This window comes from Streptomyces sp. CNB091, assembly GCF_000377965.1.
The window spans coordinates 113,702-226,826 of record NZ_KB898991.1 but is presented as its reverse complement, the minus strand read 5'-3'; the positions used below and the strand labels follow the sequence as shown (position 1 = coordinate 226,826).

The following is a 113,125-nucleotide window of genomic DNA, read 5'->3' as shown; positions in this document are numbered from 1 at the left end:
AGCGCTCGACGGTGGAGAGGACCGGGCCCTCGCGGCTGATGATGTGGCCGAGGACGCGCTCCAGCCGGGCCCGCCGGTCGGCGGCGGCCAGCGAGGACATCTCCGCGAGGTCGATCTCCTCCAGCAGCTTGGCCCGGTAGGTGGCCACCATGTGGCCGTCCTCCCGTGCCCCGCCCTGTTCCTCAGGAGCGGTCATACGTGCCCGCAGGCTCATCGGCGTAGCTCTCCTCGGTGTTCGCGGACGGTACTGGTCCGGCAGGGCCCGTTCCGACCCGGGTCAGGGCCGGGAAAGCGGGGGTTCGGGTGGGGTGGGGGTGGAGGTGGGGGTCAGAGACCGATCCGGGACTTCTCGTTGGGCATGGTCGTGCTCCGCTCGGCCCACCAGTCGTCCAGTCCCGGCACCACGGAGGGCACCTTGACCCGGACCGTGACCGTGATGTCCTGGCCGCCGCTCCTGCGGTAGCGGAATCCGCCCTCCTCCACCCAGTCGCTCACGGCGTCGCGGGCGTTGGACCGGCCGCTCCCCCGGGCGTCCACGCTGGCTTCCGTACGGGCTCCGGCGCGCGCGGCCGTGCCTGCCTGGTTGGCGGCGTACGCGGCCAGGCCCAGCTGGATGGCCGCCATCGCGACGAGGAGCAGCAGAGGGAGGAAGCCGAGGTACTCCATGGCGACCTGGCCCCGGTCGTCGCCGCTCGCGCGTGCGAAACGGGTACGCCCCCTGTACGGATGCGTCGTCATCGCTGATCCTCCCTCGGGGACCCGGCCTTGCCGGTGATCTCGGTGTCGAGGTCGAACAGGCCCGGCACCAGCACCGGGACCTTCAGCTTCACCGTGGCCTTGTACAGGCTGCCGCCGCCCCGGCAGGTGACGACGACGTTCTCCGCCCAGGCGTCGGGGAGGTCCTTCTTCGCCCCCTGCTGACACGCCGCCTTCGCCCCGACCTCCGCCCCGCTGCCCTTGCGCGCGCCCACGTCGGCCGCGTTGCCCGCGAGGCTGAAGGTGTAACCGATCAGGGCGCACTCCCAGAGCACGAGCATGATCAGGATGATGAAGGGGGTCATGCCCAGGAACTCGATCGCGGTCTGTCCGCGGTCCCGGTCCCGCTTCCGGTTCCCGGCCCCCAACCAGCGGTCCCCGGTCCCGGTCCCGGCCCCGTTCTCGTTCCCGTTCCCGTACCGGCGGTCACGTAGGGCCGTGATCCGCCCCCGTATGCCGCTTCGTGCCGTCCTTGTGGTGGTCATCGCTCAACGTGTCCCATCGGAGTCTCCGAGTCCGCGGCCGGAGCCGTCGCGCCGACGGCGCGGGCGTCCGATCGAGCCCCGGTCGTTCTTCAGAGCGCCGCTGTTCCGCTTGACCAGGGCGCTGCCGCTCTTCTTCGCCGTCGCGCTCTCCTTGACGATGCCCAGCTCCCCGGCCAGGCCCCAGAGCGCCTGCTTGACCGTGCTCTTGGCGTCCAGTTCGTGCAGGCGTCCTGAGTCGATGGACGCCTGGAGTTCCTTGAAGTTCGCGGGGATCGCCGCCGAGGCGACCCGGGTGCCGGTGATCTTCTGGACCAGCTGCGGCTGGATCTCGGTGTTGCGGGTGAAGCGGTTGACGAGGGTGATCGTCTCCTCCGCCTTGCGGATCTGGAGCCGTTCCCACATCCGTACGATGCGTTTCGCGCCGCGCACCGCGATCACGTCCGGGGTCGTGACCAGCAGGGCCACGTCCGCCATCTCGATGGCCGCGGCGTTGGCCCCGTTCATCTGGCCGCCGCAGTCGATGACGACGATCTCGTAGCGGGTACGGAGCGCGCTGACGATCTGGCGGGCCGAACGGTCGCTGACCTCCTCGCCGCGTTCGCCCTCGCCGGGGGCGAGGAGCAGGGCGAGGCCCGTGGAGTGGGAGAAGACCGCGTCGGACAGCACCCGGGGCGAGATGTCGGTGATCAGGGCGAGGTCCACCAGGGAGCGGCGGAACTGGACGTCGAGGAACGAGGCGATGTCCCCGGTCTGGAGATCCATGTCCACCAGCGCCACCGTGTTGCCGGACGCCTGAGCGGCCAGGGCGAGCTGGATGGCGGTGACGGTCGCGCCGACGCCGCCCTTCGCGCCGGTGACCGTGACCACCGTGCCGCCGGGGCCGGTGAAGACGTCGTTCGCGGAGGTGAGGTGGCGGCGTACGCCGGAGGACCACTGGGCGGCCGCCTGGACGCGGTTGGCCAGTTCCTCGTAGCTCAGCGGCAGGGTGACCAGGCCGCGCGCCCCGGAGTCCATCGCGTCGGCGAAGAGGCTCGGGCTGGCGTCCGCGGTGATCAGGACGACGCCGACGGACGGGAACCTCATCGACACCTCCCGGATCAGCTCCAGGGCCGGCACCGGGCCGATCCGCTCGTGGACCAGCACCACCTCGGGCAGCTCGTCGATCGCCTCGCCCGCGAGGCGGGCCAGGGTGTCGATGAGCTGGGTGGAGTCGCCGACCGGGGTCGCGGGTTCGGCGTCGGGCAGCTGGCTGAGCAGGGTGGTGACGGAGCGGGCCGCGTCGAGGTCACCGACGGCGGGGAGGATTCTGGTGGTCATCCCATCCTCACTTGTCCTTGTCGAGCGTGTAGGTGCGGTCCCCCGGACGGATGGTGCCGTCGCTGCCCGGGGCGACGAGCGCGAGACGCACGTGCTCCGCGAAGGACTCCGCGTAGGCGACGCGCTGGGTGTCCAGCGTGTTCAGGGCGAAGGTGATCGGCACGGCCTCGGTCGCCCGGGTCCCCCGGTCGTCCGCGCTCGGGTCCAGGGCGGTCAGCTCGCCGACGTCCAGCACCTTGGCGTTGGAGACGATGACCTTGGACTGGGCCGCGTCGCCCTGGTCCTCACCGGCGAACGTGGCGTAGATGTTGACCGTCGCGCCCGGCGTGATCTTGCCCGCGACGCCGGTGGACGCGTCGATCATGATGGCGATTTCCTGCTCACCGGCGCGGAGTTCGGGCTTGCGGACCATCATGTCCGACTGGAGCAGTGAGCCTTCGCGGAGCTCGGTGACCGCGATCTTCGACTCGACCTCTCGCAGGTCGGTCACGGCGTTCTCCGACAGCCAGCGTTCGGGCATCTTGATCTTCTCGAACTGGCCGCTGTTCAGGGCTGTGTACGGAGCCACGTTGGTCTTCAACTGGTACGCCGTCACCTCGGGACCGACCTTCGAGTTGACGTCGCTGATCACCGAGAGCACGCCGGCGAAGGCCGCGAAGGCACACAGGACCGACAGGAGCAGGAGTATCACGCCGCGGCGCTGGCGGGAGTTCATGGTCCGGACAACCTCGTTCGAATCGGATGCGTAAGACGGACTGCGGACAGGGGGAGCGGTGCGGTGCAGCGGTTACGCGCATACATCCGGTGGAGCGGTGGAGCGGTGGAAGTGGAGCGGTGGAAGTGGAGCGGTTACGCGCTTACATCTGCGGTGGCGCGCCGCTGCGGGCCGACCGGAGCGAGGACGGTCGCGTGCGGGAAGTACGGGAAGTGCGGGAAGTACGGGAAGTGCGGGGAGTACGAGAAGTGCGGGAAGTGCGGGCAGGAACCGGGAGGAGCGGGTCCTGCGGATAGGAGCGGTCTCGCTAGGGGCCCGGTGACTCGCCGGACCCGTGGTGGAGGACACCGGTGAGGAGCGCGCGGCTCTCCGAAGCCGCGAGAGGAGCGGAACAGAATGCGCAGCGGTCGCCGATGAGTTCCATGGCGCACCAGTGGCACTTCTCCCGGCGTACGGAGGAGACCAACTGGTAGAGCACGGAGAGGTCCGGGAGATGGGCGGCGAACTCCACCAGCTTTCCCGTGCCCCACCAGCGCGGTGAGTCGGACGGGACCGTGGCGTCATGAATGGCCTGGACCTTCCAGGCGGGCGCGAGGGTCTCCTGTACCCAGTCCGACTGCAGATTCCCTTTGGCGACCAGAAGATGCGTACCAAAATCCGGTCCCGTCGGCGGTTCGACGGTCGGGCCCACCTTCACCAACTGTGACTCGGGTCCGGCGAGCACGGCGAACTGGGATCCGGGGACCCAGGACGTGGCGTGGCTCTTGAGGCTGACCGGGACCCGGTCGAGCCGGGCGACGGAGTTGAGGAGTGCACCCGCGTAGATGTAGTGCGAGAGCAGCCGGGCGGCGGAGGCGACCACCCCGGGGCTGAAGTCGCAGATGGACAACTGGCGTAGCTGGCGGACCAGTACGGCGAGGCCGAGGGGCGGGAGGTCCACCTTGACCAGGGCGATCCGGTCGCTCTCCAGCACCGAGCGGATGGAGTGGAGGCGACGCTCGTGCTCGGGCCGGATGCCCGAGGGATAGAGGGCGATCACATACCCGTGCTGTTCCAGCAGCAGGTGCATGTCGCCGATCGCCAGCTCCAGCGTCTGGGCCTCGGGGGCCTGGAGCAGAGCGGCGGTCGGCGTCTGCTGGTCGGTGGGCGGCAGCACCAGGTCTGCGCTCGTCACTGCTATTGCGGTCGGCACGCTCTTCCCCGTTCCGGCTCCGGTCGACGTGGGGACGTCGGCCGCAATCGCTCCTGACTCCGTGCTCCTGACCCAGCACTTTAGCCACGTCTCACCAGGCAGAGAACAGTTATCGGAGACCAGTACGACATCATGCGAACACCGTTCCTACGGGGCCCGGGTGCTAAACGGGACGAAATCGATTCCGCCCAACTCGACTGTCATCGCGTAGCGTTACCGAAGCCTTCGTCCGGCTTTCAATCAGGCATCCGTTCACGCACGTCAGACTGGATTCCCCATGGTCGGCCTCCTTTTCGTAAGGGCGTTTCCGTGACCGCCGGAAGATCGCCCACGAGATCACCCGTGCGGGGGGCGATGTGCGGGCGCGGGGCGGTTCCCGGCGGCGAAATCCTCGGCCCCGCACCCTCCCCGGGGCCTCGGGCGTCCCGTCGCCGACCCGGTGGCACGACCTCGCACTCCCGTTCACTGAAGGCGTTTTACCGCCAGAGGTCTTGACAACTTGATTGGTCTGGACCAGCTTTATGCGCCAAGCGGTGGCCACCGCCCCCGGCCGGACACCCCGTGTTCAACGTCCCCGGTCCAGCACCCCCTGTACCACCGCCGTACGACATCCCCGCCCCGCCCGGCCCACCGCGTGCAGCCCCGGCCGCCCCTCGTCCGTCCGGCACTCCTGCACGACCCCCGCCAGGCCACCAACTCCCCACGGAGGAACCAGTGGAACGCTCCGCAGGCAGCAGTCGCAGAAGGCGTCGTCGCTCCCGTCCCGTGCTCGGCGGCACCATGGCCGTCATCGCGGCCGCGGCCCTGACCGTCACCGGACTCGTCAGCACCGCCCAGGCCGCCGACGTCAACAACGCCAGGAACGCGGGCTTCGAGTCGGGCCTCGCCAACTGGACCTGCGCCGGGAACAGCGGGACCGTCGTCTCCTCGCCCGTGCACGGCGGTACGTCGGCGCTGAAGGCCACCCCGGCCGGCCAGGACAACGCCAAGTGTTCGCAGGCCGTCAAGGTGAAGCCCAACTCGACGTACGCGCTCAGCTCCTGGGTGCAGGGCGGCTACGCCTACCTCGGCGTGAGCGGCACCGGAACCACCGACGTCTCCACCTGGACGCCGGGCTCCGCCACCTGGACCAAGCTGTCCACCAGCTTCAAGACGGGCGCGAACACCACCTCGGTGACCGTCTACACCCACGGCTGGTACGGGCAGGCCGCCTACCTCGCCGACGACTTCGAGGTGACCGGCCCCGACGGCGGCGGCGGCGAGGAGCCCGGCCCGGTCATCCCGGCGACTCCCGCGGGCCTCGCGGCGGGCGCCACGACCACGTCCTCCGTCGCCCTGTCCTGGAACGCGGTCTCCGGCGCGACGGGCTACAAGGTGTACCGGGACGGTGTACAGGCCACCACCTCCACCGGAACCTCGGCGACCGTCACGGGCCTCACCGCGGACACCGCCTACCAGTTCTCGGTGAGCGCCACCAACGCGGCCGGCGAGTCGGTCAAGTCCGCCGCCGTCAGCGCCCGTACGGCCAAGGAGGGCACGGGCCCCGGCCCCGGGCCCTCCGTGCCCAAGCACGCGGTGACCGGCTACTGGCAGAACTTCAACAACGGCGCGGCCGTCCAGAAGCTCAGCGACCTCCCGGCCGACTACGACATCATCGCGGTCTCCTTCGCGGACGCCACGGCGACCCAGGGCGCGGTCACCTTCAACCTGGACACCGCCGGGCTGAACGGCTACACCGACGCCCAGTTCCGTTCGGACATCAAGGCCAAGCAGGCGGCCGGCAAGAACGTCATCATCTCGATCGGCGGCGAGCTGGGCACGGTCCGCGTCGACAGTGACGCCTCCGCCACCGCGTTCGCCAACTCGGTGTACGCGCTGATGCAGGACTACGGCTTCAACGGGGTCGACATCGACCTGGAGAACGGCCTCAACGCCACCTACATGACGAAGGCGCTGCGCCAGCTGTCGGCGAAGGCGGGCCCCGGGCTGGTCCTCACGATGGCCCCGCAGACCATCGACATGCAGTCGACCTCGGGCGAGTACTTCAAGACGGCTCTCAACGTCAAGGACATCCTGACCGTCGTCAACATGCAGTACTACAACAGCGGTTCGATGCTCGGTTGCGACGGCAAGGTCTACTCGCAGGGCTCGGTGGACTTCCTCACCGCGCTCGCCTGCATCCAGCTGGAGGGCGGCCTCGACCCGTCCCAGGTCGGCATCGGCGTCCCCTCCTCCTCCCGCGCCGCGGGCAGCGGCTACGTCTCCCCGTCGATCGTGAACGCGGCGCTGGACTGCCTCGCCAAGGGCACCAACTGCGGCTCGTTCAAGCCGTCCAAGACCTACCCGTCGCTGCGCGGCGTGATGACCTGGTCGACGAACTGGGACGCGACGGCCGGGTTCGCCTGGTCGAAGGCGGTCGGACCGCACGTCCGCAGCCTGCCGTAGCTACGCCGCACCACCCGGATCCCGCAGCGCCGCCGCTCCCCCGGCGGCGCTGCGGCGTTACGTCGGCGACCGTCCGGTCACCGGCGCATCGGGTCACCAGGGCAGTTCGCGCACCTGCTGGACGCACAGCACGACGAACAACAGCCCGGACAGGGCGAGCATCCCGTTGCTGAGCCATCCATTGCGCCACTCCCCGGGCGTACGGGAGGAGTTGAGCAGCCAGAGCAGGGTCAGGGCGAGGAACGGCATGAAGAACGCGCCGAGCACCCCGTAGGCGATGACCAGACCGAAGGGCTCGTCCAGCCAGAGCAGCGTCATCGGCGGGAAGGTCAGCCACAGGAGGTACGCGCGGAACGGCAGCGACCGCTGCCGACGCTCGGCGACGTCCGGCCCCTCGTGCCCCTCGTGCCCCTCGTGCCCCTTGTGCCCCTTGTGCCCCTCGGTCCTCGCCGCACCAGCCGCCGGGGCCCGGAACCGCTCCACGAAGTCGGCGAACATCAGGCTGACGCCGTGCCAGACGCCGATCAGCGACGAGAACGACGTGGCGAAGAAGCCCACCAGGAAGAGCTTGGCGGTGCCGGCGCCGAAGCGGTCCTCCAGCACCTTGCCCAGATCGATCAGGCCCCGGTCGCCGGAGGTGAGGGCGGTCTGGGAGGCGTGCAGCAGTTCGGCGCCGACGATGAGCATCGCCACGACGAAGACCCCGGTGGTGATGTAGGCGACCCGGTTGTCGAGCCGCATCACCTTCATCCAGGAGGAGTTGCTCCAGCCCTTGGCGTTGACCCAGTACCCGTACGCGGCCATGGTGATCGTGCCGCCGACGCCGCCGATCAGCCCGAGGGTGTAGAGGAGCGAGCCGTCCGGGAGCACGGGCAGCAGTCCGGCGAAAGACGCCCCGACGTCCGGCACGACGCGGGCGGCCACGTAGACGACCACCACGAACATGATGCCGACCAGGACCGTCATGACCTTCTCGAAGACGGCGTACCGGTTGAACCAGACGAAGGCCAGCCCGATCAGCCCGGTGACGATCGCCCAGAACTTCAGCCCGGGGCCGTCGGGGAACAGCGCCACGATGGGCAGGGCGCTGGAGGACATGGCCGTCGCCCCGTAGAGGAAGCCCCAGAGCACGACGTAGACCGCGAAGTACACCGTGGTCCAGGGCCCCAGACTGCGCCAGCCGTCGAAGAGCGTCCGGCCGGTCGCCAGATGCCAGCGGCCGGCCGCCTCGGCGAGCGAGATCTTGACGACGCAGCCGATCACCGCCGCCCACATCAGGGTGTATCCGAACTTGCTGCCCGCGACGAGCGTCGCGACCAGGTCACCGGCCCCGACCCCGGTCGCCGCTACGACGATGCCGGGGCCGATGTACTTCCAGCTGGACTTACGTGGTCGGGAGGCCGGCTCCCCTGTCCCTGTGGTTGCGCTTGTCTCCGCCATGCCGATCAAGGAAGCGCAATCGGCGGGGCAGCACAAGGGGGTGGGCGGGGATTCCCGGACCCGTCGGCGCGGGACGTCCCGGTGTGTGCCGGTTCGCTGGATCACCAGGCTGAGCAGCGCCGCGACTTCGCTAGATCACCAGGCTGAGCAGCGCCGCGACTTCGCTAGATCACCAGGCTGAGCAGCGCCGCGACGACGAAGCCCGCGACCGAGAGCACCGTCTCCAGGACGGTCCAGGACTTCAGGGTGTCGCGCTCGCTGATGCCGAAGTACTTCGACACCATCCAGAAGCCGCCGTCGTTCACGTGCGAGGCGAAGATCGAGCCCGCCGAGATCGCCATGATGATCAGCGCGAGGTGGGCCTGGGACAGGTCCTGGCCCTCGACCAGCGGGACCACGATCCCGGCCGTCGTGACGATCGCGACGGTGGCCGAGCCCTGGGCGACGCGCAGGACGACCGAGATCAGCCAGGCGAGCAGGATGATCGGCAGGCCGACGTCGTTGAAGGTGTCGGCCAGCGCGTCCGCGATGCCGCTGCCCTTGAGGACCGCGCCGAAGATGCCGCCCGCGCCGACCACCAGCAGGATGTTGCCGACGGGCTTGAGCGAGGACGTGGAGACCGATTCCAGAGACTTGCGGGACCAGCCGCGCCGGATGCCCAGCAGGTAGTACGCGAGGAACAGGGCGATCGTCAGGGCGACGAACGGGTTGCCGAAGAACTCGATCACCGAGCGGAGCGTGGAGGGGTCCAGGGCGATGGAGGAGAACGTCGCGGCGAGGATCAGGATCAGCGGGGTGCCGATGATCGCGAGGACCGTGCCGAGCGGGACCGGCTTCTCGTGCGGGGTGACCCCGGCGGCGCGCTGTTCGGCGGCGACGGCGGCCTTGGCCTCCGCGGCGGCCTCCACCATGTCCTGCGGGACGTCGACGAAGATGCGCTTGCCGATCCAGGCGGCGTACGCCCAGGCGGCGATGACCGACGGGATGCCGACGACGACGCCCATCAGGATGACCCAGCCGAGCGAGACGTTGAAGAGTCCGGCGGCGGCCACCGGTCCCGGGTGCGGCGGCAGGAACGCGTGGGTCATCGACAGACCCGCCAGCAGCGGCATCGCGTAGAGCAGAATCGATTTTCCGGAGCGCTTGGCGGCGGCGTACACGATCGGTGCGAGGACGAAGATGCCGACGTCGAAGAAGACCGGAATACCGAAGACGAGGCCCGTCATGCCCATGGCGAGCGGGGCGCGCTTCTCACCGAAGGCGTTCAGCAGGCGCGCGCTCAGCACCTCCGCTCCGCCGGACACTTCGAGGATCGCGCCGAGCATGGTGCCGAGCCCGATGATGATCGCGACATGGCCGAGGATGCCGCCCATGCCGGACTCGATGACCGAGACGGCGGCGGACTTCTGCACGGTGCCGAAGAGTTCGGTGACCGAGAGCCCGGCGCCGAGGCCGACGGCTATGGAGACCGCGAGCAGGGCGACGAACGGCTGGAGCCTGACCTTGATGATCAGGAAGAGCAGGAGGGCGATGCCGAGGGCGGCGACGGTCAGCAGACCGGCGGTGCCGTCGATCAGGAGGAGCAGGCCACCGGTGTGCGGTGGCGCCTCGACCGGCGGTGAGGTGGCGGCGAGCAGCATGGGGACTCCGGTGGTGCTGGAGGGCAGGGGGGAGCGCGGCACGGCGCCCCAGGGGAGCGGGGCGCCGTGCCGTACGGCGTGCTGGAGCGGTCCTGCGGGTGGGGTGAAGCGATCAGCGGGGGCCTGCGATCAGGGGGACGGGGGTCGGCGGGCCGGGGTGGCCGGCGGGCCGGGGTGGCCGGCGGGCCGGGTAGTCGGCCGACCGAGCGGGTCGGCCGACCGAGGGGGCAACGTGGCCGGGGTGGTCGATCGACCGACGTGGTCAGCCGAGCACCGCGAGGGCGTCGATCTCGATGAGCAGCCCCTTGGGCAGGCCGACGTAGACCGTCGTCCGGGCCGAGGGGGCCTCCTTGAGGTTCTGCTCGGCGAAGTACGTGTTGTAGATCTCGTTCATCTCCGCGAAGTGGTCCACGTCCGTGAGGTAGACGCGCATCATCATCACGTCGTCCCAGCTCGCGCCACCCTCCTCCAGGATCGCCTTGACGTTGGCGAAGGTCTGGAGGGTCTGCTCGCGGAGCGTGGGGCCGGCGGGCGTCGGGGCCTGGCCCTCCACGGCGGGGAGGAAGCCGACCTGGCCGGCGACCTGGAGGATGTTCCCCTTCTTCACGCCGTGCGAGAACTTCGCGGGCGGCGTGGTGTGGGTGGAGGGGGTGAGGGCGGTCTTCTCGGTCATGGCTGATCAGGCTTTCTTGGGTCGGGTGGTGCCGGAGTACTCCCGGCTGATGGTCTCGGCGGTGCGCCGGACCAGCGGGAGCAGAGTGAGGAGTTCCTCGGCCGTGACGACCACATTGGGTGCGGACACCGACATGGCCGCGACGACCCGCCCGTCCGCGCCGCGAATGGGGGCGCCGATGCAGTTGATGGACTCCTCGTGGCCACCGAGGTCGGTGGCCCATCCCTGTTCGCGGACGACGGCGAGCTCCTTGAGGAACGCGGCGGCGTTGGGCGTCGAACGGGACGTGTACATGGGGTAGTCGAGCTTCTCGGCGATGACGCGCCGCTCGGGCTCGGTGAGGTCGGCCAGCAGCAGCTTGGCCACGGCCGCGACGGTGATCGCGACGGGCTTGCCGATCCGTGAGTACATCCGGACCGGGTAGCGGCTCTCGACCTTGTCGATGTAGAGGACTTCCTGCTCCTCGTACACGGCGAGGTGGACGGTGTGCCCGCACCGGTCGTTCAGCGCGACCAGGTGGGAGTGGGCGATCTCGCGTACGTCGAGGTTCTCGACGGCTTCCTGGGCGAGCGCGAAGAGCCGGGCGCCGAGGCGGTAGCGCTGGTCCTCCTGGCGGTAGACGAGACCGTGCTCGTGGAGCGTACGCAGCAGACGCAGCGCCGTGGACTTGTGGACGCCGAGCCGCTCGGCGACCTGGCCGAGGTCGGCGGGTCCCTGGGCGAGCAGCGGCAGGATGCTGAGTGCCCGGTCGACGGTCTGGCTCATGGTGCGCGTACCTCCTCGGCGGCCCGGTCGGCTGCGGTCCAGCCGGGGCCGAGACGAAGTCTCCCCCAGGCGTCGTCGTCGAAGGCCGCGAGTCGGTCGGCGTGGTCGCGGGCGGGCGGGTCGGTGAGGTCGCCGGGGACGGTGAGGACGGCGGCGGCCATGAGGTGCCCGTGCCGGACCCGGTCCCGCACCGGCAGCCCGCGCAGGGTGGCGGAGAGGAACCCGGCGGCGAACGCGTCTCCGGCCCCGACGGCGGCCACGACGTCGACGCGGAGGGCGGGGACGACGGTGACGGTGTCGGCGCTTTCAGCCCCGCCGGCGGCACTCTCAGCCCCTCCGGCACCCGCCGAGCCCGCTCCGGCGGCACTCTCAGCCCCTCCGGCGTTTGAGGAGCGGGGTCCGGGGCGGCGCCCCGAGGCGAACACCGTCGCACCCGCGCTCCCCCGCTTCACGACCACCACGGCCGGCTCAGGAAGCGCCGCCCGGATCGCCTCCGCGCCGACGATCCCCCACGCCTCCTCCGCCTCGTCCTCGCCCACGAAGACCAGGTCCGAGCGGCGGGCCAGCTCCAGGAGCACCGACGCGTCCGCCTCGGACCCCCGCCACAGATGCGGCCGGTGGTTCACGTCGAAGGAGATGAGCGGGCGGCCCGGCCGGGGGGCCGTCAGCTCCCGCAGCAGCGCCAGGCAGTCGGCGGACAGCGCGGCCGTGATCCCGGACAGGTGCAGGATCCGGCCCGCGAACAGCTCCTCGTACGGCACGTTCGCCGGCGACATCGCGGACGCCGCCGACCCGGCCCGGTAGTAGGCGACCTCGTGGGTGTCGGTCCCGCGATCCGTCGCCGTACGAAAGTAGATGCCGGTCGGGCGCACCGGGTCCCGGCGGACGGCCGAGGTGTCGACCCCGTACGACGCGATCGTCTCGACGAGGTGGTCGCCGAAGCCGTCCGCGCCGACCCGGCCGACCCAGGCCGCCCGGTGCCCGGCGGCGGCGAGCGCGCAGGCCACGTTGGACTCGGCGCCGCCGATCCCGCGCCCGAAGGAGGGCACGTCGGCGAGGCGGCCGGGCTGCGAGGGCAGGAACGTCACCATGGACTCACCGAGACAGACGACATCGGTGGTCGTGGCGGCGTCGGCCGTCCCTGCTGCGGGTCCGGGCACTGGAGGGCTCCTCACTGATCGGCGTGCGGGCCGGTGGTCACCATTGACCGGGCATCGGCTCGGATGTTAGACAGCGTTGAGCGATATACGCAATGGGTGTTGCATATGTTGCAACGAACTTCGAGGAGTCCCCCTTGGCAGCCGAACGCCCCACCGGCCACACCGCCGTTCCCGCGCCCTCCGCCCCCGGCGCCTCCCCCGCGTCCCTGGCGTCCGGCCTCGCCGACGAACGCGTCGACCACCGCTTCAAGGCGCTGCCGCCGGACGCGGAGGGCCTGACGGTCGGGGCGCTGGCCGCCGAACGCCGCAACCTCTTCACCGGCGGGTTCACCACGCCCGTCCTCGCCCTCTCCGCCGAGTCGGTGGCCCACAACCTCGACCTCCTGGAGACGTACGCCGAGCGTCACGGCCTCGCGTTCGCCCCGCACGGCAAGACGTCCATGTCCCCGCAGCTCTTCGTGGACCAGCTGAAGCGCGGCGCGTGGGGCATCACGGCGGCCGTGCCGCACCAGGCCCGGGTCTACCGGGCGTACGGCATCGGGCGGATCTTCCTCGCCAACGAGCTGGTCGACGCCGTCGCCCTGCGCTGGCTGGCCGGCGAGATGACCGCCGACCCGGAGTTCCGCTTCGTCTGTTACGTCGACTCCGTGCGCGGCGTCGAGCTGATGGAGACGGCCCTCGGCGCGGCGGGCGCCACCCGCCCGGTCGACGTGGTCGTGGAGCTGGGCGCGGGCGAGGGCGCGCGCACCGGGGCCCGCACGGAGGCCGACTGCGCGGCGGTGGCCGACGCGGTGGCGGCGGCCGGTTCGCTGCGGCTGGTGGGCGTCGCCGGGTACGAGGGCGAGGTGCCGGACGCCGGCCCGGAGCGGGTACGGGAGTGGCTGCGGCGGCTCGTCGGGCTCGCGGCCGACTTCGACGCGGCAGGCCGGTTCGCCGGCGCCGAGGAGATCGTCGTCAGCGCGGGCGGCAGCGCCTGGTTCGACGCGGTCGCGGACGTCTTCGCGGAGATCCCCGAACTGAGCGCCCCGGTGCTGAAGTTGCTCCGCTCCGGCGCGTACGTCTCGCACGACGACGGGCACTACAAGCACCTCACCCCGTTCAACCGCGTCCCCGAGGAGGGTGCGCTGGAGCCCGCCTTCCGCCTCTGGGCGCAGGTCGTCTCCCGCCCCTCCGGTGAGCAGGCGTTCCTGAACGCGGGCAAGCGCGACGCGGCGTACGACCTCGATCTGCCCGAGGCGCAGGTGGTCCGCTCCGGCCGGGACGGCTCGGTCAGGCCCGCCACCGGGGTCACGGTCACCGGCCTCTCCGACCAGCACACCTGGGTGCGCACGGAGGCGGGCACGGAGCTGGAGGTGGGCGACTGGGTCGGCATGGGTCTCTCGCACCCCTGCACCAGTTTCGACAAGTGGCAGCTGATCCCGCTGGTCACGGCGGACGGCACGGTCACCGACTACATCCGCACGTTCTTCTAGAGCCGCAGGCCCCCACCACCCCCCGATCGGAAAGGCGACCCATGGACCTGGTCCTGCGTGACGCGCTCGTCGTCGACGGCACCGGCGCGCCCTCCTACCGCGCCGACGTGGCCCTCGACGGCGGCCGCATAGCCGCGATCCATCCCGAGGGCTCCCCCGGCCCCCGTCCCACCGCCACCCGGGCCGTGGACGCGGACGGCCTCGCGCTCGCCCCCGGCTTCATCGACATGCACGCCCACAGCGACCTGGCGCTGCTGCGCGACCCCGACCACAGCGCGAAGGCCGCGCAGGGCGTCACCCTGGAGGTGCTGGGCCAGGACGGGCTGTCGTACGCCCCGGCCGACGACCGCACCCTCGCCGAGGTCCGGCGCTCCATCACCGGCTGGAACGGAGACGGGAGCGACATCGACTTCGACTGGCGCACCGTCGGCGGCTATCTGGACCGCCTCGACCGGAACTTTGGCGGCCAGGGCATCGCGGTCAACGCCGCCTACCTCATCCCGCAGGGCACGGTCCGGATGTACGCGGTGGGCTGGGACGACCGGCCCGCCACCGACGCCGAACTGGTCCGGATGAAGGAGCTGGTGGACCAGGGCATGCGGGAGGGCGCGGTCGGCATGTCCTCGGGCCTCACCTACACGCCCGGGATGTACGCGGACGACGCCGAACTCACCGAGCTGTGCCGGGTGGTGGCCCGCCACGGCGGCTACTACTGCCCGCACCACCGCAGTTACGGGGCCGGAGCGCTCGAAGCGTATGAGGAGATGGTGCAGCTCACCCGGAACGCCGGGTGCGCCCTGCATCTCGCCCACGCCACGATGAACTTCGGCGTGAACAAGGGCAGGGCGCCGGATCTCCTCGCCCTGCTCGACGGGGCACTCGCCGCCGGGGCCGACATCTCGCTCGACACCTACCCCTACACCCCGGGCTGCACGACTCTGGTGGCCATGCTGCCGAGTTGGGTGAGCGAGGGCGGGCCGGACGCGATCCTCACGCGGCTCGCGGACGCGGAGAGCGCGGAGCGGATCCGGCACCACCTGGAGGTGCTGGGCTCGGACGGCTGCCACGGCGTGCCGATCGAGTGGGACACCATCGAGATCTCCGGCGTCGGCGCCCCGCACCTGGCCGCGTACGTGGGGCGCACGGTGGCTCAGTCGGCGGCGCTGCGGGACGAGGAGCCCTGGGTGACCGCCCGGCGGCTGCTCACCGAGGACCGGCTCGGGACGACGATCCTCCAGCACGTGGGCCACGAGGAGAACGTCCAGCAGATCATGCGGCACCCGGTGCACACCGGGGGCAGCGACGGCATCCTCCAGGGCGACAAGCCGCACCCCCGGGCGTACGGCACGTTCCCGCAGTACCTCGGCCGGTACGTACGGGAGTTGGGCATCCTCTCGCTGGAGGAGTGCGTCGCCCATCTGACCTCGCGCCCGGCCGCCCGGCTGCGGCTCGCGGACCGGGGCCTGGTGCGCGAGGGCTACCGCGCGGACCTGGTGCTGTTCGACCCGGAGACGGTGGCGGCGGGCTCCACGTTCGAGGAGCCGCGCGTGCTCCCGGCCGGCATCCCGCATGTGCTGATCGACGGCCGGTTCGTCATCGAGGACGGCAGGCGGACCTCGGTGCTGGCGGGCCGGGCGGTCCGGGGAGCGGGGGCCGGGGCGGGGGCCGCCTGAAGGCTCTTCGCGAGGTCTACGAAGCCTCCGCCGCGCGTTCCGCCGCCCAGGCGAGGTCCTCCTCGGTGGGGGCGTCGTCCTGGGTGAGCGCGCGCCGCCAGTAGCCGCTGAACTCGACGGCCGCCTTGGGCAGTCGGCGCTCCTCCACCAGATGGCGGCGGAGCGCCCGGACGGCGGAGGCCTCGCCGGCCACCCAGGCCGCGTCCACCCCGTCGAGCCCCGGTCCCGCCTCCCGGACCGCCGCCGGCAGCGAGCCGCCCCGGTCCCGGTGCACCCACCGGACCTCGGACCCACCGGCGGCGGACGGCAGCTCCCGCTCCTCCGCCGCGTCCGCCACCTCGGCGAAGACCACGGCCCCGGTTCCGGCGGGCAGCGCCTCCAGCACCGTGGCGATCGCCGGGAGCGCCGTCTCGTCCCCGGCGAGGAGCATCCGCCGGGCGGCGGGCAGCGGCCGGGCGTAGAGGGAGGACGGGCCGACCATGCCGAGGACGTCGCCGGCCCGGGCCGCCGCACCCCAGCGGGAGGCGGGGCCGCCGTCGCCGTGGATCACGAAGTCCACGGTCATCACGTTGCGTTGGCGGTCGTAGGCGCGGACGGTGAAGCTGCGCATCCAGGGCCGCTCCGCCTCCGGAATCGCGAGGAATGCCTCGTACCAGCGCATGCCGTACGGGTCGTCCGCGTCCGGCTCCGGCTCGGGCTCGGGCAGCCGGGGCACGGTCTGCCCGGCGCGCGGCAGGCAGAGCTTCAGCTGCTGGTCGGGGCGGTCCTCCAGCAGGTCGGGAAGTTCGTCGGCGGTGAAGCCGATCCTGGCCGTGGCGGGGGTGATCCGCTCGACGTCCGTGACCCGCACCCAGGTGACCGGCAGTGCCTGGCTCATCGTGCCCGACCTCTCTCCCACGCTGATAGCTTACGGCGTAATGAATTACCCGCCGGACGTTACTTTACGCCGTAAGGAGTTGCAAGTGGTGGTCTTCGCCGGACAAGGCGACCCGCGCCGTTCCCTCTCCCTCCTGTGGCGCGCGGACGCCCCGCCCCCCACGCGCGGCGGCCCGGGCCCCAAGCCCCGGTTGAGCGTCGACGCGATCGTGACGGCCGCCGTGGCGCTCGCGGACGAGGAGGGGATGGGGGCCCTGTCGATGCGCGCGGTCGGCGACCGGCTCGGGCGCACGGCGATGGCGCTCTACACCTACGTCCCCGGCAAGAGCGAGCTGCTGGACCTCATGTACGACGCCGTCCACGCCGAACTCCCCGCCGCCCGGCCGGAGCCGGCCCACTGGCGGGCGGCGCTCACCGCCTGGGCCGGGGAGATCCTGGAGTTCTACGTCCGGCACCCCTGGGTGCTCCAGGTCTCGCAGGCGCGCCCGGTGCTGGGGCCGCACGAGTACGCGGGCCTGGACAGGCTGGTCGTCCTGTTGCGGGCGACCGGCCTCGACGCGGGGGCGCTGCGGCGGCTGGTGGGGACCCTGTACCCGTATCTGCGGGGGTCGGCGCAGGTGGTGGCCGACGCACGGCTGGCCGCGGCGGCGACCGGGAGTTCCGACGAGGAGTGGTGGGCGGCGCGCTCGGCGGCCCTGATGGAGCTGGTCCCCGACTTCGCGGAGCGCTTCCCCGCGGTGAGCCGGCTGGAGGCGGACGGGCCGGTGGAGCCGTACCCGGTCGCGGAAGAGGGTGCGGAGGCCATGCCGTATCCGGAGCGGGAGGCCCGGGAGGCGTTCCGGGTGGGGCTCGGGGTCCTGCTGGACGGCATCGAGGCGGCGCGCGCCCGGCGGCCCCGATAGCCCGATAGGGGGGTCCGCCCGGCGCGCGCCGGAATCACCGCTGGGTACTGCTACGGCTACGGCTACTGCTACGGCTTGGGCAGCGCACAGCCCTCACGGGTGAGGTCGATCGTGCTGCCGGCCCCGATGCACGGGACCATGTTGTACGTCTGCTGGGCGTAGTTGATGCCCTCGCGGACGGTCACCTCGCCGTTCTCGTCGACCTCGCACGGGTTGTTGCCCGTGCACTGCTGGCCGCTCTCGTTACCGGTGTTGTTGACGGCGACCACCTTGCCGGTGGCGTCGTCGATCACCGGCGAGCCGGACGTACCGCCGATGGTCCGGCACTCCGGGGTGTAGCGGACCGAGTCCTTCCAGCTCCACCGGCCCTCCTTGAGCCGGTGGACGAAGCCGTCGATGTCGCAGCTGTAGGTGCGCTTCCAGTAGCCGGAGGCGACCGTGATGGCGGTGCCCGCCGTCGGGTGGGCGGTCTCCAGCTCCAGCGCCCGGATGCCGTGGCGGTCCTCGATCTGCTGGTAGGTGCTGGTGAGTTCGTAGAGCGAGAGATCGGTGTCGGTCATGGTGCCGTACGCGATCTTGCTCGCCTTCAGGGTGCCGACACCGCTGCCCGAGGCGTTGAGCAGGGTGAACGTCCGGGAGGACGGCTGGTCGACCACGACCTCGCCGGGGCCCGGGAAGCCGGACTCCATGCAGTGCCCGTTGGAGAGCACGAGGGCGGGGTCGGTGGGAGCGGCGTCGGGGGTACGGACGACGGAGCCCGAGCAGTTGCTGAGGGCGACGGTCCCGGCGAAGGTCACGGCCTTCGCGGCGGGGTCGGCCTTCGGTGCGGCTTCCTGTGTCTGCGGCGCGGGTGCGGCTGCGGCGACGGGCGCGACACCCGCTCCCAGGAGCAGGGCAGCGAGAAACGCACCGACGAGAGGCTTGTTCATGTGGGGGGTCCCCTCCAGTGACGCCAAGGGCCGGAGATCTTCCGGCTTTTGACATGCGCATGTTGGCGCAGATGTCGGGTCATCACAAGGGGTCCCCTCACCAGGGGCCGGTTCCGGCCGCGACCACGGCTGTCGCCGCCTCAGCCCACCGCGGCCTCGACGGGGGCCCCGCAACAGGCCCCGGCGCCGACTCCCACACCGGCTCCGGCCTTCTCCGCGCCGCGACAGCCGTCGGCTCCGGCCTCCTCCGCGCCGCGACAGATGTGGTCCCGCCCCCACTGCCCCAGCGGTTCCAGCGCGGCGTTCAGCGAGAGGCCCAGGGGGGTGAGCGAATACTCCACGCGCGGCGGCACTTCGGCATACACCTGGCGGTGCACGATGCCGTCGTCCTCCAGCTCCTTGAGATGGGAGCTGAGCACCTTCTCGGTCACCCCGGTCACGGCCCGGCGCAGCTCACCGAAGCGGCAAGTCCGCTCGTTCAACGCCCACAGGATGAGCACCTTCCACTTGCCGCCGATCACGTCCATCGCCGCGTCGATCCCGCAGACGAAAGCCCCCGGCCTCCGTACGATCCGCATCGTCCACCCTCCCCTGTCCGGTCGCCGGCCGCGCGGTGACCACCCGCTCCACATGGGCACTTGTCGCCCCCGGCACCTTCGACCAGCCTAAGCGGCACGTCCGACAACCATGCCGCTTCCGCCCGGCCCGCCTCAGGCTTCCGCCTCCGCCGCCTCCGCCTCCTTGGCGTACGTCACGGCTTGGAGCAGCGTCAGTCCGGGTTCGGCCCGGCGCAGGATCTTGATGGCCTCCACGGAGCCCGCCGGCCCCTCGTGGCCGGCGGCGGCGAGCCGTTGTCGCACCCACCTGCCCCGCAGCTCCTCGTCCGGGCGCGCGGCGGCGTCCTCGGCCACGACGAGGGCCCGCTCCAGTCCGGGGCGCTCGGAGTCCGTGGCGGTCTCCAGCGCACGCCGGAGCCCGGCGACGACATCGGGGGCGTCTCGGAGGACGAGTGCGGCGAGGGGCTGGGGCTTCCGGAACATGCTCATGTGATCACCGCTACCCGGCCCGGCCCGGCTCTCACCCGAGTTGAGCAGGATCTGAGCAAGCCACACCTCCTGCCACCTGCGCGGTCCCGGGTCTCGGTCCCGGGTCTCGGTCCCGGGTCTCGGTCCCGGGTCTCGGTCCCGGGACCGAGGCCGTGCGGTCGCGCCCTTTCGGTCCGCGGCCGGAGGCGCGCCCGCACCCCGGCTGCGTACGGTCGGCGTATGACTCTCGACCTCGACGCGTACTTCGCCCGCATCGGATGGACCGGAAAGCCCCGCCCCACGCTGGAGGTTCTGCGGTCCCTGCACCGCGCCCATCTGACCGGCATCCCGTTCGAGAACCTGGAGGCCGTCCTCGGCGCCGCCCCATCGCTGGCACTCGACGACCTGGAGGCGAAGCTCGTGCACGGCGGGCGCGGCGGGTACTGCTACGAGCACAACACCCTCTTCTCCGCCGCCCTGAGGCAGATCGGCTTCTCCGTCACGCCGCTGACGGCCCGAGTGGTGCTGGGCGCCGCGCCGGGCGACATCCGGCCCCGTACGCACATGCTGATGCGGGTGGATGTGGCGGGCGAGCCGCACCCGTATCTGGCGGACGTCGGGTTCGGGACGTCCGGCACCCTGCTGGAGCCGATCGAGCTGGTGGAGGGCGTCGAGCTGTCCGACGTGCCGCGCCGCCACCGACTGGTCCACGCACCCCACCACGGTCCGCTGCCGCTGTGGGAGCTCCAGGCCGACCAGGGCGGGTCGTGGGAGCCGCAGTACGACTTCACCCTGGACCCGTACGAGAAGCCGGACTTCGAGGTGATCAACTGGTTCATCGCGACGCACCCCCGCTCACCGTTCCGGCAGGCCGTGTACGCGCAGCGCACCCGGATCGGCTCCCACCTCGCGCTGTCGGGGCTCGACCTGGTGGAGACGGCCGACGACGGCACGATTCAGGAGCGGCGGCTGGAGGACGGCGACGAGGCGCTGCGTGTCCTGGCGGACGACTTCGGCATCCGTCTCCCGGAGGGCGTCCGGCTGCCGGAATGACGCCCCCGGCGGCCGGAACGGGCGCGCCGGTACGCGTCGGGCGTGGTGACGGCCGAGATGGCCGGGATGGCCGAGATCGCCGGGATCGCCGGGATCGCCAGGATCGCCGGGTCGCCGGGTCGCCGGAACAGGCACGCCGGCCCGGCCGTGCCCGCCACAGGGACCCGGTACGGGCACCCGCGTGGCGCATCTCACCCGTTCCGGTCACCCACGCCCCGTTTCCAAGCCGCGACGCCACCCCGACCGGACGATCCCACGGTCCGGGGCGGCGGCGGGCATGGCGATGGAAGACGGGGCGGGGCGGGGAGGCACCCCGGAGGGAGTACGCCGGGAGCCATCCCCGCGCACCTCGCGAAACGCCGCCGTAAGCTCGCGGACATGCAGGTCATCCAGTCCACGAAGCTCTCCAACGTCTGTTACGAGATCCGGGGTCCCGTGCTGGAGGAGGCGATGCGGCTGGAAGCGGCCGGTCAGCGCATCCTCAAGCTGAACACGGGCAATCCCGCCGCGTTCGGGTTCGAGTGCCCGCCGGAGATCCTTGAGGACATCCTGCGCAACGTCGCGGGCGCACACGGTTACGGCGACGCGAAGGGCCTGCTGTCAGCGCGCCGCGCGGTGATGCAGCACTACCAGACCAAGGGGATCGACCTCGACGTCGAGGACATCTACCTGGGCAACGGCGTCTCCGAGCTGATCCAGATGTCGATGCAGGCGCTGCTGGACGACGGCGACGAGGTGCTCGTACCGGCCCCCGACTATCCGCTGTGGACCGCGTCGGTCTCGCTGGCGGGCGGGACGGCCGTGCACTACCGGTGCGACGAACAGGCCGACTGGATGCCGGACCTCGCGGATATCGAGCGGAAGATCACCGACCGCACCAAGGCCCTGGTGATCATCAACCCGAACAACCCGACCGGCGCCGTGTACGACGACGAGATGCTGCGCGGTCTCACCGAGATCGCCCGGCGGCACAACCTGATCGTCTGCTCCGACGAGATCTACGACCGGATCCTCTACGACGGCGCGACCCACACCCCGACGGCGGCGCTGGCCCCGGACCTCATGGTGCTGACCTTCAACGGGCTCTCCAAGAACTACCGGGTGGCCGGCTACCGCTCCGGCTGGATGGCCGTCTGCGGGCCGAAGGCGCACGCCACCTCGTACATCGAGGGGCTGACGATCCTCGCCAACATGCGGCTCTGCGCCAACATGCCCTCGCAGCACGCGGTGGCCACGGCGCTCGGCGGCCGGCAGTCGATCCAGGACCTGGTGCTGCCGGGCGGCCGGATCCTGGAGCAGCGGGACGTGGCGTACGACCTGCTGACCTCGATCCCCGGGGTGACCTGTGTGAAGCCGAAGGGGGCGCTGTATCTCTTCCCCCGGCTCGACCCCAAGGTCTACAAGATCAAGGACGACCGGAAGATGGTGCTGGACCTGCTGCGGGCCGAGAAGATCATGGTCGTGCAGGGCACCGGCTTCAACTGGCCCGAGCCCGACCACTTCCGGATCGTCACGCTGCCGACGGTCGAGGACCTGACCGACGCGGTGACCCGGATCGGCACCTTCCTGGACGGCTACGGACAGCCCTAGCCGGTTACGGGCTGCCGTAGCCAGTCACGGACAGCCGTAGTCGGTTACGGACAGCCCTGGGGCCATCACCCTTCCGGATCAGGCACAACTTTAGACTCATTCCAATGTAGGATGGTTCCACGCACCATCGGGAGGCCATCCATGTACGAGCCGATCCGCAGCCCCTCGGCCCACACCCCGGCCGACGGAGCGGACTTTCCGCACCGCAGCCGCGAGGAGGAGCTGGACATCCAGCTCGCCGGGCACCTGGCCGCCCTCCTCGCGGTCACCGACGAGCTGGGCCTCACCGGACCGGGCGACCGGATCGCCGAGCAGGTGGCCAGGCTGCGCGGCGCCCCGCCCGCCCGGCACGCCGCCCTGACCGACGCCACCCCCGCGGACCTCCACCGCCGCGCCCACGCCCTCGCGGGCCGCGCCCTGCTGGTGGCGGCGTCCCGCGCCGACACGACCGCCGCCATCCTCTCCGCGACACGGATGGACGCCCACACGGCGGCCCTCGCCGACCCCGCCCTCTCCGGGCAGCTGGTCGGCGCCCACTGACGGCCCCGGCCCGCGTGCCGTCGAGGCCGCGCGGGCCGGGAGCCATGGCCCATCTCCACCGGGGCCGTTGCGTTCTGGGATGACTCCTTCATCTTCCGTCCACCCAACTCGGCCCGGAATGTGGGTTTCCGCGAGCACGCTGCGCGGGTGAGACGCATCGTGGGAATCGTCCTGGCGGTCGTGCTGATCGCCGGTGTGGCGGCGGCCGTCGCCCTGGGCCGCGACAGCGGGGACAGCGGCACCGCCGCGAAGACCGTACGCGGAGTGATCGGGTCGGAGAAGGCGGAGTTCTTCGCCGACCCCGACACCGTGAAGGCCCTCGCGGCCAAGGGGTTCACCGTTCGGACGGAGACCTCCGGGTCCTGGGCGATGGACCGACTGCCCCTGAAGGGCCACGACTTCGCCTTCCCCGGCTCCAAGGCCCCGGCCGATGAGCTGCGCCGGGGAGCCGACGCCCAGGGCGGCCCGCTGCGGCCGTTCTACTCGCCGCTCGTCGTGGTGGCCCATCGCGGCGCGGCCGAGGTCCTCGCGGACAACGGGCTGGTCCGGCTGCGGGCCGCCGACGGATCGAAGTTCACCACGCAGGGGACCCTGCTCATGGGCCCCTACCTCGCGGCGGCCGAGGACGACCGGACCTGGCAGCAGCTCAAGGGGGCTCCCGGGCACGCCGAGTTGAGCGGCACGGTGTTCATCACGAGCACCGACCCCGTCACCTCCAACTCCGGCGCGCTCTACCTCGCCGCCGCCTCGTACGTCGCCGACGGCGGCCGGGTCGCCGCGGACGCGAAGGCCGTGGAGCGCACCGCGCCCCTCATGCGCAAGCTCGTCCAGGTCCAGGGCGCGCAGCAGACGAGCAGCGACGCGCCGTTCCGTGACTTCGTCAGCGGAGTGGGCAACCCCCTCGTACTGGTCTACGAGTCGCAGGTGGCCTCCCTCCTGATGAGCAGTCAGCGGCAGGAGATCGGCGACCTCGTCGTCCTCTACCCGGACACCACGGTGTCCAGCGACCACACCCTCGTACCGCTGACGGACCACGGCCGCGAGCTCGGCGAGCTGCTGGCCACCGACCCCGGGCTGCGGAAGCTGGCGGTACGGCACGGCTTCCGGCCCCAGGGCGCGGCGGCCGAGTTCATCACCGCGACCGCGGACCACACGGCCTACATCGACCAGCGGCTGACCGGCGTGCGCCAGGCGCCCGTGCCCACCGCGGAGGTGCTGCGCTCGATGGCACGGCGGGCTCGCGGCTGACGACGCCCGCCCCCGCCCACGCCCGGCCCGTTCCGGCGGCCCCGCCGCACTCGGCCACCCGGCCCGCGCCCGCACCAAGCCACCTGTTCCCGCGGCCCCGGCAGCCGGGCCTGTTCCCGGCTGCCGGGCCCGCACTCGCAGCCCAGGAGACCGCCACCATGCCCCAGGACGCCGGAGCCCGGAACGCCGGGCCCCAGGACACCGGATCCCAGTACCCCGGGCCCCCGGACCCCCGACGGCCGTACGACCCACCGACCACGCCGCTCGCCCCGCCCACCCCGCTCGTGCTCACCCCGCCCGCGCCCGTCGCCCCCGTCCGCGCCGAGCAGGCCGCCGGGCTCGTCCCGGTCGGGGAGGCCGTGCGCGCCGACCTGGTCCGGCGCGCCGAGGAGTACGTCGAAGGCCTCGCCGGACTCGACGCCCGCTCCCCCGCATTCGGCGCCCGGGTCGGCGAGATCGCCGCGCTCGGGCAGGGCGACATCCGCGGCGCCGCCCAGCAGTCCAACCGGATGCTGGACCGCACCGTCCGCGCACTCGCCTCGGGCGAGGGCGACGCCCCGGCCCGGGTGGGGGCTTCGCTCGTCGAGCTGCGCCGCACGGTGGAGGACCTCGATCCGCGCGACACCCCGGGGCGCGGGGCCCGTCGGCTGCTGTCCCGGCTGCCTGGCGGGCGCCGGCTGCGCGACCACGTCGCGAAGTACGCCTCCGCCAAGGGGACTCTCGACCGGATCGTCGGCTCGCTCCGCGGCGGCCAGGACGAACTGCGGCGCGACAACGCCGCGTTGCACACCGAGCGCAGCCGCCTGTGGGACTCCATGGGCAAGCTCCAGGAGTACGCGGTACTCACCGAGGCCCTCGACGGCGTCGTGGAGCGGCGCGTCGCGGAGGCCGAGGCGGCGGGCGATCCGGCGCGGGCGGACGCGCTCCGGGCCGACGTCCTTTTTCCGGTGCGGCAGAAGCACCAGGACCTGCTGACCCAGATCGCGGTCTGCGCCCAGGGGTACCTGGCGATGGACGTCGTACGGCGCAACAACGACGAGCTGATCAAGGGCGTCGACCGGGCGGCCACCACCACCGTGTCGGCGCTGCGGATCGCGGTGATGCTGTCCTCGGCGCTGGAGAACCAGCGCCGGGTGACCGAGCAGGTGCAGGTGCTGCGCTCGACCACCGAGGACCTGATCCGGGGCAACGCGGAGATGCTCGCCACACAGAGCGGGGAGATCCAGCGCATCGCGGCCGACCCCGCGGTCGGCGTCGAGACCCTGCGCACCGCGTTCGGGCAGATCTACGCGACGCTCGACGCCATCGACACGTACAAGGCGCGGGCGACCGGGACCATGGCCGCCACCGTGGAGTCGCTGACCGCCGAACTCCAGGAGGCCGGGGCCCGGTTGGAACGCAGCCGGGCCGCCGGCCCCACGCTGGAAGGGGGCCGCTCATGAACAGCGGCCCGGGGAAGGGCGCCCTGGCGCGGCGCGCGCTCCTCCCGCTGCTGACCGCGGCCCTGATCGCCCCGCTCGCCGCCTGCACGACGGACCGGGACGACGGGCGGGGCGCCGGCCGGGGCGGCGACGACGGGCAGCCCCGCACGGGGACCGTACGGGTGCTGGCCTCCAGCGAACTCAGCGACATGGAGCCCCTGTTGGAGAAGGCGCGCGAGGCTACCGGGATCACCGTGCGGCCCACCTGGGCGGGCACGCTGGACGCCGTGGAGCGCCTGGCGTCCGGGAAGGCGGACGGGGCGTTCGACGCGGTGTGGCTGTCGTCCAACGACTATCTGCGGCTCGATCCGGAGGCCGCCCGCCGGATCGCCTCCGAGACCCCGCTGATGGCCTCCCCGGTCGCGCTCGGGGTGCGGCCCGAGACGGTACGGCGGCTCGGCTGGGATGCCGGGGCGGTCAGCTGGGCGCAGGTCCACCGGGCGGTCGCGGCCGGGGACCTGACGTACGGGATGACCGACCCGAGCCGCTCCAACTCCGGTTTCGCCGCGCTGGTCTCGGTGGCGTCCGGGCTCTCCGGCGCGCAGGCGGCGCTCACCGACGCCGACGTCCGCGCGGCCGGGCCGAAGCTGAAGGAGTTCTTCGCCGGGCAGCGGCTCACCTCCGGCTCCTCGGGGTGGCTGGCCTCCGCGTACGCCCGGCGCTCCACGGTGGACGCGCTGATCAACTACGAGTCGGTGCTGCTGTCCCTGAACCGGGACAGCGGCGCCGGGCTGACGGTGATCCGCCCCCGCGACGGGGTGGTGACCGCCGACTACCCGCTGAGCGCCCTCGCCGGGGCCGCGCCCGACGCCCGGGACGCCGTGCGGACCCTGACCGAGCACTTCCGGTCCACCGCGGTGCAGCGGGAGATCACCGCGCGGACGCTGCGCCGGCCGGTCGTCGCCGGCGCGCGCCCCGCCGATCCGCTCTCCCCCGAGCAGCGCCGTGAACTGCCCTTCCCCGGTAAGCGGTCGGTCGCGGACGGGCTGCTGTCCTCGTACGAGCACCGGCTGCGGCGGCCGTCGCGGACCGTGTACGTCCTGGACACCTCCGGGTCGATGGAGGGCGCGCGGCTGGCCCGGCTGAAGTCCGCGCTCAACGGGCTGACCGCCGGCTTCCGTGAGCGCGAACAGGTCACGCTGCTGCCGTTCGGGTCCACCGTCAAACAGGTCCGCACGCACACCGTCGACCCGGCGGACCCGAAGGCGGGCCCGGCGGCGATCCGGGCGGACTCCGCGGCGCTGACCGCCGAGGGGGACACCGCGATCTACTCGTCGCTCGCCGCCGCCTACGACCACCTGGGCCCGGACACCGAGTCCGCGTTCACCTCCATCGTGCTGATGACGGACGGGGAGAACACGGCGGGCCGGTCGGCGGCGGAGTTCGCGGCGTTCTACCGGGCGCTGCCCGCCGCCCGCCAGGTCACCCCGGTGTTCCCGGTCGTGTTCGGCGACTCCGACCGCTCGGAGCTGGAATCGATCGCCTCACTGACCGGCGGCCGGCTCTTCGACGGGACGAAGGAGGAGGGTCCCGGTTCGCTGGACGGGGCGTTCGAGGAGATCCGTGGCTACCAGTAGGGGCCGGGGCGGTACCCGTAGGAGCAAGGGCACAGGCCGGTCCGTGGCGGCCCGGGTCGTCGGCTATCTGGAGTCGGCCCGGAACCTGGCCGGCGGCGCCGCGGCCCTCGTCGGTCTCGCCCTCACCTTCGCCGGGTTCGCCGGGGCGTACTGGCCGGTGGTGGTCGGCGGGCTGTACGGGGCGGGCGCGCTGCTCGCCCCGCCGCCCCGGCCGCCCGCCCCCGCGTTCGAGGATCCCTCGTCCCGGCTGGACGAACTGCGGGCCGACCTGGTGACGCTGCGGGCGTATCTGGACCGGGTGGACCTGCCGGCCGCCGCGACGGAACGGCTCACCGCGCTGACCGGTCTGCTGGACGGGCTGCTGGCCCCCGGCTGGGCCTCGGAGGCGCTGGCGGAGGATCCGGAGGGCGTGCACGTGGTGGCGCGGGCGGTGCGCCGGGACGTTCCGGAGTCCGTCGACGCGTATCTGCGGACCCGGTGGTGGACGCGGCTCGCGCCGGGCGCGCGGGCTCCGGAGGAGGAGCTGGAGCGGCAGGTGGCGCTGCTGCACGGGGAGGCGCAGGAACTGGTGGACGGGGCGCGGGAGGCGGAGGAGCTGCGCCAGCGGTCCCACACGAAGTATTTGGAGGACCGGGGCGGGGGCGGCCTGCGGCGCACGCCCCCCGGGGGAACGGGGCGGCCCCCGGAACCGTGAGGGGGTTCCGGGGGCCGGGAGGGTGTCCTTGGTCGGGGACAGGCCCTCCGGGGCTGTCGGCGAGGACAGGCCCCGTACCGCGGCGGGTCGTTCGGCCCCACAGGTCAGGGCGGACGTCCGGCGGACCCGGCCGCGGGGTTCGGCGGGAGCGCGGGGCTCAGCCCAGGCGCTTCACCAGGGCGTGGTACTCGTCCCACAGCTCCTGGGGCGTGTGGTCGCCGAAGGTGTTGAGGTGCTCGGGGACCAGGGCGGCCTCCTCGCGCCAGACCTCCTTGTCGACCGTGAGGAGGAAGTCGAGGTCGGCCTCGGAGAGGTCCAGGCCCTCGGTGTCGAGTGCGCCCTTGGCCGGCAGGATGCCGATCGGGGACTCGACGCCCTCGCCCTTGCCCTCCAGGCGCTCCACGATCCACTTCAGGACGCGGCTGTTCTCGCCGAAGCCGGGCCAGACGAACTTGCCGGCGTCGTTCTTGCGGAACCAGTTGACGTAGTAGATCTTCGGGAGCTTCGACTGGTCGGCCTTGTCGGCGCCGACCTTGACCCAGTGGTTCATGTAGTCGCCCATGTTGTAGCCGCAGAACGGCAGCATGGCGAACGGGTCGCGGCGCAGCTCGCCGACCTTGCCCTCGGCGGCGGCGGTCTTCTCGGAGGCGACGTTGGCCCCGAGGAAGACGCCGTGCTGCCAGTCGAAGGACTCGGTGACCAGCGGGACGGCGGAGGCGCGGCGACCGCCGAAGAGGATCGCCGAGATCGGCACGCCCTTGGGGTCCTCCCACTCGGGCGCGATGATCGGGCACTGTCCGGCGGGGACGGTGAAGCGGGCGTTGGGGTGGGCGGCGGGCGTGGAGGACTCGGGGGTCCAGTCGTTGCCCTTCCAGTCCGTGAGATGCGCGGGCGCCTCCTCGGTCATGCCCTCCCACCAGACGTCGCCGTCGTCGGTGAGCGCCACGTTGGTGAAGACGGAGTTGCCCCACATGGTCTTCATGGCGTTGGCGTTGGTGTGCTCGCCGGTGCCGGGCGCGACGCCGAAGAAGCCGGCCTCGGGGTTGATCGCGTAGAGGCGGCCGTCCTCGCCGAACCGCATCCAGGCGATGTCGTCGCCGATGGTCTCCACGGTCCAGCCGGGGATGGTCGGCTCCAGCATGGCGAGGTTGGTCTTGCCGCAGGCCGAGGGGAACGCGGCCGCGACATACTTGCTCTCACCGCGCGGCGGGGTGAGCTTCAGGATGAGCATGTGCTCGGCGAGCCAGCCCTCGTCGCGGGCCATGACGGAGGCGATGCGCAGGGCGTAGCACTTCTTGCCGAGCAGGGCGTTGCCGCCGTAGCCGGAGCCGTACGACCAGATCTCGCGGTCCTCGGGGAAGTGCGAGATGTACTTGGTGGTGTTGCAGGGCCACGGGACGTCCTCCTGGCCCTCGGCCAGGGGTGCGCCCAGGGTGTGGACGGCCTTCACGAAGAAGCCGTCGGTGCCCAGCTCGTCCAGGACGGCCTGGCCCATGCGGGTCATGGTGCGCATGGAGACGGCGACGTACGCGGAGTCGGTGATCTCGACGCCGATCGCGGAGAGCGGCGAGCCGACGGGCCCCATGCAGAAGGGCACGACGTACATGGTGCGGCCGCGCATCGACCCGCGGAAGACACCGTCGGCACCGGTGAAGACCTCCCGCATCTCGGCGGGGTCCTTCCAGTGATTGGTCGGACCCGCGTCCTTCTCCTCCTTGGAGCAGATGAACGTACGGTCCTCGACGCGGGCGACATCGCTCGGGTCGGACGCGGCGTAGTACGAGTTCGGCCGCTTGATCTCGTCCAGCTTGGTGAACGTGCCCTTGGCCACGAGCTCCCCGCACAGGCGCTCGTACTCGGCCTCGGAGCCGTCGCACCAGACCACCCGGTCCGGCTGGGTGATCGCTGCGATCTCGTCGACCCAGGAGACCAGCTCCTGGTGGTGGGTGGGAACAGTGAGGGGAGCCGCGATGTCGCGCGCCACGATCGCTCCTAGTTGAGGGTGTCAGTTGTCGAGGGGCCCCGTGGGGGCTGCGACCCGGATGCTTCGTACCCTTCGAATTCCCCTGGCGCTCATCCGGTGCCGACTGCACTCATTTGATCATCCGACCGTTTCGCCCATATGTCCAGGGGGGCTCACACGTGAGCATCGCCACTCATTTGCGCCCCAAATCCACTACTTACGGCGGCGTAGGTAGCATGCGGATATGACTGACGCCGCCGCTAGCGCGCAGACCCCGGGCCCCGTCGTACTCGACCCCGTCCCCGTCAAACCGCGCATGCGCGGCTGGCTGCACGCCGGAATGTTCCCTGCGGTGCTGGTCGCCGGGATCACCCTCATCGCCCTGACCGACAGCACGGTGGCCCGGATCGCCTGCGGCGTCTACATCCTCAGCGCCTGCCTGCTGTTCGGTGTCAGCGCGGTCTACCACCGCGGCACCTGGGGGCCGCGCGGCGAGGCGGTGCTCCGCCGCCTGGACCACGCGAACATCTTCCTGATCATCGCGGGCACCTACACCCCGCTGACGCTGCTCCTGCTCCCCGAGTCCACCGCCCGGCCCCTGCTGTGGGCGGTCTGGGCGGCCGCGGCGGCGGGCATCGCGTTCCGGGTGTTCTGGGTCGGCGCGCCGCGCTGGCTCTACACCCCGTGCTACATCGCGATGGGCTGGGCGGCGGTCTTCTTCCTGCCCGACTTCCTGCGGACCGGCGGCATCGCGGTCCTGGTCCTCGTCGTGGTCGGCGGGCTGCTGTACAGCGCGGGCGGCGTGATCTACGGAATCAAGAAGCCGAACCCGTCGCCGCGCTGGTTCGGCTTCCACGAGGTCTTCCACTCGCTGACGCTGGCGGCGTTCGTCGCGCACTACGTGGGCATCTCGATGGTGGCTTACCAGCACGGATGAGCGCCGAGGGGTTACGGGCGGGCCCGGAACCCCTCGGCGTTACGGGCGGGCCCGGAACCCCGAACGGGGCCGGTTCAGGAGAAGGACGGCGCCGGAGGAGGACGGCTCAGGAGTCGGTGGGCTCGATCTCCCCCGCGAAGACGATGACCTGGTCGATGAGGCTCCGCCGCAGATGGACGACGTCCGTCCCCGCCAGGCGGGGGCCTCCGTCCGGCGTCGTGAAGACCCACTGGTACCGGGCCCACTCGTCCGGCATGTCCACCGCCGAACAGCGCACCATCGTGCCGGTCCCCGCGGGGTGGCGCCGGATGTCCAGCACGAACCGCTCGACGGCCTCGATCCCCTCACTGCGCCCCAACGGCCCCCAGAAGACCACGTCCGAGGTGAGGGCCTGGGAGAGCAGCGCAGTCACATAGCTGTCGTCCGAGGCGTTGAACGCGGAGATGAACGTGTCGATCGCGGACCGCGCGGTCTCTTCCTGCTGTTCCTGCATGCATCAGTCATACCAGTCGCCTCGCGGACCGCGCTCGTCCCGTGAGCCGTTCCCGGCCACGGTGAACCGTCCCGGAAACGCCGTACGCCCTGTCGTCGAACTCCCGCCTGCCCCGCGGGCGACGGCGGAAGTTCGACGAAAGCCCTCAGCCGCCCAGCTTCGCCGCCAGCTCACCGGCATCGGTCGTCGGCGCGTCGCACACGAAGTGCCGGCAGACGTACGCGGTCGGCTCCCCGCCCACCGGCGGCCGGTCCACCAGCAGCGGGAACTCGGCCCCCGCCCCCGGCCCCTCGCCCACGGCGACCACCGCTCCCGGGGCCCGCCCCAGCAGCGCCGTACGGTGCAGCTCCCCGCCGACCGGCCCGGCGACGGCGACCTCACGGGGCCCGTCCAGCAGCGCCTCGGCCACCGCGAGGCCCCAGCCGACGAACCGGGGCACGCGCGGCCCCAGCGCCTTCACCACGCCGAGCGCACCCTCGGCAGCCGTCCGGTGGGCCTCGGACCCGGTGTACGCGGCGTACGAGAGCAGCGCGCCGGCCGCCGCGGTCCACCCGGACGGAGTGGCGCTGTCCGTCGGGTCCTGGGGCCGCCGGATCAGCTGCTCGGCGTCGTGCGCGGTGTCGTAGAGCTGCCCGCCCTCGCCGGTGAACTGCTCCAGCACGATGTCCAGCAGGAACCCGGCGAACTCCAGCCAGGCGCCCTCCCCGGTCACCGCCGCCAGCGCGAGGAAGCCCTCGGCGACATCGCCGTAGTCCTCCAGCACCCCGGCGTTGTCGCCGGCACGCCCGTCCTTGGACGTGCGGGTCAGCCGGGCCACCTCGCCCAGATGCACCCGGACCAGCAGATCGGCGGCCTCGGTGGCCCGCTCCACCAGGTCGGGCCGGTCGAAGTAGGCGCCGGTCTCGGCGAGCGCGGCGATGGCGAGCCCGTTCCACGCGGCGACCACCTTGTCGTCCCGCCCCGGACGCGGGCGCTCCGCGCGGGCCGCCAGCAGCCGGGCCCGTACGTCCGCGACCCGGGCGGCGTCCACGGGCCCCGTGTCCCCCGGCAGCCGGAGCACGGAGGACCCCTCCTCGAACGTACCCTCCTCCGTCACCCCGAAGTACGCGGCGGCGAAGCCGGCGTCGTCCTCGCCCAGCACCTCACGGAGCTGGGCGGGCGTCCACACGTAGAAGGCGCCCTCGACGTGCTTACCGTCGGCGTCCTCGCTGTCCGCGTCCAGCGCGGAGGCGAAGCCGCCCTCGGCGGTCCGCAGCTCCCGCACCATGAAGTCGGCGGTCTCCAGGGCGACCCGCCGGGCCTCGTCCGACCCGGTGGTACGCCACAGATGGGCGTACACGCGGCAGAGCAGCGCGTTGTCGTACAGCATCTTCTCGAAGTGCGGCACCACCCACTCCCGGTCCACGGAGTAGCGCGCGAAGCCCCCGCCGAGCTGGTCGTAGATCCCGCCCCGGGCCATCGCCGAACAGGTGTCGGCGGCCATCTGGAGCGCCCCCTCCGACCCGGTACGGGCGTAGTGCCGCAGCAGGAACTCCACAGCCATGGACGGCGGGAACTTGGGCGCACCCCCGAACCCGCCGTGCTGTTCGTCGTACTCCCGGGTCAGCCCGAGCAGCGCCTGCGCGGTCTCCTGCTCCCCCGGCACCCCGTCACCGCCGTGCACCAGCGAACGCCCCGCCAGGTCCGCGACGATCCGCCCGGCGACCTCGGCGACCTCCTCGCGCCGGTCGGTCCAGGCGGCCGCCACGCCTTCCAGGACCTGCTGGAAGGAGGGAGAGCCGTGCCGGGCCTCGGGCGGGAAGTAGGTCCCGAAGTAGAAGGGTTCGGCGTCCGGCGTGAGGAAGACGGTCATCGGCCACCCGCCGTGCCCGGTCGCGGCCTGGACGGCCTCCATGTAGACGGCGTCGACGTCGGGCCGCTCCTCCCGGTCGACCTTCACGGGCACGAAGTGCTCGTTGAGGTAGGCGGCGACGGTCTCGTCCTCGAACGACTCGTGGGCCATCACGTGGCACCAGTGGCAGCTCGCGTACCCGACGCTGAGCAGCACCGGCACGTCCCGCTTCCTCGCCTCCTCGAACGCCTCGGGCGACCAGGGCCACCAGTCGACGGGATTGTCGGCGTGCTGGAGGAGGTACGGGGACATGGCATCGGCCAGGCGGTTCACCATGCGGGCAGTATCGCAGCCCCGGTGGCGGGAACCCTGAATCCGGAACAAACCGGCGAGGCCGGTTCCAGCCGGTCGGCTGGCGCGCCTCAACGCCCACGCCCGGACTGCGGAGTCGAACGCGACTGCGAGCCCGCACCCCTCTTCTTGTGTAAGTGACAGTAACTGAAGTATCTTGCAGTGCATGCAAGATGACGCGTGGTCACCACCTCATGTACTGCTGACGGTCGATCTCGTGATCCTGACGTTGCGGGAAGGCCACCTGCACGTTCTCTTGGTGGAGCGGGGCGAGGACCCCTTCCGCGGTAGGCCCGCCCTGCCCGGCGGATTTCTGAACCACGATGGCGAGGAGATTCTGGATGCCGCCCACCGTGAACTGGACGAGGAAACGGCCCTGTCGTCCAGTTGGGTCCACCTTGAACAGCTGGCCGTGTACGGAGAATCGGGGCGCGACCCCCGTGGCCGAGTCATCTCCGTGGCGCACCTGGCGATCGCGCCGGGGCTGCCCGACCCGGTCGCGGGAACAGATGCCACCGATGCCGCATGGTTTCCGGCACAAGCCGTGCTGTCCGGCGAAATGGAACTCGCCTTCGATCACCGCCGAATCGCAACGGAGGGTATCGAGCACGCGCGTACCAAGCTCGAGTTCTCATCGCTGGCCACGGCATTCTGCCGAGAGGAGTTCACCATCGCAGAGCTGCAACAGGTGTACGAGGCCGTCTGGGGCACCGAACTCGACACTCGCAATTTCTACCGGAAGGTCCAAGCCGCCAAGGGATTCATCATCCCCGCCGGCACGGACCGCAGGAGCACGGGCGGCCGGCCTGCACGGCTGTACCGGTCCGGTCCAAAAACCGTGCTGTTCCCACCGCTGATCCGACCCACGCCATCCGGTACGGAAGAGAACACGAGAGGGAAAGTGGAGTAGATGCTGAAAGGCCCGGTGGTGATTCTCACCGCCCTCAATCTTGAGTATCAGGCTGTACGACAGAAGCTGACGAGCCCGCAGGCGCACCGCCATGAGCGCGGTACTCGATTCGAGGTCGGAACCGTGCCCGGTACTTCATGCCGTGTCGCGCTCGGTCTGACGAGCAAGGGAAACCAATCCTCCGCAGTGATCGCCGAACGCGCGATTCAGGAGTTCTCCCCACTGGCCGTGCTGTTCGTCGGGGTCGCCGGCGCATTATGGGACGCCACCAGGCTGGGTGACGTTGTGATGGCATCACACGTGTACGCCTACCACGGTGGGACCAGCGAGGACGACGGGCTCAAAGCCCGCCCCCGGGTATGGGAAGCGCCCCATGGCATCAGCCAACTCGCCGCGCACGTAGCTCGCTTGAACGACTGGGCGGATTCCGCCTCCCGTCCCGAAGACGCGCCGCAGGTGCGCTTCGGGGCGATCGCCGCCGGCGAGGTCGTCCAGAACTCAAGGATCTCGGCCGAGGCGAAGTGGATCCGGCAGCACTACAACGACGCACTCGCCATCGAAATGGAGGCGGCCGGAGTAGCACAGGCCGGCCATCTCAACGGAGCGCCGGTGGCCATCATCCGCGGAATCAGCGACCGAGCGGACGGCACGAAGAACAGCGCTGACGACCGCACCCGACAGCCGCAGGCCGCAGCAAACGCAGCGGCGTTCGCCATCCGGCTGGCGGTGGAACTGGCCAGGGAACAGGAAGAAGCTCCCGTACCCCGCGACGACAGGGTCCCACCGGCCGACCGTCTCGGCCGACATGTCAGCAACACCGCCCACAACAGCACCGTCGGCATCATGGCCAGCTCGGTCACGGGCAGCAGCGTTCACATGAACGCGACTCCGCAGGAGTCCGGCCCGACAGACCTGATCGCGGCACTCAATGGTTTCCGCGAAACTCTGGGGCGGCACCACGCTGGAGGTGCCCTCGACAAGGACACGTATCAGGAGGCCCTGGCCGACCTGGAGTCCGCCCACCGGTCGGCCGGGGAAGGCACTCCTGATTCGTCGAAGCGCGCAGCTATGACGCTGAGGAGACTGCGCGGACTCGTCGTGGAGTGTCCCGAGCTGTTGGCCGAGTTGGCCCCCTTGATCGCCTCAGCCGGCGGCCGGGCATGAGCGACAGCAACGATGCTACGTACAGTGCGGCCGCGTACGATTCCACCATCGGGATCCAGGCAGAGACCGTACACAACTCCAATGTCTACTTCGTCCACCCGGACGCTTCACCGCAGGAGAAGTACAGGGTGGGCGTACGGCTCCTGGAAGACGGCATCCCCAGCCGCGCCCGCGAAATGATCACTGATGCGATCGCTCATGGCTACCACAACGCGGAGGTTCGGTTCCACTGGGTGCTCGCCATGCTCAGCGCACGAACACACCATGACCTCAGCACCGAAGAGGTCCAGCGGCTGCACCACGCCTCCGGGCTCGTGCGCGCCTACGTAGAGGACGTGTGGAAAGAAGGTCTGCGCGTCACTTTCGACTTGCTGGCGGCGCTCGGCACCGCCGGCGGAGCGACCGGCCCCGTACTGAAGCAGCTACAGGACCTGCCGTCCCGCCAGCATGACGCGATCCTTCGCCACCTCGACCTCATGCTTACCGGAGGGCTGAAGGACGAGCTATGGGCGGAGACCCTCGAACGGGCTGCAGCGGAGCGCTTCGGCAACGACCGGGCCCGGCGGGTCTGGGCCTACTTCGAGCCCGACCCCATCGGGGCACGGGCCGTACGCCCCCGCCTGAGCACTGCGGCCGTTGCCGCTGCGCAGGCAGCCCTCCCGCTCCGGGTGGCCCTGTTCGTGGTCAGCAGTGTGCTCCTTGGGGCCCTGGCATGGATCGCGCATCCAGTCCAGGCGGTTCTCGAGTCACTGGTGGCACTCGGCGCGGGCCACACCGCGGCCCGGTGCGGCGTCCAGTGGTGGGGCCGGGGATCCCGGCCGGCCGAAACGGCCGGGGCAGACGTCTCAGAGCCGCACAGTCCCGCACCTGCCGAAGGCGGATTCACCAAAGGCGTTCACCACAAGTTCGACCACTACTTCAGCGTTCGCACACCCCACGGGTTCACCCCGAACGCCTGGCTCGCGCACACCACCGAGATCCGCAGCAGCCTTGCCGCCGAGGTCGCGGACCTCTACCGGGAAAGCCGGACCGGTGTGGAGCGAGTCACCTGGCTCATCCGGTACCTCGCCGAGGAGACCCGGAACCGACACAACAGCGGCACCCTCTTCGATCGATACCCTCAGGACCGGACGCTGACCAGGACGAAGGTCCTGACCGTGACAGCCCTCGCCGCTCTCGGCGCCGCGGCCCTGTCAGGGTTCGGCACGGCGGTCTTGGATGCCGCCCAGCCGCGTCCGCTGTGGGCGTTCCTGGCCTTGCTCGGTGCGGCCTGGTCAGGGCACGCGGCCGCTCAGCTGTGGTTGAAGGTCCGGCGTGAACGGCACCGACTGGCCCGGGAGGCTCTGGAGTACCAGAAAGAACTGGCCGCACGGCAGGACGCCCACCAACGCTGGAAGGCGCTCCTGGACTCGACCCGCCCCAGTGAGCGGGAAATGGAGACCTGGCTCACCTGCGACAAGACCACGTTCGTCGATGAGGCGCTGCGACACCACCGGCTCACCTGGCGTGATCTGATCACGCACACCATCCTGGTGACCCCGGCGCGCCCCTACAAACGAGCCCGGGTCCAGGGCGGCCCATGGCGATACTCGCACTACGTCATCCGTCTGTTCCTGTTCACCCGGGACGGCATCCGCGAAGTCAGCTCCGAGCTCAAGTTCTCCGACTCAACGCGCAAGAACGAGCAGCGGAGCAACTACCGGTTCGACGCCCTGTCCTCGGTGCAAGTGACGGAGAACGCCGATGTCGGCTACGACCTGGAGCTCGTCCTCACCAACGGACCTGCCCGGAAGATCCATGTGAAGGACGCCGACGCCCATCAACTGGCACCGGACGAAAGCGCCCGGGAGATCTCCGAGATCAGTCTCAGCGCGGCCGGCTTAACCCATACCTTCCGCCTCCTGGAGGGGGTCGCGGCAGACGGGAAGGAGTGGGTCGAACGACACAACCCCGACAACCTGACGCCCTTCCAGGTCACCGACTGATCCTGGAATCGAGCATAGGAATGGCTTTGACCACCATGGACGATGTCACCGAGAGCAAAGTCCTGCTGGCCGAGTACGACCGCCTCAAGGAGGAACAGAAGACCCGCATAGGATTCCGCGACAATTTGCTCTACTTCACGCTCGCCGCAGTCACCGCGGTCGTAGCGGTCACCGTCCACAGCGGGCAAGCCCGACTGTTGCTCTCCGCCCCCGCGATCTGCCTGATCCTGGGCTGGACCTACCTGGTCAATGACGAGAAGATCTCGGCGATCGGCAGCTACGTCCGCGACCAACTGGGGCCGCGTCTAGGGGAACTCTCCTCCACCCGGGGCGCGGTGTTCGGGTGGGAGGTGTATCACCGCAATATTGCGGGCCGCGCCATGCGCAAGCGGCTTCAGACAGCAGTGGACCTGTTCACGTACCTGATCCTGCCCATGGTCTGCATGATCGCGTTCTGGTGCTCCCCCACCGTTCACCCCGTACTCGTGCTCACTTCACTGGTGCAGACGCTCACCCTGGCGGCGCTGGGCTGGCAGTTCCTGCGCCGTGCGGAGCGGTAGCACTTGCCCTGCCGCAGGGCGAGCTCCGGCTGGTCAGTCGATCGAAGCCGGCGCCTCCGTAGGGCCGGACAGTCGATTTCATCGATTCAGGAGATGACTCCGCCGGCCGTCAGTGAAGTGACACGGCAGGCGGGCGCACGGACGATCTCGCGAATGTAATAGAGATGGTCTTACACTGATTCCATGAAGCAGAATCGTTCTGGAGTCACTGAGAACATCTCCGTATCCATGCCTTCCGAGCTGGTCAGTGAACTCCGATCAAGGACAGGCCGCCGAGGACTGTCCGGCTACGTCACCGAGGCTGTCAGGCACCAGCTCGCCATGGACGGGCTCGCTGAGATCGTCGCGGCCCACGAAGAAGAGCACGGCGCACTCACGGAGCAGGAGATCGAAGCCGCTCGTCGCGAGCTGTTCGCAGACGAGAACACCGAGCGGGGCGCCGCGTGAAGGAGCAGCCGGCCCGCTCGCTGGTGCTCGACTCCGAGGCGCTCTCCCTGCTCCTGCGCAACGACCGCGGCATGGCGGCTCGCATCGAGGCATCCCGGCAGGTCGGGGTTCCCGTCCTCGTGTCTGCGCTGACCATTGTCGAAGCCGTACATGGAAAGACCGATCTTGCGCGGTTGAAGTGGGTGCTCTCCCGGCTGCGGGTGGAACCGGTCAGCCAGGAGGACTCCTTGACCGCCGTGGCGCTGCTTCAGGACCCAGGCGGGCTCCATGGACACAAGTACGCGATCGACGCCCTCGTCGCCGCGCTCGCGCTCCGGGCCCCGGCCCCTGTGATCGTTCTGACCTCCGACCGTGACGGCTGGTCGAAGCTCAGCGGGAAGCGCGTAATCATCAAAGAAGTGTGAGCACAGCCCGAGGCTACTGGGTTCGCGAGTTCACTGGCACCAGTGACAGCTCGCGCACCCTCCTCCGCGACACCCGCGCGCCACGGGGCGGGGGCGTGAACGGGCAGGTGGCAGGGGGGCGACAGCCCCTTCGGAAGACAGGCGTCCCTGCGGCACCGGACAGTAGGCTGAGCCCAGCAGCGCCGGGAGTGCCGAGGCTCTTCGAAGGAGGTGGACCATGACCGCCGAGATGGTGGCGCCCGCATGGATGCACACCCAGATCAGCGCGGAGCAGTACGACTCCTGGACCGAGGAGCAGTGCGCCGGCATCGAGATCGTGGACGGAATGGTCGTCGTGAGCCCGAACGCGTCCAAGCGGCACAACCGTCTGGCCCGCATCCTGGCCAACGCCCTGGACGCCGCCGCGGGCCCCGACTGGAACGCCGACACGGGTTTCGACGTCCGCCTGCAGGACGTCCCCCTCACCAACCGCCGCCCTGACGTCACCGTCTACCGGGCGGAGACCATCGACCTCACGCCTACCCGCCCTGAGCACGTACTCCTGGTGGTCGAGGTCGTGTCGCCCGGTTCGGAGACCACGGACCGCATCGTGAAGGTGGACCAGTACGCCAAGGCCGGCATCCCCTTCTACTGGCGGATCGAGCAGGCCGTCACCGGCATCCCAATCGTCTACACCTACATCCTCGACCCCGCCACCAAGGCGTACCGGGACGGCGAGATGTTCACCGGCACGGTGAAGGCCACTGCGCCTTTCTCCATCACGGTCGATCTTGGACTCTCGTAAGGTACCGAGAAGCCGCCCCGCTATCGGTGATCGCCATGCCGACTGCCGCTCCAAGGCGGGGAAGCCGCATTGCACCTTCGAGGCTGCACAAGCCTCGACTCGCTGCCCCTCACTCAGTGTCGATGTCGGCCTCGCCAACCTCCTTGTCGGCTGACTTGATGCCCAGGCTCTCGATGAACTGCCGTTCCCATGCGGCTAGTTCGTTCTGCCGGGCGAGGATGAACTCGGTGAACGCTTCGGCCTTGAGGTGTTCGATGGACTCGAGGCTGACTCCGTGCGAGTCCAGGATGTCGGTCCGCCCGTCCTCCGCGAGCCTGATGAGCGCCTGCCGGATTGATACACCTGGCGGCGTCGTCATGACGATCCGGTTGGCGGGACTGGAAGCTCCGGGCACCCCGCTCTGAGTGATGACGTGTCGATAGGTCTCGCTGTGAGCCGTCGCAAACTGTTCCAGTACGTTTGCGGTGCCGCCGTCGAGGTTCTTCCGATCCGGGAACGTCTGCAGGTCCCAGAGGAGGTAGGCACGCACGCGCGCGCTGCGCAGGTCGAAGCGTTCGGGGAAGGAACGGGCCCGCTCAGCGGAGTAGCTGAGCCCGCCCTTGCCCCGGGCGAACGCCTTCATCTCCGTGATGAATTTCCGGACCTGGGTGGTGGTGGACCCGGCGAAGGTGCCCGCCAGGGACGTGGTCCAGAACCAGTGCCGGAGCTTGACCCGCTGGTCCGCTTCGACCTTGGTGGAGAAGTGGAAGAAGACGGCGAGCAGCATGATCTGAATGTTGTAGGGAACCAGGCGAGCCAGCGGGACCCGGACCTCCTCCCGCAGGAACTCGACCACCTGCTGGAGGATCAGGTCGGTGTCCTCCACCGCGGTTGTGAGCTGGTCCTGGACCTTCCGGGCCATCGTCTCCCAGGAGGTGTCCCGCTGCACGTCCTCCTCGCCGGATAGCGCGAGGACGGTCTGGAAGATCGTCATGATCGGAATCTCGCCGAAGCCCGAAGCCGCGATCCGCCCCTTGATCTCCTCCATCTTGTCGCTGAGCGTCTCCGAGCCGATGGTCCCGTAGGTCAGTGCGGAGACCATCTGGTCGGGACGCATCTTCTGGCCGCTGCTGTTGATCCTGGAGAAGACCTCGATGGCCTGCTGGAGAGTGCCGCCCTCCATGCGCACCACGGAGACCTTGTAGTTCTTCACCCGCTTCGCGATGCGCTCGCTCTCCTTAGTGAAGCGGTCGGCCTCCTCGCGGGAGTGGGAGACGTCGGACAGCGTCCGTGCGTATTCGAGAAAGTCCAGGGTCCCCAGTACGGACCGCATGGGCAGGAAGTGGCTGGGCACTGGCTCGCTGCTCTTCCAGTGGCGGTAGCGCACACCATCGTGTTCCGGCCGGACGAGCGGCCGGTAGACCCACCACATCCAGTCCTCCTGGCGCGCGGACCGCGAGGCGTCGGCCGAGCGGTGGAGGACGCCGAAGAGCGTGGAGAGCCGCTGGTGGCCGTCCAGGACGTAGGCGACCTTCGCCCCTTCCGGTGCTGGCGGAATCCTGCGCCCACCGATGGTGTCGAGGCTTTCGAGCGGCATGGTGGTCTCCCAGGTGAGCAGGCTGCCCATCGGGTAGCCGCGCTCCATGCTGTCGAAGAGCTGGAGCATCTGCTCGGGGCGCCACAGGAACGGGCGCTGGAACTTCGGCACCCGCAGCTCGCCCTGCGCGATCCGCTCCAGGACCTGCTCCAGGAAGTGGACCTCCGGCACCACGGAGATGTCCTTAACCACCTCGATGTCTCCCATGCTCAGATCACGCCCCGAATCGTTTCGAACATCGATCGCAACTCCTGTTTCGCTCCGAGGCCCAGGCCGTCCAGGTCCCGCTCCGATATGCCGCCGCGCATCACCTCTTGCAGAAACAGACGCGGCAACTCCGTCCCAAATCCCTCCTGGAGGGTGATGAGATCCTGCTCCGCCACTTCGTCGTACAGATCACCGTGGCGCGGCGGGATGGCGTAGGTGGTCCCCGCCTTCCCTGAGTGGCGCCTCTTCTGGCCAGACCTCATCTGCGGCTTTCCCTTGAATCCGTGCTTCATGTCGAAGTGGGCTCGCTGCTCGGGCGCGAAGTTCTTAAGGGACTCCAGGCGCTTAGCCATGGAGGATTTCCCGACGGCCCTCTTCGGCTGCCGGGCCAGGACCCGGTTGGGAATGTAGTTCTCCATCTCCCGGAATCTAAGGACGTGCGCGCTCACGCCTTCTCGGACCACAGCTTCGGCCTTCTCGTGATTGCCGGTCCGGTCCGTGGGGTGGAAGCTGTCGCTGTCGATGACGAGAACCACGCGCTTGGTACGGGAGAACTGCGCGGCCTGCTCGACCGCGTGCCGGGTTGCCCCGTCCTTGCCACCTCCGTTGTACACGCCGAGGCGGCTGCCTTCCTTGGCCTCGATGACGTCCTCGCAGCCGAGCATGCGCGCGAGCGCCTCGATCATCTGCCAGTCGTAGGTCGCATTCTCCACGACCAGCACGGCCGGCCGCTCCAGGTCGCGGATGTCCGCCGCGAGCGTCTCGCCGGCCACCCTGAACACTTCCTTAGTACCCCCGTGGGGCGCCCATGCCTGCGCCATGCTCGCCTTCTGCGCGAGCAGCCGGTAGCTCTGCGCCAGGACCGGGAGGTGACGCTCCAGGAACGTATGGACGGCGTCCACATCACGCGGGGAGATCGCCCACTCGTGCCGCGCCTCCCTGAAGAACGCGATCAGCCTCAACATGAGCTCTGCGTTATCGTCGCCCTGACAGCCCTTTAGCAGGTCGACGGGAATCTCAACGCGCATCTTCGATCCGATTCGCCTGCGCGTCCGCGAGGGCGCGCACCTCCTCGAAGTCCTCCGCAAAGACCCCCCGCGGCCAGTAGTCGAGGTTACCGAGGGCGTCCACCTCGATCTTCCGCAGGGTGGCGGCCCCCTCGCCCTGCTCAACGAAGTAGATCTTCACGTCCTCCGGCGCCAGCTTCTGCTCCGCGACCCGTCGGCGCAGCCTGAGGAGGAAGTTCTCACTGTGCGTCTCCACCAAGAAGCGCACCCGCGACTTCTGCACGGCGTCGACGTAGAGATCAGCGATCGCGGCGTGGGCCGAAGGGTGGAGATGGAGTTCGGGCTCCTCCACGATCTCAATCACCGGCCCGGCGGGTGGTTCCACGCGGTCTGCAGCCCGCTGGATCACTATCGGCAGGAACTGGACCACACCGGTGCCGACGTCGTCGATGTGGACGACGAGATCGGGGTCACGCAGGGAACGCAGCTTGGGGATGTACATCCCGGAGCCGACGTCAGTGACTTCGAGGCGCCACCCGGGCAGGATGCTTTCCAGCAGGGCGTTCACCTCACGGCCAATCAGACCGCGCCCGTACACCTCATCCCCGGCGAGCATGCCTAGCGCTCTCTCGCCCCGATAGCCAACGCTGCCGAGCGTCCTGGCCGGAGACCGGAAAAAGCGCTCCGGGCTCTTCCTGAACGGACCCAAATACCGGATCTCGTCAATGCCTTCCCGAATGAGCCCAGTGACGCCGCTGACACCGCCGACGGAGTCAGGCCAGTCGGCCGGAACGGGAAGCAGCCCGCGAAATCCGACTCTGGCTTCCTGGCCGTCGACAAGATACGCGCGCTTCTCCGGGGAGTAGGCGTCGGCGCCGGGCATCCAGGACAGGTTCACGATCTCCGTCCCGCAGGAGATCTGCACCGAGGAGACGAGCTGCGTTCCCTGGTTGGCGATGTTCTGGACCTCTGCGGTGGCGCTGACGGCCTCGCCGCCCTCGCGCCCGATCGACACTCCCAGGCGAATGTGCCCATGGGGTGACGAGCCGTGGATCAGATCGGCGAATGAAGGATTGGCGCCCTGGATCAGGTCCAGGTCCAGGGGGTACGGGGAGTCACCGCGAATACCGAGGGAAAGGAGCGGAAGCGCTCGCACGACCGCACTCTTGCCGGAATTGTTCCGGCCCAGCACCACGGTGATCTTTCCAAGCTCCACCTCCTGCCTCTCCCTGAAACAGCGATAGTTCTCCAGCGAGAACCGTTCCAACGACACCTGGGCTCCCGTTCGGTCAAACCATGTCTGGTGAGGCCGTGCCGACCTCAGCGAACACCGCTCCAGCGGCGCGCCAGCTTAGCCGTGGCAATACTCTCAGACGGTGGAAGGTCGGCACCCAAGGTTTCGCTCTTCCATCTGCGGAGATGCCCGACGTCTGCCTCGGAGTTCCAGGATCTGGCGAGACCGTCAGCCTTCACACCGTTTGTCTCCCCGGGCGGCAGCGGTGCTCCGCGCGGCTGTGGGCCTGAGCGCAAGGAAGGGCAGCCGGCCGATCAGCTTTCCCGGGCCCAGCCCGGCCTACCCCTTGGACCTCCTGTGGACCTCCAGCCAAGGGCACGGGCGACATCACTTGTGGCCAGCAACAGCTCCGGCCCTTGGTGCGGCTGGTGTCAGATGCCTGGCCGCATCAGTCAACTTGCAGTCCGCTTCTGCTCAACGTTTGTGTCGCCCCGCGCCTCAGACAGACGCGAGGTCCGCGGGCTACTCGGATTGCGGGTGCACTGGCACCAGTGGGAGCTCGCGTACCCGACGCTGGGCAGCACCGACACGTCCCGCTTCCTCGCCTCCTCGAACGCCCTGGGCGGGAATGGGCTGGTGGCAGGGGGTGGGCGGAGAGGGGCGCGCAGGTTCGCGGTGCTACCGTTCCGGCACCCCGGCCCCACACGGACTCCCGCGCTGCTCACCCTGACGAAAGGGCACAGGGTCATGACCGTGCCGCCGCCTCCGCCGTCCTCCCCTGCCTCCGGGCCTCCTGCGCCTGACCAAGCCCCTGCGGTGGGCCCGTACGGCCCCCTGGGCGTCGGGGGTCCGCAGCCGCCGCTCAGCGGCCTCGCCGTCGCCTCGCTCGTGCTGTCGTTGCTCGTCTGTCTCGCGCCGCTGGGGCTGATTCTCGGGATCGTCGCGCTCGTGCGGATCCCCGGCAACGGCAAGCGCGGCAAGGGGCTGGCCGTTGCGGGAACGGCCGTCGGCGGGGCGGTGGTCACGCTGACCGCCCTGCTGCTGGTGATCGGTGGGGTGCGGTTCACCGCGTGGACGGAGGAGGGCGGGGGCCTCTCCGGCCCCCGGGCCCCGAAGACGGGAACGCTGTTCGACCTGAAGGCCGGGGACTGCTTCGCACCGGCGGGCGGGCTGTTCTCCACCCAGGAGCGCGAGGACGAGCGGATGACGGACCCGTCCGTCGAGATCGTGCCGTGCGACGGACCTCATCCGGCCGAGGTGTACGGAACGTTCCGGCTGAAGGGCGACTACGCCATCTCGGACCCCGTCGCCATCGCCGCAGAGGCCTTCGAGGGCTGCGTGCCTCTGCTCCACGACTTCGCGCCGGACACCTGGACCCTGCCGGCCGTCGAATTCTCCTTCTACTACCCGGAGTCGGTCAGCGCGACCGGCGGGGACCGGACCGTGCGGTGCTGGCTGGGCGCGGAGGCCGGTCTGCCGGAGGCATCGCTGCGGCAGGACCCCGGCACCTGGGACGCCGGTCAACTGGCGTACCTGGAGGCGATGCGGCCCTCGTCCGAAGCCTGGTTCAGCGCCTCCGAGAAGGTGGACACCGACCTCGCCGCGGCCACCGCGTGGGCCGTCCGGATGGCGGAAGGCGGGGCCGAATCGGCGAAGCTGCTGCGCGCGATCGACGGCCTCCCGGACCGGGCACGCGGCCCGGTCACCGCGCTCGCGAACCGGCTCGACGCCCTGTCCGGGATCCACCGGTCCGCGTCAAGGGCCCCCACCCGAGCGGAGTTCGAGAAGCGCTGGGACGTCAACGGGGACGAGGACGCCTCCGGTGAGGAGTGGGAGGCCCGACTCGCTCTGGGACTGCCGGTGGAGGACGAGGAGGAGGACGACGGCGGGGAGCAGCAGGGGTGAGCCGTCCGCCCACGCCTTGACCCTCCCTTGCCCTGCGCCCCTCGCGCCGGGGCACGCCACGCAGGACACTTGACCCCGACGCTTGGTATCTGACGCTTGGTACCCGACGCTCCGGAACCCGAGGTCCGGAGCGCGGCACTCGGAGGGGGACACATATGCGGGACAGCCATCGGGCTGAAGCCGAGAGGCTGTTGGTGCGCGCCGTGGAGGAGGAGACGCGGCGCACCGGCGGACGGACCGATGCCGGGGCGCTGATGTCGCGGGCGCGGGCCGCGCTCGACACCATGGCCGCCAGCGCGGGTGAGGAGTACGCCGCGTACACGCGGGCGCTGGACTCGGCGGCGGCGGGAGAGCGCCCCCTCTCGGAGCGCTTCAGCAGAGCGACGCTCGGAACGCCTTTGCTGGTGACGGGAGTTGCCGCCGCTGCCGCGTTCGGCGCGGATCTGGCGCTCGGCGCGAACACCGGCCTGGCGCTCGGCGCGGGCGCGGCCGTCGCGGTGGCCGGTACGGCGACGACCGTGGCGAAGGCGACCGCCTCGCACTGGCCGGCCGCCCACCGCCGCGCCGGAGCGGCCGGACAGCCGGGCGGGGCCGAGCAGTTGCGGCTCCAGTGGCTGACCGCCCTGGAGGTACGGGGCATCCGCCCGTACCTGGACCAACAGCGCATGCTGACTCCCGCCGCGCGCGCCCCGAAGAAGCAGACCGCCCCGTTGGGACGGCAGTTGCGCGGCGGGGACCGTAGCGCGGCGGCCCGCACCCGGGTGTTGCTGGAGCAGTCCTTCGGGCATCTCCCCAAGGCGGAGGGGCCGTTCGCCGGGCGGCGGGCCGAGCTGGCGCAGATCGCCCAGTGGGTGCACGCGGCCCGCGCCTCTGCGCGGACCCGGCCGACGGTCGTCGTCCTGCACGGTGCGCCGGGGGCGGGGCGTACGGCGCTCGCGGTGCGGGCCGCCCATGCGCTCAAGGACCAGTTCCGGGGTGCGTGCGTGGTCGATCTGCGCGGCCAGGTAGCCGGGGAGAGCCCGCTGCCGACCCGGGACGCCCTGCTGCACCTGCTGAACCGGCTGGGCGCGCCGCGCGAGCAACTGCTGTTCAGGGAAGGCGCTTCGGCCGAGCAGCAGGTGCGGCGGCTCTCCGAGCTGTACCACCAGCACCTCACGGGGACGCCGGTCACGATCGTGCTCGACGACGCCACGGACGCCGGGCAGGTCCGCACCCTGGTGCCGGAGCGGTCGGACAGTCTGGTGATCGTCACCGCCCGGGAGCCGCTGGAGCTGCCCGAGGACCTGCCGGCCTGGGTGCACCACCTGCCGGTCGGCCCGCTGGACGGGGCGGGTGCGGAGGAGCTGCTGCGCGAGGTCGCCGAGGAGGAGGAGACCGGGCCGTACGACTACCCGTCCACGGACGCCGTCGTGGAGCTGTGCGGCGGGCTGCCGCTGGCACTGCGGGTGGCCGGTTCCGCGCTCGGGGCCCGTAGCCGCCACACGCTGGCGGAGGACCTCGCCGCTTACGGTCCGGTCGACCCGGTGGAGCGGGCCCTGTGGCTGCGCTACACGGACCAGGGCGAGCAGGCCCGGCGGCTGCTGCGGCGGCTCGCGCTGGCGGGCCGGGCGAGCCTGGGTGCGGCAGCGGCGGCGTCGCTGCTCGCGGCGGACGAGCAGGAGGCGGAGCGGCTGCTCACCGTGCTGACCCGGGCGGGGCTGCTCACCCGCGTACGGGGGTCGCGCTACCGGCTGCACGATCTGGTGCGGGCGTTCGCCCTGGCCCGGCTGCTGGACGAGGAGGAGTCGGCCGAGCGGGCGGCGGCGCAGGAGCGGCTGCTGACGAACTACGCGGAGCTGGCCGACGCGGTGATCCGGATGGTCGACGGGAAGATGTCGACCCGCGCCGGGCAGTTCGGCTCGCACGGTTTCGGTTCCCTGGACTCGGCGCTGCGCTGGCTGGACGACGAGTCGAGCTTCATCACGGCGGCGCTGCGGCACGCGGAGGGCGTCGACCAGGCGACGGTGCTGCATCTGCTGGGCGCGCTGTGCGACTACTGCCTGCTCCGCGGCGACCTGTACCGCCTGGGTGAGATCAGCGAGCTGACGCAGGCCGTGGACCAGGGGCTGCTGGAGCGGTCGGTGCAGTGGCGTACGGGTATCGCGGCCCGGCAGCTCGGCGAGCTGGACAAGGCCCGCACCACGCTGTCCTCGGTCGTCGGGCTGTACCACGAGGCGCAGAACGACGCGGGCGAGGCGCTGGCGCTGTGCTCGCTGGGCATCACCCTGCACCACCAGGGCAATCTGACGGAGGCGGCGGCCCGGCTCGGCGAGGCGCTGGCGCTCCAGTCGTCCGGCGCGCAGGCCGAGGACCGCGCCTGGACCCTGCACGCCCTGGCGGCGGTGGAGCGCGACCGGGGTGATCTGGCGCGGGCGCTGACCCTGCTGGCGGACGCGCTGCGGCTGCACCGGGAGGGCGAGTCGCTGCACGGTGAGGCCTGGACGCAGTACCAGCTGGGGCAGGTGCGGCTGCGGACCGGCGAGGTCGCCCCGGCCGAGGAGGCGCTGAACACCGCCCTGGGGCTGTACGGGCGCACCCGCGACGGACGCGGTGAGGCGTGGGCGCTCACCCAGCTGGCCCGGGCCCGGCTGCTGGACGGCGATTCGGCGGCCGCCCTGGAGCAGTTGCGCGAGGCGCTGGACCGGCACCGGGACAACGAGGACGCGCGGGGCGAGGCCTGGACCCTGTACTACCTCGGGCAGGCGCTGGAGGAGGAGGGGGACACCGATCAGGCGGTGCGTGAGCTGGAGCGGTCCCGCACGATGTTCTCGCGGATGCGGGACGTGTACGGGCTGGCGTGCGCCCGTCACCATGCGGGCCGGGTGACCCGGGACCAGCGGGCCGCTCAGACGGGCAACCTGCGCAACTCGGGGTTCGCCCGGCAGTTGCTGATGGACGCGCGGGCCGACTTCCGGCGGATCAAGGTGCCGTACGGGGAGGCGTGGGCGTGCGTGGAGCTGGCGTTGATCGACGCGGGCAACGGGCGTGCGCCGCAGGCGCTGGAGCTGTGCGGTGAGGCCGCGGAGCTGTTCGCCTCGTACGGGGACGCGCGGGGCGGCGACTGGGCCCGGTTCCTGCGGTGCACGCTGCTGCCGTACGCCTCGCCCGGGGGCAGCGAGGTGGGCACGGTGGTGGCGCAGCAGGAGCTGGCCGAGCTGATCGAGGGCCGCCATCCGGCGCGGGACGGCAAGCTGGAGCAGTCCGCGGCGGCGTTCGCGGTGGCGCTGGAGCGGGGCGTGGACCTGGAGGACGGCTGGCAGGCGTGGCGGCTCGGGCTGACCCCGACCCGCGCCGCCGGCCAGATCATGGGCGTCACGTTGGAGCCGGCCCGGCCGTGAGGACACGCCCGTGACACCACGGCCGTCATGACACGGGCGTGGCCAGGCGGGCATGGCCCGGACGGGCGTGGCCCGGACGGACGTGGCCAGGGCGGATCTGCGGCAGGCCAGGCGTCGGAGACCGGCGCCCGTTCGGTCACCGGCCGACGGGCGTCCGGCACCGGGGCCGGACGCCCTTCCCATACGCGCGGCTCCGGCGCGGGTTACTTCCGGGTCGCGGCCGCCCCGTCGGCGGCGGGCTCGGCGGCCACCGCGTCCGGGTCGGGGGCCTCCTCGAAGTCGACCTTGCCCATGTGGCGGTTCATCGACTTCATCAGGGCCCACACGCCGACGGCCAGCGCCGCGAAGACGAGGAAGCCGAGGACGCCGGGGGTGACCTTGTTCTTGTCGAGCTCTTCGGCGGCGAGCGGGACGAGGTGCGTCAGTGCCTGGGTCGCGTACATATCAGGCATTGTCGCGGATGCCCGCGAAGAGGTCGCTCTCGGGGAGGGAGGTATCGACCCGGGACTTCGCCAGCTCGTACTCCTCGGTGGGCCACACCTCGCGCTGGATGTCCATCGGGACCCGGAACCAGCCGCCCTCGGGGTCGATCTGCGTGGCGTGCGCGATGAGCGCCTTGTCGCGGATCTCGTAGAACTCGTCGCAGGGAACGTGCGTGGTCAGCGTGCGTTCCACGCGCTCGAACTCCTCCCAGCGCTGCAGCCACTCCCCGTACGGGGACTCCAGGCCCCGGGCGAGGAGCGCCTCGTGCAGGGCGACGGTGCGCGGCCGGTTGAAGCCCTGGTTGTAGTAGAGCTTCTTCGGCTCCCAGACGGGGCCGAACTCGTCCTCCGGGAACCGCTCCGCGTCGGCCGCACCGTCGAACGCGATCATCGAGATCGTGTGCGTCATGATGTGGTCGGGGTGCGGGTAGCCGCCGTTCTCGTCGTACGTGGTGATGACCTGCGGCCGGAACGCGCGGATCTTCGCCACCAGGCGCCCCGCGGCGGCCTCGGGGTCCTCCAGGGCGAAGCAGCCCTCGGGCAGCGGCGGCAGCGGGTCGCCCTCGGGGAGCCCCGAGTCGACGAAACCGAGCCACTCCTGCTGGACGCCCAGGATCTCCCGGGCCTCGTCCATCTCCTTCTTGCGCACCTCGTGGATGTTCTTCTCGATGTACGCGTCGCCCTGGAGCTTCGGGTTGAGGATGGAGCCGCGCTCGCCTCCCGTGCAGGTCACGACCAGCACGTCCACCCCCTCGGACACGTACTTGGCCATGGTGGCCGCGCCCTTGCTCGACTCGTCGTCGGGGTGGGCGTGAACGGCCATCAGCCGCAGCTGCTCAGTCAAAGCTCGATCCTCAGTCATTGGTCGCTCTGGTCGATCATGGGTCGGTCTCATGGGTCGGTCAGGTCGATCCGGGTCGCTGTCGAAGCCGGTCCGGGTCTCTGTCTCAAGAGGCGCCGCGCCCGCGCGGCATCCGTGTGGGGCGCGGTCGGGTGACGGGCGGGCGGCTTCTATAGTGACTGAACGAGGGGCCGGAAAATTCCTCGATGCCCGGTCCGGAGGGAACGATCATGACGACGGTTCGTGAGGCCCTGCCCGAGGGGCGGTACGGCCGGACCGAGGATCAGCGCGCGGACCGCAAGCTGAAGATCGTCGGATCGGTCCTGGGCGTCGCCCTGCTCGGCGTGATCGGGTGGATCGGCTTCGACTATGTCGCCGGCCAGGGCATCAGCGCCGAGATGATCAAGTTCAAGGTCGTCTCCGACGCCCGGGCCGATGTCCACCTGGAGGTCCGCAAGGACCGCGAGGGCCACGGCTACTGCCTGGTGCGGGCGCTCAGCGAGGACGGCTCCGAGGTGGGCCGCAAGGAGGTCCGCTTCGACCGGGCCGAGGACCGGATCGACGAGGTCGTGACCGTGGTGACCCGGTCCAGGGCGACCGCGGTCGAGCCGATGGGCTGCACCGCCGACGACGGCCCGACCGGCTGACCTCTGCCCCACCCCTGTGACCTGCGACGATACGGGTCACATCGGCCGGTCGAGGGGTGTGACGGTTTACCTTCTCCCCCTTTTCCTGCGGAATTGTTAGGCTCGTGGTTTCGCCCACCCGGAGAAGCACATGCTTCTGGGTAGGGCGATGCTTTGTATTCCCAGCACCGACGAGGAGCACCTGTGACCCAGACCAGCGAAAACGTCACCTGGCTCACGCAGGAGGCGTACAACCAGCTCAAGGCCGAGCTGGAGTACCTGTCTGGTCCCGCGCGCACGGAGATCGCCGTCAAGATCGCGGCGGCCCGTGAGGAGGGTGACCTCCGGGAGAACGGCGGGTACCACGCGGCCAAGGAGGAGCAGGGCAAGATGGAGCTGCGGGTGCGCCAGCTGACCCAGCTCCTGGAACACGCGAAGGTCGGCGAGGCGCCGGCCGACGACGGCGTGGTCGAGCCCGGCATGGTCGTCACGATCGCCTTCGACGGCGATGAGAACGACACGCTGACCTTCCTGCTCGCCTCCCGTGAGTACGCCAGCACGGAGATCGAGACGTACTCCCCGCAGTCTCCGCTCGGCCTCGGCGTGAACGGCAAGCGGACGGGCGACGACGCGGAGTACGAGCTGCCGAACGGCAGGACGGCCTCGGTGAAGATCCTGGCGGCGAAGCCCTACAGCGGCTGATCCGGCCGCATCACGACGGAACGACACGGGAGCCCCGGCCACGGACGGCCGGGGCTCCCGTGCGTCGTGTGCGTCCTGTGCGTCGTACGGCCGGGGCTCCTGTGGGGCACCGTCCGCACGCGGGCCGGCCGTTCTCGGGCCATACCCGCGGGCCAGGTCAGGAGCAGTCGCCGGTGCGGCCCAGGGTCTTCTCGGGCGTCACGCCGGGGCGGGTCCACTGCGGGGTGGGGCGGCTGGCCGGGCCCCAGCTCGCGGTCCCGTCCGCGTCGGTGCGCCAGTACCAGCAGGCCTGGCCGCCCTCGCCCGGATATCCCTCGCGGACGCCGCCGATCACCGGCCGGCCCTCGGGCCGGTCCTCCCACGCCTCGCCGCGGCCGTAGGGCGTCAGGTCGAGCAGACCGAAGGAGCCGTTGGCCACCTCGATCCCGCGGCTCGTCGTGGAGTAGGTGAGGAACACGCGCCCGCCGTCGCGCAGGAAGCAGGCGAGGTGCCCCATCTCGCCGCCGATCGGCGCGTCCAGGCCCCGCACCGAGTACCAGGGCTGGGTGTAGCCCATGAACGCGGTGAAGGCGGCCACCTCTTCCCAGGTTCCCGTGGTCAGGACGGCGAACGAGACGCCCCGGGCGTTGAGGTAGACGGCGTCCTTCATGTGCCAGACCGCGTCGGTGCAGCCCTCGCACTGGCCCTGGTGCGGTGCGCCGTCGTACCACATGTGCTGGTAGACGACGAGCTCCCGGCGGCCCTCGAACAGGTCCAGGAACGGGACCGGACCCTCGGGCCCGACGACCTCGGCCGTCCCGTCGACCTCCACCATCGGCAGCCGGCGGCGGGCCGCGGCGAGCGCGTCGCCCTGGCGGGTGTGGGCCTTCTCCCGGACCAGGAGCTCGTCCCGGGCGGCCTGCCAGGTGGCCTGGTCGACGACGGGCGGGGCGCCGGGCAGGCCGGTGGCCGGGTCGTCCGGTGTGCTGGTGGTCATGGTTGCCTCCTCCGTGGTGCCGCGTGGCGGCGTGGTGCCGCGCGGCGGCGTCAGACGGCGGCCGAGCGGTACTTGCGGACCGCCAGGGTGCGGAAGACCACGATGATCAGCACGGACCAGATGACCGAGGCGAGGATCGGGTGCTCCATCGGCCAGGCCCCGGTGACGGACTTCGGCACGCCCGGCATCGTGTTCCCGAAGAGCTCGCGGGCCCCGGCCACCGTGGCGCTGAAGGGGTTCCATTCGGCGACGTGCTGGAGGAACGTCGGCATGCCGGTGACCGGCACGAAGGCGTTCGAGATGAACGTCAGTGGGAACAGCCAGATCAGACCGCCGGAGGTCGCCGCCTCCGGGGTGCGCACGGACAGGCCGATCAGCGCTCCGATCCAGGAGAACGCGTAGCCGAGCAGGAGCAGCAGCAGAAAGCCGCAGATCACCTTGGCGAGGTTCTCGTGGGTGCGCCAGCCGACGATCAGGGCGACGCCCGCGAGCACGACGAGGGTGAGCGTGGTCTGTACGAGGTCGGCGAGCGTCCGTCCGGTGAGGACCGCGCCCCGGGCCATGGGCAGCGACCGGAAGCGGTCGATGAGCCCCTTGTGCATGTCGTCGGCGATGCCGGCGCCGGCGCCCGCGGTGGCGAAGGTGACGGTCTGGGCGAAGATGCCCGCCATCAGGAACTCCCTGTACAGCTGCGGGTCGGTCGAGCCGCCGATGCTGATGGAGCCGCCGAAGACATAGGTGAAGAGCACCACGAACATGATCGGCTGGACCAGCCCGAAGATCACCATCTCGGGGATCCGGGTCATCCGGATCAGATTCCGCTTGGCGACGACGAGGGAGTCCTTCACGGACTGCGTGACGCCCCCGGCGGGGCGGGGGACCAACGAGGGGGCGTCCTTGGCGATCGCGCTCACCGGGTTTCCTCCTTGCTCCGGGAGTCGCGGGAGCGTTCCGCCACGGCTCCGTCGGGCTCCTCGTCCCCGCTCTCGTGCTCCTCGGCCGCGTGACCGGTGAGGGAGAGGAAGACGTCGTCCAGGGTGGGCCTGCGCAGGGCGATGTCGTCGATCTCCACGCCCTGGGCGTCCAGGTCGCGGATGATCTCTGCCAGCAGCCTGGCCCCGCCGCTGACCGGGGCGGTCAGTTTCCGGGAGAGCTGGACGACGGTGACCTCGCCCTTGCCGAGGGCGGTCAGCACGGACCGGGCGCGCTCGATCTCGTCCGGGCGGTGCACGACGACCTCGACGCGCTCGCCGCCGGTGCGAGCCTTGAGCTGGTCGGAGGTGCCGCGGGCGATGACCTTGCCGTGGTCGATGACGCAGATGTCGTGGGCGAGGCGGTCCGCCTCCTCCAGATACTGCGTGGTCAGCAGCAGCGTCGTGCCGCCCGCCACCAGGTCCTCGATCACGTCCCAGAGCTGCTGCCGGTTGCGGGGGTCGAGGCCGGTCGTCGGCTCGTCCATGAACATCACGGCCGGCGACACGACGAGCGCCGCCGCGAGGTCGAGGCGCCGGCGCATACCGCCGGAGTACGTCTTGGCGGTGCGGTCGGCGGCGTCGCCGAGGTTGAACCGGTCCAGCAGGACACCCGCCCGGGCCTTCGCGTCCCGGGCGCTCAGGTGGTAGAGCTGCCCGACCATCCGGAGGTTCTCCCGGCCGGTCAGATACTCGTCGACCGCGGCGAACTGCCCGGAGAGCCCGATCGAACGGCGTACCTCGTTGGGCTTCTTCAGGACGTCGATCCCGGCCACGAACGCCGTGCCGCTGTCCGGCCGCAACAGTGTGGTCAGCACGCGTACGGCGGTGGTCTTGCCCGCGCCGTTGGGCCCGAGCAGGCCGAGGACCGTGCCCTCGGGGACGTCGAGGTCGACGCCGTCGAGGGCTCGTACGTCGCCGAAGGTCTTCACCAGACCTTCGGCGTGGATCGCACCTGGCATGGAGGGGGCTCCCCGTCACTCGTGGATGGTGATGGTGTCGCCGGTGGCGGCCTTCCGGTCCGATCCTAGGATCGGTGGGCAGCCACCGCCCGGCGAACAGGCGTATCCCGGCTCCCGGCGCGGTGTGGGCCCGCCCGTGCGCGACGGGTCCGTCCCTGTGCGATGGGCCCGCCCCTGCGGCCTGGTCAGCCCATCACCCGGAAGCCCGCCGCCCGCAGCGCCGCCTCGACCTCCGCGCAGTGCTGCGGCCCCTTGGTCTCCAGATGCAGGTCGACCTCCGCCTCGGTCAGGCCGAGGCGCGGGTCGGTGCGCACATGGCTGATGTCGAGGACGTTGGCGTCGGCCACGGTCAGCGCGGCCAGCAGGGCGGCCAGCGCCCCCGGGCGGTCGGTGAGGCGCAGCCGCAGGCTCAGGTAGCGGCCCGCGGCGGACATCCCGTGCCGCAGGATGCGCTGCATCAGCAGCGGGTCGACGTTGCCGCCGGACAGCACGGCCACCACCGGCCCCCGGAAGGACTTCGGGTCGCTGAGCAGCGCCGCCACCGGGCTGGCCCCGGCGGGTTCGACGACCAGCTTGGCCCGCTCCAGGCAGAGCAGCAGCGCACTGGACAGCTCGTCCTCGGTGACCGTGCGGACCTCGTCGACCAGCTCCTCGATCAGCCGGTACGGTACGTCGCCGGGCCGGCCCACCTTGATGCCGTCGGCCATCGTGGCCGGGGAGTCGAGCGAGACGGGGTGCCCGGCGGCCAGGGACGGCGGGTAGCAGGCGGCGCCCTCGGCCTGGACGCCGATGATCCGGACATCGGGGCGCAGGGCCTTCACCGCGACGGCGACGCCCGCGGCGAACCCGCCGCCGCCGATGCCGAGGACGATCGTGCGGACCTCGGGGCACTGCTCCAGGATCTCCAGCCCGACGGTGCCCTGGCCCGCGATGATGTCGGGGTGGTCGAAGGGGTGGATGAAGACCGCGCCGGTCTCCTCCGCGTACCGCTGGGCGGCGGCGAGGGTCTCGTCGACGACCTGGCCGTGCAGCCGCACCTCGGCCCCGTACTCCCGGGTCGCGGCGACCTTGGGCAGGGGCGCCCCGACGGGCATGAAGACCGTGGAGCGTACGCCGAGGAGCGACGAGGCCAGGGCGACGCCCTGGGCGTGGTTCCCGGCGCTGGCGGCGACCACCCCGGCCGCCCGTTCCACCGGGGTGAGGCCGGAGATCCGGACGTAGGCGCCGCGCAGTTTGAAGGAGCCGGTGCGCTGGAGGTTCTCGCACTTGAGGTGCACCGGGGAGCCGACCAGCTCGGTCAGATGGCGGCTGCCCTCCAGGGCGGTCACCCGCGCCACCCCCGACAGCATCTTCTGCGCGCCCCGGACGTCGTCGAGGATCAGGGCCGGGTGGCGGGCGGTCGCGCGGAAGCTCATGTCCACAAGTCTTGCAGCTCCGGCCGGGCGCGGCAGACTTGTCTCATGGCGGCCTGCGGTGGTGTCCGCGGGTTTGTGCGGCACTGGTACTCGTTGCCCCGGGGCCGCGTACTCTGTCCCCCACCCATCCGACACCGCACGAAGAGAGCCCCCGGCCATGCCCCCTCAGGACATGACGACTGCTGCGTCTCCTTCCGGGGGCGCCGTCCCCGAACACCCGGGCCCCGACCGCCTGCTGGACTCGCTCCAGCACCAGGTGGCGGTCTTCGCCCGCCGTGCCGAGCAGACCCGCCTCGGCGGTGTCGGCCAGGTCCGCAACTCGATGGACCGGGCGGCGTACCTGCTGCTGAACCGGCTGGACCGGGAAGGCCCGATGGGCGTCAAGGCGCTGGCGGCCGGGATGGGCATCGACTCCTCGACGGTGACGCGGCAGGTCGCGCCGCTCGTCGACACCGGTCTGGTGAAGCGCACGTCGCATCCGGAGGACGGCCGGGCCGTGGTGCTCCAGCTCTCACCGCGCGGTCAGGCCCGGCTGGAAGAGGTCCGGGCCTCGCGGCGCGAGCTGATGTCGCAGGTGACGGACGGCTGGTCGCAGGAGGAGCGGGACACGTTCTGCGCCCTGCTCACCCGTTTCAACGGGTCGTTGGCCGCCCGGCAGGCCGCGTACCAGCCGCCGCAGTCCGACTGACAGGAAGAGCACCGCAGTCCGACTGACGGGAAGAGAACCGCGTCCGGGCTCTTGACCGGGACGGTGCGCCGGGGCTCGTATGTGGTCCATGGCAGAGCGGGCGACCCACCGGGACCGGCTCCGCGCCCTGGAGTTCGAGGCCTTCGTGGCAGGCGCGGGGGGTCGTCTGCTGCACACGGCGACGCTGCTCACCGGCGAACCGTCGCACCCGCCGGGCGCGTACGGACGGGCCGAGCGGCTGCTCCACGCGGCGCTCGCCCGTACGTACGCCGACTGGGACGGGCCGCACGGCGGTGACCCCTACGACCTGGCCCGCCGGGAGCTGGCGCTCCGGTTCGCCCGGGAGGCCCGGCGCCACCAGCGGCCGCGCGGCGGTCCGCTGGACCGGCTGACCCCCGTCGAACGGCTCGTTCTCGTTCTGCGGGTGTACGAGGAGGTCGGCGAGGAGCAGACGGCGGCGCTGCTCGGGCTGCCGGGCGACCGGGTCCGCGCCGTGTGCGCCCGGGCGGTGGCGGCGCTGCGCGCGCCGCGGCGTGCCGCCGGTCCTGGGCGGGCGCTCTCGCACGGTACGGCCGGGCCGCGGCCGGCCCCGGGCTCCCGGGCGGCGCCGTGAACGCCGACCGCCGGGACCCCCGGGAGGAGCAGGTCCGCCGGATGCTGGACGGCCCGCACCCGGCCCTGCCGCCCGGCCTGGCCGCGCGGGCGGTGCTGCGGGGCGGGCGCCGGCTGCGGCTGCGCCGGGCGGCGCGGCGGACGGCTCTCTGGCTGCTGGCCGCGGCGTTCGTGGCGTTCCTCGTCTGGGCCGGGGTCGAGCAGCCGTGGGAGACCGAGCCCGCGCAGGTCACACCCCCGTTGGAGGGCTGGTGAGCCGTTGGGGTCCGGGGGGCGACGGGCCTACGCTGGTGGGGTCGGCCGTCGAACGAGCCGAGGAGGCCGTGATGACGAGGAAGACCGCGGACTGCCGCGAGTATCCGAGCGAGATGAACTGCACCCTCACCCTCTCCGGTGAGGAGGACGAGGTCGTCCGGGCCGCGAGCGAGCACGCCGCGTCGGTCCACGGGCATGAGGACGGCCCCGAACTGCGTGAGCAGGTCAGGGCCATGCTGAAGGACGAGAAGGTGGGCGTCTGACACATGAGGGGCGCCCGCCGGTTCCGGTGGGCGCCCCTTTCACCTCTGCCGGGTCGGCTTCACTTCTGCCGGGTCAGCCCAGCGCCTGGGTGAGGTCGGCGATCAGGTCGTCGCCGTTCTCGATGCCGACGGAGAGCCGCACCAGGTCGGCCGGGACCTCCAGCAGGGAGCCCGCGACGGAGGCGTGCGTCATCCGGCCCGGGTGCTCGATCAGCGACTCCACTCCGCCGAGGGACTCGCCGAGCGTGAAGAGCTTCGCCCGGTTGCAGACCTCGACGGCCGCCTCCTCGCCGCCCGCGACGCGGAAGGACACCATGCCGCCGAAGGCCTTCATCTGCTTGGCGGCGACCTCGTGGCCGGGGTGCTCGGGCAGGCCCGGGTAGAGGACCTGGGAGACCTTGGGGTGCCGGGTCAGCAGGTCGGCGACCTTGGTGGCGTTCTCGGTGTGCCGGTCCATGCGGACGGCGAGGGTCTTGATGCCGCGCAGTACGAGCCAGGCGTCGAAGGGTCCGGCGACCGCGCCCATGGCGTTCTGGTGGTACGCCAGTTCCTCGGCGAGTTCCGGGTCGCTGACGACGAGCGCGCCGCCGACGACGTCGGAGTGGCCGCCCATGTACTTGGTCGTGGAGTGCACGACGACGTCGGCGCCGAGCGCGAGGGGCTGCTGGAGGTAGGGCGAGGCGAAGGTGTTGTCGACGACGAGGCGGACCCCGGCCTGCCGGGCGACCTGCGCCACGGCGGCGATGTCGGTGATGCCGAGCAGCGGGTTGGACGGCGTCTCCACCCAGATCGCCTTGGTGCGCGAGGTGAGCGCGTCCCGTACGGCGGCCACGTCCGAGGTGTCGGCCACCGAGAACTCCACGCCCCACCGCGAGGCGACCTTCGCGAACAGCCGGAACGTGCCGCCGTAGGCGTCGTTCGGGATGACCACGTGGTCGCCGGGGGTCAGCAACGTACGCAGGAGGCAGTCCTCGGCGGCGAGGCCGGAGGCGAAGGCGAGACCGCGGCGGCCGCCTTCGAGGGCCGCGAGGTTCTCCTCCAGGGCGGTGCGGGTCGGGTTGGCGCTGCGGCTGTACTCGTAGCCGCCGCGCAGTCCGCCCACGCCGTCCTGCTTGTACGTGGAGACCTGGTAGATCGGCGGAACCACCGCGCCGGTGAGGGGGTCGGCGGTGTTCCCCGCGTGGATGGCGAGGGTTTCGAAGCTGTGCTGGTCGCTCATGAGGCCCGAGCGTAGTTCGTGGACAGGGCCCTTACCGGCCACTCGCCGCTCCGGGGACAATGGGGGCATGGAGATTCTGTTGTTCCTGCTCGCGATGTGCCTGTTCGCGGCGGTCATCGGCCCCTGGGTCATGCGCCGCCGGGGCGGTATCCGCCAGGTCGCCCCCGGTTCGCCGGACGCCGCCGACCCGGACACGTACGGCTTCGCCCGCCAGGAGGAGTTGGACGTCCGGATGCCCGGCCCCGACCAGGACCTCCTGGACGTGCTCGACGTCGTCCAGGGCACCCAGGACTGGCGGGCGGCGTCCCAGCTGCTCGCCGGGACGCCGAAGGAGGGCGAGGTGCGCTGGCAGCGGATCCAGGCCTTCGCGGGCGCGGCCTCGCTGGAGCTGGCGCGGCGGCCCGGGGAGGGCGGCGCGTGGCTGCGGAACTGGCGCGCGGAGTCCCCGAAGGACGCGGGCGGTGCGGCGGTGCACGCGGAGTTCCTGGTGCAGCAGGCGTGGCGGTCCTCGGCGGCGGGGAGCGACGACTTCCGGATCATCCTGGAGGAGGCCCGTACGGTCTGCGGCGAGGCCGCCCTCCTCGCGCCGGGCGACCCCGTCCCGTACATCGTGGAGCTGGCGGTGGCCCGGGGGCTCGGCTACACCCCCGAGCAGTTCGACCAGCTCTGGGTGAAGATCATCGACCGGGCTCCGGCCCACATGGGCGCGCACATCGCGGCGCTGCACTTCCACTCCGAGAGGTGGCACGGCTCCCGCAAGGACGCCGAGGCCTTCGCCACGGCCGCGGCCGCCCGCGCCCCGCGGGGTTCGCTGCTCGCCGCGCTGCCGCTGTTCGCGGTGTACGAGCACCTGCCGGAGGTCAACCTCGTGCAGGGCTTCTACCGAAGCCAGGTGGTCACCAAGGCGGTCGAGGGCGCGATGTTCGCCGTGCACGCCGCCCGCCCGGACGATCCGATGCTGGCCCATGTGCGCCACCTCCTGGTGCTGTTCCTGGTCCACATGGAGCGCTGGTCGGAGGCGATGCACCAGCTGATCCGGATCGACGGCCACGTGGGCGCGCTGCCATGGACGGCGGACCCGGACCCGGCCGCGCAGTACACGGTCTACCGGGCGCTGGCGGTCGCCGGCTACGAGGCGAACGGCGGCAGCCCGGCGACACTGCCGCACTGATCTCCTCATCTCCTCATCTCCTGCTCTCCTGCTCTCCTGCTCTCCTGCTCTCCTGCTCTCCGGGCGACAGATCCTCTGATCTCCGGGCGGTGGTCCCGTTACGCGGATCCGTACGGGATCACGGCCCGGTGGGCGCGGGTGCGGGGGCCCGGCCGACCGCCGTGGTCACCAGCGCACCGGCCACGAGAGCCGCGCCGGTCCCCATGACCGCCGTGACGCCGATACGGTCCGCGACCAGCCCGCCGGCCAGCGCCCCGAGCGCGATGGCGCCGTTGAACACGGCGACGAAGAGCGAGGAGGCGGCCTCCCGGGCGTCGGGGGCGGCGAGCAGCACCCAGGTCTGCGTGGCCACCGAGACACCGCCGTAGCCGAGGCCCCAGACCGCCATCAGTACGGCCGCGAGGGCCGGGGAGCCGCCCAGCCACGGCAGCGCGGCCAGGGTGAGCGCCAGGACCGTGCCGATCACCAGCAGCGTCGCGCGCGGTGTGCGGGCGGCTCCGGCCCCGCCGAGGAAGTTCCCGGCCACGCCGGCGATCCCGTACACCAGGAGCAGGGCGCCGACCGTGCCCGCGCCGACGCCGGTGACGTCCTCCAGAACCGGCCTGACGTAGGTGTACGCGGCGAAGTGCCCGGTGACCAGGAAGCCGACGACGAGGAGCCCGGTGCGCAGCCGGGGGTCGCGGGTCAGCCGCAGCACCCCGCCGAGCGGAACGGTGCGCTCGGCGGGCAGCCGGGGCAGCAGCAGCGCCGCGGCGACCAGCACGACGGTCCCGAGCGCGGCGGCCGCCAGGAACGCGGCGCGCCAGCCCGCGAGGGCGCCGAGGTACGTCCCGGCCGGGACGCCCAGGACGGACGCCACGGCGATGCCGCTGAAGACCAGGGTGGTGGCGGCGTCGGCGGACTTCGCGGGGACCAGGCGCGCCGCGAGCCCGGCCGCGAGGGCCCAGACGCCGCCCATGCCGATGCCGACCAGCACGCGGGCGACGACCATGGTCCCGAAGTCCGGCGCCCAGGCCGCCCCGAGGTTGCCGACGACCAGCACCGCGACCAGCACGCACAGGGCCGTACGCCGGTCGGCGCGGCCGAGCAGCGGGACGAGGGCGGGGGCCGAGAGCGCCGCGACGAGGCCGGTGATGGTGAGCGTCAGACCGGCCACGCCCTCCGGAACGCCGAGCGAGCGGCCCATCGGCGTGAGCAGCCCGACGGGCAGCATCTCGGAGGTGACCACCGTGAACGTGCCGAGCGCGAGGGCCACCACCCCCGGCCAGCCGTGCCGGGAGGACGCCGGGCGGGCGGCCGGGGCTCCTGAGGATTCCTGAACCTGTGTCATGCCCCCAGCCAATCGGGGGCCGAGGCCGGGAACAACGGCCGAACTCTCATCCTTCTATGAGCTGGACTCATCGACCCGGACCGGATCCGGACCAGATCCGGGCCAGGGAGGCGGGGGACACATGAGCAACCCGGAGATCCGGGAGCTGGAGGCGTTCCTCGCGCTGGCCGAGGAGCTGCACTTCGGACGGGCCGGAGAGCGCCTCTACCTCTCGCAGAGCCGGATCAGCCAGCTGCTGCGAGCCCTGGAGAGCCGGATCGGCGGCCGACTGGTCGACCGCACGAGCCGCCGGGTCCGGCTCACCCCGCTCGGCGAACAGCTCCACACGGGTCTGCGTCCCGCCTTCGACGCGATCGTCACGACGATCGACGAGGTGCGGGAGGTGGCGCGGGGTCTGGGCGGCGTGTTCCGGGTCGGCTTCCAGGGCACGGCGAACGACTCGTTCCTGCGGGCGGTCACGGCCTTCCGGGACGGGCATCCCGACTGCGCCGCCGAGATCGTGGAGATCCCGCTCTCCGACCCGTTCGGCGCGGTGCGCCGGGGCGAGGTGGACGCAGCGGTGGTGCTGACGCCGGTCCTGGACGACGCGTTGACGCTCGGCCCGGTCTTCTCCACCCGGCCGCTGACCCTCGCCGTCTCCGACCGGCACCCGTACGCGCGCCGCCCCGGCATCGACGCCGAGGACCTGGCGGGCTGCCCGCTCATCGGCGTCGCCGGGGCGGCCCCGGAGTACTGGCGGCTGGCCCAGGCCCCGGCCGTCACACCCGGCGGCCGTGCGATTCCGGCCGGGCCGACGGTGAGCAGTCTGCAGGAGGGGTTGGCCCTGGTGCGGGCGGACCGGGGCGCGATGCTGCTGTGCGACCCGACGGCGGACTACTACGGCAGCCACGCGGTGGCCTTCGTCCCGGTGACCGGTCTCCCGGACTCCTCGCTCGCGCTGGTGTGGCACCGGAACCACGAGACGGCCCGGACACTGGGTTTCGCACGGGCGCTGGCGGACGTCGCCGAGGATGCCGCAGCGGCCGGATGAACGGCCGGGCGGGAACCCGGGCCCCGGCCCTGGTGCCCCGGCCCCGGAGCCCCAGTCCCGGTGCCCCGGCCCCTGCCCCGCCCCGCCCCGGAATCCCGGCGGCCGCTCCCGTGTTGTACGTACCGAACACCGACCCCCGGAGGAGCCCCCGCATGTTCCTGAACCACCGCACCCCCGAGCTCCCCACCCCGGAGCAGGCCCTGCGCGGCCGCCCCGTCCCCGAATTCACCGTCCCCTCCCGCCACACGGTCCTCGGCAACCCGCTGGTGGGCCCGTATCCGGAAGGCCTGGAGGTGGCGGACTTCGCGCTGGGCTGTTTCTGGGGTGCGGAGCGGAAGTTCTGGCAGACCGAAGGCGTCTGGACGACGCTCGTCGGCTACCAGGGCGGCTACACGGAGAACCCCTCGTACGAGGAGGCCTGCTCGGGCCTGACCGGCCACACGGAGGCGGTACGCGTGGTCTTCGACCCGGCCGTCGTCCCGTACACGGAGCTGCTGAAGCTCTTCTGGGAGTCGCACAACCCGACCCAGGGCTTCCGCCAGGGCAACGACGTGGGCACCCAGTACCGCTCCGCGATCTACACCCACTCCCCCGCCCAGGCCGCCGCCGCCGACGCCTCCCGCGAGGCGTACCAGAAGGTCCTGACGGCGTCGGGCCACAAGGAGATCACCACGGAGATCCTCCCGGCCGATGGCCGCCCCTTCTGGCCGGCGGAGGCGTACCACCAGCAGTACCTGGACAAGAATCCGGGCGGCTACTGCGGCATCGGCGGCACGGGCGTCTCCTGCCCGATCGGCGTGGCCCCGGTCGAGGGCTGATCCCGGGGTCCTACTCCTCCACCGCCCTGCGCCTCCACCGCCCTACGCCTCCGCCGCCCCTTCGCCGAGCATCGCCGGAAGCAGTCGCCGCAACAGCGTGACGAACAGGGCGTCCCGGTCGGCCGGCGGTGCGCCGGCCGAGGTGAGGGCGGCGAGCAGGTGCGGGTGGCGGCCCTCGGCGGCGACGGCGGCCAGGTGGGCCGCCTGGGCGGTCCGGTCGCCGCCGCCCGTCGCGCCGGTCGCGCGGCGGGCGAAGAGAACGGCCAGGGCCCCGAGGAGGCCGATGGCCTCCAGCTTCTCTCCGGCGGTGCCCGGCACGGGGGCCAGGATCCCGAGCGTGTGGTCGAGGTAGTCGATCGCGTGCGGGCCCAGCACCTCGCCGCGCCGGTCGTTCAGATCGGCCAGCCACGGGTGCCGGATGTGCGCGTCCCTGGACTGGAGGGCCAGGCCGACGAGTTCGTCCAGCCAGTCACCGCCCGTGGCGCCGGAGAGGTCCAGTTCGCCCGCGACCGCGTCCGCCATGAGGTCCAGCAGCTCGTCCCGGCTCCCCACGTAGCGGTAGAGCGAGGCGGGCCCCGTACCGAGCCGCTGCGCGAGCGCGCGCATCGACACGGCCGCCAGGCCCTCCGCGTCGGCGAGGGCGATGGCCGCCGCCGTGATCTGGGGGCGGCTCCGTTCGGGTGCGGGGCCCCGCGCGCCCCGCTCGGGGCGTGACCAGACGTTCGTCGGCCGGGTCTCGCGATCGGCCACGGTCCGCCACCTTCCCTCAGGGCGCCCTCGTCCGGGCTCCGGAACTGGCTGTAGTCTAATACCGCGAACGATGTTCGCAGTATCACCATCCACCGGAGGAGCCCGACATGACCTGGACCGAACGCCGCTTCGCCCGCAACGGCGCGGTCGAGCTCGCCTACGACCGTCTCCAGGAGGGCGCGGACGGTGAACCGCTGCTGCTGGTGATGGGTCTCGCGGTCTCCCGGCACTGGTGGCCCGGGGAGCTGTGCGCGGCCTTCGCCGACGCCGGATTCGCCGTCGCCCGCTACGACCAGCGGGACGCGGGAGAGTCCACCCGGGTACCGAAGCGCACCGCCCGGGGCAACCCCTTCGCCGCCCTGGCCGCCGGCCGCGGCGCGGCCTACACCGCCGAGGACATGGCCGACGACGCCGTCGCGGTCATGGACGCGCTCGGCTGGGAGTCGGCCCACGTCTTCGGGCAGTCGCTGGGCGGTGTCGTCGCCCAGCGCGTCGCGCTGCGCCACCCGGGCCGGGTGCGCACGCTCACCTCGTCCGCCGCGCTTCCCAGCGATGTGGGCGGGCTGGGAGCCTTCCGCCATCTGCGGCTCGGCACGCTCGCGAAGTTCGCCCGCATCAAGCCCGCCCGGGACCGGGAGGAGCGGATCGCGGTCGGGCTCGCGGTGGCCCGGCTCGTCGCCTCGCCCGGCTACCCGTTCGACGAGGCGGAGGCCCTGGAGCGGATCACCGCCGACGTGGACACCAGCATCGCCGACCCGGACGCCCAGTCCCGCCAGATCGGGGCGCCCTGGCACGGCCCGTCCCTGGCCGAACTGCGCGTCCCCGCACTGGTGCTGCACGGCACGGACGACCCGCTGCTCAAGCCTTCCGCGGGCCGGGCCACCGCCGCGGCGATCCACGACGCCCGGCTCGTCGTCCAGCCCGGGGTCGGCCACGACATCCCGCGCGAGCGGCACACCGCCGTCGCCGCCGAGGTACGGGCCCTCGCGGACCGGGCCGCGAGGGCCGACGACCGACCGTAACGGGCCTCCCCGGGCCCGACGGCTCCGCGTACCGGCCCTCCCCCGGGTCCCATGGCCCCGTGTACCGGCCCTCCCGGGTCAGGCGACGGCACGCAACACCCCCGGGGGGCGAGCCACCGCGTATCGCCCTCTTGGGGCAGACGACCGCGCAACGTCCCTTCGGGTCAGGCGGCCAGCAGCACGCCGCCCACCGGGCCCGACGGGCGCATCGCACCGACCGAACCCGCCGAACCCGCCGGACCGGCCGACCGCACGGACCGCCGGTCATCGGCCGCACTCGACCCGAGCGAACCCGGCCGGAACCGCGCGGCCGTGAGGCTGACCAGCCGCTCCCCCGCCAGCGCCAGGACGTCGGCAAGGCGCAGGCCGAGCGCCTGGGCCGCGGCGGCCAGCACCTCCGAGGAGGCCTCCTTGAGCCCCCGCTCCACCTCGGAGAGATACGGCATGGAGATACGGGCCGCCTCGGCGACGTCCTTCAACGTCCGCCCCTGGGCCTGGCGTTCGCGGCGCAGCACCTCCCCGACGAGGTCACGCCAGAGCGGCTCCCGGGGGAGAGCCGGGACCGCCGAGGAGGCCGCCGCCGGGAGCGGGCGCAGAGGGATCACGTCGGCCTGGTTCGTCGCTCGGATGCTCACCGTCCCCAGCCTAGGAGCGCGACGCCGCCCCGGCACGGGTCGGGCGTTGCGCTCCGGGCGGATCTGCTGGTGGCGAAGTCGCGTGACAGACCACCGGCACCGGGGGGCGGAGGGTTCGAGGAGACGATGCCCACTCACCCCGCGACGGCGACGGCGGTTCGACGCCGGTAGTAGGCAATCGCGAGGGCGATGGTGATGGGCCCCCAAGCGGCAATGGGAGTGACGCACACCGTCGCCAGAGCCTCCCAGGCTCCGTTGGAGTACCCGATGGAGTCGACGACGCCGTACAGGGTGAGGTCGCGACCGCCGCCCAGCGGGACGGCGGTGAACAGGAAGGTGAGGATCAGGCCGCCGAGGACGGCGGGGACGACGGCCGCCATCGGCCGGACGCGTCTGCCGCCGATGAACGGTATCCAGGCGGGCGCCACCTCTCCCCAGCCCCGGACCAGCCCGATGGTCAGGATCGCGACCACTTCCGTCAGCACGCTGAGCCCGAGAACATACGGGATGCTCAGCCAGTAGGCAGGCAGGCTGCCCTCCTGAGGCTCCTGCCCCATCGTGAAGTGCACAGCGAAGGGCAGCCGCCACAGGCACGCCGGCAGCAGAAGCAGCGGTAACGCGTAGGCCAGGCGCATGGCCCAGCGCGGAACGGGCCGCTCGGTGTCACTGACGGACGGGGGCCGGTGCAGGATCTTCGATGTCATGACTCCACCCTCGCGGAGCAGGCACGACGTGGAATCCCCCGAGCGAGCCAACCCGCTCCCCCGCCCGGGGGAGACCGCGCCTGGCGGCCTCACCCGCGCGGGGGAGCGGTTCCGGCGGGGACCACATCGGCGCCGGCGCCTCGCCACGTACGGTCGGATCAGATCAGACCCTGCGCCAGCATCGCGTCCGCGACCAGTTCGAAGCCCGCGATGTTCGCGCCCACCACGTAGTTGCCGGGGCTGCCGTACCGCTCGGCGGTCGTGTAGCAGGAGTCGTGGATGTGCCGCATGATCTCGGCGAGCCGCTCCTCGGTGTGGGAGAAGGTCCACGAGTCCCGGGACGCGTTCTGCTGCATCTCCAGCGCGCTCGTCGCGACCCCGCCCGCGTTGGCCGCCTTGCCGGGGGCGAAGGCGACGCCCGCCTCCTGGAACACCCGGACCGCCTCCGGCGTGGTGGGCATGTTGGCGCCCTCCGCGACCGCCTTGACCCCGTTGCGCACGAGGTCCAGTGCGTCGGCCTCGTGGAGTTCGTTCTGGGTCGCACAGGGCAGGGCCACGTCCACGGGGACCGACCACACCCCCGTACCGGGGACGAATCGGGCGTGCGCGCCGCGCCGTTCGGCGTACTCCGAGACCCGGCCCCGGCCGGCCTCCTTGATCTCCTTGAGGAGGGCGAGGTCGATGCCCTTCTCGTCGACGACGTAGCCGCTGGAGTCCGAGCAGGTCACCACGGTCGCGCCGAGCTGCTGGGCCTTCTCGACCGCGTAGATGGCCACGTTGCCGGAGCCGGAGACCGCGACGGTCTGGCCTTCCAGCGACTCGCCCCGGCTGCGCAGCATCTCGGCGGTGAACAGGACCGTGCCGTAGCCGGTGGCCTCCGTACGGGCCTGTGCGCCGCCCCAGCCGAGGCCCTTGCCGGTGAGGACGCCGGACTCGTAACGGTTGGTGATCCGCTTGTACTGGCCGAAGAGGTAGCCGATCTCGCGGCCGCCCACGCCGATGTCACCGGCCGGGACGTCGGTGTACTCCCCCAGGTGACGGTGGAGTTCGGTCATGAAGGACTGGCAGAACCGCATGATCTCGGCGTCGGACCGCCCCTTGGGGTCGAAGTCCGCGCCGCCCTTGCCGCCGCCGATGGGCATGCCGGTGAGGGCGTTCTTGAAGATCTGCTCGAAGCCGAGGAACTTCACGATGCCGAGGTTGACCGAGGGGTGGAAGCGCAGGCCGCCCTTGTAGGGGCCGAGCGAGCTGGAGAACTCCACCCGGAAGCCGCGGTTGACGTGGATGTCGCCGGAGTCGTCCGACCACGGCACGCGGAAGATCAGCTGGCGCTCGGGCTCGCACACGCGCTCGATGATGCGCGCGTCGATGAACTCGGGGCGCTGGGTGAGCACCGGCCCGAGCGTCTCCAGGACCTCGCGGACCGCCTGGTGGAACTCCTTCTCACCCTGGTTGCGGCGCAGGATCTCGGCGTAGAGCGGCTCGATGACGCGGGCCGCGGCATCGTGCGTGCGGGTGGAGTCGGGCGAGTCGGGGATGACCGGCATCTGATCAGGACCTTCCGTGGTCGGCTCGTTCGCGTCGACGTCCCCGCCCCGGGGAGCGCCATCGGTCCGCCTCCCCCGCCGGAGCCCCGTGGGCTCCCTCCCGGGAGGACCACGCGGCCGACGCCCGGCAGGGTGATGCGCGGGACCGTCGTACGATCCGATTGTCCCGTGCGGCCCGATGATCTTCGAGGACCATCCATATATTGGCCATGATCAGCCGTTTTGCTCAGCGCCTGGACCGCCGCGCCAGGCCCTGAGCAGGCCCGGTCCAGGGTTCCGGGCGGACCGCCCGGCTCGGAGCCACAGCCCTACGGCCCCCTCCGGGAGGCCGAGATCACATTTCGGATCGGCTCTCGCGGGGGCCTCGCAGCACCCAGAGCCCGGCGCCGGAGGCGAGCACGGCCACGCCCGAGACGATGCTCAGGGCTGCTTCGAGGCCGTTCCTGTCGACCGCGAAGCCGAGGAAGACGTTGGCGACGAGGGCGGCGGACAGGACGAGCCAGAGCAAGGACTTCATGACGGGATTCCTCCGTGTTCGGTGATGCCTCCAGCCTGTCGGCCGGGGCGCGCCGCGAGGAGGGAGCGGGCCCCCGTATCGGGGTGCAGCAGGCTGAACCCCCGCCCCGCGAGCGGGCGGGCGGCACGGGCCGGGACCGAACGGGACCATGGACCGGGCCGCCGGGAAGGCGCGCGTGCGGCCGGCGGGCGGCAACCGTAATGGTCCCGTGAAAACAACGCCGGGCAGCGGAGTTACCCGTCAGGAACAAGGACACCCCGCCTGACGATCAGTCATGATGCCCCCATGACGAAGCCGCGGGGGCGTCGGCGAGGGCAGCCTCCTGACGAGTTACGGGCGCTGTACGGCGTACGCCGGGCCGGAGTCGGCGCCGCTCGGCCCCGGCCGGTCCCGCCCACGACAGCGGGCCGGTCACCGCGGGGGGACACGCTTCCCCGGGCGGCGTATCCGGCGTACGCCCGCTCCGCGTACCCCACCCCCGTGCCCCGGGGGCAGCCGCGCGTCCCCAGGGGCACGGGGGACATGCGGCGCTACCTGGCGGTCGGCCTCGACAGTTACCTGTGCCTGCTGGCCGTCGGACTCCTGGTGCGGTCCTGCCTGAACTCGGGCGGGACGGGAAACGCGGTCGCCCTGCTGGTCGTCCAGTTGGTCACGCTGTCGTTCGCCAACCAGGTGCTGCTGACGATGGCCGTCCGGGCGAGCGCCGGAAAGCTGATCATGGGGGTTCGGGTGATCCGGCTGCCCGACGCGGGGAGGCCGGGATTCCGCCTGCTGGTGCGACGCTGGCTGTACGGGCTCCTCTGGCTGCCGAGCCGGCCCTGGCACCTGCTCCGCGGCCCGGCGGCGGCCGAAGCCCCCGGCAGGGCCCCGGGCCGCCGCGCTGAGACGTCCGAGGACCTCGCGGGGGTACGCCAGGTCCGGCGCAGCGATCTGCGGTCGTACCGGGCGGCGATGCGGGGGCGTACGGAGTGAGCCCGCTCCGTCGAACCTTCAGGTGAGAAGCCTTCCCTTCAGCGCCAGTCGCCGATGATCCAGGCGACGAGGCGGGGGTCGGCGGTGTACGGGTCGCACTGGGCGATCACGCTGATCGAGACGAGATCGGAGGTGACGACCTGCCCGACGTCGCGGGCCGCTCGGGTGAAGCCGTCGGAGAAGTCCCCGGGTTCCCCAATCGTCATCGGCTCGTCGAACGCGGCCGGCGGTTCATCGTGGCAGCCGACACGAGGGAGAGGCTGACCGAGGTACCAACCGCAGACGAAGACGGCGTACAGGGCGGCGGCGGCACCCAGGCGGCGCGCTGTTATCCAGCTTATCCAGTGAGACACCTGCCGGAGTGTTCCACGAACCGGGTTACGAGGAACGCGGCGGTCAGACCCTGGCGGCACGCGGCCGATGCCCGGCGAGCCACTCCTCGGCGTAGGCAACCGCTTCGGCCAGTCCGAACAAGCGGCCCACGGCACCGCCGACTTCTCCGCTGACCACCGCCTCGTCCCTCTCGAGGGCCGCCCCCAGATCATCGAAGCGGTCGTCGGAGATCGCGGTGTCGCGCACCGTCCTCCAACGGCGGCCCTGGGCGGTCATGACCGCGAAGGAGTTGTCGGCCTCGATCCCCGGAATGCGGTATTCGGCAAGGTGAAACGCCGTACACGACGCGAAGTCCGTGCCCAGGAGAAGGATCCGCGCTCCGTGCTCCTCGAGCCGTGCGAGGGGGCTGCGTTCACCGAGCCGGCAGTCGAGCGCGTGGCCGTCCACGATGTCGGCGGCGCGCGGACCCACGGCGGCGAAGGACGTCTGCGGATGGCGGCTGCGGAGAGCGCCCGGCCAGGTCCGGACGGTCTCCGGGACCACACCGACGCCGAGGGTGGGTGTGGTGCGCGCGTCGAAGGGCGGCATCGCCGCACGAATGTCCGCCCACCACGCCTCGGGCACGGGCCGGCTCTCCCAGTACGCCGGATCGGAGTTGTTTCCCGAGTGCGTGGGAACGACCAGGGTCCCCTCGTCGCCGAGAACGTCGAGCAGTGCCATGACGACGGCAACGGGACCGCCGCAGACCCAGCCGAGCGAGCTGAGGGAGGAGTGCACCAGGACCGTCTCGCCCGGCTTCAGTCCGAGCGCGCGCAGGTCCGAGGCGAGCGAATCGCGTGTGCACAGCGGGCCGGTCGAGGCTTTGGGAGGCATGGTCGCCCAGTGTCCTGGCCATACGGCCGCCGCACCACAGGATTTCCGGGCCGTCTCCGCACGTGGAGTTGGACGGCCGCGGTCTGCCGAGGCCCGAACCGCGTCGCCACAACCGTCCTCCCACCGGATTCGCCTTCCCCAGGCGGATCCGGACCGGCCAGCTGTCAGAAGGACACAGCGGGGCAGCTCGTTCCCCGTGACGGGATCGCCAGATCCGTGAGGTAGCTGTCCACCGCGTCTTCCATGCAGGGGCCGCTGGTGACGCTGCCGTGGCCGTGGCCCTCGTAGGTGAGAAGCACGCCGCTGCGGCCGAGCTGCCGGGCCACCGAGACCGCCCACGCGTAGCCGGTGGCGGGGTCGTGCAGCGCGTTGGACACCAGGATCGGCGGTGCGCCGTCCACGCGCAGCCGGTGCTGCGGGTTGGCGGTCGGCGCGCCCAGACACGCCGCGATCATGTGGATCGGAAGCAGGTAGGGCAGGTCGGGCGCGGTGTTACTCATCAGGGAGACGAGTGAGGCGTACTCCTGGTAGTCGCGCACGGGCAGGCGCCAGTCGGAGCAGAAGACCGGCGTGGCGAGCGGCAGCGGCATGATCGAGGTGGGCGAGGCTGGCAGCGGCTCGCTCGCGTGCATACGCGCGATCTCCGTGGCCAAGCCCGTGTAGTCGGCCGAGTAGAACTTCCGGAACGCGATCTTGTTGACCAGGTCCGAAAGCGACAGCGAGATGCCCGGCTTCGCCGGGTCCTCCAGCTCACCGCGCCCGGCCCGGTCCAACAGGCCCCGCCAGACGGCGCGTACGTCGCGACCGTGCAGCGCGCAGTCCGCGGCGCCGTCGCACCACTTCACGAACTCCCGGAACGAGTCCTCCGCCGTGGCCGCCTCGGACCGCAGGAAGCCACGGGTGGTCCGGACGCTGTGGTCCAGGACGCTCTCCAGCACCATCGCGCGCACGCGGCGCGGATAGGTCTCGGCGTACTGTGCCCCGAGCAGCGTGCCGTACGAACTGCCGTGAAAGGTCAGCTTCCGCTCGCCGAGGGCGGCCCGGAGAGCGTCCAGGTCCCGGACCGTCTGGGCGGTGTCGAGGTGGTCGAACACCGGGCCGGTACGGACCCGGCAATCGTCGCGGAGCCGCCTGCTGTACGCCAGGGTGGCGTCGAAGTCCGCCTGGCTTCTCAGCTCAGGTGACGGGCGCTCCGCAAGCAGCTCGCCGGAGCAGACCACCGGGTTGCTGCCGCCCACCCCACGCGGGTCGAAGCTGACGATGTCGAACCTGCGGCGGACCTCGGGGCTGAACCGGCTGATGTTTCCGACCACCATCCCTACCCCCGAGTCGCCCGGCCCACCGGGGCCGAACACCATCGAGCCGACGCGTGCGCCGGGTTCGGCGGCCTGGCGGCGGGCCACGGCCAGGTCAAGTCTCGGCCCGTCGGGACGGGCCCAGTCGACCGGCACCGAAAGAGTGGCGCACTCGGCTCCCGGCTTCGTCGCGGCGTCACACGGCGCCCATCGCAGCACCCCGGTGGCGGCGGCCGGCGACGCGTGAACCACGGGAGCGGCGGCGAGGCCGGCGCTGACGACCGTGGTCGCTCCCAGGGCCATGGCCATGCCGCGTGCGGCGACGCCCCGCAGTGCGGATCTTCCTCTGGATAACATGAATCCTCCTGTGCAGAGAGCGGTTGTTCCAGGCGTGCGCACCCGGCCGGGGGCACTCTCGTCACGTTAGGTGCGCTGTCGCCGATACGGTTCCTCTGTCAGGGGTTTCTCCGGGTCGGGCAGGGGGCCGCTCAGGGCCGATAGGGTCTCGTTCCATGACTGCCTCGGAGCCCACCATCGTCGCCACGTCGGGTGGGCATCGTGCGGGTGGCCGCACGATGGTGATGTTTGATGCGTTGGTGCACCACGCGGTCGAACTGTCAGGAGTGCACGGACGCCGCCCCCGCATCATGTACGTCGGGACGGCCATTGGCGATGCTGAGCACTTCACATCACGCATGACCGAGGCTGCCCGGGTTGCCGGGTTCGACCTGACACCACTTCATCTCTTCCCGATGCCCAACCTTGATGACATCGAGGGTGCGGTACTTGATCAGGATGTCGTCTGGGTCATGGGTGGCTCGGTGGCGAACCTGTTGGCCGTGTGGCGAGTCCACGGGCTGGACCGTGTCATGCGGCGGGCGTGGGATGCCGGCGTCGTACTCAGCGGGGTCAGCGCGGGGTCGATCTGCTGGTTCCAGGGAGGTGCCACTGACTCCTTCGGACCTGCGCTCCAGCCGGTCACGAACGCCCTCGGCTTTCTGCCGTACGGCAACGGCGTGCACTACGACACCGACGAGGGCCGCCGTCCGATGGTCCATAGGCTCGTCGCCGAGGGCACCTTGCCGGTGACGCACTGCACCGATGACGGGGTGGGCCTGGTCTACCGCGGCACCGAGCTGGCTGAAGCTGTCACAGAAGTACCCGGGAAGGGTGCCTATGTAGTCGTGCGCGAAGGGGACTCAGCTGTTGAGGACCGCATAGAGCCTCGCCGGTTGCCGCCGCTACGGCTCTGAACGCGTCGGGCGAGGTATCCACCTTGCCGCCCTGACCTCGGCGTCCGATGAGACGGGTCAGTGCCTCTGTCGGCCGGCAGAGCCATTCGAGCGGATCGGCTCTCCCGCCATCAACAACACGGGTGAAGCGGCGAGAACGGCCAGCGAGATCAGGGTCTGCACGGCTCTGATCCTGGCTCTCTCGGTCCTCTTCTCCTATCGCATGCGCTCAGTAAGGCATGGCGGGCGGGCACGGCGAAGCGCCCGGCGGAGACGACGTGCCGGGCGCTTGCGGGGCTGCGTGCGGGGCTCGTACTACGACCGCATGAACTCGCCGCCCACGACGCCGCCTGCGAACGCGGCCCACTCGCCGGAGGTGAAGACGAGAGCGGGGCCGTTGCCCTGGTCCTTCGTATCGCGCATGGCTACGCGGCCGTCGCCGAGGAACGCGACCTCGACGCAGGTGGCGTTGTTCTGTGAGCGGCTGGACTTACGCCATACCGCGCCTGTCAGATCCGCGCTCATCATCGGGAAAACTCCTTTGCCGCTTGCCGAAGGATGTTCTGGGTGCCCTTGTGATCCAGAGCGGCTCCCCAGATGGAAGTGAACGCCTGGTCGTACCGCTCGATCTCCTGCGGTTTGTCGAGGTACAGGTCACCGGTGAAGCCCTCCATGTAGACGGTGGGCGGCTCCATCGGCTGTCCGTCGCCGTTGACGGGAAAGCGCAAGAGTGTGAACGGCCCCGACACGAGGCCATAGTGCAGACCTGCCGCGAACGGCACGACCCGCAATGAGACGTTCGGCAGTTCCATCGTCTCGGCCAGGCGGTGCAACTGACGAGCCATTACTTCGCCTCCGCCGACCGGTTGGCGGAGCACCGCTTCACCAAGCGCCAGTTCCAAGGTGGGCGGGCTGGTCACCCTGGTCAGCAACTCCTGTCGCGCCATTCGGACATGTACCCGTCGCTCGATCTCATCGCGGTCGACGTCATGGGTGCCCTCCCGGATCAGCGCTCGGGCGTAGTCCTCCGTCTGCACGAGACCCGGCACCAGGTCCTTGATGTACTGACGCAGACTTGCCGCCGCCCCCTCCAGCCCGATGAAGAGGTCGAAACCCTCCGGGATCACGTCGCCGTAGGCGTGCCACCATCCCCGGTTCTTGGTCTCCTTGGCCAGCCCCATCAGGCCCATGGTCAACTCGGCGTCAGCACCGTACGCACGACACATGGCCTCAACATCCAGGCTGCGCATCGAAGTCTGGCCCGTTTCGATGCGCCAGATCTTCTGATCCGACCACTCCAGGGCCGTCGACGCCGCGCGCACGGTCAGCCGCGCGCGATTGCGCAGCTCACGCAGATGTCGCCCCAGTTGACGGCGGGGCACTGTCGAACCGCTTGCCGCTTCCACCACTTGATGTGCCTCCGATCTGCAACCCACCTTACATCCGGAATGGAAGCCTGAGGATCGCCATTATGGAATAGGGGATATTTGTTCGAGAAATCGAATTCACGATTTCCAATCTGGAGTGCTGCATATTCGAATGCTCCAGTGCTTCACTCGGTTACCTACAGGACGGGCGCGAGCACTTTGAGTGATCACGCCCTAGTGAGGGGACCGAGCGCGATGAACCCGCTGATCTTTGGCTACATGCGTGTGCCCGACGACATGAGCGACCAGGAGGCGAAGCAGAAACAGGACGACCTCACCACGTACGCCGAGAGCAACGGCTTCCACCTGGCGACCGTGTTCCACGAGTACGTACCGGGAGCGCAGTCCGCGTTCACGGAGCTGGTTGAGGCGGTCAAGCGCGCCGAAGCCAAGCACGTGGTCGTACCGTCCTACCGGGAGCTGGCGCTCAACCGGTCGCTCCAGAACGCCATGCTCACGCACCTCTCGTACGCCACCGGCGGCGCGGAAGTCATCAGCTTGGACGACTGCTCATGACGCGCCAGGAGGTGCCCTACCAGCCGGAGCACGTGCGCTTCGTCGACCAACTCTCCCTGACTGCCGCGCAGTCGGCCGTCTCGGCCTCCCGTCACTTCCTGCGGTTCGCTCTCTCCAAGTGGCATACGGCTCTCATCGAGGACGACGTCCTGCTCGTCGCCTCGGAGCTGGTCACCAACGCCATCACGATCACCGGAGTGGTGGCCGAGAAGCCGACGTGGGGCGAGCTGGAGCGGCTCGACCTCGTCCACGTCCGTCTTGTCGGCCTGCGGGACAGCGTCGTCGTCGAGGTGTGGGACGTATCGAGCGAGCCCCCCGCGCTCAGGCGTGCCGGCGACGACGCCGAGGACGGGCGCGGGCTGTTCCTCGTACGACAGCTCGCACGGCGCTGGGGTTCCTTCCGCGCCGGGAGCGGGAAGGCGGTGTGGGCCGAGCTGGGCGTACGGCCGCCGCTGCCACGGCGCCAGGAGACCGGGTGCCTCACGGCCCCGCCGTCGGCGGCGACAGGGCCCGATGCCATGCTCCTCCGCCGCGTCCTCACAGGGCTGGACTCAGCGTTATAGGGCACCGGACACGCCGAAGGCGGCGGCCCCGGAGTCTGCCAGGACCGCCGCCTTCGGGCGGGACGGGGGTGCCGAGAAGGAACGGCGGGGGAAGGATCAGGCCTGGGAGCCGGCCGTCCACTCGGCCCAGCTCATGTTCCAGCCGTTGAGGCCGTTGTCCGGGGTGATGGTCTTGTCCGGGGAGTTCTTGACGATGACCACGTCGCCGACGAGGGAGTTGTCGTAGAACCAGGCGCCGGGCGCGCTGGAGTCGTTCGCACCCTGCACATCGGCGAGGCCCACGCAGCCGTGGCTGGTGTTGGCGTTGCCGAAGATGCCCTTGCCCCAGTAGTTGCCGTGGATGAAGGTGCCCGACGTGGACAGGCGCATGGCGTGCGGCACGTCCTTGATGTCGTACTCGCCCTTGCCGTCGTCATCGGTGAAGCCGACGGTGGCGCCGTTCATCCGGGTCTCCTTGTGCTTCTCGGAGATCACCATCTGACCGTTGTACGTGGGGTTCTCGGGCGAGCCCGCGGAGATCGGGATCGTCTTGATCGTCTTGCCGTCGCGGGCGACCGTCATCGTCTTGGACTTCACGTCGACGGTGGAGACCTGGTTACGGCCGACCTTGAAGGTCACGCTCTTCTGCTGGACGCCGAAGACGCCGTCCGCGCCCTCGACGCCGTCGAGGGCCAGCTTCAGGGTGACGGTGGAGCCGCCCTTCCAGTAGTCCTCCGGGCGCAGATCCAGGCGCTGGGAGTTGAACCAGTGGCCGACGACTTCCTGGCCGCTGCTGGAGGTCACGGTGATGCCGGCCTGGACGGCCTTCTTGTCCGTGATCGCCTTGTTGAAGTTGATCGAGACGGGCATCCCGACGCCGACCGTGGAACCGTCCTCGGGGGTGAAGTTCCCGATGAAGCTGTTGTCGGGCGAGACCGTGGTGAAGGAGCTGTTCTCGTGGGCCTCGCGGCCCTTCGAGTCGGCCGCCGTGGCGTCGATCTTGTACGTGGTGGAGCGCTCCAGCTGGCCCGCCGGCTTCCAGCTGGACCCGTCGGCCGCCAACGTGCCCTCGACCGGGTCGCCGGCCGCCGTGGTCATGACGACCTTGGTCAGCTTGCCCTTGGCGACGGTGACCTGGGCGGCGTTGTTGATGCTGGCGTTGGTCGCGCCGTTCTTCGGCTTGATCGCTATCTGTGCCTCGGAGGCGTCCGCGGCTGCCGCCTTGTCGACCTCCTTCTGCGACGACTCCGAGCTCCCGGCGTTCGTCTTGCCGCCCTTGTCGCCGTCGTCGCTACAGGCGGAAAGCACCAGCACGCCGCCGAGCAGTGCGGACATGGCCATGAGGCCCCTGTGCCGCTTGCTGTCCGTCATCACACGCTTCTCCATCGTCGCCGATCCCCAAAATCCCCGGACGGGGCCGCCAGGCCGCTATTCCCCGTCAATGTTCCAAGAACACCCGGAAAGGGTGCTCCGTTCCACATCCATGACAGATGTGGGGAACACCACTCATCGACGCGGCCCCGGCAGCGGTGGTTCCCGCGCCCCGGCCTCTCTTTCCGCCGGCGCCCGGCACGGCCCCGGTCCCGCCGGTGAGCGGGGCCGGGGCCGGTGTCCTCACAGGTCACGCCCGCTGCGCGGGGCCACCGTCCTCGCCGTCGTTCGTTCCATTGTGCGCGACCGCGTCGCCGTACCCCTCCTCCTCGTCCCCGTCCGGCGGCAGGAAGAGGTCCTCGTCGCCGTCGTCCGCGCCGTCCCAGCCCTCCGCGTCGGGGTCGTACTCGATGCCTTCGCTGCTCCAGGAGGCCTGGGCCAGCTCGACCCCGGGCACCTCGCTGACCAGGTCGAAGGGATCGACCAGCGAGGCGAGGGCCTCCGCACCGTCTGCCCGGACCGTGGCCTCCGCATGCATCCGCTCCTCGGCGGTGTCGCTCCCGGCGACCGCCGCGACGGGCTCCCCGTACTCGGCGGCGATGGATTCGAGGGCGGTACCGGTCAGCGCGTCGAGGTCGGTGACCTCCAGCACCATCTCCACGCGAAGCCGAACAAACCTGGATGTCTCTTCTGTGCTCATAGGCCGGAGCGTAAGGCCCGGCGAGGCCGCGACTTTCCACCGACCCGCTGCTTTGCTTAGCATCGGCCCACGGGGCTAACTCATGGTTGTCGCAAGGGGATCGAATCTGTGTCAGTCACTCGTCGCACACTGCTGACCGCCACCGCCGCAGGCACGCTTCTGGCCGCTCTCTGGTTCGTCCCGTCGGCCAACGCGACCGGTGAGAACGGCGTCCAGGGCACTCCGGCCGCCGCGTCCGGCCGAGCCGCCGAACAGCCCGCCGGAAGCCCCGACGCCTCCGGCGCGCTCCTCGCCGACACCGGGCCGGGCCCGGACACCACGCCGTATCTCATCGGCGGCACAGCCCTGTTGGGCCTCGGCGCGGGCTTCGTCACGTACTCGGTGCGGCGCGCCGGGTCCGGGGCCCGCCCGGCGCTCTGAGCATTCCGTACGTACCCGAGAGGGCTCCCGCGACGATGGCGCGGGAGCCCTCTCTTCCGTACGCACGGGCTCTTCCGTGCATACGTACGCAATGGCTCCTCCATGCATACGTACGCACGGGGCCGGCTCAGGCCAGCGGGCCCGTGACCGGCTCCACGGCGGCGACCAGGCGCCCCTCCCGTACGAACGTGTCGGCGGCGGCCAGGTCCGGTGCGAGGAAGCGGTCCGGGCCCGGGCCCTCGGCGCCGGCGGCCCGCAGCGCGTCCACGGCCGCCTGCGAGGCGGGGGCGGGGGTCAGGCCCTGGGCGGCGCGGATCTCGACGGCGCGGGTCGCGGCGTACAGCTCGACGGCGACGATCCGGGCCAGGTTGTCCACGGCCGTACGGAGTTTGCGCGCGGCGGACCAGCCCATGGACACGTGGTCCTCCTGCATCGCGGAGGACGGGATGGAGTCGGTGGAGGCGGGGACCGCGAGCCGCTTCATCTCGCTGACCAGGGCGGCCTGGGTGTACTGGGCGATCATCAGGCCCGAGTCGACCCCGGCGTCGTCCGCGAGGAACGGCGGCAGACCGTGCGAGCGGTTCTTGTCGAGCAGCCGGTCGGTGCGGCGTTCGCAGATCGAGCCGAGGTCGGCGGCGACGATCGCGAGGAAGTCCAGGACATACGCGACGGGCGCCCCGTGGAAGTTGCCGTTGGACTCGACCCGCCCGTCGGGGAGCACCACCGGGTTGTCGACGGAAGAAGCCAGTTCGCGGCCCGCGACGACGGCCGCGTAGTCGAGGGTGTCGCGGCCCGCGCCGTTGACCTGGGGGGCGCAGCGCACCGAGTAGGCGTCCTGGACCCGGGGCGCGTCGTCCTGATGATGACCCGTCAGGCCGGAACCGGCCAGCACCCGCGCCATGTTGTCCGCGCTGACGCCCTGGCCGGGGTGCGGGCGGATGGCGTGCAGCTCGGGGGCGAGGACCTTGTCCGTGCCGAGCAGGGCCTCCAGGGAGAGGGCGGCGGTGATGTCGGCCGAGGTGTAGAGGTTCTTCAGGTCGGCGAGGGCCATGACCAGCATGCCGAGCATGCCGTCGGTGCCGTTGAGGAGGGCCAGGCCCTCCTTCTCACGGAGCTCGACCGGGGTGATGCCGTGCGCGGCGAGGAGTTCGCCGGCCGGGCGGACGGTGCCGTCGGGGCCCTCCGCGTCACCCTCGCCCATCAGGGTGAGCGCACAGTGCGACAGCGGGGCGAGGTCGCCGGAGCAGCCGAGCGAGCCGTATTCGTGGACGACGGGCGTGATGCCCGCGTTCAGTACGTCGGCCATGGTCTGCGCGACCTCGGGGCGCACGCCGGTGTGGCCGGAGGCGACCGTCTTCAGCCGGAGGAACATCAGCGCGCGGACGACCTCGCGCTCGACGCGGGGGCCCATGCCGGCCGCGTGGGAGCGGACGATGTTGCGCTGGAGCCGCGCCCGCAGCTCCGGGCCGATGTGGCGGCTGGCGAGGGCGCCGAAGCCGGTGGAGACGCCGTAGACCGGCTCGGGCTTGGCGGCGAGCGCGTCCACGACGAGACGGGCGGCGGCCAGGGCCTCCACGGCGGCGGCGGAGAGCTCGACCCGGGCGCCGTGGCGGGCCACGGCGACGACGTCCTCGGCGGTGGTTCCGGACGTCCCCACCACAACAGTGTGCATATCCATATTCAGCAGCGTACGTATTGAAAGCCTTCATGTCACTAGTGGTGCCGCCCAGGGCCCCTTACGGGACAAGCGTGGATACGTGAGCGGCTGCCCGCCGCGCGAACGCCCGACGCGCCTCACCGCACGGAGACCCGACGCACCTCCCCCGCGCGCCGAGACGATGCGCCACCGCACCGGGGCGCGCCCGCGCTCACCCCGAACGCGGCGGCGCACCCGGAGTCACGGCCTGTTGCCGCGCAGCCTGCGGCGGTCGTGCGCGGACTTCGGCGGGGAGTCCGCGAGCCGGATGACCTCGCCGTCCCGCCCGGCCACCACCGGGCCCAGCGACCGCGCGGCCTTGGCCCGGTACTGGGCGGCGTCCGCGAGCCGGAAGAGCCTGCGGGCCGAACGCACCGGGCCGATCGGGTCGCCGGTGGAGGCGACCCCGCAGGCGACCCCGTCGCCCAGCTCGATCACCGCCGCCCGGTCGCACAGCTCGGTGGCGACGCCGACCACCGCGTCGGCCGGGGGGCCCGCCGCCAGCAGACAGAACTCATCGCCGCCCAGCCGGGCCGCCAGCGCCTCCGGCAGCATCGCCCCGCACAGCGACAGCACGGAGCCGAAACGTTCCAGCAGACGGTCGCCGACCGCGTGGCCGTGGGTGTCGTTCACCGCCTTGAGGCCGTTCAGATCGCAGACGACGAGGCTGACGACCGTGTCGTCGACCCGGTGCCGCTCGACGGCCTCGTCGAGCCGGATATCGACCGCGCGGCGGTTCGCCAGACCGGTCAGCGGATCGGTGAAGGCCAGCTTGCGGACCTCCTCCAGGCGCTCGGTCTGGGCGATCCCGGAGGCCACGACGGCGGCGAGCACGGTCGCGAAGTCCGCGTCGGCCCGGTCGAAGACGGGCTGCCCGGCCGGCCGCGCCACATACAGCTCGCCCCACGCCCGGCCGTGCAGCACGATCGGCGCGACCACGCAGCAGCCCCGGCCGCGCCGCCGGAGCGCCGCGACCCGCTGGTGGCAGTACGGGCGGGCGCCGCGCGCCGGACCGCCCGCACCGGGCTGCCCGTCGGCGGTCTCCACCCAGGCGTCGGGCTCACCGCCGCCCGCCCAGCGCTCGTGCAGGAACTCGGTGATCTCCGGGAACTCATGGACCGGGTAGGCCTCCTCCTCGGGGAACTCCTCCTCCCCCTCGGCCCGTTGGCCCGCGTTCACCAGCACCCGCAGTCTGCCCCGGTCCCGCTCCCACACGGAGAGCGCGGCGAAACTGCCGCTCAGCGCCTCGCAGGCGCCCAGCGCCGCCGCCCGCCACGATTCACGCGGCGTGTAGGCCGCGGCCATGGTCTGCGCAAGCGAAACCACGGCCCGCAGCCGCTCATCGTCACCACCCATTGCTACAGCTTATGTAAATTTGTTCCTTTTTGATCAGTTTGAAGCGTAACTAATTTCAACTATTCTCCAGCCGCGCACTCACTCTGCGTAACAGGCGGTCCGTTCACTCGCCGGGCCAGTCGGGGCGCCGCTTCTCGTTGAACGCGGCCACGCCCTCCGCCCGGTCCCCGGAGAAGGCCACCGACCGCCAGGCCGCGTCCTCCACCTCCAGGCCCGCCCGCAGGTCGAGCCCCTGCCCCAGCCGGAGCGCCTTCTTGGCCGCACGCAGCCCGACCGGCGAGTTGGCGGCGATCCGGCCGCCCAGCGCGAGGGCCTCCTCACGGTCCCGGCCCGCCTCGACCAGCTCGTCGACCAGCCCCAGCTCGCGGGCCTCGGCGGCCTCGACGCGGCGGGCGCTGAACACCAGCTCGGCGGCGCGCGCCGCCCCCACCCGGCGCGGCAGCAGCTGCGTACCGCCGCCGCCCGGGATGACGCCCACGGACACCTCGGGCAGCCCGACCACGGCGGTGGCGTCGGCGACGATCACATCGCAGGCGAGGGCGAGTTCGAAGCCGCCGCCGAGGGCGAAGCCGTGCACGGCGGCGATCACCGGCATCGGCAGCTCCAGAACCCCGGTGTAGGCGGCGCGGGCGGTGGGCCGCTGACGTACGAGGTCGGCGTCGGTGAAGGAGTTGCGCTCCTTGAGGTCCGCGCCCACGCAGAAGGCCCGCTCATGGCTGGAGGTCAGAACGGTGGCCCGGACGTCCCGGTCGGCGCCGAGCGCGTCGCAGGCGGCGGCGATGGAACGGGCCATGTCGGTGGAGACGGCGTTCATGGCCTTCGGCCGGTCGAGGACCAGCTCGGCGACGTGGTCCTGCCCCTCGTGCCGTCGTACGACGACGAACTCCCCGTACCGCTGCTCGGACGTGACGGTCATGGCTGCTCCCCTGTCATGGACGGCCTGTTAACGAGCGTTACCGTCACGGATCCTAGACAGGACGTGCCCGCCCCCGACAGGGCGGGACGGGACCGGGATGTGTCGACCGGGACGGAAGCGTGACGACGAAGGCGTGACGGCAGGGGCGCGACGGGGGCGGGCCGCGCTCAGGAGCCGGTCTTCCCCCGCCGGGCCAGCAGCCACGGCTCCACCACGCCGAGCCCGCGCACCGGGCGCTGCCACATCGGCTGGAGCCCGAAGCGGTAAGTCGGCAGCGGCGGCTCGTCGTCGGGCTCGCGGCCCTCCTTCTCGGCGACCCGGGCCCGTTCGGCGGCGGCCGCGACGGCCTCGGCGGCCTGCGCCTCGGACTCCGGGGCGTCGCCGTGCCGGACCAGCTCCTTGGCGAACGCCCCGTCGACCAGGACGGCGTCCTTCGGCGCTATCGAGGTGAGCCGGCTGGCGAGGTTCACCGTGGTGCCGAAGACGTCGCCCATCCGGGTGGTGACCGTGCCGAAGGCGATGCCGACGCGCAGGGCGGGCATCGTCTCGTCCTGGGCCATGGCCTCGATCAGCCGGAGCGCTATCTCGGCGGCGGTGCCCGCGTCGTCGGCGGCGAAGAGGACCTCGTCGCCGAGGGTCTTGATGAGCCGGCCGCCGTGCGCGGCGACCAGGTCGGCGGCGGTCGTCTCGAAGGACTCGACCAGTTCGCCGAGCTCCTCCTCCTCCAGCCGTCGGGTCAGCCGGGTGAAACCGACCAGGTCGGCGAAGCCGACGGCGAGCCGACGGTCGACCATCTCCTCGTCGTCGGCGGCCTGCACGACCCGGCCGGTCGCGGCGGCGAGCTGGCGCCGCCACACGTAGACGAGGAACTCCTGGAGCTCCGGGAGCAGCAGCTCGACCAGCGGATACGTGACCTCGGTGCGGGTCATGCCCGGCTCGGGCGGCTCGGTAAGCCCCTCCAGGAACGAGTCGATCTGCCACTCGGCCAGCCGGGCGGTGGTCTGCCCGGTGGAGCGGGCGACCTGGATCGCCATCGGCTCGCTGAGCAGCCCCGCCTCGACGAGACCGGCGAGCCGTCGCAGGGCGAGCACGTCGGCCTCGGTGAGCGCCTTGGCCTGGCCGATGTCGGCGAAGCCCATGGCCCGCCAGAACCGGGAGGCCAGGTCCATGGAGACCCCGGCGGTGCGGGCCGCCTGGAAGGGCGTGTAGCGCCGGTCGGCCCCCAGGATCAGCGCTTCGAGGCGGATGGCGAGGGGGTCGTCGGTCGGTTCCACCGTGTGGTCGACCTCGTGGTGGGGTGTGGCGTGGACCGAGGAGTCCGACCCGGGCTCCTCACCCGCGCCGGACGTCGTGTCGCCGACGGTCACCAGCCGCCTCCTGCCCGTTCCCTGCGCACTGCCCTGCCGATCTGTCGCTGGATCGCCTCAACGATACGGCAGGTGTGCCCCAGCTCACGTCCTTGGTTGTCCGTCATCGGTGCGTCGCGCGTGATATCTCAGGCATACGCGGTATCCACCGGTACGCCCGCCGGGGGCGCCCGGCCGGTCAGGTCAGGCCGCCCGCGGCGCCCCGCAGGTGGACGACGTCACCGGCCGACACCGGCCGCTGGAGACCGTCCTCGGTGGAGAGGACGAGACGCCCGTCCCCGTCGATCGCGACCGCATCGCCGACCAGGGACGTACCCCCCGGCAGCTCCGCCCGCACGGTCCGGTCCAGCGTCGCGCAGCCTGCCGCGTAGGCGGCCTGGAGCCCGCTCGCGGCCGCGTCGCCGTCCGCCGCCTTCCACCGGCCGTACCAGTCCTCCAGCGAGCGCAGGACGGCGCGCAGCAGGGTCTCGCGGTCGGTGGAGACCGCACCGGCGAGCGCCAGCGACCCGGCGGTGGGGGCGGGCAGCTCGTCGGCGCGGAGCGAGACGTTGATGCCCAGGCCGACGACGATGCCGTCCCCGGCGAACTCGCCGAGGATGCCGCCCGTCTTGCGTTCCTCCCCTTCCACCGAGACCAGCAGGTCGTTGGGCCACTTCAGCGACATGTCGACACCCGCCGACTTCGCGAGCCCGGTCGCGGCGGCGACCCCGGCCAGCAGCGGGACCCACCCCCACCGCTCCACGGGGATGTCGCCTGGCTCCAGGTGGACCGAGAGGAACAGCCCGGAGCGGGGCGGTGCGGTCCAGGTCCGCTCCAGCCGTCCGCGCCCGGCGGTCTGCTCCTCGGCGACCAGCACCGTGCCCTCGCCCGCCGCCCCGGCACGGGCCCGCCCGGCGAGGTCGGTGTTGGTGGATCCGGTGGACTCCACGACCTCCAGCGACGTCCACAACGCGGCCGGCCGCAGCAGGCCGCGCCGCAGCGCGGTCACGTTGAGGGGCGGCCGGTCGAGGTCCGACCAGCGGTTGTGTGGCGCATCCGGGGGTGTCATGCAACCCAGCCTAGGTGTGGCAAAGGACGCACTGCCTTTCCGGAGGCGCGCCGATACCCTACGAGTCAGTAGCCAGAGCCGGACTGACGGCTGGCCGTCCCCCCGTGACCGGTGCCAGACGTCGTCCCCGTGACCAGGCAGGGAGCCGCCCCCCGATGTCCGAGCCGCTAAGCGACATCCACACCACCGCGGGCAAGCTCGCGGACCTGACGCGCCGCATCGACGAGGCGACGCACGCCGGTTCGGCCCGCGCGGTCGAGAAGCAGCACGCCAAGGGCAAGCTGACGGCCCGTGAGCGGGTCGGGCTGCTGCTGGACGAGGGCTCCTTCGTGGAGCTCGACGAGTTCGCCCGGCACCGCTCCACCAACTTCGGCATCGAGAAGAACCGCCCGTACGGGGACGGTGTCGTCACCGGTTACGGCACGGTCGACGGCCGCCCGGTCTGCGTGTACTCGCAGGACTTCACGATCTTCGGCGGTTCACTCGGCGAGGTCTACGGCGAGAAGATCGTCAAGGTCATGGACTTCGCGCTGAAGACCGGCTGCCCGGTCATCGGCATCAACGACGGCGGCGGCGCGCGGATCCAGGAAGGCGTCGTCGCGCTCGGCCTGTTCGCCGAGATCTTCCGCCGCAACGTGCACGCCTCCGGGGTGATCCCGCAGATCTCGCTGATCGTCGGCCCGTGCGCGGGCGGTGCGGTCTACTCCCCCGCGATCACCGACTTCACGGTGATGGTCGACCAGACCTCGCACATGTTCATCACCGGCCCCGACGTCATCAAGACGGTCACCGGCGAGGACGTCGGCTTCGAGGAGCTGGGCGGCGCCCGTACGCACAACACCACCTCCGGGGTGGCGCACCACATGGCGGGCGACGAGAAGGACGCCATCGAGTACGTCAAGTCGCTGCTGTCGTACCTCCCGTCGAACAACCTCTCCGAGGCCCCGGTCTTCCCGGAGGAGGCGGACCTCGCCATCACGGACGAGGACCGCGAGCTGGACACGCTCATCCCGGACTCGGCGAACCAGCCGTACGACATGCACACCGCGATCGAGCACGTGCTGGACGACGGCGAGTTCCTGGAGACCCAGGCCCTGTTCGCGCCGAACATCATCACCGGCTTCGGCCGGGTCGAGGGCCACCCGGTCGGCATCGTCGCCAACCAGCCGATGCAGTTCGCCGGCTGCCTGGACATCAACGCCAGCGAGAAGGCGGCGCGCTTCGTCCGCACCTGCGACGCGTTCAACGTCCCCGTCATCACCTTCGTGGACGTGCCGGGCTTCCTGCCGGGCGTGGACCAGGAGTACGGCGGCATCATCCGGCGCGGCGCGAAGCTGATCTACGCCTACGCGGAGGCGACGGTCCCGCTGATCACCGTCATCACCCGCAAGGCCTTCGGCGGCGCGTACGACGTGATGGGCTCCAAGCACCTGGGCGCCGACCTGAACGTCGCCTGGCCCACCGCCCAGATCGCCGTCATGGGCGCCCAGGGCGCGGTGAACATCCTGCACCGCCGCACCATCGCGGCCGCCGACGACCCGGACGCGACGCGGGCCGAGCTGATGACGGCGTACGAGGACGCGCTGCTCAACCCGTACGTGGCCGCCGAGCGCGGCTACGTCGACGCGATCATCATGCCGTCCGACACCCGGGCCCACATCGTCAAGGGGCTGCGTCAGCTGCGGACGAAGCGGGAATCACTGCCTCCGAAGAAGCACGGCAACATCCCGCTCTAGCCGCAGCCGTACGTTCGCCGTTCGCCGTTCGCCGTTCGCCGTTCGCCGTTCGCAGAAAGGTCTGCCCATGATCAAGGTCGTACGGGGCAACCCCACCCCGGAGGAGCTGGCCGCCGCCCTGGCGGTGGTCCGGGCGCGCGCCGCGGCGGCGTCCGCCGTCCCGTCCGGCGCGCCGCTGCCGCCCGGGCAGTGGTCCGACCCGGGGCGCATCGCCCGCGCCGGCAGCCCGCGTCCGGGCCCCCGGGCCTGGGCCCGGACGTACTGGCCGGTCTGAGCGCGCGAGGCCGCCCCCGCCCGCGCGGGGGCGGCTTTGAGTACCCGTACTCAGGCGTAGGGGCGGGCGGCGCAGCAGGATCGGGAGCATGCTGTGGTCCGACCCCGAGAACAAGCCGCCGAAGGAACTGCGCGACGCCCAGGACATGATGCGCAGAGTGGGTGTCCTGCTGGCGCTGTCGATGCTGGTGGCGATGTTCGTCCTCGGCTTCCGCTGAGAGGGTGGCGCGGGCCGGGGCGCGTCCGCCCCGGGTCGGGCCGCCCTCCGAGAAGCCGGGCCCGTGGCCGGACGCCGTGCGCGGGCCCTTCTACGATGGCCCGCATGACTGATCAGCGCCGTCTCGTGCTCGCCTCCGCCTCCCCCGCCCGTCTCGGTCTGCTGCGGCAGGCCGGATTCGCCCCCGAGGTGATCGTCAGCGGGGTGGACGAGGACGCCCTGAGCGCACCGACCCCCGCCGAGCTGGCGCTCGTCCTGGCCCGGGCCAAGGCGGCGGCCGTCGCGGAGCGCGCCGAGGCGGCGGGCGCCCTGGTCATCGGGTGCGACTCGGTGCTGGAGCTGGACGGCGAGGCGCTGGGCAAGCCGGCCGACGCCGAGGAGGCCACCGCCCGCTGGAAGTCGATGCGCGGCCGGTCGGGCGTCCTGCGGACCGGGCACAGCGTGATCGACACCGCCTCCGGCCGTACGGCCTCGGCGACGGGGTCCACGGTCGTACGGTTCGGCGAGCCGAGCGACGCCGAGGTCGCCGCCTACGTGGCCTCGGGCGAACCGCTCCATGTCGCGGGAGCGTTCACCCTGGACGGCCGCTCGGCACCGTTCGTCGACTCCATCGAGGGCGACCACGGCAATGTCATCGGGCTCTCGCTGCCGCTGCTGCGCCGGCTGCTGGGCGAGCTGGACGTCTCCGTCACGGAGCTGTGGGTCTGATCCACGGGGCCAGGTCCTGTCGGTCCAGGGCCCGCCCCGTCGCTCACGCCGTCCTCGGCCCGGGTCTCGGGGCCGTACGCCAGCAGGGTGAGCACCAGCAGGGCCAGCACGAGCATCATGAACGCGAAGGCGCTCCAGCCCACCAGCCCGACGATGACCGCGCCGAGGACGCCGTGCACGACCGCGCAGCCGATCAGGATGATGCGTCCGAAGCGTCCCGGGGCGCGGTCGCGGGCCCCGGCCAGCAGGGCGATCAGCCCGCACAGGACCAGCAGCAGGCCCAAGACGCCGCCCATCACCCAGGTGCCGGTGGACATGGCGTCCGGGTCCAGGCCGGCGAGCGACATGTTCTGGTTCTCGGCGACCGTGGCCAGGACGGCGTTGATGAGCACGATGCCCACCGCCTCCCCGAACAGAACGAGCGCGGTCACGATCGCCACCGGTCTGCGCATGACCGATCCACCCCCTGTTACCTACGGTACGTGCGTAGCGCGGACCCTACTCATGGGTATTCCTTCGGACAAGAGGTCTGACAGGCCCGTGTGCCGGGCAAAGAATCCAGCGACCGTTCGTAGGGACCCCACAAAGAAATGCTGTGAGGCGTTGACCCTAAAGACAGAGACCTGCACCACACCGGCTGGTTACTGTGCGGTTAAGGATCGCGGCGTACCGTGGTGCCACAAGGGATTCCACTACTGGGGCAAGCCTCGGATCACACTCCGTGTGGGCAAGCTCACCAATGGGGACGGGTCGTACGGCCGTGTCGGTAGTCCCTAAACTCAGCTTGTTTCGAGGAGGGAGTCATCGTGCGCAAGGTGCTCATCGCCAACCGTGGCGAAATCGCTGTCCGCGTTGCTCGGGCGTGCCGGGACGCGGGGATCGCGAGTGTCGCGGTCTACGCCGAGCCGGACCGGGACGCGTTGCACGTCCGGGCCGCCGACGAGGCGTTCGCCCTGGGCGGTGACACCCCGGCCGCCAGCTATCTGGACATGGCCAAGGTGCTCCAGGCCGCCAAGGACTCGGAGGCGGACGCGATCCACCCCGGGTACGGATTCCTGTCGGAGAACGCCGAGTTCGCCCAGGCCGTCCTGGACGCCGGGCTGACCTGGATCGGCCCGCCGCCGCAGGCCATCCGCGACCTCGGCGACAAGGTCGCCGCCCGGCACATCGCCCAGCGCGCCGGCGCCCCGCTGGTGGCCGGCACCCCCGACCCGGTCTCCGGGGCCGACGAGGTCGTCGCGTTCGCCGGGCAGAACGGGCTCCCCATCGCGATCAAGGCCGCCTTCGGCGGCGGCGGGCGCGGCCTGAAGGTGGCCCGCACCCTGGAGGAGATCCCGGAGCTGTACGACTCCGCGGTCCGCGAGGCCGTCGCGGCGTTCGGCCGGGGCGAGTGCTTCGTGGAGCGCTACCTCGACAAGCCCCGCCACGTGGAGACCCAGTGCCTGGCCGACCAGCACGGCAACGTGGTCGTCGTCTCCACCCGTGACTGCTCGCTCCAGCGCCGCCACCAGAAGCTCGTCGAGGAGGCCCCGGCCCCCTTCCTGAGCCAGGCGCAGAACGACGAGCTGTACGCGGCGTCCAAGGCGATCCTGAAGGAAGCCGGCTACGTCGGCGCCGGCACCGTCGAGTTCCTCGTCGGGGCGGACGGGACGATCTCGTTCCTGGAGGTCAACACCCGCCTCCAGGTCGAGCACCCCGTCACCGAAGAGGTCACCGGCATCGACCTCGTACGCGAGATGTTCCGCATCGCCGACGGCGAGGAGCTCGGCTACGGTGACCCCGCCGTGCGCGGTCACTCCTTCGAGTTCCGCATCAACGGCGAGGACCCCGGCCGCGGCTTCCTCCCCGCCCCCGGCACCGTCACCACCTTCGCACCGCCGACCGGCCCCGGCGTCCGCCTCGACGCGGGCGTCGAATCCGGCAGCGTCATCGGCCCGGCCTGGGACTCCCTGCTCGCCAAGCTCATCGTGACCGGCGCGACCCGCGAGCAGGCCCTCCAGCGCGCCGCCCGCGCGCTCGCCGAGTTCACCGTCGAGGGCATGGCCACCGCCATCCCCTTCCACCGCGCCGTCGTCACCGACCCCGCCTTCACCACGGACCCCTTCACCATCCACACCCGCTGGATCGAGACCGAGTTCGTCAACGACATCAAGCCCTTCACCACCCCCGCCGAGACGGACACCGACGACGAGGCCGGCCGGGAGACCGTCGTCGTCGAGGTCGGCGGCAAGCGCCTGGAGGTCTCGCTCCCCTCCTCACTGGGCATGAGCCTGGCCCGCACCGGCCTCGCCGCCGGCGCCAAACCCAAGCGCCGCGCCGCGAAGAAGGCCGGCTCCGCCACCTCGGGCGACAGCCTCGCCTCACCCATGCAGGGCACCATCGTCAAGATCGCGGTGGAGGAGGGCCAGGAGGTCAAGGAGGGCGACCTCGTCGTCGTCCTGGAGGCCATGAAGATGGAGCAGCCGCTCAACGCGCACCGCTCCGGCACCGTCAAGGGGCTCAGCGCCGAGGTCGGCGCCTCGGTCACCTCCGGCGCCCTGATCTGCGAGATCAAGGACTGACCGCCCGGCACACTCCGCAGGGGCCCGGTCCACGTCATGACGACGCGGGCCGGGCCCCTTCGTCACAGTGGCATCCTGGAACCCACAGAAGGTCCGAGGTCCGAGGACCTGGGGAGGGGCTGAAGCCATGGCAGGGGCGATCCCGATGGAGACGAGCACGGCACGACCGCCGGTCCGGCCGATGCGCGCGGACGCGCGCCGGAACCACGACCGGCTGGTGGGCGAGGCTCGCAGGGCCTTCGCCGAGCACGGCACGGACGCGTCGCTGGAGGACATCGCCCGCCGGGCGGGGGTGGGCATCGGCACCCTCTACCGGCACTTCCCGAACCGGGACGCCCTGATGAACGCGGTCTTCCAGGACGCCCTGAGCTCGCTCCTGGACCGCTCCCGGGAGCTGGCGGCGGCGGAAGCCCCGTGCCGGGCGCTGGTGGACTGGCTGGGCGCGATCGTCACTCATGCGGGTGAGTACCGCGGCCTGGCCCACGGCCTGATGTCCGCCTCCCACAACGGGAGCTCGGCACTCGTCCAGTGCCACCTGCCGCTCCGGGAGGCGGGCGCGGGGCTGCTGCGCCGGGCCCAGGAGAGCGGGTCGGTGCGGGCCGACGTCTCGATCGACGATCTGCTCCAGCTCACCAACGCGATCGCGCTGGCGGCCGAGCAGTCGCCCGACGACCCGGAGTTGGCGGAGCGGCTGCTGCGGCTGACGCTGCGCGGGCTGAAGTAGCGGGCCCTGCGGCGGCAGATCCAGCCTCTCCGGCGTTTGAGGAGCGGGGGTTCGGGGGCAGCGCCCCCGACCCGGGCCTAACGCCGCCGCAGGTCCGCGACCCGCGCCCGCTCCCCTGGAACGTCCGCCAGCGCGGAAGCGCTGCGCAGCTGCGGCCCGAGACCGCCGTTCTGCGTGCGCCGCTGGCCGGGGAGCGGCATGTCCCGGCGGGGCTGACGCCCCGGTGGGGGGCTGCCACCGCCGGACGCGTCCGCCTCCGGACCGGCCACCGTGATCTCCACGCCCTGGTCCGCCAGGGACTGGAGCTCGGCGGCGGCCCGCTCGTCGTGGAGCGGGGGCTCGTCGGTCACCAGGCGGGTGATCAGTTCCGTGGGCACCGTCTGGAACATGGTGTCCGAGCCGAGCTTGGTGTGGTCCGCCAGGACGACCACCTCCGCCGCGGCCTCCACGAGAGCCCGGTCGACGCTGGCCGAGAGCATGTTGGAGGTGGACAGGCCACGCTCCGCCGTGAGACCGCTCCCGGAGATGAAGGCCCGGGAGACCCGCAGCCCCTGGAGGGACTGCTCGGCCCCGCTGCCCACCAGCGCGTAGTTGCTCCCGCGCAGGGTGCCGCCGGTCATGACGACTTCGACCCGGTTGGCATGGGCCAACGCCTGGGCCACCAGCAGGGAGTTGGTGACGACGGTCAGGCCGGGGACCCGCGCGAGCCGGCGGGCCAGCTCCTGCGTGGTCGTGCCGGCGCCGACCACAATGGCCTCGCCCTCGCCGACGAGGCCTGCGGCCAGGTCGGCGATGGCAGTCTTCTCCGCGGTGGAGAGATGGGATTTCTGCGGAAAGCCGGACTCCCGCGTAAAACCGCCCGGCAAGACCGCACCGCCGTGCCGGCGGTCGAGGAGTCCTTCTGCCTCCAGTGCCCGCACGTCCCGCCGTACGGTCACTTCGGAGGTCTGGACGACGCGGGCGAGCTCACGGAGCGATACCGCCCCGTTGGCACGCACCATTTCGAGGATCAACTGACGACGTTCTGCAGCGAACACGGAACTGACAGTAACCTGGCCGCCGGTGAGTTTTCAGCAGTTTGCGCCGAATAACGGAAGTTGTACTTCAAAGGGGCCTCCAAGTGGTATAGGAGGCCCCTTTGTTGTTCTGCGGTGATCGTCAGGCGGACGCCGCGCCGCTCGGACTGCCGCCCGGTTGCGGCGAGATGCCGGAAATGTCGCGTTTCCCGGGCTCTCAGCCCTCGCCCGTGAGCTTGCGGGTGTGCAGCTGCCGGGCCACTTCGGCGATCGATCCGGACAGGGACGGGTACACGGTGAACGCGTTGGCGATCTGTTCCACCGTCAGGTTGTTGTCGACCGCGATCGAGATGGGGTGGATCAGCTCGCTGGCGCGCGGCGCGACCACGCAGCCGCCGACCACGATCCCCGTACCGGGACGGCAGAAGATCTTGACGAAACCGTCGCGGATGCCCTGCATCTTGGCGCGCGGGTTGCGCAGCAGCGGCAGCTTCACCACCCGGGCCTCGATCTTGCCCGCGTCGACCTCGGCCTGGCTGTAGCCGACGGTGGCGATCTCCGGGTCGGTGAAGACGTTGGCGGAGACGGCCTTGAGGTTCAGCGGGGCGACCGCGTCACCCAGGAAGTGGTACATCGCGATACGGCCCTGCATCGCGGCGACCGAGGCCAGCGCGAAGATCCCGGTGACGTCGCCGGCCGCGTAGACGCCGGGGGCGCTGGTGCGCGAGACCCGGTCGGTGAGGACGTGCCCGGAGTCCTTGAGTCGTACGCCGGCCTCCTCAAGACCCATGCCCGCGGTGTTCGGGATCGCGCCGACCGCCATCAGGCAGTGCGAGCCGGTGATGACCCGGCCGTCGGCCAGGGTCACCTCGACCCGGTCGCCGACGCGCTTGGCGGACTGGGCGCGGGAGCGGGCCATGACGTTCATCCCGCGGCGGCGGAAGACGTCCTCCAGGACGGCGGCGGCGTCCGGGTCCTCGCCGGGCAGCACCCGGTCGCGGGAGGAGACGAGGGTGACGCGCGAGCCGAGCGCCTGGTAGGCCCCGGCGAACTCGGCGCCGGTGACGCCGGATCCGACGACGATGAGCTCCTCGGGAAGCTCGTCGAGGTCGTAGACCTGGGTCCAGTTCAGGATGCGCTCGCCGTCGGGCAGTGCGTCCGGGATCTCCCGGGGGTGGCCACCGGTCGCTATCAGCACGGCGTCGGCGGTGAGCCGCTCCTCGGTGCCGTCGGCGGCGGTGACGACGACCTGGCGGGACCCGTCGGCGGCCTGGAGCCCGTCGAGCCGGCCCCGGCCGCGCATCACGCGGGCGCCGGCCCGGGTGACGGAGGCGGTGATGTCGTGGGACTGGGCGAGCGCGAGGCGCTTGACCCGGCGGTTGACCTTGCCGAGGTCCACGCCGACGACCCGGGCGGCCTGCTCCACGTGCGGGGTGTCGTCGGCGACGATGATGCCCAGCTCCTCGTACGAGGAGTCGAAGGTGGTCATCACCTCGGCCGTGGCGATCAGGGTCTTCGAGGGTACGCAGTCGGTGAGGACCGAGGCCCCACCCAGACCGTCGCAGTCGACGACGGTCACCTCCGCGCCGAGCTGGGCGCCCACCAGGGCTGCCTCGTAGCCGCCGGGGCCGCCGCCGATGATCACGATCCGGGTCACGAAAAGTCCGCCTCGCGTTGTGTAACCCGCGGCCGTCTGCCGCCCCGGCCGGGGGTCCGGGGGATCGCCCCGGGGGAATGCAGTACGTACTCCATTGTCCCGCACGCGCCAAAGTGCTTCGCCCCGGGGCCCTCCATACGGGAAAGAGGGCGTCCGCCGCACGGGACCGAACCGCCGGGAACCGCACCGGAGACCCACCGCGCGCTCCCCCGACCGGGGCCTTCGTCACAGGAACCGCCGCTCCCGCGCCCACCTCCCGTACCCTCGGTCCCATGTCGCTCTACGCCGCGTACGCCGGCAACCTCGACGCGCGGCTGATGACCCGCCGCGCTCCGCATTCCCCGATGCGCAGCACCGGCTGGCTCAACGGCTGGCGGCTGACCTTCGGCGGGGAGCAGATGGGCTGGGAGGGGGCGCTGGCCACCGTGGTGGAGGCGCCGCGCTCCCAGGTCTTCGTCGCGCTGTACGACCTGGCGCCGATGGACGAGGACTCGATGGACCGCTGGGAGGGCGTCGGGCTCGACATCTACCGGCGGATGCGGGTGCGCGTGCACACCCTGGACGGCGAGGAGCCGGCCTGGATGTACGTGCTGAACGGCTACGAGGGCGGGCTGCCCTCGGCGCGCTATCTCGGCGAGATCGCGGACGCCGCGGAGTCCGCCGGCGCACCGCACGACTATGTGATGGAACTGCGCAAGCGCCCCTGCTGACCAGGGCGGACCGGGGCCCGGCCACGCCGTGTTCGTACAAAAGCACAACGTCCCGTGGCGCGCCTTTGCGCCCGTACATCTACGCGCGTAGGGATTGAGCGGTTACGCTCGTCCGCGTGAACGCATCTGTTATTCCGGACAACATCCAGGCCGACCCGCGGGCAGCCGCCGCCGGGGCCGCCGCACGCCTGCGCGAGCTGACCGGCGCCGACACCCATGACGTCGCCCTGGTCATGGGCTCCGGCTGGGCGCCCGCGGGCGAAGCACTCGGCGTCCCGGAGGCCGAGTTCCCCGTGACCGATCTGCCCGGCTTCCCGGCGCCCGCCGTCGAGGGCCACGGCGGCACGGTCCGCTCCTACCGGATCGGCGAGAAGCGGGCGCTGGTCTTCCTCGGCCGCACGCACTTCTACGAGGGCCGGGGCGTCGCCGCCGTCGCCCACGGGGTCCGTACGGCGGTGGCCGCGGGATGCGGGACCGTCATCCTGACGAACGGCTGCGGAGGGCTGCGCGAGGGCATGCGCCCGGGACAGCCGGTCCTGATCAGCGACCACATCAACCTGACGGCCACCTCCCCGATCATCGGCGCCAACTTCGTCGACCTGACCGACCTGTACTCCCCGCGGCTGCGCGCGCTGTGCAAGGAGATCGACGACACCCTCGAAGAGGGCGTCTACGTCCAGCTCCCCGGCCCCCACTACGAGACCCCGGCCGAGATCAACATGGTCCGGGTCATGGGCGGCGACCTGGTGGGCATGTCCACGGTCCTGGAGGCCATCGCGGCCCGGGAGGCGGGCGCCGAGGTGCTCGGCCTCTCCCTCGTCACCAACCTGGCGGCCGGCATGTCCGGAGAACCCCTCAACCACGAGGAGGTCCTCCAGGCCGGCCGCGACTCGGCGGCCCGGATGGGCGCGCTGCTGGCGAGGGTGCTCGACCGCGTCTGAGCCGAGCCCATCGGGACCGGCTCGCCTGTTCTCGCACCCTCCGGACCGGTCCTGGCTGAGCCTACGGGGACCGGCTCTGGCTGAGCCTTCCGGACCGGTCCTGGCTGAGCTCTTCGGGACCGGTCCCGGCTGAGCCCTCCGGGAATTGGCTCCCGTACCTGCCCTCCTCGGCCCGCTGCCCTCCTCGGCCCGCCCGGCCGCGTTTTCAGCCCGTCCGGCGTTTGAGGACCGGGGTCCGGGGCGGAGCCCCGGTTTCGGGAAGGGGCGGGGAGGGGAACAGCCCGCGCAGCGCCCGCACCACCCCCACCCCACCCCCGTACCCCCTCCCGCACCCCCGAAAGGCGGACCCCGTGCAGCACGACCTCATCGCGCAGGCCAGGACCTGGCTGGCCGAGGACCCCGACCCCGAGACGCGCGCGGAGCTGGGCGCGATCATCGAGGCGGGCGACGCCCAGGAGCTCGCCGCCCGCTTCGCGGGCACGCTCCAGTTCGGCACCGCCGGGCTGCGCGGGGAGCTGGGAGCCGGGCCGATGCGGATGAACCGGTCCGTGGTGATCCGGGCGGCGGCGGGCCTCGCCGCGTATCTGAAGGCCCAGGGCGAGGAGGGCGGGCTCGTCGTCATCGGGTACGACGCCCGCTACAAGTCGGAGGACTTCGCGCGCGACACCGCGGCCGTGATGACGGGCGCCGGGCTGCGTGCCGCCGTGCTGCCCCGCCCGCTCCCCACCCCCGTACTGGCGTACGCCATAAGGCATCTGGGCGCGGTCGCCGGGGTCGAGGTCACCGCCAGCCACAACCCGCCGCGCGACAACGGCTACAAGGTCTACCTCGGCGACGGCTCGCAGATCGTGCCTCCGGCCGACGGCGAGATCGCCGCCGCCATCGACGCGGTCGGCCCGCTGGCGGGCGTGGAGCGCCCCGAGGACGGCTGGGAGACCCTCGGCGACGAGGTCCTGGCCGCCTACCTCGCCCGTACGGACGCGGTCCTGGCCCCCGACAGCCCCCGTACGGCTCGCGCGGTCTACACCGCGATGCACGGCGTCGGCACCTCCGTGCTGACCGCCGCGTTCGAGCGGGCCGGATTCCCGGCACCGGTCCTCGTCACCGAGCAGGCCGATCCCGACCCCGCGTTCCCCACCGTGGCCTTCCCGAACCCGGAGGAGCCCGGCGCGATGGATCTCGCCTTCGCCACCGCGCGCCGGGCGGCGCCGGACCTGGTCATCGCCAACGACCCGGACGCGGACCGCTGCGCCGTCGCCGTGCCCGACACCGCCACGGAGGGCGGCTGGCGGATGCTGCGCGGCGACGAGGTGGGCGCGCTGCTGGCCGCGCACCTGGTGGAGAGGGGCGTGAGCGGCGTGTTCGCCGAGTCGATCGTGTCGTCGTCGCTGCTCGGCCGGATCGCGGAGAAGGCGGGCCTCGGTTACGAGGAGACGCTGACGGGCTTCAAGTGGATCGCCCGGGTGGACGGCCTGCGGTACGGGTACGAGGAGGCGCTCGGCTACTGCGTCGACCCCGAGGGCGTCCGCGACAAGGACGGCATCACCGCCGCCCTGCTCGTCGCCGAGCTCGCCTCCGTACTCAAGGAGAAGGGCCGTACGCTCCTGGACCTGCTGGACGACCTGGCGCTCACGCACGGTCTGCACGCCACCGACCAGCTATCGGTGCGGGTGGAGGACCTCTCGGTCATCGCGGACGCCATGGCCCGGCTCCGGGAGCAGCCGCCGGCCGCGCTGGCCGGTCTCGCCGTCACCTCGGCCGAGGACCTGGCGCGGGGCACGGACCGGCTGCCGCCCACCGACGGGCTGCGCTACCACCTGGAGGGCGCCCGGGTGATCGTCCGCCCGAGCGGCACCGAGCCGAAGCTGAAGTGCTACCTGGAGGTCGTCGTGCCGGTGGCGGACGCGGCCGGGCTGCCCGCCGCGCGGGCCCGGGGGGCCGAACTGCTCGCCGGGATCGCGCGGGACCTGGCGGCCGCGGCGGGCATCTGACGCTCAGCTCGCACGCCGAAGGGCCGGCCCCCCGGGAGGGGGCCGGCCCTTCGGCGTCCAGCCGCCAGGTCTCCGCCTCTCAGCCGAGCGCCCCCACCACGACGAGCAGGACGGCCCCCGCGACGGCCGGGGCGATCACCTCGTACGCCCAGCGCACGGAGCCCCGGTCCGCGCCCTCGGCGGTCGTGTCGCCGGCCTGCTCGGCGATGTCCCGCAGATCGCGGACCGTCTGGTCGGCGGACGCGGTGCGCGCGGCGGAGTCGCGGACGTCGGCGCTGACGGAGGTGCGGCCGTAGGGGTCGTCGTGCGCCGCGCGGGCCGCGCTGCGCGCCGCGCGCTTGCGGGCGCGCAGGGAGACCGGGACGGCCCACAGCTGGTACTTCGTACCGTCCTGGGCGAGCAGCTCGGAGGAGTACGAGGCCCGTACGTCGGCGACCTCGGTCCAGGGCAGCTCGATCGTCCGGAACGGGTTGCGGACCTGGATGCGCTCGTCGTCCGCGAAGACGGCGGGCCGCAGGGTGAACGCCACGACCAGCGGCACCACGAGGAGCAGCGCGGCCGCCGCCAGCCAGGGCACCCGCCCCTCGCCCCGGATCATGGCGTCGCCCGCCATCCAGGCGATCAGCAGAAGCAGCAGCGACCCGCAGACCAGCGCGGCGACGGAACGGTAGGTCCGTGTCGCGGGGGGCGGCTCCGCGGGTGGTGTGGGGCTCGTCATGGGGCCGATTCTGCCTGACGGGCGCGGAGGGCGGCGGAGCGGCCGCACCGTACGGCCGCCCGGCCGTGGCGCCCGGAGGAGCCGGTACGGGAGGAGCGGGTGCGGGACGCACGGACGGCCCAGCCCCCTGTACAGGTCGCTACGCGCGTAGATATGCTCCCCTGGTGACCATGCCCACCACTGCTCCCGCATTTTCCGACGCGACGGCGTCCGACAGTGCGCTGCGCCGCTTCCTGTTCGGGCTGCCCGGCGTCGACGCCGTCGGCCTCGAAGCGCGCGCCGCCGCCCTCGGAACCCGTTCGATCAAGACGACGGCCAAGGCGTACGCCATCGATCTCGCCATCTCGATGATCGACCTGACGACGCTGGAAGGCGCGGACACCCCGGGCAAGGTCCGGGCTCTCGCCGCCAAGGCCGTCAACCCCGACCCCACCGACCGCACCACCCCCCGCACCGCCGCGGTCTGCGTCTATCCCGACATGGCGGCCACCGCCGCCGCCGCGCTGGCCGGCTCCGGTGTGAAGGTGGCGTCCGTGGCGACCGCCTTCCCGGCGGGCCGCGCCGCGCTCGACGTCAAGCTCGCGGACGTCCGCGACGCCGTGGCGGCCGGGGCCGACGAGATCGACATGGTGATCGACCGGGGGGCGTTCCTCTCCGGCCGGTTTTTGAAGGTGTACGAGGAGATCCTCGCCGTGAAGGCGGAGTGCGGGGCCGCCCGCCTCAAGGTGATCTTCGAGACCGGTGAGCTGTCCACGTACGACAACATCCGCCGGGCCTCCTGGATCGGGATGCTGGCGGGCGCCGACTTCATCAAGACCTCGACCGGCAAGGTGGCCGTCAACGCCACCCCCGCCAACACGCTCCTCATGCTGGAGGCCGTCCGCGACTTCCGTGCGCAGACCGGCGTGCAGATCGGCGTGAAGCCCGCCGGCGGGATCCGCACCACCAAGGACGCGGTGAAGTTCCTGGTCCTGGTGAACGAGACCGCGGGCGAGGACTGGCTGGACCCGCACTGGTTCAGGTTCGGTGCGTCCAGCCTGCTCAACGACCTGCTGATGCAGCGCCAGAAGCTCAGCACCGGCCGTTACTCCGGCCCCGATTACGTGACGGTGGACTGATAGCCATGGCATCCGCATTCGATTACGCACCGGCGCCGGAGTCCCGCGCCGTCGTCGACATCGCGCCCTCCTACGGGCTGTTCATCGACGGCGAGTTCACCGAGGCCGCCGACGGCAAGGTCTTCAAGACCGTCTCGCCGAGCAGCGAGGAAGTCCTCTCCGAGGTCGCGCGGGCCGGCGCGGCGGACGTGGACCGGGCTGTGAAGGCGGCCCGCAAGGCGTTCGAGAAGTGGTCGGCGCTGCCCGGCTCCGAGCGCGCCAAGTACCTGTTCCGGATCGCCCGGATCATCCAGGAGCGCAGCCGCGAGCTGGCCGTTCTCGAAACCCTCGACAACGGCAAGCCGATCAAGGAGACCCGCGACGCGGACCTCCCGCTGGTGGCGGCGCACTTCTTCTACTACGCGGGCTGGGCCGACAAGCTCGACCACGCGGGGTACGGGGCCAACCCCCGTCCGCTGGGCGTGGCCGGTCAGGTCATCCCGTGGAACTTCCCGCTGCTGATGCTCGCGTGGAAGATCGCCCCGGCGCTCGCCACGGGCAACACGGTGGTCCTGAAGCCCGCCGAGACGACCCCGCTCAGCGCTCTGTTCTTCGCGGACATCTGCCGCCAGGCCGGACTGCCCAAGGGCGTCGTCAACATCCTCACCGGTTACGGGGACGCGGGCGAGGCCCTCGTCACGCACCCGGACGTGAACAAGGTCGCCTTCACCGGCTCGACCGCCGTCGGCAAGGCCATCGCGCGCGCCGTCGCGGGCACGGACAAGAAGGTCACCCTGGAGCTGGGCGGCAAGGGCGCGAACATCGTGTTCGACGACGCGCCGATCGACCAGGCCGTCGAGGGCATCGTCACCGGGATCTTCTTCAACCAGGGCCAGGTCTGCTGCGCCGGTTCCCGGCTGCTGGTCCAGGAGTCGGTCCAGGACGAGGTGCTGGACGCCCTGAAGCGCCGGCTGTCCACGCTGCGCCTGGGCGACCCGCTGGACAAGAACACCGACATCGGCGCGATCAACTCCGCCGAGCAGCTCGCCCGGATCACCGCCCTGGTGGAGACCGGCGAGGCGGAGGGCGCGGAGCGCTGGAGCGCCCCCTGCGAACTGCCTTCGTCCGGTTACTGGTTCGCCCCGACGCTCTTCACGAACGTCACCCAGGCGCACACGGTGGCCCGTGACGAGATCTTCGGCCCGGTGCTCTCCGTCCTCTCCTTCCGCACCCCGGACGAGGCGGTCGCCAAGGCGAACAACAGTCAGTACGGCCTCTCGGCCGGCATCTGGACGGAGAAGGGCTCCCGCATCCTCGCGGTGGCGAACAAGCTCCGCGCGGGCGTCGTCTGGGCCAACACGTTCAACAAGTTCGACCCGACGTCGCCGTTCGGCGGCTACAAGGAGTCGGGCTACGGCCGCGAGGGCGGCCGCCACGGCCTGGAGGCGTACCTCGATGTCCGATAACAACCGACTTGGCGTCTTCAAGACCTACAAGCTGTACGTCGGGGGCAAGTTCCCCCGCTCCGAGAGCGGCCGGGTGTACGAGGTGAGCGACTCCAAGGGCCAGTGGCTGGCGAACGCGCCGCAGTCCTCCCGCAAGGACGCGCGCGACGCGGTCGTGGCCGCGCGCAAGGCGTTCGGCGGCTGGTCGGGCGCGACCGCGTACAACCGCGGCCAGGTCCTCTACCGCGTCGCGGAGATGCTGGAGGGCCGCAAGGACCAGTTCGTCCGTGAGGTGGCCGCCGCCGAGGGGCTGTCGAAGTCCAAGGCGGCGGCCGTGGTGGACGCGGCGATCGACCGCTGGGTCTGGTACGCGGGCTGGACCGACAAGATCGGGCAGATCTCCGGCGGGGCGAACCCGGTCGCGGGCCCCTTCTTCAACCTCTCCACCCCCGAGCCGACGGGCGTGGTCGCGGTCCTCGCACCGCGGAAGTCGTCGTTCCTCGGCCTGGTATCGGTGATCGCCCCGGTCATCGCGACCGGCAACACGGCGGTCGTCGTCGCCTCGGCCGACGCCCCGCTGCCCGCGCTGTCGCTGGGCGAGGTGCTGGCCACCTCGGACGTGCCCGGCGGCGTGGTCAACATCCTGTCGGGCGTGACGGCGGAGCTGGCGGCCCCGCTCGCCGCCCACCAGGACGTCAACGCGATCGACCTCACCGGTGCGGACGCCGCCCTGGCGAAGGAGCTGGAGATCGCGGCGGCGGACAACCTCAAGCGCGTCCTGCGCCCGCCCGTCACTCGCCGCCACCCCTCAACCGAGGCGCAGAGCGCCGCCCTTCCCTCTCCGGCGGACGCGGACGGCGCGTCGGAATCCGCGGACTGGTCGGCCTCCCCGGACACGCACCGCCTGACGGCGTTCCTGGAGACCAAGACGGTGTGGCACCCGACGGGCGCCCTGGGAGCCGCCGGCTCCTCGTACTGACGCACACCCGATGCCCGGACGGGGCCGCCCTCCCACCCCGGGGCGGCCCCGTCCGCCGTTGGTCCGCGCCGGGCGTCAGCCGGTGGTCCGCGCCGGGCGTCAGCCGGTGATGAGCCCGGTGGCCGTCCCCACCACCGGCAGGTCGCTCAGCGAGCCGCCGCTGGTGATCGGGTCCGTGAGGACGGCCGTGGTCAGCGGCTTGAAGTCCGCGATCTGGGTGCCCACGGCGTTGTCCAGGGGGTCCACCCCGGTGTTGGCCAGCGGGTCCAGCTGGAGGTCGGCGATCGGGGCGATGCTGCTGGCCAGCGAGGTTCCGAGCGCGCTGGTCACCGCCGGTCCGGCCGTCTCGCCGACCGCCTGGAGGGCCGAGGCGCCCTGGTCCGGGATCTCCGCCACCGGGGGCAGCTGGACGGCCCCCGCGGAGCCCGCGCCGGCCCCCAGGGCGGCCCCCAGCGCGGTGAGGGTCAGACCGGCGCGCAGCAGGGCGCGACGCTCGGGCTTACGTGCATGAAGTGCCATGTTTTCCACCTGATCGACCTGGTCGGGTAATCGTCTGTGCGCGCAGAGTAGTTGAGGTGTGATGCTGGATACCAACAGGAGACCCGAGGGGTCCCCTGCGCGGGTCAATGCCTCACACTTCTGTTCTGTGAGTTCCCAACCGATCCCGACCCGCGTCGTCCTGCTCGCGGGCCCCTCCGGCTCCGGCAAGTCCGTCCTGGCCGCCCGCACCGGTCTGCCGGTGCTGCGCCTGGACGATTTCTACAAGGAGCACGACGACCCGACACTGCCCCGGGTGCCGGGCTCCACGGACATCGACTGGGACTCCGCCGGGTCCTGGGACGCGGACGCGGCGGTGGCCGCCATCGCCGAGCTGTGCCGGTGCGGCCGTACGGACGTCCCGGTGTACGACATCGCCACCAGCTCCCGTACGGACCACGAGACCTTCCACATCGAGCGGTCGCCGCTGTTCGTGGCGGAGGGCATCTTCGCGGCGGACATAGTGGAGCGCTGCCAGGACCTGGGCCTGCTGGCCGACGCGCTGTGCCTGCGCGGCCGCCCGTCCACCACGTTCCGCCGCCGCCTGGTGCGGGATCTGCGCGAGGGCCGCAAGTCGGTGCCGTTCCTGCTGCGGCGGGGCTGGCGGCTGATGCGGGCCGAACGCCGCATCGTGGCCCGCCAGACGGCCCTGGGGGCGTATCCCTGCGGCAAGGAGGAGGCGCTGGGGCGGTTCGCCGCCGCGGCGGCGGGGCGGTGCCGGCGGGCGGCCGTGGGGGCGCCGGAGTAGGGCCTTTCAGCCGGCCGCGGGGGCGGCGCAGCCGAAGGTCTTGGCGGCGGCCTTCGTGAAGGGGGCGACGTAGGCGTCCCGCTTCGGAAGGTCCTCGTGCCGCTTGCTCGCCTCCAGGTACTGCTGCCCCGATTCCACCGCCAGGTAGAGAGAGCCGCCATCCGCGCAGGGCAGGATGAATCCGACACCCTTGTCGACGATTTCGGCTTCCCGGCCGTCCGGCGTCGTGCCCTTGGCCGTGCCCGGGAACTTCCGCATGGCGTCGATGAGCAGCGGGTCTCGGGTGGCGGAGTACTTCATGAAGCCGTCCGCACGGACAAAGCCACGCGTCTCATCATCCAGAGTCAGCTTGCAGGCCCACAGGGCGGCGGGGGCCTGCTGCCCCTCTTCGAGCACCTTCGTCCCCGTCGGCACCTGGCCCGCCACGGTCAGGCCGTCCAGGCCGCACACCTGTCCGGCGGAGACCGGGCGGGCGTCGTCGGAGCGGGGAGGCACGAGCGTCCCGGGCTTCTCGGGGAGGTCACCGCACTTGGTCCGGGCCGCGATGGTCCGTACGGTGTCGGTGGCCAGGGCGGCGAAGGCCGTGCGGTCGGCAGCCGGTTCGGTGATGCTGAACTCGGCGACCACCGGCCGGTCGGCCCAGCACTTCTCGGGCAGCATGACCCACGCTTTGTACGCATTGACCCCGCCGGTCACCTCGCCGGTGAAGAACGAGGCGCCCGGCGGGTAGGGCTCGCTTTCGAACGCCAGTGGGTCATAGCCCCGTACCCCCCAGAGCCGGACAGTCAGCCCGCTCTCGCCGGAACCGAGGACGACGGACGACTTCTCGACCCTGCACCTCGCATCCGTCAGGTCGTCGTCGTCCAGACCGTCCCCTTCGGCGTCCAGACGCCCGGACCCCGGAAGAACAGCGTCCACCTGCTCCGCCGAGACCAGGTCCCCGCAGAGCCGGTCCGCCGTCAGTACGTTGGTGTTGCGCCAGGCGTGCAGCAACCCCGCGATCACCACGACCACAGCGGCCACGACCGCCCAGACCTTCCACGCCGGACGCGTACGGCCTGCTGCTCCTGCTGTGCTCACGTGCTCACTTCCTTGTTCGCAGGGCCGAATACGCTTCCTCACGGCCGGTGATGTAGCTCTGTCCCGCTTCCTGGACGGCGTTCCGGACGGCGTTGCTCTCCTTCGCGGCCCCACGCGTGTCGGCCCAGTCCTGGATAAGGCCGTTCGTGCTGGTGACGCCCCACGCCGTCTTCTCGCTGACCTGGCCCTTCGCCACCAGTTCCGCCTCCTCCGCGGCACCGACGGACCACTCGTACATGGCGGCGTCCACGGCCCGCTGCGCGATGTCGCCGGCTTGCGGAATCATGTTGGCTACCGCCCCCAACCCGTGGTAGCCGTAACGCGCCTGGTCGTTGATCTTCCCGATCTCGGCGTCACGGACGTCGAGGATCATGTCCGTGGCGATGGCGTTCATGCCGCCGAAGGCCTGTCCCACATCACGTGACCTGACATCCCAGCCGGTCACGTTCTCGGTCAAGCTGCTCTGGGGAACGCGGTCACCCGTGTCCAGGTACTCCACCGCGTACTGGCGCTGCGCCTCATAGAGGGCGTCGAAGACCCGGATGGGATTCCCCTCCTCGTCCTCACCGACCACCCCGTCGGACACACCACGCATCACCCGCAGCAGACTGGCCTTGTCGTTGGTGATGGAGGCGCTGTCGCCCGATCCCTCGATGTCGTCCAGGCCGCTCGGGCTGCCCGGCGCGTACCCACCCAGAATCGCGTGCGTATCCGCCGTGTAGTCGTTCAGCACGCGGCCGAGCGGCACCTTGAGGTTCTCGGGGACGGTGTCGCCCTTGGTCCCCTGGTCCAGCGTCGCGATGATGCCCTGCATGACCCGGGCCTGCCCCTCGCTGTGCGGCCCCGGTTTGCCCAGCGGCGCACCCGGCTCGTTCCCCGTCGCGCCGGCCTCCAGCGCGAGCCCCAGGCCGTGGCGGCTGAGCGGGTCGTCGGTGGTGATCACCCTGGGCCCGGCCACGACGTGCTCCTTGGGCCACTCCCGCGCCTCGTCGCCGTTGCCTACGAGGTAGTCGAGGTGCGCCTGCCCGTGGTCCAGGTCCGGGTCGAAGAAGGCGGTCGACGCGTCGGGGTTCTTGCTCATCACGCCGAGCAGGCTGTCGAGCGCGTCGGCCCGGCCCTCGCGGTGGTTGCCGCCCCACTGCTGGAATATGGCGCTGTTGTCCTTCTCGGCGGCGATCATGTCGTCGCCGAGCTTGTTGAGGAACTGGTCGTCGAACGGCACGTCGGCGTGCGTCATCATCTCGACGAACGGGCGGTAGCCGTAGAGCGGGTTGGTCTTCGAGTCGAAGTTCTTGGCGCCGGACTCCTTGAGGCCGTCGGTGAACTTCTTGTAGAACGCGCCGTCGCCGCTGCCCAGCCATGCCTGGTACTTCGCCGAGCCGGGACCGGCGTCCGCCATCGAACCCGGAACCTGGGTGGCCGTCGCCACCGTGTTGGCCAGTCCGCCCATCAGCCTGGTGGACTGGGCCCCGGAGGCTCCGCCCTCCCGCTCCCGGTCCGACAGGACGTCGCTCAGCCTGATGGTGTCCTCGGGGCCCAGCTTCGTCAGCAGGGACTGGCTGAACGCCTTGTCACCGGCGTTGTCCCGCATCGAACGCTCGAACTCGGTCAGGTCGGCGGCGGAGACCTTCTTGCCGTCGATCAGGCGGTCCGCGATCTCCTCGGTGTTCCGCGCCTCGTACTCCTCGATGTCGCCGACGGGCTTCGCGTTGAAGCCGTTCATCGTGCCGTCGGTGACGTCCGAGTCCTTCACGACCGCCTTCAGGGCGATCTCCACCCCGGTGTCCGCGTCCGTCACGTCCGCGACCAGCCGGTCGATCGCCCGCTGCCAGGAGGCGACCGCGTCCCGCACCGACTTCTGGTAGTCCGGGTCGTGGTGGTAGGCGTTCCGCGCTCCGTCGCTCAGGGTCGTCGTGTCGAAGGCGACCAGGCCGCTGTCCGACACCTTCATGTCGGCCTTCAGGGCGTCGGCCCGCACCGCCTGCAGCTTGCCCTTGAACTCCGTGAACTGGGTGTGCGCGTCCCGGAGCAGGGAGGCGATCGCCTTCGCCTCGGCCTGGGCCGCTCTGTACTCGTTGAGCGTGATGCGGAACCGCGCGTTGGCGGCGTCCGAGCTCTGCCCGATCCAGGTCGGCTGCAACGTGATGCCCTGGACCTCTTTCTCGTACTCCTTCTCGCGCTTGCCGAGCTCGCCGGCCATGCCCGTCCACTTGTCCGCGGCGGTGGTCAGGGCGGACAGGTCCGTGGTCATGATCTCGTGATAGGTGGGCATACCCTTCCCCCCGTTGTCCGGATTACCCGATGAACTGCCGAATCGGCTCTTCGCGCCCCGCGGCCGGTCAGTAGCCGTCGATCGCGGAGGGCGGGCGGAACTGCTGCCCGGACAGCAGGTCCGACCCCTGGAGGTTCAGACGGGCCCCCAGGAGTCCGCTCTCGTCGCCGTCGAGCCGTTTCAGCATGGCCTGCACCTGCTGTTCCCAGGTCTTGTGCGCGTTCTTCAGCGCGCGTGAGGTGACCCATCCGTCGCCGTCCTTGGCGCCGAACGCCTTGACGGCTGCGGAGGTCTCCTCGTCCGCATGGGCGCCGGCCACCTTGGTCTGGGGCTTGATACGCGTACGGATCGCCTCGGCCGCGGCCTTCTTCCTCGCCGGGCTGGTGGCCAGCGAGGGGACGCCGGGAGCGAACGGCGGCGCGTAGCCGGGGGCGTACGGGACCTGGACCGACGCGTTCGGGTCCTGCCCCGGCGCGAACGGCCCGTACACGGGAGGCGACGAGGGATCGAGGGGAGCCTCGTTGAGCCGCATCGACGTCGGTGCGTCGCCCGCCCCGGCCGTCCCTGTCGAGTCGCCTGCCTGGCCGCTCACTTGCCCCCCATGGATTACTTCGAGCCACCCGCCCGTGGCGTGGCCTGTTCAGACTAACAAGGGCCTCACCAGCCCCCGTGGCCCCCTTGGCCCCACGGAAAGCGGGGCCGTACAGGACCCCCCGGCCCGTACGACCCCGCTGTTTTTCCCCCGTGCCCCGCGCCTCCCCCGAAGCGACGGGCCGATCCCCCGTGGTGGTTCCCCCGAACCCCCTCGGTCCCCGTTTCCTTACTGCCCCCCGTGCTTCCCCCGTACCCCCGTACTCCCCCGTGGCCCCCGCCTCCCCCGAGACGGAGGGCCCAGCCTCAGGCCACCAACTCGCCGAAGGACTCCTGCTCGTCACGTCCGAAGCTGAGGACCTCGTCCTCGCGCAGCCGGCGCAGGGAGCGCCAGATGCTGGACTTCACCGTGCCGACACTGATGTCGAGGATCGACGCGATCTCCGGGTCGGTGCGGCCCTCGTAGTACCGCAGGACCAGCATCGTGCGCTGGAGTTCGGGCAGCCGGGCGAGCGCCTGCCACAGCACCGCCCGCAGCTCCGTGCCGCGCATCGCGTCCGTGTCGCCCACCGTCTCCGGCAGCTCCTCGGTCGGGTACTCGTTGAGCTTGCGCCTGCGCCAGGCGCTGATGTGCAGATTGGTCATGGTGCGGCGCAGATAGCCGCCGACCGCCGCCTTGTCGCTGATCCGGTCCCACGCCCGGTACGTCGAGAAGAGGGCGCTCTGCAGCAGGTCCTCGGCCTCGAACCGGTCACCGGTCAGGTGGTAGGCGGTCGCGTACAGGGAGGCCCGTCGCTCCTGGACGTAGGCCGTGAACGCCGCTTCGGCGTCCGCGTCTCCCGTCCGGGCCGTGCGGTCCCCCGTGGCCTCCCCGTACGCGCTCGCCGCCCCCTTGGGCGCGTCGAGCACCCTCATGTACGGCATGCGCACCTGCTCCGCCGCCGTCTGGTGCTGACGCCCGGCGCTCCGAACACACCCCCGTATCCCCCCGAGCTCTCGGCTGCGCTCGAGCAGGGAGGTACCCCCCGTGGCGCCGGACTTCTCCGTGCTCCGCCCGACGTCGTGGAGACGCGTGACAACTGCGCTTGAGCTGGTGCTGTGCAGTGCGTTCATCTCGCGCCCCCTATCGGTGGAGTCCGTTCGTTCCCTGTTGTCGAAGAGCTTGCCGGGGCAGTTTCATGGCGCTGTCCCCCGACTGTCACAGGCCTGTCACAGGGGTGGTCGGGGCCGTGCCCGGACAATCGGACCGGGCCACAGGTCGAACTGAAGCGCCACCATGGGCCAGAATGACGTCCGTGCCTTTCCTGTTGCTGATCGAGGACGACGACGCCATCCGCACGGCCCTCGAACTCTCGTTGTCACGCCAGGGCCACCGTGTGGCCACCGCGGCGACGGGAGAGGACGGCCTGGAGCTGCTGCGCGAGCAGCGGCCCGACCTGGTCGTGCTGGATGTGATGCTGCCCGGGATCGACGGTTTCGAGGTGTGCCGGCGTATCCGCCGCACCGACCAGCTGCCGATCATTCTGCTGACCGCGCGCAGCGACGACATCGACGTCGTGGTGGGACTGGAGTCCGGCGCGGACGACTATGTGGTGAAACCCGTCCAGGGACGGGTGCTCGACGCCCGGATCCGGGCGGTGCTGCGCCGGGGGGAGCGCGAGTCGACCGACTCGGCGACCTTCGGCAACGTGGTGATCGACCGGTCCGCCATGACCGTCACCAAGGACGGTGAGGATCTGCAGCTCACGCCGACCGAGCTGCGGCTCCTGCTGGAGCTGAGCCGCCGACCCGGCCAGGCCCTGTCCCGGCAGCAGTTGCTGCGCCTGGTGTGGGAGCACGACTATCTGGGCGACTCCCGTCTGGTGGACGCCTGTGTGCAGCGGCTGCGCGCGAAGGTGGAGGACGTGCCGTCCTCGCCGACCCTGATCCGTACGGTGCGGGGCGTGGGCTACCGGCTGGACTCGCCTCAGTGACCGAATCCGCCAAGCGGTCCCTGCGCGCCGGTCTGCGCTGGACCAGTCTGCGGCTGCGCCTGGTCGTGGTGTTCGCGCTGGTGGCGCTGACGGCCGCGGTCTCCGCTTCGGGGATCGCGTACTGGCTCAACCGCGAGGCCGTGCTGACCCGTACCCAGGACACCGCGCTCGGCGACTTCCGGCGGCAGATGCAGGACACCGCGGCCGAGCTGCCGACCCGTCCCACCAAGGACGACCTCCAGCGGGCCGCCGGTCAGATGGCGTCCAGCTCCCCGGGTTACAGCGTGCTGCTGGTGGCCGAACGCGAGCGCGGCAAGCCGATCGTGGGCTACTCCGACCTGGACAGCTTCACCCGGGCCGACGTGCCGGACTCGTTGCAGGAGCAGGTGGCCCGCAAGCAGTCGCTGACGTCGAGCAACGAGCACGAGTACCACCTGTTCTGGCAGCGGACGAGCATCGCGGGCACGCCGTATCTGGTCGCCGGTACGCGGATCATCGGCGGCGGCCCGACCGGCTACATGCTCAAGTCCCTCGACCAGGAGCGGCAGGACCTCAACTCGCTGGGCTGGTCGCTGGCGATCGCCACCGCCCTCGCGCTGGTCGGCTCGGCGCTGCTGGCGCAGGCCGCCGCGACGACGGTGCTGCGTCCGGTGCAGCGGCTCGGCGACGCGGCCCGCAAGCTCGGCGAGGGCAAGCTCGACACCCGGCTGGAGGTGTCCGGCACCGACGAACTCGCCGATCTCTCCCGTACGTTCAACAGGACGGCCAGCTCGCTGGAGAAGAAGGTCGCGGACATGAGCGCGCGGGAGGAGGCGAGCCGCCGGTTCGTCGCCGACATGTCGCACGAGCTGCGGACCCCGCTGACCGCGATCACCGCGGTGGCCGAGGTGCTGGAGGACGAGGCGGACACCCTCGACCCGATGATCGCGCCCGCCGTGCATCTGGTGGTCAGCGAGACCCGGCGGCTCAACGACCTGGTGGAGAACCTGATGGAGGTGACCCGCTTCGACGCGGGCACGGCCCGGCTGGTGCTGGACACGGTCGACGTCGCCGACCAGGTGACCGCGTGCATCGACGCGCGGGCCTGGCTGGACGCGGTGGACCTGGACGCGGAGCGCGGCATGATGGTCCGGCTCGATCCGCGCCGGCTGGACGTGATCCTGGCCAACCTGATCGGCAACGCCCTCAAGCACGGGGGTTCGCCGGTGGGTGTGCGGGTGCGGACCGAGGGCGAGGAGCTGGTCATCGAGGTACGGGACCACGGTCCGGGCATCCCCGAGGAGGTGCTGCCGCACGTGTTCGACCGGTTCTACAAGGCCAGCGCCTCCCGGCCGCGGTCGGAGGGCAGCGGGCTCGGCCTCTCCATCGCCATGGAGAACGCGCACATCCACGGCGGCGACATCACGGCGGCGAACTCCCCGGACGGCGGTGCCGTCTTCGAACTGCGGCTGCCGCGCGACGCCGAGAAGCTCGCGCACCACGGCGAACCGGGGGCCAACGCCCCGGACGGGAACGGGGCGACGTGAAGCACGGCGATGTCACGTACCGGCGAGGCCCGCTCCGGCGGCGTACGGCAGCCTCGTTGGCGGCCGTACTGGCGGCCGCGGCGCTGGTCTCCGGGTGCGGGATCCGTACGACCTCGGTGCCGGTGGACGCGGGGCCCGCGCCCTCCCGGGTGCCGTGCCGGCTGTCCTCATCGGACGTCGCCACCCGGTCGCCGGACACCGTGAGCACCAGGGTGTATCTGGTGTGCACCTCACAGCTGGTCACCGCGGAACGTCCGGTGGCGGCGGACGCGACCGGCACCGACCCCCTGGTGGTCGCCCGCGCGCTGCTGGCGGAGGTCCAGCAGGCGCCGTCCGCGAACGAGCGGCGGGCGGGGTTCACCACCGCGGTTCCGGCGGGGCTGCGGGTGGCCCCGGCCCGGGACGGCGACCCGGCGGGCGCCGTACGGCTCAGCAGCCTGCCGGAGGACCTGTCGGCGGAGGCGCTGGCCCAGCTGGTGTGCACGTACGCGGAGAGCGAGGCGCTGGTCCGGGACGGCTCGGTGGTCCTGGGCGGGCCCGGGGACTACCCGCCGCGCGGCTATCTGTGCACCTCGCAGACGAAGTCCCGGCCGGGCGACCTGGCCACGCCGGACGGCGTCCGGCTGGACTGACGCGGGTTCCGGGCGGTCCGCTGCTCTTCCGGCCCGGGAGGCGGGCCCGCCCGGTAGAGCCGTCCGGGAGGCGGGCCCGGGCGAGCCGTCCGGGAGGCGGGCCCCCGGGCGAGCCGTCCGGGAGGCGGGCCCCGGTGGCGCGGAACCGATCCTGCCGGTCGCGGCGTCTTGGTGGACGTGCGTCACAGTCCGGACGGCGAGACCGTCATCCACTTCCGCGCGGCGGGGGTCACTCTCCTTGTCGCGCATCTGCTCTTCGTCGGGTGGCTGACGCTGCGCCCGCTGGACGTTCCCTGGATCACGGCGGCGAATTTCGAGCCGCTCGCCGGGATCAGGGCGGACCTCGCGCTGGGACCGGCCGAGGCGGCCCGCCGGATCGGCGGGGGGTTGTCGCTGCTGGCCCCGCTGGGGGTGCTGCTGCCGATGGCCGGGGGCCGGATCTTCGTCTCCCCCTGGGTCTCACTGCTGCGTACGGTCGCCGCCGGCGCGCTGATCTCGCTCGCCATCGAGCTGGGGCAGACCGGGGTGCCCGGTCAGATCGTCGACATCGACTCGCTGCTGCTGAACACCACCGGGGTGGTGCTCGCCCATCTGCTGGTCGTCCCGGTCTGCCGGGCGCGGCTGCGCCGCCTGGGCCTGCCGGGGGTACGGGACCTGCCCTGCTACCGGCAGGAGACCCGCCTCAGGGACGAGGCCCCTGGGGGATCGACCCCGACGATTACCGGGGTCGGTCTCGCCCCGTAGAGCGAGGCTTTGTCCCCCTTCGCGGCGCACCATGGATACATCGGGGAGCGCACGAGGCCGCTCCTCACACCACGGTTCGCGAAGGAGCCCACCATGGCCGCACTTGTCCGCCCCCGCGAAGGCCGCATGATCGGCGGAGTGTGCGCGGGCCTCGCCCGGCGCTTCGGCATCTCCGCCAACACGATGCGCGTCATCTTCGTCGTCTCCTGTCTGCTTCCCGGCCCGCAGTTCCTGCTCTACGTGGCGCTGTGGGCGCTGCTGCCGTCGGAGAAGTCCGCCTCCTCCGCGACGGCCTGGTGACGCGCCGGACCACGGGGAGCAGACGGGGAGCAGACCGGGAGCAGATACGCACAGTGGGGCGCACACCCTGGATCAGGGTGTGCGCCCCACTGGCGTGTACGGGTGGCGCCGGTGGCCCGGCGCGCGGGCCGGGGCGTGGTCGCCCGGCCGGGGATCAGCCGGCAGCCTCTCAGCCGCCGAGCGGGATCCCGTTGGCGGTAAGGCCCTTGGTGGGCAGTCCGCCGAGCAGGCCGGCGACCGGGGCGGCCGCGTCGGTGGCTTCGCCGCCGAGGACCTTGCCGACGGTCTCCTGGACCGGCGCGTTCTGGGCCGACTTGGCGACGGTGTCGAGCGCCATCGTCGAGACGGGGAGCACCCCGGCCGCGGCCTCCAGCGGCAGCGAGGGGGCGGCGGAGGCGCTGCCGGCGGCGGCAGCGGCGAATGCGGCGCCGAGAGCGGCGACACCGAGAGTCTTGGCAGCAGACTTCTTCATGGAGAATTCATCCTTGGGGAAGGGGATGTGAGCGGCTCTGCAAGCTAGCCATCCCGCTGCCCCTGCCGCAAACATCCCGACACGCGGAAAAGGGCCGGGTTTTCCCTTCCCGGCCCTTTGACCTATCGGGTCCCTCAGCCCGCGGAGGCTGCGGAGCCGCTGGTCACAGCGGTCTGACGGAAGAGCCACTCGGACTTCAGCTCCGCGTATCCGGGCTTGACGACGTCGTTGATCATGGCGAGACGTTCGTCGAAAGGAATGAAAGCTGATTTCATCGCATTGACGGTGAACCACTGCATGTCATCGAGCGTGTATCCGAAGGTCTCGGTCAGCCGCTCGAATTCCCCGGTCATGCTCGTGCCGCTCATCAGCCGGTTGTCCGTGTTCACGGTGATCCGGAAGTGCAGCTTGCGCAGGAGTCCGATCGGGTGCTCGGCGTACGAGGCGGCCGCACCGGTCTGGAGGTTGGAGGTCGGGCACATCTCCAGCGGGACGCGCTTGTCCCGTACGTAGGAGGCGAGGCGGCCGAGGGTGACCGAGCCGTCCTCGGCGACCTCGATGTCGTCGATGATCCGCACTCCGTGGCCGAGGCGGTCGGCGCCGCACCACTGGAGCGCCTGCCAGATCGACGGCAGGCCGAAGGCCTCACCCGCGTGGATGGTGAAGTGGTTGTTCTCGCGCTTGAGGTACTCGAACGCGTCGAGGTGGCGGGTGGGCGGGAACCCGGCCTCGGCGCCCGCGATGTCGAAGCCGACGACGCCCTGGTCGCGGTAGCCGTTGGCGAGCTCGGCGATCTCCAGCGCACGGGCGGCGTGCCGCATCGCGGTGAGGAGGGCGCCGACGCGGATGCGGTGGCCGTGGGCGCGGGCCCTGCGCTCGCCCTCGCGGAACCCCTCGTTGACGGCCTCGACGACCTCTTCGAGGGTCAGGCCGCCCTCCAGGTGCTGCTCGGGGGCGTAGCGGATCTCGGCGTAGACGACGCCGTCCTCGGCGAGGTCCTCGGCGCACTCGGCGGCCACCCGGAACAGCGCGTCACGGGTCTGCATGACGGCGCAGGTGTGGGCGAACGTCTCCAGGTAGCGCTCCAGCGAACC

At 71.4% G+C, this 113,125-nt stretch carries 110 protein-coding genes and 1 pseudogene (2 of these 111 cut by a window edge); 54 read left to right on the top strand and 57 right to left on the bottom strand.

What is annotated here, in order from left to right; genetic code table 11:
* The 6 genes from D581_RS0104995 to D581_RS0104970 form a co-directional block, all read right to left on the bottom strand.
* Positions 1-214, bottom strand: the 5' end (the start) of a protein-coding gene (locus D581_RS0104995; RefSeq protein ID WP_003966653.1) for a TadA family conjugal transfer-associated ATPase. 1,124 nt of this gene lie to the left of the window's left edge; the window shows 214 of its 1,338 coding nt (coding positions 1-214); its start codon is at positions 212-214; its stop codon lies beyond the left edge, outside the window.
* A gap of 113 nt (positions 215-327) precedes the next feature.
* Positions 328-738, bottom strand: a complete 411-nt coding sequence (locus D581_RS0104990) for a TadE/TadG family type IV pilus assembly protein (protein ID WP_018956133.1) — start codon at positions 736-738, stop codon at positions 328-330.
* Positions 735-1,124: a TadE family protein gene (locus tag D581_RS0104985; protein ID WP_018956132.1), complete on the bottom strand. Its 390-nt coding sequence runs from the start codon at positions 1,122-1,124 to the stop codon at positions 735-737. Before D581_RS0104985 ends, D581_RS0104990 begins: the two co-directional genes overlap by 4 nt.
* A gap of 120 nt (positions 1,125-1,244) precedes the next feature.
* Entirely contained in the window at positions 1,245-2,558 is a 1,314-nt protein-coding gene (locus D581_RS0104980) for an AAA family ATPase (RefSeq protein WP_018956131.1), read from the bottom strand.
* 7 nt (positions 2,559-2,565) lie between these two features.
* Entirely contained in the window at positions 2,566-3,273 is a 708-nt protein-coding gene (cpaB, locus tag D581_RS0104975; RefSeq protein WP_018956130.1) for a Flp pilus assembly protein CpaB, read from the bottom strand.
* Between the two features lie 307 nt (positions 3,274-3,580).
* The gene (locus D581_RS0104970) at positions 3,581-4,447 is read right to left on the bottom strand and encodes a hypothetical protein (protein ID WP_018956129.1); all 867 of its coding nucleotides are present in this window, start codon (positions 4,445-4,447) and stop codon (positions 3,581-3,583) included.
* Positions 4,448-5,179: 732 nt separating this feature from the next.
* On the opposite strand from D581_RS0104970, the gene D581_RS0104965 reads away from it, so the two are divergent.
* A complete protein-coding gene (locus D581_RS0104965) occupies positions 5,180-6,910 on the top strand; it encodes a glycoside hydrolase family 18 protein (protein WP_051114539.1) in 1,731 nt (576 codons plus the stop codon).
* Positions 6,911-7,003: 93 nt separating this feature from the next.
* On the opposite strand, the gene D581_RS0104960 is transcribed toward D581_RS0104965, so the two are convergent.
* The 5 genes from D581_RS0104960 to D581_RS0104940 all read right to left on the bottom strand — a co-directional run bounded on the left by D581_RS0104960 (position 7,004) and on the right by D581_RS0104940 (position 12,588).
* Entirely contained in the window at positions 7,004-8,350 is a 1,347-nt protein-coding gene (locus D581_RS0104960; protein ID WP_018956127.1) for an Nramp family divalent metal transporter, read from the bottom strand.
* Positions 8,351-8,514: 164 nt separating this feature from the next.
* Positions 8,515-9,990 (bottom strand): GntP family permease, encoded by a 1,476-nt coding sequence (locus tag D581_RS0104955; protein WP_018956126.1) that lies wholly within the window; start codon positions 9,988-9,990, stop codon positions 8,515-8,517.
* 262 nt (positions 9,991-10,252) lie between these two features.
* Entirely contained in the window at positions 10,253-10,663 is a 411-nt protein-coding gene (locus tag D581_RS0104950; protein WP_007460291.1) for a RidA family protein, read from the bottom strand.
* 6 nt (positions 10,664-10,669) lie between these two features.
* Positions 10,670-11,428: an IclR family transcriptional regulator gene (locus D581_RS0104945; RefSeq protein WP_007460289.1), complete on the bottom strand. Its 759-nt coding sequence runs from the start codon at positions 11,426-11,428 to the stop codon at positions 10,670-10,672.
* The gene (locus D581_RS0104940) at positions 11,425-12,588 is read right to left on the bottom strand and encodes a sugar kinase (protein ID WP_018956125.1); all 1,164 of its coding nucleotides are present in this window, start codon (positions 12,586-12,588) and stop codon (positions 11,425-11,427) included. Before D581_RS0104940 ends, D581_RS0104945 begins: the two co-directional genes overlap by 4 nt.
* Positions 12,589-12,722: 134 nt before the next feature.
* Between D581_RS0104940 and D581_RS0104935 the strand changes: the two genes are divergently transcribed.
* Positions 12,723-14,060: an alanine racemase gene (locus D581_RS0104935; RefSeq protein ID WP_018956124.1), complete on the top strand. Its 1,338-nt coding sequence runs from the start codon at positions 12,723-12,725 to the stop codon at positions 14,058-14,060.
* A 41-nt stretch (positions 14,061-14,101) separates the two neighbouring features.
* Positions 14,102-15,733, top strand: coding sequence for a D-aminoacylase (locus D581_RS0104930; protein ID WP_018956123.1), 1,632 nt, complete (start codon positions 14,102-14,104; stop codon positions 15,731-15,733).
* A gap of 16 nt (positions 15,734-15,749) precedes the next feature.
* Here the strand turns inward: D581_RS0104930 and D581_RS0104925 are convergent, their stop codons facing one another.
* Complete coding sequence (locus tag D581_RS0104925; RefSeq protein WP_018956122.1) at positions 15,750-16,610, bottom strand: siderophore-interacting protein; 861 nt, start codon at positions 16,608-16,610, stop codon at positions 15,750-15,752.
* An 85-nt stretch (positions 16,611-16,695) separates the two neighbouring features.
* On the opposite strand from D581_RS0104925, the gene D581_RS0104920 reads away from it, so the two are divergent.
* Positions 16,696-17,511, top strand: a complete 816-nt coding sequence (locus D581_RS0104920; RefSeq protein WP_018956121.1) for a TetR/AcrR family transcriptional regulator C-terminal domain-containing protein — start codon at positions 16,696-16,698, stop codon at positions 17,509-17,511.
* Between the two features lie 68 nt (positions 17,512-17,579).
* On the opposite strand, the gene D581_RS0104915 is transcribed toward D581_RS0104920, so the two are convergent.
* The 3 genes from D581_RS0104915 to D581_RS0104905 all read right to left on the bottom strand — a co-directional run bounded on the left by D581_RS0104915 (position 17,580) and on the right by D581_RS0104905 (position 19,486).
* On the bottom strand, positions 17,580-18,440 hold the full coding sequence (locus D581_RS0104915) for a S1 family peptidase (protein WP_018956120.1): 861 nt from the start codon (positions 18,438-18,440) through the stop codon (positions 17,580-17,582).
* A 140-nt stretch (positions 18,441-18,580) separates the two neighbouring features.
* The gene (locus D581_RS0104910) at positions 18,581-19,018 is read right to left on the bottom strand and encodes a winged helix-turn-helix transcriptional regulator (protein ID WP_018956119.1); all 438 of its coding nucleotides are present in this window, start codon (positions 19,016-19,018) and stop codon (positions 18,581-18,583) included.
* A gap of 132 nt (positions 19,019-19,150) precedes the next feature.
* Entirely contained in the window at positions 19,151-19,486 is a 336-nt protein-coding gene (locus D581_RS0104905; protein ID WP_018956118.1) for a hypothetical protein, read from the bottom strand.
* Positions 19,487-19,705: 219 nt separating this feature from the next.
* On the opposite strand from D581_RS0104905, the gene D581_RS0104900 reads away from it, so the two are divergent.
* From D581_RS0104900 to D581_RS0104870, 7 genes are all read left to right on the top strand, one after another.
* On the top strand, positions 19,706-20,518 hold the full coding sequence (locus D581_RS0104900) for an arylamine N-acetyltransferase family protein (RefSeq protein WP_018956117.1): 813 nt from the start codon (positions 19,706-19,708) through the stop codon (positions 20,516-20,518).
* Positions 20,519-20,896: 378 nt separating this feature from the next.
* The gene (locus D581_RS0104895) at positions 20,897-22,108 is read left to right on the top strand and encodes a pyridoxal phosphate-dependent aminotransferase (protein ID WP_018956116.1); all 1,212 of its coding nucleotides are present in this window, start codon (positions 20,897-20,899) and stop codon (positions 22,106-22,108) included.
* A 141-nt stretch (positions 22,109-22,249) separates the two neighbouring features.
* The gene (locus D581_RS0104890) at positions 22,250-22,648 is read left to right on the top strand and encodes an SCO4983 family protein (protein WP_018956115.1); all 399 of its coding nucleotides are present in this window, start codon (positions 22,250-22,252) and stop codon (positions 22,646-22,648) included.
* Between the two features lie 120 nt (positions 22,649-22,768).
* Positions 22,769-23,896: a hypothetical protein gene (locus tag D581_RS0104885; protein WP_486585797.1), complete on the top strand. Its 1,128-nt coding sequence runs from the start codon at positions 22,769-22,771 to the stop codon at positions 23,894-23,896.
* 158 nt (positions 23,897-24,054) lie between these two features.
* Positions 24,055-25,338, top strand: a complete 1,284-nt coding sequence (locus D581_RS0104880) for a toxic anion resistance protein (protein WP_018956113.1) — start codon at positions 24,055-24,057, stop codon at positions 25,336-25,338.
* The gene (locus D581_RS0104875) at positions 25,335-26,954 is read left to right on the top strand and encodes a VWA domain-containing protein (protein WP_018956112.1); all 1,620 of its coding nucleotides are present in this window, start codon (positions 25,335-25,337) and stop codon (positions 26,952-26,954) included. Before D581_RS0104880 ends, D581_RS0104875 begins: the two co-directional genes overlap by 4 nt.
* A 43-nt stretch (positions 26,955-26,997) precedes the next feature.
* A complete protein-coding gene (locus tag D581_RS0104870; protein WP_018956111.1) occupies positions 26,998-27,648 on the top strand; it encodes a hypothetical protein in 651 nt (216 codons plus the stop codon).
* Positions 27,649-27,805: 157 nt separating this feature from the next.
* On the opposite strand, the gene D581_RS0104865 is transcribed toward D581_RS0104870, so the two are convergent.
* Positions 27,806-29,632 (bottom strand): phosphoenolpyruvate carboxykinase (GTP), encoded by a 1,827-nt coding sequence (locus D581_RS0104865; protein ID WP_018956110.1) that lies wholly within the window; start codon positions 29,630-29,632, stop codon positions 27,806-27,808.
* A gap of 223 nt (positions 29,633-29,855) precedes the next feature.
* Here D581_RS0104865 and trhA point away from each other — a divergent pair, with 223 nt between their 5' ends.
* A complete protein-coding gene (trhA, locus tag D581_RS0104860; protein WP_018956109.1) occupies positions 29,856-30,548 on the top strand; it encodes a PAQR family membrane homeostasis protein TrhA in 693 nt (230 codons plus the stop codon).
* A gap of 106 nt (positions 30,549-30,654) precedes the next feature.
* Here trhA and D581_RS0104855 read toward each other — a convergent pair whose 3' ends face one another.
* Both D581_RS0104855 and D581_RS0104850 read right to left on the bottom strand, forming a co-directional pair.
* Positions 30,655-31,041 carry a nuclear transport factor 2 family protein gene (locus D581_RS0104855; protein WP_018956108.1) on the bottom strand — a complete coding sequence of 129 codons (387 nt, stop codon included), beginning with the start codon at positions 31,039-31,041 and terminating at the stop codon, positions 30,655-30,657.
* Positions 31,042-31,186: 145 nt separating this feature from the next.
* A complete protein-coding gene (locus D581_RS0104850) occupies positions 31,187-33,208 on the bottom strand; it encodes a thioredoxin domain-containing protein (RefSeq protein WP_018956107.1) in 2,022 nt (673 codons plus the stop codon).
* 181 nt (positions 33,209-33,389) lie between these two features.
* Between D581_RS0104850 and D581_RS0104845 the strand changes: the two genes are divergently transcribed.
* The 7 genes from D581_RS0104845 (at position 33,390) to D581_RS0104815 (ending at position 39,477) form a co-directional block, all read left to right on the top strand.
* Complete coding sequence (locus D581_RS0104845) at positions 33,390-34,133, top strand: NUDIX hydrolase (RefSeq protein WP_020679174.1); 744 nt, start codon at positions 33,390-33,392, stop codon at positions 34,131-34,133.
* Positions 34,134-35,297, top strand: a complete 1,164-nt coding sequence (locus D581_RS0104840) for a 5'-methylthioadenosine/S-adenosylhomocysteine nucleosidase (protein ID WP_026290216.1) — start codon at positions 34,134-34,136, stop codon at positions 35,295-35,297. It abuts the gene before it with no gap.
* Positions 35,294-37,282, top strand: a complete 1,989-nt coding sequence (locus tag D581_RS0104835; RefSeq protein WP_018956104.1) for a hypothetical protein — start codon at positions 35,294-35,296, stop codon at positions 37,280-37,282. Before D581_RS0104840 ends, D581_RS0104835 begins: the two co-directional genes overlap by 4 nt.
* A 20-nt stretch (positions 37,283-37,302) precedes the next feature.
* Positions 37,303-37,842, top strand: coding sequence for a hypothetical protein (locus D581_RS0104830; protein WP_018956103.1), 540 nt, complete (start codon positions 37,303-37,305; stop codon positions 37,840-37,842).
* A gap of 183 nt (positions 37,843-38,025) precedes the next feature.
* Entirely contained in the window at positions 38,026-38,289 is a 264-nt protein-coding gene (locus D581_RS0104825; RefSeq protein ID WP_026290215.1) for a hypothetical protein, read from the top strand.
* Positions 38,286-38,693 carry a PIN domain-containing protein gene (locus D581_RS0104820; RefSeq protein WP_018956101.1) on the top strand — a complete coding sequence of 136 codons (408 nt, stop codon included), beginning with the start codon at positions 38,286-38,288 and terminating at the stop codon, positions 38,691-38,693. Before D581_RS0104825 ends, D581_RS0104820 begins: the two co-directional genes overlap by 4 nt.
* A 217-nt stretch (positions 38,694-38,910) precedes the next feature.
* On the top strand, positions 38,911-39,477 hold the full coding sequence (locus D581_RS0104815; RefSeq protein WP_018956100.1) for a Uma2 family endonuclease: 567 nt from the start codon (positions 38,911-38,913) through the stop codon (positions 39,475-39,477).
* Between the two features lie 109 nt (positions 39,478-39,586).
* Here the strand turns inward: D581_RS0104815 and D581_RS0104810 are convergent, their stop codons facing one another.
* From D581_RS0104810 to D581_RS0104800, 3 genes are read right to left on the bottom strand one after another with little or no spacing between them, the layout of a single operon-like run.
* Positions 39,587-41,260, bottom strand: coding sequence for a DUF262 domain-containing protein (locus D581_RS0104810; protein ID WP_018956099.1), 1,674 nt, complete (start codon positions 41,258-41,260; stop codon positions 39,587-39,589).
* A 2-nt stretch (positions 41,261-41,262) separates the two neighbouring features.
* Entirely contained in the window at positions 41,263-42,288 is a 1,026-nt protein-coding gene (locus D581_RS0104805; protein ID WP_018956098.1) for a hypothetical protein, read from the bottom strand.
* Positions 42,278-43,540 (bottom strand): DUF3696 domain-containing protein, encoded by a 1,263-nt coding sequence (locus D581_RS0104800; RefSeq protein ID WP_018956097.1) that lies wholly within the window; start codon positions 43,538-43,540, stop codon positions 42,278-42,280. Before D581_RS0104800 ends, D581_RS0104805 begins: the two co-directional genes overlap by 11 nt.
* 777 nt (positions 43,541-44,317) lie before the next feature.
* Between D581_RS0104800 and D581_RS0104795 the strand changes: the two genes are divergently transcribed.
* Positions 44,318-45,406 carry a DUF4190 domain-containing protein gene (locus D581_RS0104795; protein ID WP_018956096.1) on the top strand — a complete coding sequence of 363 codons (1,089 nt, stop codon included), beginning with the start codon at positions 44,318-44,320 and terminating at the stop codon, positions 45,404-45,406.
* Between the two features lie 155 nt (positions 45,407-45,561).
* Positions 45,562-48,783, top strand: coding sequence for a tetratricopeptide repeat protein (locus tag D581_RS0104790; RefSeq protein WP_026290213.1), 3,222 nt, complete (start codon positions 45,562-45,564; stop codon positions 48,781-48,783).
* Between the two features lie 203 nt (positions 48,784-48,986).
* Here the strand turns inward: D581_RS0104790 and D581_RS0104785 are convergent, their stop codons facing one another.
* The gene (locus tag D581_RS0104785) at positions 48,987-49,226 is read right to left on the bottom strand and encodes a hypothetical protein (protein WP_018956094.1); all 240 of its coding nucleotides are present in this window, start codon (positions 49,224-49,226) and stop codon (positions 48,987-48,989) included.
* 1 nt (position 49,227) lies between these two features.
* The gene (gene mca, locus D581_RS0104780; protein WP_018956093.1) at positions 49,228-50,109 is read right to left on the bottom strand and encodes a mycothiol conjugate amidase Mca; all 882 of its coding nucleotides are present in this window, start codon (positions 50,107-50,109) and stop codon (positions 49,228-49,230) included.
* A 227-nt stretch (positions 50,110-50,336) separates the two neighbouring features.
* Here mca and D581_RS0104775 point away from each other — a divergent pair, with 227 nt between their 5' ends.
* Positions 50,337-50,753 (top strand): DUF4307 domain-containing protein, encoded by a 417-nt coding sequence (locus tag D581_RS0104775; RefSeq protein WP_026290212.1) that lies wholly within the window; start codon positions 50,337-50,339, stop codon positions 50,751-50,753.
* A gap of 183 nt (positions 50,754-50,936) precedes the next feature.
* Positions 50,937-51,434 carry a transcription elongation factor GreA gene (gene greA, locus D581_RS0104770; RefSeq protein ID WP_018956091.1) on the top strand — a complete coding sequence of 166 codons (498 nt, stop codon included), beginning with the start codon at positions 50,937-50,939 and terminating at the stop codon, positions 51,432-51,434.
* A 157-nt stretch (positions 51,435-51,591) separates the two neighbouring features.
* Here the strand turns inward: greA and D581_RS0104765 are convergent, their stop codons facing one another.
* The 4 genes from D581_RS0104765 to ilvA all read right to left on the bottom strand — a co-directional run bounded on the left by D581_RS0104765 (position 51,592) and on the right by ilvA (position 55,758).
* Complete coding sequence (locus D581_RS0104765; protein WP_018956090.1) at positions 51,592-52,410, bottom strand: DUF899 domain-containing protein; 819 nt, start codon at positions 52,408-52,410, stop codon at positions 51,592-51,594.
* Positions 52,411-52,460: 50 nt separating this feature from the next.
* Positions 52,461-53,324 carry an ABC transporter permease gene (locus D581_RS0104760; RefSeq protein WP_018956089.1) on the bottom strand — a complete coding sequence of 288 codons (864 nt, stop codon included), beginning with the start codon at positions 53,322-53,324 and terminating at the stop codon, positions 52,461-52,463.
* Entirely contained in the window at positions 53,321-54,343 is a 1,023-nt protein-coding gene (locus D581_RS0104755) for a daunorubicin resistance protein DrrA family ABC transporter ATP-binding protein (protein WP_018956088.1), read from the bottom strand. The genes D581_RS0104760 and D581_RS0104755 overlap by 4 nt, the downstream gene beginning before the upstream one ends.
* A 185-nt stretch (positions 54,344-54,528) precedes the next feature.
* Positions 54,529-55,758, bottom strand: coding sequence for a threonine ammonia-lyase (gene ilvA / locus D581_RS0104750; protein WP_026290211.1), 1,230 nt, complete (start codon positions 55,756-55,758; stop codon positions 54,529-54,531).
* A 157-nt stretch (positions 55,759-55,915) separates the two neighbouring features.
* Here ilvA and D581_RS0104745 point away from each other — a divergent pair, with 157 nt between their 5' ends.
* The 4 genes from D581_RS0104745 (at position 55,916) to D581_RS0104730 (ending at position 57,576) form a co-directional block, all read left to right on the top strand.
* Positions 55,916-56,446, top strand: a complete 531-nt coding sequence (locus tag D581_RS0104745) for a MarR family winged helix-turn-helix transcriptional regulator (RefSeq protein ID WP_026290210.1) — start codon at positions 55,916-55,918, stop codon at positions 56,444-56,446.
* 88 nt (positions 56,447-56,534) lie between these two features.
* Positions 56,535-57,059, top strand: a complete 525-nt coding sequence (locus tag D581_RS0104740; RefSeq protein ID WP_018956085.1) for a sigma factor-like helix-turn-helix DNA-binding protein — start codon at positions 56,535-56,537, stop codon at positions 57,057-57,059.
* Positions 57,056-57,313: a hypothetical protein gene (locus D581_RS0104735; RefSeq protein WP_020679171.1), complete on the top strand. Its 258-nt coding sequence runs from the start codon at positions 57,056-57,058 to the stop codon at positions 57,311-57,313. The genes D581_RS0104740 and D581_RS0104735 overlap by 4 nt, the downstream gene beginning before the upstream one ends.
* A gap of 71 nt (positions 57,314-57,384) precedes the next feature.
* Positions 57,385-57,576: a DUF1059 domain-containing protein gene (locus D581_RS0104730; protein WP_018956083.1), complete on the top strand. Its 192-nt coding sequence runs from the start codon at positions 57,385-57,387 to the stop codon at positions 57,574-57,576.
* Between the two features lie 73 nt (positions 57,577-57,649).
* Here the strand turns inward: D581_RS0104730 and D581_RS0104725 are convergent, their stop codons facing one another.
* Positions 57,650-58,795, bottom strand: a complete 1,146-nt coding sequence (locus D581_RS0104725) for a cystathionine gamma-synthase (RefSeq protein WP_018956082.1) — start codon at positions 58,793-58,795, stop codon at positions 57,650-57,652.
* A gap of 67 nt (positions 58,796-58,862) precedes the next feature.
* Between D581_RS0104725 and D581_RS0104720 the strand changes: the two genes are divergently transcribed.
* Positions 58,863-59,966 carry a hypothetical protein gene (locus D581_RS0104720; protein ID WP_018956081.1) on the top strand — a complete coding sequence of 368 codons (1,104 nt, stop codon included), beginning with the start codon at positions 58,863-58,865 and terminating at the stop codon, positions 59,964-59,966.
* 118 nt (positions 59,967-60,084) lie between these two features.
* Here D581_RS0104720 and D581_RS0104715 read toward each other — a convergent pair whose 3' ends face one another.
* Positions 60,085-61,296: an MFS transporter gene (locus tag D581_RS0104715; RefSeq protein ID WP_018956080.1), complete on the bottom strand. Its 1,212-nt coding sequence runs from the start codon at positions 61,294-61,296 to the stop codon at positions 60,085-60,087.
* A 121-nt stretch (positions 61,297-61,417) separates the two neighbouring features.
* On the opposite strand from D581_RS0104715, the gene D581_RS0104710 reads away from it, so the two are divergent.
* Positions 61,418-62,326: a LysR family transcriptional regulator gene (locus tag D581_RS0104710; RefSeq protein ID WP_018956079.1), complete on the top strand. Its 909-nt coding sequence runs from the start codon at positions 61,418-61,420 to the stop codon at positions 62,324-62,326.
* A gap of 152 nt (positions 62,327-62,478) precedes the next feature.
* The gene (gene msrA / locus D581_RS0104705) at positions 62,479-63,144 is read left to right on the top strand and encodes a peptide-methionine (S)-S-oxide reductase MsrA (protein ID WP_018956078.1); all 666 of its coding nucleotides are present in this window, start codon (positions 62,479-62,481) and stop codon (positions 63,142-63,144) included.
* 42 nt (positions 63,145-63,186) lie between these two features.
* On the opposite strand, the gene D581_RS0104700 is transcribed toward msrA, so the two are convergent.
* Positions 63,187-63,894 carry a TetR family transcriptional regulator gene (locus tag D581_RS0104700; protein WP_018956077.1) on the bottom strand — a complete coding sequence of 236 codons (708 nt, stop codon included), beginning with the start codon at positions 63,892-63,894 and terminating at the stop codon, positions 63,187-63,189.
* A gap of 107 nt (positions 63,895-64,001) precedes the next feature.
* Here D581_RS0104700 and D581_RS0104695 point away from each other — a divergent pair, with 107 nt between their 5' ends.
* On the top strand, positions 64,002-64,916 hold the full coding sequence (locus tag D581_RS0104695; RefSeq protein ID WP_018956076.1) for an alpha/beta fold hydrolase: 915 nt from the start codon (positions 64,002-64,004) through the stop codon (positions 64,914-64,916).
* A gap of 164 nt (positions 64,917-65,080) precedes the next feature.
* Here the strand turns inward: D581_RS0104695 and D581_RS0104690 are convergent, their stop codons facing one another.
* The 4 genes from D581_RS0104690 to D581_RS0104675 form a co-directional block, all read right to left on the bottom strand.
* On the bottom strand, positions 65,081-65,551 hold the full coding sequence (locus D581_RS0104690) for a helix-turn-helix domain-containing protein (RefSeq protein ID WP_026290208.1): 471 nt from the start codon (positions 65,549-65,551) through the stop codon (positions 65,081-65,083).
* 134 nt (positions 65,552-65,685) lie between these two features.
* Positions 65,686-66,255 carry a hypothetical protein gene (locus D581_RS0104685; protein WP_018956074.1) on the bottom strand — a complete coding sequence of 190 codons (570 nt, stop codon included), beginning with the start codon at positions 66,253-66,255 and terminating at the stop codon, positions 65,686-65,688.
* Positions 66,256-66,413: 158 nt separating this feature from the next.
* On the bottom strand, positions 66,414-67,802 hold the full coding sequence (gene gdhA, locus D581_RS0104680; protein ID WP_018956073.1) for an NADP-specific glutamate dehydrogenase: 1,389 nt from the start codon (positions 67,800-67,802) through the stop codon (positions 66,414-66,416).
* A 334-nt stretch (positions 67,803-68,136) separates the two neighbouring features.
* Positions 68,137-68,319: a hypothetical protein gene (locus D581_RS0104675; RefSeq protein ID WP_018956072.1), complete on the bottom strand. Its 183-nt coding sequence runs from the start codon at positions 68,317-68,319 to the stop codon at positions 68,137-68,139.
* A 522-nt stretch (positions 68,320-68,841) separates the two neighbouring features.
* Here D581_RS0104675 and D581_RS0104670 point away from each other — a divergent pair.
* Positions 68,842-69,291 carry an RDD family protein gene (locus D581_RS0104670; RefSeq protein ID WP_018956071.1) on the top strand — a complete coding sequence of 150 codons (450 nt, stop codon included), beginning with the start codon at positions 68,842-68,844 and terminating at the stop codon, positions 69,289-69,291.
* Between the two features lie 38 nt (positions 69,292-69,329).
* Here D581_RS0104670 and D581_RS0104665 read toward each other — a convergent pair whose 3' ends face one another.
* From D581_RS0104665 to D581_RS0104655, 3 genes are all read right to left on the bottom strand, one after another.
* Positions 69,330-69,644 (bottom strand): hypothetical protein, encoded by a 315-nt coding sequence (locus tag D581_RS0104665; protein ID WP_469221575.1) that lies wholly within the window; start codon positions 69,642-69,644, stop codon positions 69,330-69,332.
* Between the two features lie 43 nt (positions 69,645-69,687).
* Positions 69,688-70,497 carry an AAC(3) family N-acetyltransferase gene (locus tag D581_RS0104660; RefSeq protein WP_018956069.1) on the bottom strand — a complete coding sequence of 270 codons (810 nt, stop codon included), beginning with the start codon at positions 70,495-70,497 and terminating at the stop codon, positions 69,688-69,690.
* A gap of 164 nt (positions 70,498-70,661) precedes the next feature.
* On the bottom strand, positions 70,662-72,149 hold the full coding sequence (locus D581_RS0104655) for an alpha/beta hydrolase (RefSeq protein WP_026290206.1): 1,488 nt from the start codon (positions 72,147-72,149) through the stop codon (positions 70,662-70,664).
* A gap of 155 nt (positions 72,150-72,304) precedes the next feature.
* Between D581_RS0104655 and D581_RS0104650 the strand changes: the two genes are divergently transcribed.
* Positions 72,305-73,045, top strand: a complete 741-nt coding sequence (locus D581_RS0104650) for a Type 1 glutamine amidotransferase-like domain-containing protein (protein WP_026290205.1) — start codon at positions 72,305-72,307, stop codon at positions 73,043-73,045.
* A 294-nt stretch (positions 73,046-73,339) separates the two neighbouring features.
* Here D581_RS0104650 and D581_RS0104645 read toward each other — a convergent pair whose 3' ends face one another.
* On the bottom strand, positions 73,340-73,549 hold the full coding sequence (locus D581_RS0104645) for a DUF397 domain-containing protein (protein ID WP_020679170.1): 210 nt from the start codon (positions 73,547-73,549) through the stop codon (positions 73,340-73,342).
* The gene (locus tag D581_RS0104640; RefSeq protein WP_026290204.1) at positions 73,549-74,433 is read right to left on the bottom strand and encodes a helix-turn-helix domain-containing protein; all 885 of its coding nucleotides are present in this window, start codon (positions 74,431-74,433) and stop codon (positions 73,549-73,551) included. Before D581_RS0104640 ends, D581_RS0104645 begins: the two co-directional genes overlap by 1 nt.
* A gap of 237 nt (positions 74,434-74,670) precedes the next feature.
* Here D581_RS0104640 and D581_RS0104635 point away from each other — a divergent pair, with 237 nt between their 5' ends.
* Both D581_RS0104635 and D581_RS0104630 read left to right on the top strand, forming a co-directional pair.
* A complete protein-coding gene (locus D581_RS0104635; protein ID WP_486585796.1) occupies positions 74,671-74,967 on the top strand; it encodes a recombinase family protein in 297 nt (98 codons plus the stop codon).
* Positions 74,964-75,530 carry an ATP-binding protein gene (locus D581_RS0104630; protein WP_018956063.1) on the top strand — a complete coding sequence of 189 codons (567 nt, stop codon included), beginning with the start codon at positions 74,964-74,966 and terminating at the stop codon, positions 75,528-75,530. Before D581_RS0104635 ends, D581_RS0104630 begins: the two co-directional genes overlap by 4 nt.
* 96 nt (positions 75,531-75,626) lie before the next feature.
* Here D581_RS0104630 and D581_RS0104625 read toward each other — a convergent pair whose 3' ends face one another.
* Together D581_RS0104625 and D581_RS0104620 are read right to left on the bottom strand one after the other, a co-directional pair.
* Positions 75,627-76,895, bottom strand: coding sequence for an Ig-like domain-containing protein (locus D581_RS0104625; protein ID WP_018956062.1), 1,269 nt, complete (start codon positions 76,893-76,895; stop codon positions 75,627-75,629).
* A 235-nt stretch (positions 76,896-77,130) separates the two neighbouring features.
* On the bottom strand, positions 77,131-77,580 hold the full coding sequence (locus tag D581_RS0104620) for a hypothetical protein (RefSeq protein ID WP_486585795.1): 450 nt from the start codon (positions 77,578-77,580) through the stop codon (positions 77,131-77,133).
* Between the two features lie 108 nt (positions 77,581-77,688).
* Between D581_RS0104620 and D581_RS0104615 the strand changes: the two genes are divergently transcribed.
* Entirely contained in the window at positions 77,689-78,000 is a 312-nt protein-coding gene (locus D581_RS0104615) for a hypothetical protein (protein WP_018956060.1), read from the top strand.
* A gap of 127 nt (positions 78,001-78,127) precedes the next feature.
* Here D581_RS0104615 and hutH read toward each other — a convergent pair whose 3' ends face one another.
* The 5 genes from hutH to D581_RS0104590 form a co-directional block, all read right to left on the bottom strand.
* Complete coding sequence (gene hutH / locus D581_RS0104610; RefSeq protein ID WP_026290203.1) at positions 78,128-79,678, bottom strand: histidine ammonia-lyase; 1,551 nt, start codon at positions 79,676-79,678, stop codon at positions 78,128-78,130.
* Positions 79,679-79,897: 219 nt separating this feature from the next.
* Positions 79,898-81,052 (bottom strand): GGDEF domain-containing protein, encoded by a 1,155-nt coding sequence (locus D581_RS0104605; protein ID WP_018956058.1) that lies wholly within the window; start codon positions 81,050-81,052, stop codon positions 79,898-79,900.
* A gap of 103 nt (positions 81,053-81,155) precedes the next feature.
* Positions 81,156-81,968, bottom strand: coding sequence for an enoyl-CoA hydratase/isomerase family protein (locus D581_RS0104600; protein ID WP_007458812.1), 813 nt, complete (start codon positions 81,966-81,968; stop codon positions 81,156-81,158).
* A 167-nt stretch (positions 81,969-82,135) separates the two neighbouring features.
* Positions 82,136-83,335 (bottom strand): adenylate/guanylate cyclase domain-containing protein, encoded by a 1,200-nt coding sequence (locus D581_RS0104595; RefSeq protein ID WP_018956057.1) that lies wholly within the window; start codon positions 83,333-83,335, stop codon positions 82,136-82,138.
* Positions 83,336-83,513: 178 nt separating this feature from the next.
* Positions 83,514-84,383, bottom strand: coding sequence for a biotin--[acetyl-CoA-carboxylase] ligase (locus tag D581_RS0104590; protein ID WP_020679169.1), 870 nt, complete (start codon positions 84,381-84,383; stop codon positions 83,514-83,516).
* 155 nt (positions 84,384-84,538) lie between these two features.
* On the opposite strand from D581_RS0104590, the gene D581_RS0104585 reads away from it, so the two are divergent.
* The 4 genes from D581_RS0104585 to D581_RS0104570 all read left to right on the top strand — a co-directional run bounded on the left by D581_RS0104585 (position 84,539) and on the right by D581_RS0104570 (position 87,317).
* Positions 84,539-86,119: an acyl-CoA carboxylase subunit beta gene (locus D581_RS0104585; protein WP_018956055.1), complete on the top strand. Its 1,581-nt coding sequence runs from the start codon at positions 84,539-84,541 to the stop codon at positions 86,117-86,119.
* A 67-nt stretch (positions 86,120-86,186) separates the two neighbouring features.
* Positions 86,187-86,393: an acyl-CoA carboxylase epsilon subunit gene (locus tag D581_RS0104580; protein ID WP_018956054.1), complete on the top strand. Its 207-nt coding sequence runs from the start codon at positions 86,187-86,189 to the stop codon at positions 86,391-86,393.
* Between the two features lie 88 nt (positions 86,394-86,481).
* A complete protein-coding gene (gene mmpB / locus D581_RS1000000141930; RefSeq protein WP_018956053.1) occupies positions 86,482-86,610 on the top strand; it encodes a morphogenic membrane protein MmpB in 129 nt (42 codons plus the stop codon).
* 95 nt (positions 86,611-86,705) lie between these two features.
* The gene (locus D581_RS0104570) at positions 86,706-87,317 is read left to right on the top strand and encodes a Maf family nucleotide pyrophosphatase (RefSeq protein ID WP_018956052.1); all 612 of its coding nucleotides are present in this window, start codon (positions 86,706-86,708) and stop codon (positions 87,315-87,317) included.
* Between the two features lie 26 nt (positions 87,318-87,343).
* Here the strand turns inward: D581_RS0104570 and D581_RS1000000139355 are convergent.
* Positions 87,344-87,769, bottom strand: a pseudogene (locus D581_RS1000000139355) (hypothetical protein); the annotation flags it as partial.
* Positions 87,770-88,123: 354 nt separating this feature from the next.
* Here D581_RS1000000139355 and D581_RS0104560 point away from each other — a divergent pair.
* On the top strand, positions 88,124-89,878 hold the full coding sequence (locus D581_RS0104560; protein ID WP_018956050.1) for an ATP-binding protein: 1,755 nt from the start codon (positions 88,124-88,126) through the stop codon (positions 89,876-89,878).
* A gap of 145 nt (positions 89,879-90,023) precedes the next feature.
* A complete protein-coding gene (locus tag D581_RS0104555; protein WP_469222229.1) occupies positions 90,024-90,602 on the top strand; it encodes a TetR/AcrR family transcriptional regulator in 579 nt (192 codons plus the stop codon).
* Between the two features lie 77 nt (positions 90,603-90,679).
* On the opposite strand, the gene D581_RS0104550 is transcribed toward D581_RS0104555, so the two are convergent.
* Positions 90,680-91,639, bottom strand: a complete 960-nt coding sequence (locus tag D581_RS0104550; RefSeq protein ID WP_078625617.1) for a DeoR/GlpR family DNA-binding transcription regulator — start codon at positions 91,637-91,639, stop codon at positions 90,680-90,682.
* 196 nt (positions 91,640-91,835) lie between these two features.
* Complete coding sequence (locus D581_RS0104545) at positions 91,836-93,275, bottom strand: NAD(P)H-quinone dehydrogenase (RefSeq protein ID WP_018956047.1); 1,440 nt, start codon at positions 93,273-93,275, stop codon at positions 91,836-91,838.
* A gap of 272 nt (positions 93,276-93,547) precedes the next feature.
* Between D581_RS0104545 and D581_RS0104540 the strand changes: the two genes are divergently transcribed.
* The 3 genes from D581_RS0104540 (at position 93,548) to D581_RS0104530 (ending at position 96,917) form a co-directional block, all read left to right on the top strand.
* The gene (locus D581_RS0104540) at positions 93,548-93,985 is read left to right on the top strand and encodes a gamma-glutamylcyclotransferase family protein (RefSeq protein WP_007458837.1); all 438 of its coding nucleotides are present in this window, start codon (positions 93,548-93,550) and stop codon (positions 93,983-93,985) included.
* A 116-nt stretch (positions 93,986-94,101) separates the two neighbouring features.
* Positions 94,102-94,926 carry a purine-nucleoside phosphorylase gene (locus D581_RS0104535; protein ID WP_018956046.1) on the top strand — a complete coding sequence of 275 codons (825 nt, stop codon included), beginning with the start codon at positions 94,102-94,104 and terminating at the stop codon, positions 94,924-94,926.
* 350 nt (positions 94,927-95,276) lie between these two features.
* Positions 95,277-96,917 (top strand): phospho-sugar mutase, encoded by a 1,641-nt coding sequence (locus D581_RS0104530; RefSeq protein WP_018956045.1) that lies wholly within the window; start codon positions 95,277-95,279, stop codon positions 96,915-96,917.
* A gap of 79 nt (positions 96,918-96,996) precedes the next feature.
* Here D581_RS0104530 and D581_RS0104525 read toward each other — a convergent pair whose 3' ends face one another.
* Complete coding sequence (locus D581_RS0104525) at positions 96,997-97,635, bottom strand: PH domain-containing protein (protein WP_018956044.1); 639 nt, start codon at positions 97,633-97,635, stop codon at positions 96,997-96,999.
* Between the two features lie 170 nt (positions 97,636-97,805).
* On the opposite strand from D581_RS0104525, the gene deoC reads away from it, so the two are divergent.
* From deoC to D581_RS0104510, 3 genes are read left to right on the top strand one after another with little or no spacing between them, the layout of a single operon-like run.
* Positions 97,806-98,753, top strand: coding sequence for a deoxyribose-phosphate aldolase (gene deoC, locus D581_RS0104520; protein ID WP_018956043.1), 948 nt, complete (start codon positions 97,806-97,808; stop codon positions 98,751-98,753).
* A 5-nt stretch (positions 98,754-98,758) separates the two neighbouring features.
* The gene (locus tag D581_RS0104515; protein ID WP_018956042.1) at positions 98,759-100,198 is read left to right on the top strand and encodes an aldehyde dehydrogenase family protein; all 1,440 of its coding nucleotides are present in this window, start codon (positions 98,759-98,761) and stop codon (positions 100,196-100,198) included.
* On the top strand, positions 100,188-101,156 hold the full coding sequence (locus D581_RS0104510) for an aldehyde dehydrogenase family protein (RefSeq protein ID WP_018956041.1): 969 nt from the start codon (positions 100,188-100,190) through the stop codon (positions 101,154-101,156). The genes D581_RS0104515 and D581_RS0104510 overlap by 11 nt, the downstream gene beginning before the upstream one ends.
* A gap of 99 nt (positions 101,157-101,255) precedes the next feature.
* Here the strand turns inward: D581_RS0104510 and D581_RS0104505 are convergent, their stop codons facing one another.
* On the bottom strand, positions 101,256-101,675 hold the full coding sequence (locus tag D581_RS0104505; protein ID WP_018956040.1) for a hypothetical protein: 420 nt from the start codon (positions 101,673-101,675) through the stop codon (positions 101,256-101,258).
* Positions 101,676-101,736: 61 nt separating this feature from the next.
* Between D581_RS0104505 and D581_RS0104500 the strand changes: the two genes are divergently transcribed.
* Positions 101,737-102,441: a hypothetical protein gene (locus tag D581_RS0104500; RefSeq protein ID WP_026290201.1), complete on the top strand. Its 705-nt coding sequence runs from the start codon at positions 101,737-101,739 to the stop codon at positions 102,439-102,441.
* 6 nt (positions 102,442-102,447) lie between these two features.
* Here the strand turns inward: D581_RS0104500 and D581_RS0104495 are convergent, their stop codons facing one another.
* The 4 genes from D581_RS0104495 to D581_RS01000000136860 form a co-directional block, all read right to left on the bottom strand.
* Positions 102,448-103,464, bottom strand: a complete 1,017-nt coding sequence (locus D581_RS0104495; RefSeq protein WP_018956038.1) for a hypothetical protein — start codon at positions 103,462-103,464, stop codon at positions 102,448-102,450.
* Positions 103,465-103,525: 61 nt separating this feature from the next.
* Complete coding sequence (locus tag D581_RS0104490; protein ID WP_018956037.1) at positions 103,526-105,793, bottom strand: hypothetical protein; 2,268 nt, start codon at positions 105,791-105,793, stop codon at positions 103,526-103,528.
* 67 nt (positions 105,794-105,860) lie between these two features.
* Positions 105,861-106,325: a hypothetical protein gene (locus tag D581_RS0104485; RefSeq protein WP_026290200.1), complete on the bottom strand. Its 465-nt coding sequence runs from the start codon at positions 106,323-106,325 to the stop codon at positions 105,861-105,863.
* Between the two features lie 365 nt (positions 106,326-106,690).
* The gene (locus tag D581_RS01000000136860) at positions 106,691-107,497 is read right to left on the bottom strand and encodes a SigE family RNA polymerase sigma factor (RefSeq protein WP_026290199.1); all 807 of its coding nucleotides are present in this window, start codon (positions 107,495-107,497) and stop codon (positions 106,691-106,693) included.
* A gap of 182 nt (positions 107,498-107,679) precedes the next feature.
* Between D581_RS01000000136860 and afsQ1 the strand changes: the two genes are divergently transcribed.
* From afsQ1 to D581_RS0104455, 5 genes are all read left to right on the top strand, one after another.
* The gene (gene afsQ1 / locus D581_RS0104475) at positions 107,680-108,357 is read left to right on the top strand and encodes a two-component system response regulator AfsQ1 (RefSeq protein WP_006127084.1); all 678 of its coding nucleotides are present in this window, start codon (positions 107,680-107,682) and stop codon (positions 108,355-108,357) included.
* On the top strand, positions 108,354-109,883 hold the full coding sequence (locus tag D581_RS0104470; protein WP_018956034.1) for a sensor histidine kinase: 1,530 nt from the start codon (positions 108,354-108,356) through the stop codon (positions 109,881-109,883). Before afsQ1 ends, D581_RS0104470 begins: the two co-directional genes overlap by 4 nt.
* Entirely contained in the window at positions 109,880-110,515 is a 636-nt protein-coding gene (locus D581_RS0104465) for a hypothetical protein (protein WP_018956033.1), read from the top strand. The genes D581_RS0104470 and D581_RS0104465 overlap by 4 nt, the downstream gene beginning before the upstream one ends.
* Before the next feature lie 171 nt (positions 110,516-110,686).
* The gene (locus D581_RS0104460) at positions 110,687-111,259 is read left to right on the top strand and encodes a VanZ family protein (protein WP_018956032.1); all 573 of its coding nucleotides are present in this window, start codon (positions 110,687-110,689) and stop codon (positions 111,257-111,259) included.
* 93 nt (positions 111,260-111,352) lie between these two features.
* Entirely contained in the window at positions 111,353-111,559 is a 207-nt protein-coding gene (locus D581_RS0104455; RefSeq protein ID WP_018956031.1) for a PspC domain-containing protein, read from the top strand.
* 169 nt (positions 111,560-111,728) lie between these two features.
* Here D581_RS0104455 and D581_RS0104450 read toward each other — a convergent pair whose 3' ends face one another.
* Entirely contained in the window at positions 111,729-112,031 is a 303-nt protein-coding gene (locus D581_RS0104450; RefSeq protein WP_018956030.1) for a hypothetical protein, read from the bottom strand.
* Between the two features lie 134 nt (positions 112,032-112,165).
* Positions 112,166-113,125 carry the 3' portion of an adenosine deaminase gene (locus D581_RS0104445; protein ID WP_018956029.1) on the bottom strand. It continues 195 nt past the right edge of the window, so 960 of the gene's 1,155 nt are visible here — the last part of the coding sequence; its start codon lies beyond the right edge, outside the window — the gene reads right to left on this strand; its stop codon occupies positions 112,166-112,168.

Coding starts and splice junctions, on each gene's coding strand:
- D581_RS0104990 (WP_018956133.1), bottom strand. CDS start 738: ATGACGACGCATCCGTACAGGGGGCGTACCCGTTTCGCACGCGCGAGC.
- D581_RS0104980 (WP_018956131.1), bottom strand. CDS start 2,558: ATGACCACCAGAATCCTCCCCGCCGTCGGTGACCTCGACGCGGCCCGC.
- cpaB (WP_018956130.1), bottom strand. CDS start 3,273: ATGAACTCCCGCCAGCGCCGCGGCGTGATACTCCTGCTCCTGTCGGTC.
- D581_RS0104960 (WP_018956127.1), bottom strand. CDS start 8,350: ATGGCGGAGACAAGCGCAACCACAGGGACAGGGGAGCCGGCCTCCCGA.
- D581_RS0104955 (WP_018956126.1), bottom strand. CDS start 9,990: ATGCTGCTCGCCGCCACCTCACCGCCGGTCGAGGCGCCACCGCACACC.
- D581_RS0104950 (WP_007460291.1), bottom strand. CDS start 10,663: ATGACCGAGAAGACCGCCCTCACCCCCTCCACCCACACCACGCCGCCC.
- D581_RS0104945 (WP_007460289.1), bottom strand. CDS start 11,428: ATGAGCCAGACCGTCGACCGGGCACTCAGCATCCTGCCGCTGCTCGCC.
- D581_RS0104930 (WP_018956123.1), top strand. CDS start 14,102: ATGGACCTGGTCCTGCGTGACGCGCTCGTCGTCGACGGCACCGGCGCG.
- D581_RS0104925 (WP_018956122.1), bottom strand. CDS start 16,610: ATGAGCCAGGCACTGCCGGTCACCTGGGTGCGGGTCACGGACGTCGAG.
- D581_RS0104915 (WP_018956120.1), bottom strand. CDS start 18,440: ATGAACAAGCCTCTCGTCGGTGCGTTTCTCGCTGCCCTGCTCCTGGGA.
- D581_RS0104910 (WP_018956119.1), bottom strand. CDS start 19,018: ATGCGGATCGTACGGAGGCCGGGGGCTTTCGTCTGCGGGATCGACGCG.
- D581_RS0104905 (WP_018956118.1), bottom strand. CDS start 19,486: ATGAGCATGTTCCGGAAGCCCCAGCCCCTCGCCGCACTCGTCCTCCGA.
- D581_RS0104900 (WP_018956117.1), top strand. CDS start 19,706: ATGACTCTCGACCTCGACGCGTACTTCGCCCGCATCGGATGGACCGGA.
- D581_RS0104895 (WP_018956116.1), top strand. CDS start 20,897: ATGCAGGTCATCCAGTCCACGAAGCTCTCCAACGTCTGTTACGAGATC.
- D581_RS0104890 (WP_018956115.1), top strand. CDS start 22,250: ATGTACGAGCCGATCCGCAGCCCCTCGGCCCACACCCCGGCCGACGGA.
- D581_RS0104880 (WP_018956113.1), top strand. CDS start 24,055: ATGCCCCAGGACGCCGGAGCCCGGAACGCCGGGCCCCAGGACACCGGA.
- D581_RS0104875 (WP_018956112.1), top strand. CDS start 25,335: ATGAACAGCGGCCCGGGGAAGGGCGCCCTGGCGCGGCGCGCGCTCCTC.
- trhA (WP_018956109.1), top strand. CDS start 29,856: ATGACTGACGCCGCCGCTAGCGCGCAGACCCCGGGCCCCGTCGTACTC.
- D581_RS0104855 (WP_018956108.1), bottom strand. CDS start 31,041: ATGCAGGAACAGCAGGAAGAGACCGCGCGGTCCGCGATCGACACGTTC.
- D581_RS0104850 (WP_018956107.1), bottom strand. CDS start 33,208: ATGGTGAACCGCCTGGCCGATGCCATGTCCCCGTACCTCCTCCAGCAC.
- D581_RS0104845 (WP_020679174.1), top strand. CDS start 33,390: ATGCAAGATGACGCGTGGTCACCACCTCATGTACTGCTGACGGTCGAT.
- D581_RS0104840 (WP_026290216.1), top strand. CDS start 34,134: ATGCTGAAAGGCCCGGTGGTGATTCTCACCGCCCTCAATCTTGAGTAT.
- D581_RS0104835 (WP_018956104.1), top strand. CDS start 35,294: ATGAGCGACAGCAACGATGCTACGTACAGTGCGGCCGCGTACGATTCC.
- D581_RS0104830 (WP_018956103.1), top strand. CDS start 37,303: ATGGCTTTGACCACCATGGACGATGTCACCGAGAGCAAAGTCCTGCTG.
- D581_RS0104825 (WP_026290215.1), top strand. CDS start 38,026: ATGAAGCAGAATCGTTCTGGAGTCACTGAGAACATCTCCGTATCCATG.
- D581_RS0104815 (WP_018956100.1), top strand. CDS start 38,911: ATGACCGCCGAGATGGTGGCGCCCGCATGGATGCACACCCAGATCAGC.
- D581_RS0104810 (WP_018956099.1), bottom strand. CDS start 41,260: ATGGGAGACATCGAGGTGGTTAAGGACATCTCCGTGGTGCCGGAGGTC.
- D581_RS0104805 (WP_018956098.1), bottom strand. CDS start 42,288: ATGCGCGTTGAGATTCCCGTCGACCTGCTAAAGGGCTGTCAGGGCGAC.
- D581_RS0104790 (WP_026290213.1), top strand. CDS start 45,562: ATGCGGGACAGCCATCGGGCTGAAGCCGAGAGGCTGTTGGTGCGCGCC.
- D581_RS0104785 (WP_018956094.1), bottom strand. CDS start 49,226: ATGTACGCGACCCAGGCACTGACGCACCTCGTCCCGCTCGCCGCCGAA.
- D581_RS0104775 (WP_026290212.1), top strand. CDS start 50,337: ATGACGACGGTTCGTGAGGCCCTGCCCGAGGGGCGGTACGGCCGGACC.
- D581_RS0104765 (WP_018956090.1), bottom strand. CDS start 52,410: ATGACCACCAGCACACCGGACGACCCGGCCACCGGCCTGCCCGGCGCC.
- D581_RS0104755 (WP_018956088.1), bottom strand. CDS start 54,343: ATGCCAGGTGCGATCCACGCCGAAGGTCTGGTGAAGACCTTCGGCGAC.
- ilvA (WP_026290211.1), bottom strand. CDS start 55,758: ATGAGCTTCCGCGCGACCGCCCGCCACCCGGCCCTGATCCTCGACGAC.
- D581_RS0104745 (WP_026290210.1), top strand. CDS start 55,916: ATGCCCCCTCAGGACATGACGACTGCTGCGTCTCCTTCCGGGGGCGCC.
- D581_RS0104740 (WP_018956085.1), top strand. CDS start 56,535: ATGGCAGAGCGGGCGACCCACCGGGACCGGCTCCGCGCCCTGGAGTTC.
- D581_RS0104730 (WP_018956083.1), top strand. CDS start 57,385: ATGACGAGGAAGACCGCGGACTGCCGCGAGTATCCGAGCGAGATGAAC.
- D581_RS0104725 (WP_018956082.1), bottom strand. CDS start 58,795: ATGAGCGACCAGCACAGCTTCGAAACCCTCGCCATCCACGCGGGGAAC.
- D581_RS0104720 (WP_018956081.1), top strand. CDS start 58,863: ATGGAGATTCTGTTGTTCCTGCTCGCGATGTGCCTGTTCGCGGCGGTC.
- D581_RS0104715 (WP_018956080.1), bottom strand. CDS start 61,296: ATGACACAGGTTCAGGAATCCTCAGGAGCCCCGGCCGCCCGCCCGGCG.
- D581_RS0104710 (WP_018956079.1), top strand. CDS start 61,418: ATGAGCAACCCGGAGATCCGGGAGCTGGAGGCGTTCCTCGCGCTGGCC.
- msrA (WP_018956078.1), top strand. CDS start 62,479: ATGTTCCTGAACCACCGCACCCCCGAGCTCCCCACCCCGGAGCAGGCC.
- D581_RS0104695 (WP_018956076.1), top strand. CDS start 64,002: ATGACCTGGACCGAACGCCGCTTCGCCCGCAACGGCGCGGTCGAGCTC.
- D581_RS0104685 (WP_018956074.1), bottom strand. CDS start 66,255: ATGACATCGAAGATCCTGCACCGGCCCCCGTCCGTCAGTGACACCGAG.
- gdhA (WP_018956073.1), bottom strand. CDS start 67,802: ATGCCGGTCATCCCCGACTCGCCCGACTCCACCCGCACGCACGATGCC.
- D581_RS0104675 (WP_018956072.1), bottom strand. CDS start 68,319: ATGAAGTCCTTGCTCTGGCTCGTCCTGTCCGCCGCCCTCGTCGCCAAC.
- D581_RS0104670 (WP_018956071.1), top strand. CDS start 68,842: ATGCGGCGCTACCTGGCGGTCGGCCTCGACAGTTACCTGTGCCTGCTG.
- D581_RS0104660 (WP_018956069.1), bottom strand. CDS start 70,497: ATGCCTCCCAAAGCCTCGACCGGCCCGCTGTGCACACGCGATTCGCTC.
- D581_RS0104655 (WP_026290206.1), bottom strand. CDS start 72,149: ATGTTATCCAGAGGAAGATCCGCACTGCGGGGCGTCGCCGCACGCGGC.
- D581_RS0104650 (WP_026290205.1), top strand. CDS start 72,305: ATGACTGCCTCGGAGCCCACCATCGTCGCCACGTCGGGTGGGCATCGT.
- D581_RS0104645 (WP_020679170.1), bottom strand. CDS start 73,549: ATGAGCGCGGATCTGACAGGCGCGGTATGGCGTAAGTCCAGCCGCTCA.
- D581_RS0104635 (WP_486585796.1), top strand. CDS start 74,671: ATGCGTGTGCCCGACGACATGAGCGACCAGGAGGCGAAGCAGAAACAG.
- D581_RS0104630 (WP_018956063.1), top strand. CDS start 74,964: ATGACGCGCCAGGAGGTGCCCTACCAGCCGGAGCACGTGCGCTTCGTC.
- D581_RS0104625 (WP_018956062.1), bottom strand. CDS start 76,895: ATGGAGAAGCGTGTGATGACGGACAGCAAGCGGCACAGGGGCCTCATG.
- D581_RS0104620 (WP_486585795.1), bottom strand. CDS start 77,580: ATGAGCACAGAAGAGACATCCAGGTTTGTTCGGCTTCGCGTGGAGATG.
- hutH (WP_026290203.1), bottom strand. CDS start 79,678: ATGGATATGCACACTGTTGTGGTGGGGACGTCCGGAACCACCGCCGAG.
- D581_RS0104605 (WP_018956058.1), bottom strand. CDS start 81,052: ATGGGTGGTGACGATGAGCGGCTGCGGGCCGTGGTTTCGCTTGCGCAG.
- D581_RS0104600 (WP_007458812.1), bottom strand. CDS start 81,968: ATGACCGTCACGTCCGAGCAGCGGTACGGGGAGTTCGTCGTCGTACGA.
- D581_RS0104590 (WP_020679169.1), bottom strand. CDS start 84,383: ATGACACCCCCGGATGCGCCACACAACCGCTGGTCGGACCTCGACCGG.
- D581_RS0104585 (WP_018956055.1), top strand. CDS start 84,539: ATGTCCGAGCCGCTAAGCGACATCCACACCACCGCGGGCAAGCTCGCG.
- D581_RS0104580 (WP_018956054.1), top strand. CDS start 86,187: ATGATCAAGGTCGTACGGGGCAACCCCACCCCGGAGGAGCTGGCCGCC.
- mmpB (WP_018956053.1), top strand. CDS start 86,482: ATGCTGTGGTCCGACCCCGAGAACAAGCCGCCGAAGGAACTGCGCGAC.
- D581_RS0104570 (WP_018956052.1), top strand. CDS start 86,706: ATGGCCCGCATGACTGATCAGCGCCGTCTCGTGCTCGCCTCCGCCTCC.
- D581_RS0104555 (WP_469222229.1), top strand. CDS start 90,024: ATGGAGACGAGCACGGCACGACCGCCGGTCCGGCCGATGCGCGCGGAC.
- D581_RS0104540 (WP_007458837.1), top strand. CDS start 93,548: ATGTCGCTCTACGCCGCGTACGCCGGCAACCTCGACGCGCGGCTGATG.
- D581_RS0104525 (WP_018956044.1), bottom strand. CDS start 97,635: ATGACGAGCCCCACACCACCCGCGGAGCCGCCCCCCGCGACACGGACC.
- deoC (WP_018956043.1), top strand. CDS start 97,806: ATGCCCACCACTGCTCCCGCATTTTCCGACGCGACGGCGTCCGACAGT.
- D581_RS0104515 (WP_018956042.1), top strand. CDS start 98,759: ATGGCATCCGCATTCGATTACGCACCGGCGCCGGAGTCCCGCGCCGTC.
- D581_RS0104510 (WP_018956041.1), top strand. CDS start 100,188: ATGTCCGATAACAACCGACTTGGCGTCTTCAAGACCTACAAGCTGTAC.
- D581_RS0104505 (WP_018956040.1), bottom strand. CDS start 101,675: ATGGCACTTCATGCACGTAAGCCCGAGCGTCGCGCCCTGCTGCGCGCC.
- D581_RS0104500 (WP_026290201.1), top strand. CDS start 101,737: ATGCTGGATACCAACAGGAGACCCGAGGGGTCCCCTGCGCGGGTCAAT.
- D581_RS0104490 (WP_018956037.1), bottom strand. CDS start 105,793: ATGCCCACCTATCACGAGATCATGACCACGGACCTGTCCGCCCTGACC.
- D581_RS0104485 (WP_026290200.1), bottom strand. CDS start 106,325: ATGCGGCTCAACGAGGCTCCCCTCGATCCCTCGTCGCCTCCCGTGTAC.
- D581_RS01000000136860 (WP_026290199.1), bottom strand. CDS start 107,497: ATGAACGCACTGCACAGCACCAGCTCAAGCGCAGTTGTCACGCGTCTC.
- D581_RS0104455 (WP_018956031.1), top strand. CDS start 111,353: ATGGCCGCACTTGTCCGCCCCCGCGAAGGCCGCATGATCGGCGGAGTG.
- D581_RS0104450 (WP_018956030.1), bottom strand. CDS start 112,031: ATGAAGAAGTCTGCTGCCAAGACTCTCGGTGTCGCCGCTCTCGGCGCC.